Origin of the sequence: Streptosporangium longisporum, assembly GCF_039534895.1 — a bacterium.
Taxonomy (GTDB): Bacteria; Actinomycetota; Actinomycetes; order Streptosporangiales; family Streptosporangiaceae; genus Streptosporangium; species Streptosporangium longisporum.
In genome coordinates this window covers 402,117-517,459 of the sequence record NZ_BAAAWD010000019.1, presented here as the reverse complement: position 1 = coordinate 517,459, position 115,343 = coordinate 402,117, and the positions used below count along the sequence as shown (strand labels likewise).

The window sequence follows — 115,343 nt, the reverse complement described above, 5'->3', positions numbered from 1 at the left end:
CCCCGTACCCAGGGGACCGGCTCAGGCTCGCGTCGTCCCGGAGGGCGTCACAGGCGCCGGAAGGCCCGTGATCGAGAGCCCTGTGATCGAGGACGTCGCGTCCGTCGCGGGGCATGTCCGACCGGTGGTCCGTGGCGGTCGGCGATCGATCCCTCACGGGCGGCGGCGCGTCACGGTTCACCGGGGGAAAAGGGAGAGGACCCCGGCCATGTGGCCGGGGTCCTCTTCCGTTCGTTCCGCGGTTCTGGCCTTGAGGGCCTTGAGGGGGGCGATCCTTCTCGGTGCCGGAAGACCCTGGAGGGCCGCTCCGAGGGCTCCGGAGGCTCACCCCGGGGAATCAACGCCTGCGGCGCCAGCCCCCGCCCCCGCCACCGGTGCGCGGACCGGCCGAGCCGATCCCGGCCTGGTGCAGGGAGAGGAGCAGGAGCCCGAGCAGCAGGAAGAACGACCCGCCGAGTCCGGGTATCGCGACGTTGATCAGGTCGAGCAGGAGCCCGAGACCGAAAACGATGGCAGCGGCGATCGCAAGCATGATTACCTCGTCCTAGCAGTGATGTTCAGGAGTTGTTCGAGGGTCGCCCGGTAGTCGCGCAGGGCGGTCCGGAGATCCTCGGTGTCGTTCTTCTCGATGTTCTTCCAGCGTCCCTGGAGCTCGGTGGCCCGTGCCTCCAGCGCGCTGCGGAAGGAGCTCGTCACCTCGTCGAGGAGTGAGTCGGCACGCTCCACCGCCTGCCGAGGGTCGTCGACGAAGCTGGTCTGGACCTCCTGCCAGCGTCGCCGTATCCCCTCGGAGTCCTGGTCGAACAGGATCGGGGACCCGGTGGCCGGTGTGACGGGCCGCTCGGCGTCGGTGAAGCCCGATCCCTCGTCGAGCACGTCGTCCGGCCTGCCCGCCGTGCTGTCGGGGAAACCGGCGGTGTCCGGGACCCGGTCGTGGGCCGTGGAGCCGCCGACCGGCGTGTCCCCGGCCTGATCCCGGGGGAGCGTACCGGCGCGCCCGTCGTCGTCGACGCCGTCGCCCGGTACGTCGCGCCTGCCGGCGCTCAGCGGGGCGTCGTGGTCGCTGACCAGGTCGTCGCCGGAGGAGGCGCGCCGGTCGTCGCGCGGCCCGTCACCGGTCACGTCGTGGTCGTCACCCGCAAGGGAGTCCTCCTGCCGGGCCACGAGGGTGTCGTCCGCAGGCGTCTCCCGGGGCCTGGAACTCGCGTTCTGGGCGTGTTCCGAGACGGCCGGGTCGTTCTCGCCGGGCCCGCGTACCGGGCGCTCGTCGTTCTGGTCCGCCTTGTGGACGAGGCGGTCGCCGTCCGGAGCCGATCGATCGTTCATCCGGATCACCGCTCCCCGGCGTCGCGTCGGGCGCTCTGGTCGTCGTCGGAGGCGGAGGCGGGGGCGTCCGGAGCGGTCCGCCGGGTGTCCCGGTCACCGACGGCCGGGCTGGCCGGGGCGGCGAGCAGTTCCTCGAACAGGGCACGGTAGTGCACCATGGCCTGCCGGAGCTCCTCGGTGGAGGCCTCCTTGCGGGCCGCCCGGCTGCTGATCTCGTGAGCCTCCCGGTAGTGGTCGAGGGTACGGCCGTGCGCGACCGACAGGTCGGAGAGCCGCTGCTCGAAGTTGTCCGTGGGATAGCCGCGCTCGGCCATCACCGAGGTCACCAGATGGTCGGCCTCGGTCACCGCGAAACCGGGCGCGTCCACGAAACGCTCCTGGACCTCCATCCACTTCTTGCTGTAGATCTCCCGCGTCCCGGCGTCCAGGGCGCGGATGTCGAGGGAGCTGAAACGCTGTTCGCGGGCGATGAGCTCCTGCTCGGCCTCACGCCTGTTCTCGCGTTCCTGCACGGTACGCTCGTATTCGGGGCCGAAACGGTCGCGAAGCCGGTGCCGGCGTTGCTGCTGCACGACGAAATAGCCGACTGCGGCGATCACTACCACCGCGACCACGACGACGGCCACCCAGACCACGGTGGTCATGTGTGCCTCCGGTTGTGTAGGCGCTTGTTCCGGTGCGCTGCCCCAGGTACAGGGCTCGAAACCGGCCGCCGACATTTACGGATTCCCATGCCGTGGTCTATATGTGATGTTTTCTCACATTTTGTCGGTTGTTTAATCCCATCTCGCTCAGCGTCCTGCCATTTCGGATTCGGTGGGGAGTTCCACCTTCGTCGCACTGGGGCCGGTCCCGCTGTGGCTGCCCCTTTGTGACGTGGTCTCCGAGGGCCGGGCCTCTCCCGAGGCCGCGCCGTCTCTCTCACCTTCGGGGGGCACTGCCCGCGTCATCCGCCGGTGTGCCGCTCCCCGTCGCCCTCGAGAACCCGCCGGGCCTCATCGAGCACCCTGGCGACCAGCCAGTCCTGAGGTGAGGCGGGTACCTCGGTGAACCCCCGGCCGGGCTCGTAGGACACGTCCAGCCCGCTCTCCACCAGCCGCCCGGCCCAGCGCAGCGCGGTGTTCAGCTTCTCGGCCGGAATGACCCGCCCCTGGGCCACGGCCGACAGGTTCCGCAGGTTCGTCGCGGGTCCGGACTGGTTGTGCGAGCGGTCCAGCTTCCACGGAAGGGCCCGCGAGTGGTCGAGCATCGGCTTCGAGAGGCCGGCGGCCCGCTTCGCCTGCAAGATCCCTGACTCGCTCACCCCGAACCGGGCGGCCAGTTCCGCGTTCGACAACCCCGTCCCGGCCAGCCGCCGGAGCTCCTCGGGGTCGATCAACGCCTTACGTCCCACCTGCCCGCCACCCTTCGCGATCGCCTGTCCTCGCGGGCGTCATCGTGTGCGCAAGCCCGCTGGATCTGCGCTAAGGTTATGACGTCCCGCCCGAGAGGGCGCAGGACAACCGGGACGTAGCGCAGCTTGGTAGCGCACTTGACTGGGGGTCAAGGGGTCGCAGGTTCAAATCCTGTCGTCCCGACCAGGTTTTAGCTGGTCGGCAAGGGTGTCACCCGAAAGGGAGGCACCCTTTCTTCGTTCTGGGTGACCAATTGAGTGACTATCGCTCCCGTCACGTGAAGATCCGGTCCATCGCCTCCGCCCCGCCGAGCAGGACCGGGCGGATCTGCTTCCGGTAGACCGCCTCCGTCACGGCGGTCCCGCTGTGGCCGACGAGACGCGCGATGTCCTCAAGGCGCCAGCGCTCCGCGCCGCCGCACGGCGGGACACGCCCCGCCGTCCCGGCACGGCCAGCGGGCCGGGCGTGCGGCCCTGGCGGCCGGTCCCGGCCCGCGCCAGCCGGGACGGCGCGGCGTAAGCCCGCCGCCCGCCGCACCGAGCACCCGCCGAACCGAACGCACCCGCCGCCCTGGTACGCGCTGTCGCCTGCCGCTCCGACCGCCGGCTCAACCGCTTCGCGGCCCCTGCGGGGTGCCATTCGGCATTGCGCCGGCCGTCTCCACTCAGTGATCATCAGCAACGTCTTCATCGAGATGATCAAGGACTCTGCCGCCCTGCTTCCGGTGCTCGCGCCTGGCGGCACTGCGCTCCGGGTCAGGTTGCCACCGAACGACACGGTTACCCGATCACGGCCATTGCTGTCGGGTACGGCAACGCGACTACGGGAAGGTGTGTTGCCGTACCCGACCAGTGGTCATCGGGTGTCGCCCGTTTCCGGTGCATGTTTTCCGCGATTGCCTGAAGTGCGGTGGTGGACCTGGAGGCGGGCCATCGCGGCATCGACCAGGCGGCCGAGGTTGCCCAGTTCGTACAGCATCCGGTGGCGCTCAGCGTCCTCCCACGCTCTGATGGCCACCCCGATGTCGCCCGACTTACCGGCCGTGACGACGACCTCTTGGCCGTTGACTCTCTTGGTGGCCGCATCGCCGAGGATGACCCAGCCGTACACGGTCACGACCCCCGAGCGGCCGCGATCAGGGCGACCACCTGTTCGGGATGCTCGCTTCGCACCGCTTGGAGGCCGGAGCCGTCGCGCAGGGACACCAGATAGCTGCCCGAACGCGTCCCCATGGTCACTGTGGCTACGCGCCAGCCCTGTGGACCCTTCACGGTCAGTTCCGGCGGATGCCGCTCCATCCACGACCGGAGAGGCGGCTGGTCGGGCCAGGCAGCCGCACTGTTGGCGAAGAGTCCGAGACTGATCGTGTGGTGGCGGTGAGCGCGGATTCCCTGCTCGGTGAGAAGTCGTTGCACGATGGCCAACGCCTTGTCGTGGCTCTCCACCGTCGCCTCGTCAACGGCGGGTGGGACGGCTCTACAGTTGTCCATGGGTCGCACCTCCAGTGTGCGATCAAGGAACCCGTACGGCGTGTCCGCGCCTGCGGGTTCCGCTTTTTCACGGTCCTCCCATGACATCGCCCATACACGTGCTCGCACAGGAGGCGATAGGGGAGACTGGGGGAGACGGCAGGTCTCCCATGTCTCCCCCAAGGCGCGGTGATGGACGAGATTCCGGGTTGGGCACTGAGGTTGCGCGCCGAGCGACGCGAGCGGCTGTGGTCGCAACGACAGATGGCACGAGCCCTCACCGAAGCAGCCGACGAGAGCACCCGCGCTCACCTGCCGACCCGCGAATCTTTAATCCGCATGATCAAGGACTGGGAGAAGGGCAGGCACCAGCCCAAAGACCCTTACCGGGTGCTGTACTGCCGGGCGTTCGACCTTCCCGAGGCCGAGCTGTTCGACCTGGCGAACAAGACGGCCCGCAAGTCACCGGCTCAGGTGCTCGCCGCGTTCATGCCCGAAGGCGATCCGCTGTCCCGCCTTCCCGCCGGAACCGGGAGAAGGGTCGGGATGGGCACCGTGCAGGATTTGGCGGCACGGGTTCACGGCCTACGGCTCGCCGATGACGTCATCGCCGGAAGCGACCTGATCCGTCCTGCCTTCCGGGAGCTTGACGCGGCGGTACGGCTCTACCGATGCGGCACCCACACCGAAGAGGCAGGCCGGGCGCTGCTGGTCAACATCGGCGAATTGGCACAGATCGTCGGATGGATCGCCAGCGACGCGGGCCAGCACGACCAAGCTACTCAGACCTACCAGTTGGGCATCAGCGCCGCCCGCGAGGCCGGAGACGGCTCCCTGGAGGCCAACCTTCTCGGTTCCCTGGCCTACCAGATCGCTAACGTCGGCGACGCGCAGGAAAGCGTGGCACTGACACGCGCCGCTCTGGACGCGGCCGGACGGCACGCCTCACCGCGTATCCGCGCACTGACCTGGGACCGTCTCGCGTGGGCGCACGCTCGCGCCGGGGAGGCCCAGCCCGCCATCAGAGCACTGGGTGAGGCAAGCGCCGCCCTGGCGAGCACGGCAGGAGCCGAAGAACCGTCGTACCTGTACTGGGTCAGCCCTGATGAGCTCCAGGTCATGGAGGCTCGCGCCTACACCGAACTGCGTCGCCCGCTGCGTGCCGTTCCACTGCTCACCGAGGTTCTGACGCGCTACGACGCCACTCACGTGCGGGAAGTCGCGTTGTACCTGTCGTGGCTCTCCGTCGCTCTCGCCGACGCCAACGAGCCCGAAGCGGCGGCGCATACGGCGTCGCGGATGCTGGACATGTCCGCTGACCTCAGCAGCGACCGCACCACCCAGCGCGCCCGCGTGGTCCTGGCACGGCTCAAGCCCTACGCCGATGTCCCCGAGGTGCGGGAGTTGCTGACCCGCTACCCCATGAGCGCTTGAACTCCTCCGAGCCCCAGATTTCTGAGTGACCAACTGAGTGACAACGACCCCGGACAAGGCTGGACGTCGGTGGACCACCGTGGACCGTATCCGCAGGTGGGGGCGGGTATCAGGCATGCTCCCGCCCCCACCTGGGTTGCCTGGGGGTCAAGAGGTCGCAGGTTCAAATCCTGTCGTCCCGGCGGTTGAAGAGCAGGTCAGGGCCTCGTATCACTTCGGTGGGACGGGGCCTTTCTGCTGTCCGTCTCACAATTTCTCGCATTCGCTTTTCGATCACTCGAACGGTTTGTCGAGCTGCTTCGTGGCCGCCCGCAGATGACTCAAGTCCGGGTTGATGTCGACCCGCTTGGTCGGCGTGCCGACGTCCGCATGTCCGGCCCATGCCGCGAGGATCACATCCGGCACCCCGGCGCCGGCCAGGAAGGTCAGGCAGGAGTGCCGGCAGTCGTACAGCCGCACCTCGCCTTTCCCGCGAACCTCGACCTTCGCCAGGAGCTCGTACGGCTGAGGCCGGCCCGCACATCGCTCATCACCACCCGGCCCGCGTGCTGCGCGAGGCCGAGACCGAGTGAAACCGTCAACGGCCAAGTGCATCCTCCAGCCGACCACCTGTGAGGACTTTTACGTGGTCACGGACAGGAGTCGATGCCTAACGTTCTGCTCAGGTAACTTCAACCGCAAGGAGTGGCATGAAATTACTCGCGGCCATCGCCACCACGATGGTGCTCGCCTCCTCCCCTGTAGCGGCCGAACCCGAGGAGAGCGACAGGGAGATTCTCCTGGCGCACATCGAATACACGACCGGTCTCACCGTGAGCTTCTCCGACAGCCGGCCCTCCGACGAAGTGGGGATGTCCCAGCTCGGGATCATCGGCAGTGCGCCGCTCATCGACTGGGAGCGGAGCAACAGTTACCTGCAGACCTACCTGGAGATCACCCCGCCCGATGTGCCGGTGCCCCAGCGCCTCGTCGACGACCACGGCACCGACCTTCCTACCGCGCTGCAGGGGCGACGGATCACCAGCGAGCCGGTCACCGTACGCGGCCTGACCGCTCCGGCCGACGCCGTGCTCTCCGCCTCGTGCACCGCCGAACACTGGGGCTGGCACATGTGGCACGACAACGCCCAGGCCGGCCTGGCTCCCAAGTCGTACACCACCCATGACTTCGGCGGTTTCAAGGAGCGTCGCGCGGAGAGCTTCATCTTCAACTGCCTGCCGCGGGACTCACCAGGTCATCTGTGGGCCCGGCACCGGCTGTACTACTGGAACGGCACCAGTTGGTGGAAGCACGCGGAGGTGAAGGTCGCTCCTGGGCTTCAGTCGGAAAAGGTCAAGGGCAGCCTGATCAAGCGTCACCGCAGGGTCACCTATGACGACGGCTGGGGATCCAGCCCTAACTGCCTCATGGGGGCGTGCAAGTACACCCGTGAGGGACGTTTCACCAGCTGACGGGTGAGTGCGGGGTTGCGAACCACCTGCGCGCCGCCGGTCCGTGCCGGGTCGCCTCTGACATGGTGGCGCTCGCCGTCTCCGCTGGGGGAGACCTGGCGGCGACCCGGTGGGTGACCGCGGACCGGCCGTCCGGCTGCGGGCTCATCGTCCGGGACGGGAGCGTCGGCCACCTCGACGCCGGCGGATTCGGGTCCCCGTGAGGCATGCACCTGGGGGCCCGCCTGCCCCGAGGGGGGGCACGGTGGGGCTGTGGGTCTCCCGGGACCGAGTGGCGGCTCGAGATCGCGGCGCGGAGTGTGGCAGCTCCTCGCCGGCCAGGCATCGCCGCTGATGCCGATCGTGTCGTACCTGCTGCCGGTCACCGCCGCCCCGGCTTCGCCGGCCAGCCTCCCGGCCGGGGTGCTGACGCCGGTCATCGCCGCTCTGGCCGCGGCCTGGCTGCTGATGGAGCAGCCCGACCTCGTCGAGCGCAGCATCGAACGCCCGGACACGTCGGTGCGCCGCACCTGCGGCAGGGCGGGGCGAGAGAACCCCGAGGCGACCGTGATCGACCTGCGGCACGTACGTACCGCAGACCGGCGACGACGGCACAGAGAACGGCTCGCGGCGCTACAGCGTGCGCTGGGTCGTGTCCGGGCACTGGCTCAACCAGGTGCACGGGCCGAACCGGTCGCTGCGACGACGGCAGTGGGTCCCCTCTCATACGAAGGGTCCCGACGGTGCGCCGCTGCTCATCACCGCGCGCGTCAACGTGTGGCGCCGATAGGAAGTCCCGCAGCCCGTGCCGGACGGGTATGACCGGTAACCCGTGGGACTCCTGTGGCGACGTCGTGATCGTTGGTCCCGGCTCCGGCGAGGGGAGCCGGGACATCTTTACGCTCTACTGGAGCTCGACCAGCCGACGGCGGAACCGCTCGACCACCGCCGCGTTCGGATACCTGCGCTCCAGTAGAGCGCCCAAACTGCCGCTACGGGTGACGATCGCTGCCGAGTAACGCGGAACCGACACGGCCGCCAGCCCGTGAGCGACGGCTTCTTCGAGGTCTCCCAGCCGGGCACAGGCGGTCCCCAGATCCAAGAGGGTGATCCCCCACCGGGTCGGAGATGCCTGCCGGTCTCGCTCGTAGAGCCGACTCGCCTGCGTCGCGAAGTCCCGGGCCTGTTCGTCCTGGCCAAGCCACAGATGAGAGGTCGCGGCCACCGACCAGGCCCGCGCCACGTCAGCGGAGAACAGCCCTGCCGCGTGCTCTTCGTGCCGCTCGGCCTGGACCCGCAGCAGAGCAAGCGCGTCCACCGCCTGATCGGCGTGACGGAGCCGGGCATGGATGCGCGCCACCTGTCCGGTCAAACGGGTCTGCGCGGCGCTGCCCGGCGGCGCCACGGTGACGCCCTGCGCAGCGGCGCGCAGCGCGTGATCCGGCTGGTCGTCATAGAGCCACGTCGTGGCCTCCACATCGAACGCCCAAGCCACCGCCTCAGAGTGACCGGCTTCGGTCGCGTGGTAGCGGGCATCAGCGGCGTAGGCCAGCGCTGCCCGCACCTGTCCGCGGTCACCAGCAGTCCAGGCCAGTACCAGCGAGAGCTCGGCCGCGGTGACGTACAGCTCGCGGCGCTGGCTGAGGGGCATCTGCATCTGCAGGAGCTCGGTGACGTGGTGGCGATCGCCCAGCGCCAGTCGCCATAGCTCCTCAGCGCTGTAGCGCGCGTAGTCGCGCCCATAGTCGCGCCCATAGTCGGCGATGACCTGCTGCAGGTGGGCCAGATGCTCGGAGTTCACCGCAGCAGTCCCGCCACCAGCACATCAGCCTCCGCCACGTGCGCGTCGCTGCGGCACCTCGCCCAGCCCCACCGCAACAGCCGCAGCTCGCCTCGTACCCGCGCCGACACGACGCCCTCTAACGTCGGGCGCAACCCCAGCACCGCCGCTGCGGCCCGCTCCGCATCCCCCGCTTGTAGGTGCGCGCGAGCACACCGCAGTCCCACCACGGCGCGGGTGCGGCGCTCCACCGGCCGCCGCGACCCTGCCGACGCCGCGTAGTGCTCCGCTGCCGCGACATGGTCGCCCAGCGCGGTGAGAGCGAGCCCGGTCTGATGCTCCAGCGACTCGCGCCGGTAGTTGCCCGTCCACTCCGCCTCCGGCAGCGAGTCCACCCGCTCCAACTGCGCCTCCGTGCGGCGCAGCAGGGCCAGCGCGTCCTGCCGATCTGCGACCCCGGCGTGAGCCTCGGCCTGCATGCCCGTCACCCACGCCACCGTCCGGCCCGGCGCTCGGCCGCCGAGAGCCGACGCCGCCGCATCCGCCAAGGACAACGCCTCCTGGTCGTGGCCGAGCTCGCGGGCCTGCACGGCCATGGACCGCAGGGACGTGGCCCGCAGCACCCGATCCCCCGCCTCGTCGGCCAGCCGGACGGTCTGCACGTAGTAGCGCAACGCGAGGCCGTTCGCGCCGGCGTCCATCGCCATGTACGCCGCCAAGTAGGTCAGCTCAGCCGCGGCACGGAACAGGTCCGGGCGGGCCCGGCCCGTGGTGCCGTGCAGCAGAGGGGCCACGTCATGCACGAGGTAGGCGGCGACCGCGTGGCGGGCATGGCCGCCGCCGTACAGGTCGTCGAGGTCGCCGAAGCGGCGGGCGGTCTCGCGGATCCTCTCCACATCCCCGGCGCCTCCTCGGCGGGCGGAAGCGCGAGCCGGGTCGGCCGGAGGAGGTGCGGCAAACCCGGCCAGGGAGAACGCGCCGGCGGTCAGCACGGTACGGCGGCGCAGCATGTCGTCCTCCCCGAGGGCGGTCAGCCGGGCGACCACATCACCCTGCCACGGATCATCCGCCGCCTCGACGAGCCCGGCAACCTCCGGCCAGCCCAGATCAGCCGGTACAAGGTCCGACCGGTGGAGGCCACGGCGAAACGCCTCCACGCCAGCGCTTATACCCTCCGGCCGCGGTGTCGTCCCGGTCAGCCAGTGACCGACCGTCGAGTGGTCGTAGTGCAGCGGAGTACCGGTTTCGGCGGCGACGGCGTTGATGTGCCGGGCGGTCGCGGCGCGGGTCCATCCTGCTGCTTCGATCGCCGCAGCCAGGGCCAGGTTGGCGATCGGACGTGCACGTTTGGGAGCCACCGCAGGTCTCACATTCGTTCACATCGTCGGACCCTCGACGTTCCTCCGACCGGAGAGGAACGTCAAGGAGTAGCAGCCCTTAACACAGGGTTAGGGCTCCAGCTCCGTTCGGAGGACCCATGACCGTCATCCTCGACCGGCCCGCCACCACCCCCCGCACCCTCATCCCGTCCGCCCTTTTCGACCGGCTGACCGCGCGTATCCGCGTCGACCACCCCGAGCACGCCCAACAGGCCGACGTCATCATGGAGCAGGCGCTCGCCTTCCTCGCCGCCTGCGCCGCCCGCCCGGAAGCCCGGCTCGCGCCGTCCGAGATCGTCGACATCGGCTGGCACACCTTCATCCTCTACACCAAGGAGTACGCCGACTTCTGCCAGCGGAACGCTGGCCGCTTCATCCACCACGCCCCCACCGACGAGGAAGGCGTCGGCAGCGACGGGTGCACGGCGGCTGACACCGTCGCCGTCATGCGCAAGCTCGGCCTGCCGGTCGTCCGCGGCCTGTGGGGGCACGCCGCCGCGTGCGAGGGCAGCGGCACCGGCAAGTGCAGCCAGTGCCACCAGGGCTGCACCGACAGCAACAAATAGGCCACCTACCTGGTAGAGGCGGCGTAGCGTGCGGAGCATGACCGGGTACCGATGGGATGACCTCCCCGCCGAGGTGCGCGCAGCGGTCACGGCCGAGTGCGAGCCCATCCTGGACGTGACCTCCCTGCCAGGTGGCCTCACCGCGGGACTCGCCGCACGGCTGGACACGGCGGCCGGGCGGGTGTTCGTCAAGGCCCTGCCCGACAGTTCGCCGTCCGCGTCGCTCTATCAGCGTGAGCGCTTCGTCTGCGCCGCACTACCCGAGGCTGTGCCCGCTCCGCGACTCCTGTGGAGCGGGCACACCGCCGGATGGATCACCCTCCTCATCGAGCACGTCGACGACGCGCGGGAGGCCAAGCTCGGCCTCGCCTCCCCGGATCTTCACGGCGTCCTGGAGCTCGTCCAGGTGCTCGGTGAAACGCTCAGCCCGAACCCGGGCGCCCAGGTGCCCCCCGTCGTCGACAACGTCGAGTTCCTGACCCGCCGTGCTGACGCGCTGCTCGCCGACCCGCCTGTTGATCTGCTGGCGGCCGACGCTTACCGTCACGCCCGCGGGCTCCTCGATCTGGACGCGCTCACCGGGTCCACGCTGCTGCACGCCGACCTCCACGAGGGCAACCTCCTCGCCTGTCCGGCCGGGGTGAGGGTCGTCGACTGGGGGCTCGCTTGCCAGGGCGCCGCCTGGGTGGAGACCGCCCTGCTGGTGCCCCGGCTGATCCTGGCCGGTCACACGCCCGAGCAGGCCGAGCAGCTGGCCGAGCAGGTACCCGCGTGGAAGAGCGCCCCGGCCGACGCGGTGACCGGTCTGGCTGCCGTGTGGTCGCTGTTCCGCGAGTTCGTCGCCCGCAACGGCCCCACCGGAATCCGAGCGTCCCGGGCCCAGGCTGCGGCGGCCGGGCGGACGTGGGTGGAGTACCGCACCAGCTGAGCTCGCAACACGAAGACGCCCCGCCGGCCTCTACGAGGAGGACGAGCGAGGCGTTCGTCTGCGCTACACCGGTGGGGCTTGCATGTAGTTGCCGTCGTGGTCACGGCGTAGACCGCTTTTCGGCAAAAAAGGCGACAGTCCTCTCACCCCGGACAGAGGAGCAAACTCGTGGATGTCGAAGTTCGGGTCCGCGTGCGCAAGGACCTGTGCGGTAACCCACATGACGTTGACCTTCACGCAGTGGGTCTCCTTAGCGGTGAGAGGAGGCTCGCCGGATATGCCCCGGTTGCCTGCTCATGTTGGCCGGATCGGGCCAACAGAACTTCCCGCATGTCAGGCCGGTGCGACGTCTTGGCCCGGGGCGGAGAACGAGCCCCGGCGGTTCACGCTCCTGTGGCGGAGGGAAGACGGGAGCGCTGACGGGCCGACGAACGATCATTCCTCACGAACTGTCTGGGCTTGATCCGGTTTGACGGACATCCGAGATCAGGGGCTCGCCCCCGAGAGGATGTCCATGATGGAGAGCATGGGGAAGAAGAAGCCGCGTCCTCGCCGCTCGTTCACGCCCGAGTTCAAAGCCGAGATCGTCGAGCTGTGCCGGCGCGGTGACCGCCCGGTCGGGCAGGTGGCCAAGGACTTCGATCTGACCGAGACCGCGGTGCGGCAATGGGTGCGCCAGGCCGAGGTCGATGCCGGCGACAGGAACGGGCTGACCAGCAGTGAGCGGCAGGAGCTGCAGGCGTTGCGGCGGGAGAACCAGCGGCTTCGCCAAGACGTCGACGTGCTCAAGCGAGCGACGGCTTTCTTCGTGAGGGAGACCCGGTGAGCGTGCACCCGTTCATCGAGGCGGAGAAGCAGGGCGGCCACAGCGTCAAACGGGCGTGTGAGCTGCTGGGAGTCTCCCGTGCCGCCTTCTACTCGCGCCGCAGCGCGCTGCCCGGTCCGCGCGCGGTGCGTGATGCGGAGCTGGCCGAGCACATCGCCGAGGTGCACGCACGCTCGCGGGGCAGCTACGGCGCGCCGCGGGTGCACGCGCAACTGCAGCGAGACGGTGAGCAGTGCGGCCGGCGGCGGGTGGCCCGACTGATGCGCGTGCTCGGCCTGGCCGGACGGTATCGGCGGCGCCGGCGGCGGACCACCGTCCCCGGCCCGGGCGCCGGCACCCGGCCGGATTTGATCGGCCGCGACTTCACACCAGATGCGGCCGGGCTCGATGCCCGCTGGTGTGGCGATATCACCTACATCGCCACCGAGGAGGGCTGGCTGTATCTGGCCACCGTCATCGACATCGCCTCGCGCCGGGTGGTCGGCTGGGCGACGGCGGATCATCTGCGCACCGACCTGGTCACCGACGCGCTGCTCCAGGCCTGGGCACGCCGCCGCCCCACCCGACCGGTGATCTTTCACTCGGACAAGGGCTGCCAGTACACCAGCGCTGACTACACCGCCCTGGCTGAACGGCTCGGAGTGCGACTGTCGGTCGGTCGTACCGGTCAGTGCTGGGACAACGCGCTGGCCGAGTCGTTCTTCGCCACGCTCAAGGGCGAATTTCTTAACATCCAACCCTGGCCCACCCGCTCCGCCGCCCGAAGCGCGATCTTCGAATTCATCGAGGGCTGGTACAACCTGCACCGGCTGCACAGCAGCCTGAGCTACCGTAGCCCTGCCGATTACGAGGCCGCCCGCGCAGCCTGACCACCACAACGATGGTGTCCGTCAAAGCGGAGCAAGCTCAGTCGGACGGGGCCCGGGCGTGTGGTCGCGTGTCCAGAACCCCACCGGCTCGGCGGGAGCTCGGTCGGTTCGACCCGGAGGCGCGGAAGCTGCTCGATCCGGTGGCCGGGAACGAGCAGAAGCCCCCGCCGTCCGAAGACGGAGAGGGCCCCAGCGCACTCCCGACCGGATTCGAACCGGTGTTGCCGAGTCCCTGCAGAAGAGGGCGCTCGACGTCTTAGAGCGCCTAACAGAATGAGTCTGACTGTGCTTTGATCTCTCGCTGTAGCGACGGTGAGAGGGGTGGCGGGTGGCGCGGCTGAAGCCGTGGGAGGTCAGCGACGAGTTGTGGGCGGTCATCGAGCCGCTGCTGCCGAAACACCAGCGCCGGGCCCGCTGGCCAGGACGCAAACGGCTCGATGACCGTCTGGCCCTGCAAGGCATCTTGTTCGTGCTGCACACCGGCATCGCCTGGGAGCACCTGCCACAGGAACTGGGTTACGGCTCGGGCATGACGTGCTGGCGGCGGCTGAACGAGTGGCACAAGGCAGGTGTCTGGCAGCGCCTGCACGAGGTGCTCCTGGCCCGGCTGCGAGCGGCCGATGCTCTCGACTTCTCCCGCGCCGCGGTGGACTCCTCCCACGTCAGAGCCTTAAAAGGGGGGCGCAGACCGGCCCGAGTCCAGTCGATCGAGGACGGGCCGGCAGCAAGCACCACCTGATCACCGACGCCACCGGCATCCCGCTCGCCGTCATCCTCACCGGCGGCAATCGCAACGATGTCACTCAGCTGATCCCGCTGCTGCGGGCCATCCCGCCAGTGCGTGGCAAGCGTGGCCGGCCTCGCCGACGGCCTGACGTCGTCCTGGCCGACCGCGGCTACGACCACGACAAGTACCGCAAGCAGGTCCGCGCCCTGGGCATCCGCCCGCTGATCGCCCGACGCGGTACCGAGCACGGCTCTGGTCTGGGGAAACAGCGCTGGGTCGTGGAACAGGCCTTCGCCTTGCTCCACCACTTCCGCCGATTACGCATCCGCTGGGAAGTCCGCAACGACATCCACGAAGCCTTCCTCAGCCTCGGCTGCGCCTTGCTCTGCTGGCGCCGCCTCAACTCATTGTGTTAGCAGTTCTTAGGCCGCTGGACTACAGGAGCGCAGAGGTGAGGCTACAGGGTTGCTCCGGCGGTCTCATCTCGTTTTCACGCGCCGACTCGCTCCCGGAACGCGCCGGGAGCAGGGAGATCACCGCGCGAACCGGGAGGCGACGCACACGGCGTCACGGACACCGCACATTTCCGCCGATCGCACCATCCGGCGTGCCCGCGTGGCCCAGGCGCGGCTCACGCCCTACGCCGACGTCTCCGAGGTACGAGTGCTGCTGACGCGCTGGCCCATGAGTTCCCGAGCGGACCGGGTGTTCTCGCCGAGTCTGGCTCGGGCCCAGGTCATCACCTTGGGATGGCTGTCTTCCGCGAGAACCCGTAAGACGGTCTCCGGCGTCGTGGGCCATGCGGCCAGGCACAGCCGCACACTGACCGATCGGTCATGGGCGAGGCGGTGCAGTTCGTCGTGCGGGAGTTTTTCCGACGTTATCGCGGCTACACGCACGGTCGCGGACCTGTCGTTCGCAAGAAGGCGATACTGGTTCATCGTGGTGATCGAGTTCTGAGTCGCACCGACACGAACCTTGGGGTCGGCGTCGGTTATCAGGGCGGCGAGGATGTCCGGGGCGTGGGTGCGAGCCGCCAGGCGCGCTCGGACGTTGGGAGAGGGGTCTGCGGCGAGCACCGAGTTCGTCTCCCTGTCCAGCCCGTCCTGCTCGGCGAGCAGCCCGCGCAGATCCTTGTCCGCGGACCGGCAGATGGCGCGGCGGACGTCGATGACGGCGGCCGGATGCTCCGGTACCGACCATCGGACCGACCAGTGAGGGTCTTCGACCAGGGTCATCAGGACATCGGACGGGCATGAGGGATTCTCGACAAGACTCTGACGGGTCTTCAGATCCGGGTCCCGAGCGAGCGCACGCAAGACTCCGGCCGGTGCGTCGGTCCGAGCCGCCAGGGCACGCCTGACCGTGCGGGAGGGGTCCGTCGCCATGGCTTCGAGAACCTCCGGGGGCGTGGCGGGATCGCTTGCCACGGCCGACCGGATCTGGGCCTTCCTATGATGGGCGCGTACGTCCAGATCGGCCTTACTCGTGTCGCCGTCCATTCCCTGGTCGCCTGGCTTCCGCATCCGTCGGTCCTTCCTCCGCCATGTGAGGAGCATGATGGCAGCCGGCACCGACAACGGGAGCGTGGACGCCAAGCGATGAGGGAACGCCCGAGGGCATCGATCAAGCCGATTGCCGGCAGCCATTGTTCTCTGGGGGACCAACTGACTGCTGTGGCTTCCGTCATGTGAAGGTCCGGTCCATCGCCTCCGCCTCGCCGCGCAGGACCGGGCGGATCTGCTCGCGGTAGGCCGTTTCTGCCACAGCGGTCCCGCCGCACGTTGTGGGAGTCCGGGGGAGTGCCGACAAGGGAGGTGAAGACGAGATCGTTCTCCACCCACTTCGTCCACGTCACCTCGTTTCCTGGCGTGCTGGGTCCGGTGCCCGCAGGGCTCCGACGCGGCGCGAGGGGCCTCCGTGACTATCCGCGTCGTGGTTTCGCCGCCCTCTCGAATGGAGCGTCATCCGGTGATCCGCAGGGAAGTGTCGGTGCCCGGCTTGCCGTCCGTTGTCGTCCTGTCCCGGTAACACCAGGCCGCGGAGGGTGTCACGAGATCTCGTGACCCCCTCCGCGTTGCTGGGTGATTACGCGCCTTGACGCACACCACCCGGGGGGCAGCCCCTACTCTTCTCCGGAAACGGTGTGCCTCTCGAGCTCACCGACATCGCCGCCTTGCTCCTCGAGACCGGCCCGTACGGCTCCCCTGCGACACGAACCCGCCGGTCGGCATCACCGTCACACGAATGTCGTGATGGCACGCACAACCCTCTCCGCGAGGTGACCAGGCTCCGGACGAGTACGGCCGACCCACAGGATCATCGGCTCGCCCGGGCGATGACCTCCTCGGTCGTCAGCGGCGCCCTGGGGTGATGGGTCAGACACAGGGGGGTACGCACCTTCGTGAACCTCGCGCCTTCAGGTGCGACGTAGAACTGGCCGCTGCGGAGCGAACCGATGTCATCGGCCCTGCCGCCTTTGACGCGGGCCATCGTTTTCGCGGCCTCGATCTGCACATCCGCATTGAGCAGGCCGTAGAACTGTGTCGCGGCGTTGCCCGGGATCCGGTTGTGCAGGCCCTTGGGCGCCTGAGTCGCGAACACCAGCCCGAGCCCGTATTTCCGGGCCTGGGACGCCAACGCGAGTGTGCTCTGCGTACACGCGGTCATGGTGCCCGAGGGGGCGAAGGTCTGCGCTTCGTCCATGACGAAGAGCCCGCCGAGGGGCCGGTCACCGGCGGGGTTCTTCTTGATCCAGGCGAACAGCGCCATCTGCAACTGGTTCACGAAGGACTGCCGCTCGAAGTCACCCTGCAGCCCCACGAAGCTGATGACCGAAACCCGGGCCCGCTTTCCCGCGGCCGGAGTGAGGAGCCTCCCCGGATCGACCGGCTCGCCTTCTCCTCCGAACAGTGGATCGGTCACGGCAGCGGCCCGGAGCACCTGGGCGAGCCCATCCGCGATCTTCGCCGCCCCGCTGATCTGGCTGATGTCCTCGGGGAAGTCCGCGAGCAGGTGTATCAGCCCGTCGAGGCCGCTGTTCTTGTACTTTCCGAAATGGACGACCGCCTCCATGAGCACCGCCCGGGCGACCTGGGACTTGCTGCTGTTGCCTTCAGCCTTCGCCCGTGGGGTGAGCGCCGCCATGGCGGCGTGAACGGCTTCGTTGAACTCGTCGACGTCGTCCCGGACGCTGGAGAAGTCGGGCAACGGCTGGAAGGCCAGCGGACGGCCCTTCTCCCTGCGTGGTGTCCAGACCACGACATCGGTGTCCGCGATGTAGCGAGCCGCCCGGTCCTCATCCCCAGGGCCCCAGGCGGAAGGTGCTTCGGGCCATGCGTCGCCGAGACGGGCGAGGTCGTTGTTCGGATCGAGCACGATCGAGGACACGCCCTGAAGAGCGCACTCCTCGATGATCCGCCTGATCAGGACCGTCTTTCCCGAGCCGGATCCCGCGAAGATCGCAACGTGCTTACGGAGCGCCTCCAACTCGACGGAGACCGGGTGGCCGCCATCGTCCGAGCGTCCCACGGTCAGCGACGGCACCTCGGCCGGCCTGTTTTCCGGAGAGCCGTCCGAGGTACCGGTCTCGTGAGCCGGAAGAGGCTTCGCCTGCGCGGGTGGCTCCTCAGGTGCTTTCGGGGCCCGGGGCTCCTGCGGAGCGGTCGGATCCGGCCAGTCATCCAGGGCCTCCTTGAGGAACCTGAGGTCGGCGATGGGTTTCCTGCTGGCGATCCACTGGTCGAGGTGGGCGACACTCTCCGCGAAGAGATCCCGCAAGGCGCACAGTACCTTGAGGTCCTCTTCGTCGGCCGCGATCACCCGGCCGCCCCTGGCGAGAAAGTCGGCGACCGCTTCCTGGGTGACCGGCCCGGAGTTCCACGGAATGTTCCGGACGATGATCAACCGGCGCTTGGGGCTCTCCTCCGCGAGACCGGCTTTGAGAGCCGCCTTGCGGAGCCGGGTCAACGCCGCGAGATGGTGCGTGGCGGCGATGCCGCGGAACGCCCAATGGATCTCGTCCTCGGTCGCCTCGTTCAGGATCTGCCTGAGACCGGCGTGAAGAGAGGTCTTCCGGCCCATCGGCGGGTCGACCCGGTAGCGCGCGGACGTCCCGCGCTGCTCCACGATCCAGGCCCGGAGGCCCGCCGAGATCAGGCCGGGAAGAACCGTGTCCTCCAGTTCGGTGTCCAGCGCTCCACTGATGTCGGCCGAATCGGCCAGCATCGCGAACTTGATGTCGATCGCCCGGAGCGCTTCCTCCTCGGGTTCACGCTTCGCAGGAGGATCGTCGAGGTTCGCGAGCGGGTCGAGGTTGTCCAGCTCGGTGATCTCACCGTCCTTGTGCAGGCACTTCTGGATGTGCTCGTGGAGACGTGCCAGGATCTGACGCGGGGTGTAGAACGGAGCCTTCGCGAAGGCCTCCGGTTTGATCGGCCACGTCGGATACGGCCGGTCGAAGCCGATGTCCGTGAAGTGCTCCGCGAGTCGCACGGTGACGAGCTCCGCCCCGACCTCGGGGGTCGGGATGCGCCGGAGGAACGTGGCCTTCCGGAAGCGGTCCTTGAAACTTCTGACGGCCAGGTCCTCAAGGATCGTCCACGTCTCCGGCAGGCAGGACAGAACCGTCAGGGTTCGGCTGGACACCTCGCGGAGGCTGGTCAGCCCGTGAGCGAACTGGAGAGCCGCCGAGGTCGCCGGAATGCTGGAGCCGCCCTCGGTGAAGAGATTGCTCTGCGCGATGAACGTGTCGAGTTGGTCGAAGGCCATGACGCTCGGGCCGGTCAGTGCCAGCAGCCGCGAGATGTCACGGACGATCTCCTGCGGGGATTTGCGGACCTGCCGGAATCCCCACCCCAGCCGGTAGCGCTCGCCGTCCTCGATCGAGCAGATGTAGGACTCGCCGATGTCCACCAGGGCATCGTCACAGGCCCCCAGGAGCACGAGAGCCCGGGCGACGTCCTGCGTCTCTCTGCCGACCCGGCGATCGATCCCGTACAGGGCCTTGATGAACAGATCGAGATCTTCGCGGGTGACCGGCTGGTTACCGATGATCGTCTTCTGGGTCTTTCGCGGGAGCTGCATCAGGCCCGTGAGATTGCGCAGGAACCGCTTGAGCTGGGTCTCCTCGTCCGTGCCCACCCGGGCCAGCCCGTCCTGGATGGACACGACGGCGCTTTCCCAGAAGTTGCGGGCGTCGAGAACGTCCATCAGGAAGAAGTAGCCGTCGCGCTGGACGGTCTGCTCACGCAACCAGCTCATCAGGTGCGTCTTCCCGCTTCCGGCGCCACCCTCGAGGACCACCCCGATCGGGCTGGTCACGGGAGAGTCGGCGGCGGCGTCCAGTCCCGAGCGAAGGGCGTGGGAGGCCTCCGGGTGCATTCCGGGCACGTGGAACGGAACCGGCTGCCAGACGTCCTCGCTGGCGTTGACGGTCGAGAAGCTCTTGAGACTTTTCAGCGCGTACCATTCGGTGACCATCGTCACGCCCCGACGCGGAACTGATGGTTGGGTGTGCTGCCGATGACGATCGCGGCTTCGTGGTCCTCGGGCCTCAGGTCGCCCACGATCGCGACGGGCTCGATGTCCACACGCCCCGCCAGCATCATGGCGCGCATGACGTCGTCCTGGAGATCCCGATCGATGTCGGTCAGGAGGGCTCGCAGCTTGGTCATCGAGACCCACCGGCCGGCACCGGGTGTGATCTTCGCATAGGCCTTGCGGATCCGGCCCTCCACCTCCTCCGGTGACACCGGCGACACCGTCGTCGCCGGTGCCCGGACGGGTTCCTCGATGACCGAGGTCGCTGCTTTGGACACCAGGAGGGATCGCAGGTACAGAAGGGCCAGCGCCTTGCCCGACCGGGAGGACACCGGGATTCCCTTGCGTACCTCCTCGATGGCGCGCTCTTCACCGGCCGGTGTGATCGTGTACCAGAAAGCTCGTTTTCTGGTCTCCGACTCGATCAGCTTGGCATCGACGAGACCCGCACGGTTCTTAGGTGTGAGCTCCAAGCCCCATTCATCCTTCAGTCCCTTGTGGGGCAACGGGGTTCCGAGCTCTCTCAGCACGAGCAGAGCTGCGACCTGGCGGTACGTGAGTCTTTCTTCGGACATCAGCCTGCTCTTTCGCTCACCCCGAGGCGTCGTGCCCGGAGGAATTCATTGATGTGACGCAAAACTTCCGATAGGTCGCTCATCACCTGCTGGTTGGTGAATCGCAGCACCGTGAACCCGTCACGTTCCAGGTGCCGGTCACGAATCCGGTCACGCTCTCTTTGGGCGGACGTCGCGTGTTCCGGTCCGTCGAGTTCCACGACGCACTTCTCCCGGAGCCATATCAGATCCGTACGGATCATGACGAACAAAGGGTCTTTGGATTTGTACGTCTGATTCCAGATCCGGCCATGAGCCCAGTCGCATTCCGCCAGGGCCGCCTCCAGTGCCTGCTCCACGGTGCTCCCCGGGTGCGGCCTTCCGGCGATCGGCGGCACTCCCACCGTCGCGGTGAGCGGCGGAGCCGTCAGCTTTCCGGCCAGTCTCCTGACCGCTGCGGGTACCTCCAGGTGGAAGGTTTCGACGCGGCGCAGTTCGGGGCCGACGAGCCAGACCCCCATACCGCTCCGGTGCGCCAGCCATTCGCATCCGGCGACCAGGATCGTCTCCCCGTGGGAGGTCAGCTTCTCCGGCACGTAGACGACCAGCGCCGCCGATTCGCGGCCGAACGTGGAGGCGATGACCCGGGCCAGACCGGCGGCCCGCCACTCCGCGGGGAACGATCGTCCCTTCGGGCCGGGCCGTCCGGGGACCAACGGGCCGCGGTGCCGGATGGCCCGGGTGGCGAGGTCGGCCAGGAACGGTCCGAAATGACGGCTGCCTGATGCGAGGCGCGTCGCGAGGATCCTCGCCGCCTCCACTCCGCCACCGCCGGGGCCGGAAAGCTTCTCCCCTCCGGGTAACCAGGCCGGGAAAAGCCCGATGGCCAGTGTTTCCAGATCGCAGAGAATGGAGTCCACCATCTCTGAGACGGAATAACCTTCGGTTGCGGCGTAGGTGATGACGGCGGGGCCGGTCTCGGGGAGGGGATTCAGCGCCAATTCCATCACATTGGCGTCAATGGTGGAATCGACTCCAGCGAGGCGGAGCAGCCTCCCGACCGGGAGATCGCCCCACGGCAATGGCACACCGACCCCCTGTGGACACTCCTCCGAAACGTGACTTTGCGAAGGGTATAGGGAACGCGAGGTGATGGGCGGAAAATCCAAAGATGTCGCTCGTTCCGGGGGTGACAAAACCGTCCAAACGGTCACTCTAGGCGTGTGTATTCCGCCTTGTCGTCCAAGGACACCTTCGAATGGCCTACCTGCGGACGATCGACCAGGTGCCGTTGGCCTTGATCGATGCGTACCGGGTGCCCGGGGGCAGCGAAACGGTACCGTTGTAGGAGCCGACCTTGTTGACGACCAGGTTGTGGGTGCGGCCGTTCGCGTCCAGCGTCCACACCGCGAAATGACCGTCGCCGCTGTGACGGATCCTCAGGCGGTGCAGACCGCGGCTGGTGCTGCTCAGCCGGAGCACGTCATCCCCGGTGCCGCGGCTGGTGATCGACCAGGAACGCGCCTTCGTCAGGGGCAGCACCTGCAGGGTCCAGGCGCCGTCGGCCTTGATGCTGAACGCGGCGGTCCTGTTGGACGTGCCGGTGTTGAACGCGGAGGTTCCCTTGTAGGCGCCGACCTGGTTGGCGAGAAGATCGTCCTCTCTGCCTGACGGAGCGAGGGTCCAGACCGCGAGGTGGCCCTCCCCGTTGTGGGTGATCTTCACGATGCCGGGCCTGGTCGTCGTCCGGACCCGCAGAAGCTGATCACCTTCTCCGCGGTAGATCGTCGCGGCCGACGTCCGTACGGTCGCCGCCGCTTGGGCGGGGGGAGCGAGCAAGGCGGCGGATGCCAGTGCGGCGAGAACGGCGAGGGTGCGAAGGGGTCGCATGAAGGTACTCCAGGGGCAGAAGATGCGAACGGGAGAAGACGCCGCCGGATACGCCCCGGTTGCCTGCTCATGGTGGCCGGGTCAGGCCAATGGAGCTTCCCGCATGTCAGGCCGGTGCGACGTCTTGGCCCGGGGAGGAGGACCGAGCCCCGGTGGTCTCATCCCGTTTTCACGCGCCGGCTCGCTCCCGGAACGCGGTGGGAGCAGGGAGATCACCGCGCGAACCGGAGGAGGCGGTGCACACGGTGTCGCGGACACCGCACATCTCCGCCGGTCGCACCGTCCGGCGTGCCCGCGTGGTTCTGGCGCGGCTCACGCCCCACGCCGACCTCCCTGAGGTACGAGGGCCGCCGGTCCGCTCCCGTGAGCGCTCGAGGCGGCCGAGGGCCGGTCCCCGTACGGACCCGCCGATCAGTCCTCCAGGGGTTCTGCGCCGAGGAACCGCAGCTCCAGCATCTCCGGGGAGAACGGAAGACCGGTGATCCTGCCGGCCAAGGCGAACGAGCGCTCCATCGGGAGGTCGATGTGCGAGCCGTCGTCCTCGATGTCGTACTCGGGGCCCAGGCCGACTTCGCGCATCTCCTTGACGAAGCGGTCCGGATCGCTGCCCGACCGCGCGTCCGGAAGCATCGGGTCGAACCAGACGACCGGCTCCCCGTCGACGATGTAGGCGAAGGTGTCCGAGGCGTAGGTGTGACAGCAGACCGACACGACCTCGGTTCCCCGCCCGACCCGGGCCATGACCTCGGAGTCGACGGCGAGCTTCCATCCTCCGGGTTCGATGACCAGGGTCCAGTCGCCGACCTTCACCGCGCCGACGTAACCGGCCGCGTCGTCGCTCATGCCCTCCGCCGAGCGCTCGCCCAGCTCGTCGGACGTGACCTCCTCCATGGTGCTCTCGTCCACGCCGAACCGGCGGAGGACCTCTTCCGGGGCGAGCCCCCGGACGAAGGACACGCAGTAGATCTCGTCCAGTACCTCGTGCTCGGAGAGCCGGGGGAGTTCTGCGGGGGTCTGTGTCATCACCGCTCCTTTGATCAGGTAGCGGCATGATCGCAGTGATCGCCGACAAAAGGGTCCGGCCTCCGGCCGTCGGGGGAGTGCCGAGTTTCCTGCCGTCGTCGGGGTGGTCGACGGGTTCCCGCTCGCGGACGGCCGCATGCCGATCACCAGGGCGGTGGGCCGGTCGTGAGGAGGGCTCGGGAGCTGAGACACCACCAGTAGGCCCGGTTGGGCCCACCTGGAATCGAACCAGGTAGAAGGAAGCCCCCGAATGGCCTCACGACCGGGATGCGAGGAAGGCGGGAAGGCTGGATCTTTACCAGAAAAGTGAGAAGGAAGCCCTCCCATGGCCTCGCGGTCCGCACTTTATCAGGCGGGGATCAGCTCGTGCAGCGTCCCGGGCGTGTACACCCGCGTGCCCGCCGGCAGGCCGGCCGGTGCCTGCAGGCCGATGTAGGTGGTGTGCCCGCCCGCCGGACCCTTCCGCCGCAGCAGGCCGGCCAGGTACCGGACGCGCAGGTGGTCGCGTTCGACGATCGAGCGCACCAGCGCGGAGGTCGTGAGGCGGTTGCCCTCGACCTGGTTGAAGCGGGGCGCACCCTTCAGGTAGAGGTGCAGCCACTTCACCCGCCAGGCGCCGCCGTCGCCGCGCAGGAGGACGAACGGCAGGGCGACCCGTCCCGATCCGCGCAGGTCGGACTTCATCCGCACGGTGCGCGGCTCGAACGGCATGCCCTCCTGCTCGGCGTCCCTGGTCATGTAGCCGAAGAACGCCTCGGCGGCCTCGTCGAACGCCTCACCGGTGTAGATGTGCACCTGCGGGATGACGATCGGCCGGGTCGCCCGCGCGAGGCGGACGTCGATGAACTCGCTCGCCCCCTCGGGGGCGTCGACGAGGTCGCCGGAGTACTCGGCGAAGCCGTTGCCGAGGTTCGTCCACGAGACGTGCTCGGGATCGTCGTAGGAGGCGTCCAGCATCAGGGCCGACAGGTCGTAGTCGGTGCGCCGTCCGGCCTGCCGCCAGTGGACGAAGAACCGCAGCGACTCCCCGTCCACCGCCGACAGCGAGCCGCGCGGCAGCATGCCGAGCCCGGGTGCGACGGCCTTGCCGGACAGCGGCAGGGCGATGTCTAGCGCCTCGGGATCGACGATCAGCGTGCCGGGGTCGGGAAGGCGCCGGGTGATCTCCTCGTCGAGCAGGGCCACCGCCCGCGACACGACGTCCTCCTCGATCGGGGGGCGGGCGTCGGCCGCCGTCCACGCCCTGCCGTGCCGGTTGACGAAGACCCGTCCGGCCGCGGGGGTGAGCCGGTTCTGCAGGTGCTCGCGCAGCGACAGCAGGACCCGGCCGGAGGCGCCCGCCGTGGCCCTCTCGGCGGCGTCCAGCACGGCCGAGGCCGGCGATCCGGTCCGCAGCAGGTGGTCGAGACGGCGCAGCAGCGCGCCGGGGCTCCTCTCCAGCAGGTCGACCGCCTCGCCGGTGCGGCCGGCCGACAGGGCCTCCTCCACCCGGCTGTCGAGACCGCGCGCCCGGCGCACGCCTCTGGCGACCTCGAAGACGTGCGCGGCGCGCGGGAGGTGCGGGTGCTCGCCGGGGTGGAGCCGTTCGCCGAGCCGCTTCCACTGCTCGCGGTACCGCGGGACGTCGCCGAGCCTCGCGGGGGAGGCGACCGCGTCCAGGGCCTGCAACAGGGTGCGGCGCTCGGCCCGGCGGAACGAGCGGAACCGGGTGGGGACGGCCAGCGTGACGTCACCGCCGGAGCAGCCGCAGGCGAGCCGGAGCACGTCGGTCACCGTGTCCACGAGCAGCGGGCGGCCCGCGGCCAGGCGCACCTCGTTGACGACGGCGCGGTTCTCGCGCACCGGGATGCGTTCGGGTTCGTCGGCGCAGGACGCGGCCAGCGACCGCAGCGCCGTCAGGTCCTCGGCCGGAAGCGGGACCTCCGAGCCCGCCAGCGAGTGGTAGAGGTCGCGCACCTCCGCCTCCAGGCCCCCGCCGAGCTCCAGCACGGTCACCCGGTCACCGGCCAGCGGGACGAGCTCGGCGTGCGCGGCCAGCAGGTCGGCGTAGGTGTGCCGGTAGCGGCCGTAGCCGGGCAGCGTGAGCAGGTCGAGCACCGGCGACGGGACGGGCGTGGCGGCGACCGGGTCGAGCATGGCCTGCCGCAGCAACCCGGCCCAGAACTCCAGGGTGTCGGGCACGTTCCTCGGGAAGTCGATGAAGTACACGTTGTGCCGGACGTGGTCGCCGACCAGGTGGCGGACGGCCGCCAGGACCCGTACCCCGAGATCGACCACCGTCTCCCCGGGCAGCCTGCCCAGGCGGTCGAGCAGGGCCGCCGAGCACGTGAAGCCGACGCTCAGCAGCGCGGCGTCGAGCTGGCGCGCGGCCACCTCTCCCCAGCCGGGGGTGGTGGCCGCGGGGGCGTCGACGGGAACCCGAAGCCGCCTGGTGATGACGAGGCCTTCCAGACTGTCCACGGATGCACCTTATAGCCGGTACGCGTCCGGGCCCCGCGGGTTTTCCGCGCCCGGACGGCCGTCCGGGCGGGGTCGGCCACGTGCGCGAAGCGGATCGGCGCGCCCCCGTCCTGCGGGGCGGGGGCGTCGCCGGGTCAGCGGTGCTGCCGTCCCCAGTGGCGCAGGACGAAGCCCGCGACGACGAGGAACAGCAGGACCAGCGCGATGTCCAGGGGGTTCACCATGCCGGGCCCACTGCCCCGCCGCGGGGGGCCGTAACACGTCCGGCCCGTCCGGTCGCGAGAAATCCCTAGTAAATATGTAGGAATAGTTGGTATTCTCTTCTCAGCGGCACACGCTGCGATGCGGCCCACCCGCACACGCCCATCGAAAGGTGTCAGAAGATGACTCGGCTCCATGACCACGAGACGCCCGCCGTCACCGGCGACTCCTACCGGCACATCGACGTCACGCGGGTCGGCGGCGTGATCGGCGCGGTCGTCGGCGGCATCCGGGTGGGCGGCGACGTCGACGCGGCGGCGGTCGCCGAGCTGCGCACCGCGCTGCTGCGCCACCGCGTGGTCTTCCTGCGCGACCAGCAGCACGCCACCGACGCCGACCAGCACGCGTTCACCGCCCTCCTCGGCACCGTCACCAAGCCCCACCCGACGGTGACCGGCGACGGCGAGGCCGTGCTCCCGATCGACTCCGAACAGGGCAAGGCCAACAGCTGGCACACGGACGTGACCTTCGTCGACCGGATCCCGGCGATCAGCGTGCTGCGCGCCGTCACGCTGCCGCCCTACGGCGGGAGCACGGTGTGGGCCAACACGGTGGAGGCGTACCGGCGGCTGCACCCCGGCCTGCAGGCGCTGGTGGGCCGGCTGCGCGCGGTCCACTCGAACCTGTACGACTACGCGGCGCAGACCCCGACGATCGGCGGCGTCGACGTCAGGGAGCAGAAGTACCGCGACCAGTTCCGCAGCAGCGAGTTCGAGACCGAGCATCCCGTCGTCCGCATCCACCCCGAGACCGGTGAGCCCTCGCTGCTGCTCGGCCACTTCGTCAGGTCGTTCACGGGCCTGAGCGGCACCGACTCCGACGAGCTGTTCGCGCTGCTGCAGCGGCACGTCACCCGCCTGGAGAACACGGTGCGGTGGAACTGGCGCGACGGTGACATCGCCATCTGGGACAACCAGGCCACCCAGCACTACGCCGTCGCCGACTACGACGACCTGCCGCGGCGTCTCCACCGCATCACGGTGGCCGGCGACGTCCCGATCGGCATCAACGGCGACACCAGCGTGGTCCGCAAGGGCGACGCCGGCGCCTTCTCGCCCATCGCCGCCTGAGCGACGGCCCGTCCGGTCGCGCAAAGGGCCGGAGGGATCGCCGGTCGTCCCGGTTCCCGAGACGTTCATCAGCGTCTCTCAGCCCGCTCACAGGCCGGCCCTGGGAGCCTGGTGCCGACGAGACGCCCCGCCGGGTCGTCGCCGGGACCGGCGCGGCCGGCGGGGCGTGCCCTGTGCGGGGCCTGGTCGTGGCGGTCCGCCCGCGCCGCCCACGCCTCGTCCGACGGTACGGGAACGAGGGTGCGGCCATGGCGTTGCGGACGCGGTTCACGGAGCTGCTCGGGGTACGGCATCCGATCGTGCTGGCGCCGATGGGAGGGTCGGCCGGTGGCGCGCTGGCGGCGGCCGTCTCCCGCGGGGGCGGGCTCGGCATGCTGGGCTCCGGGGACGGGGAGCGGGAGTGGCTGGAGCGCGAGTCGTCGATCCTGGCCTCGGGAACCGACCGGCCCTGGGGGGTCGGTTTCCTGACCTGGGCGGTCGACGCCGGCGCGGTGGAACATGCGCTGGAGTACGCCCCCCGGGCCGTCATGTTCTCCTTCGGCGACCCCGGCCCGTTCGTGGAACCCGTCCTGCGGTCGGGGGCGGTCCTGATCGTCCAGGTCACCGATACGGAGGAGGCCCGGCGCGCCGTCGACCTGGGCGCCGACGTCGTCGTGGCGCAGGGGACCGAAGCCGGTGGCCACGGTGCCCGGCGCGGGCGTTCCACGCTGCCGTTCGTCCCCCTCGTGGTGGATCTCGTCGCGCCGGTGCCGGTGCTGGCGGCCGGTGGGATCGCCGACGGCCGCGGCGTGGCCGCGGCCCTGGCCCTGGGCGCCGCCGGTGCCCTGATCGGCACCCGCTTCCAGGCCACCGCCGAGGCCCTGGTCGATCCCGCGATCACCAGGGCGATCGTCGAGGGACGGGGGCGGGACACCGAGCGCAGCAGCGTGCTGGACATCGTCCGCGGCTCCGGGTGGCCGCCGGAGTACACCGCCCGCACCCTCGGCCACCCCTACCTCGATCGCTGGCGTGGCCGTGAGGCCGAGCTCGCCGCCGACCCCCGGGCCGGGCGGGACTACCGGGAGGACCTGGCCCGGGGTGTCATCCCCCCGCTGCCGGTCTGGGCCGGCGAGGCCGTCGACCTCGTCACCGACCGGCCCTGCGCGGCCGACCTCGTCGCCACCCTGGCCGCCCAGGCCGAGGACGCCCTCGGCCGGGCCGGAAGGCGCTGACCGGGTGGAGATCCGCACGAGAAGCCGTTCCGGCGACCGCACGACCATGCTCCCGGCCGGACGGTGGCGGCGGTGGGAGGCGTGAGCGGAGCGGCCGCCGTCGTCGCGCCCGGCGGTCAGCCGACCGAGGGCCGGTCGTGGTGAGATCGCCGGCGAGGTTCGCGCTGACATGGCCGACAGCCTGGCGGACCAGGTCGTGGTCGGGGGAGCGGTGCTGGTGACGCCCGCCGACGTGATCCCGGCCGTGTTCGCCATCGACAGGGTCGTGGTGACGCACGCGATGTCGAGGAGCTCCGCGTCGTCGTGACCGATCACCACGATCTGGCGCTCGTCCGTCGTTCGAGCACAGACCGGAAGGACGGGTGTCCCAAGTTTCCGGACACCGTGCGGTTCCGGACGCGCGGACGGACGGGACGGGTCGGCACAGTCGGACCATGACGAACCCCCCTCTCGCCCACGGCGCGGACGGCCACCGGCGGGCCCTTCCCGGCCGCGCCGGGGCGGCGCTCCTGCACCGCTGTCCAGGTCGGGAGCCGGGTGGCGTGGTGGGTGACAGGGGAGTCCACCACGGCACGCGGGGAGGCGGCGGTTGACCGCCGGTCCGGGCCCCTGTATAAAACCACTTGGTTATTGAACGAAGGGGTTATGCACATGAGCCCGGACCTGCTCGACGCGACGTTCGCCGCGCTGGCCGATCCGACGCGGCGGGCCATCCTGGCCCGGCTGGCCTCGGGGGAGGCCACGGTGACGGAGCTGGCCGCGCCGTTCCGGATGAGCCAGCCGGCCGTCTCCAAGCACCTCAAGGTGCTGGAGCGGGCCGGCCTCGTCTCGCGCGGCCGCGACGCGCAGCGGCGGCCGGTCCGGCTGGAGGCGCGCTCGCTCAAGGCCGCGACCGACTGGCTGGAGAACTACCGCACGTACTGGGAGGAGAGCTACCAGCGGCTCGACGCGCTGTTCGGCGAGCTCAAGGCCGAGGAGGGCACCCGCGGGGGGAAGCCGGAAGGGGCCTCGTGAACGGCGCCGGAGCCCTGGAGGTGACGACGCCGAACGACAGGGAGATCGTGCTGACCCGCGTCTTCGACGCCCCCCGGCGCATGGTCTTCGACGCGTGGACCAGACCCGAGCTGCTCGTGCGGTGGTACGGCGCCCGCGGCTGGAACCTGGTCGTCTGCGAGGTCGACCTGCGCGTCGGTGGCCGCTGGCGCTTCGTGTCCCGCGGCCCCGGCGGGGCGGAGATGGGACAGAGCGGCGTGTACCGGGTGGTCTCACCCCCCGGCCGCCTGGTCCACACCGAGACGTTCGACGACCAGTCGTACCCCGGGGAGACGCTGGTCACCCACGCGTTCACCGAGCGGGACGGCAGGACCACCCTGACCAGCACGGTGCTGTACGCCACCCGCGAGGGCCGCGACATCGTGCTCGGCTACCCGATGGCACGCGGCGTCGCCGAGGGCTACGACCGGCTCGCCGGGCTGCTCGCCCGGACGCCCGGCCGGCCCGGGGACCCGCGACCGGAACACGACCCCCTGGCCGGGACCGGCCGGGGACACGCGACGAAAAGGTGAACGATCATGAATTGGACGCTGGAAGTGGTGGTGGTCCCCGTCTCGGACGTGGACCGCGCGAAGACCTTCTACGCCGAACGGCTCGGCTTCACCGTGGACCACGACACCAGGGTCGGTGACGAGGTGCGCATTGTGCAGCTGACCCCTCCGGGGTCGGGCTGCTCGGTCGTCATCGGCAAGGGGTTCGTCGAGAACATGCCGCCGGGCTCGCTCCGGGGGTTGCAGCTGGTGGTCCCGGACATCCACAAGGCACACGCCGAGCTCGCCGGGCGCGGGGTGGAGGTCGGCGAGATCCAGGTCCTGGGCGAGAGCCCGACGCCCATGCCCGACCCCCTCGACAACGTCGGGTTCTTCTTCTTCAGCGACCCGGACGGCAACGGCTGGGCCGTGCAGCAGATCTCCGACCGCGGGTAGGGCGGGCCCGCGCGGGCCGGACCGGGGAGGGGCGCGCCATACCGGCCGGGCATGGCCGGTAACCCCGCGGGCGGCCGGGACGATCTCGTGGTCGTCGGTCGTCGGTCGTCGGTCGTCGGTCGTCGGTCGTCGGTCGTCGGTCGTCGGTCGTCGGTCGTCGGTCCCGGCTCCGGCGAGGGGAGCCGGGACCCGGCGCCCGGGTGGCGTGCACGGCGTGACGCGGGGGCTCCGGCCGGGGGAGACCCGCGGGCGGCGCCGGGGCCCCGCGGGGCTCAGGCGTAGAGGAACCAGTAGCCGTGCTCGGGGTTGCAGGTGTACGAGGTCCACCAGCCGCTGGAGATGCCGAGGTTCCCCACCCGGTGGCAGTCCCAGTCGTAGTAGTAGACGTTCCTGAGGGTGGCGGCCTCGGCCGGTGCCGCCCCGAGGGCGACCGTCAGGCCGCCGGCCAGAATCACCGAGGCGAGCAGGGCACGTGCTTTGGCCATGAGTCCTTCTTTCCCGTGCGCGAGGGGCGTTCCACCGGAAGGCCCCGTCTCTCCCCCCGTGACGGCGGGCACCGGAAGTATCACATCGGCGATCATCCGGGTACAGATCACGTCCGGTCGTCCCGGCCGGTGGGGGGGAGGTGCGCAGGTGGGGGCGGGGGACGGGCCTCGGCGCGGTGAAACGTTCACCGCCCCTTCCCGGGAGCCGTCGTCGAGGAAGCCCTGCCCCCGGAAGAGGAAGCCCTGCCCCCGGAGGCCGCGTCCGGGCGGCGCACCCCGAAGTTCGCCCGCGAGGGACGCCCGGGGGAGCCGTCACGGGGGCATCAGGGGGCGTCAGGGGGCGTCAGGGGGCGTCGCGAAAACGTCAGGGTGTCCCCACCCGGCGCAGTTCCAGCAGTTCGCTGCGGTAGTCGGGGCCGTTGGGGAGCCAGGAGGGCAGGATGAGCCCGTGGGCCGTCAGCGTGCGGCCGTGCCAGCGGGAGCCTGCCGGCGCGGTCGTCCCGGCCTCGCTCGTCACGACCTCGTAGACGGCCTCGGGGTCGAGCCCGGCCAGGCGCAGCCGCCTCGGTGGCCGCGCGTCCAGCGTGAACGGGTTGTAGGCGAGCACCACGACCCGGTCGTCCAGGACGTACTGCACGGCCGAGGCGGTCAGGCCGGGCGTGCCCGCCAGGCGGTACAGGCGGCCGTGCTGCACGACCGGGCGGATCGCCTTGTAGGCCGCGACCAGGCCGGCGGCCTCGGCCAGCTCCTCGGCGCTCCACGTCGTCAGGTTCCCGCCGATGCCCAGGATCCCGGCCATCGCGACGTGGAATCGGTAGCGCAGCGGCACCCGCCTGCGGGTGTGCGGGTTGGGGCTGTCGGTCACCCAGGCCGACATCGTCCCGGCCGGGTACAGGTACGAGAAGCCGTGCTGGATGGTCTGCCGGTCGCGGGCGTCGGTGTTGTCGGAGGTCCACACCAGGTCGGTGCGGCGCAGCACGGCCAGGTCGACCCGGCCGCCGCCCCCCGAGCACGACTCGATCCGCAGGCCGGGACGGCGCCGGCGCAGCTCGTCCATGACGGCGTGGACGCCGTCGGTGTGCTCGATCCAGAGCATGTCCGCGCGCTCCCCGGCCTCGGGCCAGCCCGCCTGGCTGAAGCTGCGGTTCATGTCCCACTTCAGGTAGGCCAGGCGGTACTCGCCCACCAGGCCGTCGAGCCAGCCGACCGCCCACTCGCGCACGTCGGCACGGGCGAAGTTGAGCACGAGCTGGTTGCGCATGGTGTCGCGGCGCCGCCCGGGGTGGTGCAGGACCCAGTCCGGCCGGTCGCGGTACAGGTCGCTGTCGGGGTTGACCATCTCCGGCTCGACCCAGAGCCCGGGGAGCATGCCGAGGGCACGGACCCCGTCGAAGAGGCGGGTGAGCCCGTCGGGGAAGCGGGCCGGGCTGGGCCACCAGTCCCCGAGGCCGCGCGAGTCGCGGTCGCGGGTGCCGAACCAGCCGTCGTCCACCACGAACAGCTCGGCACCCAGTTCGGCGGCCCTGGCGGCCAGTTCGAGCTGGCCCGCCTCGGAGACGTCGAAGCCGGTGGCCTCCCAGGAGTTGTAGAGGACCGGCCGCTCCTCGTCCGGCGCGGGCAGGACGTGGCCGCGGGTGTACGCGTGCCAGGCCCGGCTCGCGGCACCGTACCCGCCGTCGGAGTACAGGCCCAGCGCGGACGGGGTGCGCAGGCGCTCGCCCGGCGCCAGGTGCGCCTGCGGCCCGTCGTGGCCGGAACCGCAGGTCACCGCGACGTCACCCTCGGACCGGTGCTGCGCGGTGAGCCGCCAGGAGCCGCTCCAGGCCAGCGCCACGGTCCACACCTCGCCGCTCTCCTCGGTGGCGTCACCGGCGTCGATCATGATCCACGGGTTGGCGCGGTGGCCGGTGGTGCCGGTCCTGCTGGTGAACGTCGTCTCCCCGACCGGCAGCCCGGTCCGCTGGAGCTGCGTCTCGCGTCCCCACGCCCCGAACACCCCGGTACAGCGGTGGGCGGGCCGCTCGGGAAGGACCCAGCTGCCGGAGTCGAGCCTGCCGAACCGCACCGGGGCCGCACCCTCGTTGGCCACCGTGACCCACCGCTCGACGACGTCGGTGTCCTCGGCGCAGCGCACGTGCAGGCCCACCCGCAGGCCGTACGCCTCGTCGCGCAGGACCAGCTCGATCTCGCCGGGCCCCGTGACGGCCTCTGCGTAGGACAGCTCGACCGAGCGCACCCCGCCCTCGTAGACGGCCTGCAGCGACGGCACCCCCCAGCGCCGCCCGCCGTCCACCGGCAGCAGCTCGTCGACGTCGCGCGGGTCGAGGAACCCCGTCTCCTGCCGGGGGATCGGGAACCGTGCGGCCTCGGCCAGGGCCGCCTCGGGCAACCTCGGCCCCCAGTACCACTGCACGACGCGGACGTCGGTGTCGGCGTCGGCGCCGGCCTCCACGCCGAACAGGTACGTGGAGGCCGGGGTGACGGCCGCCCAGGTGCGTTCGGCCACCGGGATGATGGGCATGCTCTGCTCCGCTCGTGAGGGGCCGCCGCCGGCACCGGCGGGACGGCGGGACGCCGAGAAGGTCCTGGCCAGACACTAACGGGCCGGGAACGCGGTGGCCGGCGGCCGGGCGGTCAGGACGGCGGGGCCCCCTCGCGGCCCTCGCGGGAGCCCTCGTACGCCCGCTGCCGGAACCGCGCCAGCCATCCGGGCAGGCGGAGCTCGGGATGGGCGTTCAGGACCGGGTCGAAGGAGACGTCCGGCAGCGGGGGCCCGCCGTCGACCGTCAGCGTCGCCAGGGTCCACGGCCGCCCGCGCGAGGGCAGGGCCCGCAGGTGGAAGGTGAGGCGGCCACCGCTCAGCCGCGCGAGATCAGGCGGCACCGGCGGGCCCGACGGGTCGGCCACCAGGCGGAGCCTTCCCTTGCGGTGCACGTAGGAGACGAGGGTGGAGTACCGCCCGGCCGTGAAACCGCCGCGCGGGAAGGGCAGCCGGTCCAGCAGCGGGAGCGGGGTGCAGGTGGACAGCAGCAGGTCGAGGTCGCACCCGGGCCCGGCGCCGTCCGGGACGCGTACGGCCAGGCCGAGCACGTCGGGCAGGGCCCCCGGCGTCGAGGTCGACTTGGACAGGCGGACGGTGACCTCCGTCCGCCCCGGCCGGTCCAGGACGCCGACGCCCAGGGGCCTGGACGTCTCCGTGCCGACGGCCAGGACCCCGTTCAGGGTGACGCCCGCGGGGTGCAGCGCCCTTCGTCCCCGGCGCGTCCTGGCGACCGTGCGGGCGAGACGACGGGTCACGCTGTCACCGTGCCTGAGCACGGCCGAGCTCGGTGATGACATCCGGGATCCGTGCCCACCGGCGTGGCCGTGACACCTTTCGTCCCGGGCCGTCTCCCACGGGCCCGGCCGGGGCCCGGCTTCCCTCGTCCAAGCCGGGACCCGGCCGCTCAACCGGTGGCGAGCCGCTCGGCTTCGTGGTGCAGCACCTCGACCAGGATCAGTTCCAGACGAAGGTCCGGATCCGCGAGGATGTCCGACGGTGTCATCACATACCTCCAGCCTCGCAGGTGGGGACGCTCCGCCGGGCCGTGCGGTTACCCGTCATAGCGGGCCGGTATGGGGACGCCCGCCATCATGCGTCCCGTCCCCGCCACCGCCCGTCCCCGCCACCGCCCGTCCCCGCTACCGCCCGTCCCCGCCCTTGCCCGTCCCCGCCCTTGCCCGTCCCGCCCCACCGGCCCGCCGGTTCGGCGCGCGTCAGGTCGTGCCGGGCTCCGCCCAGTAGAGCGTCCCGGAACCGCTCAGTTCGACCGGCCCGTACGAGGCGGGCACGAACACCGACTCGCCGGTACGCAGGGTGTGCCCGCCGCCCTCGACCTCACCGGCGGTGCAGAGCAGGATGCGCGGCAGCCCGCCCCGCAGCACGAGGCCGGAGCCGGGCACGGCCGTGCCGAGCCGGAACTCGGGCGCGGGGGTGCGGTAGAGGCCGTCCTGCGGCTCGATCCGCAGCGCCGGGACCGAGGGGTCGGTGACCCGCAGCAGTTCCTCCACGTCCATCGGCTTGCCGGTCAGCCCGGCGCGCAGCACGTTGTCCGAGCCGCCCATGATCTCCACGCCGAAGCCGCTGAGGTAGCAGTGCAGGACCCCCGCGCCGAGGAAGATCGCCTCACCCGGACGCAGGTCGTGACGCCGCAGGAACAGCGGTGCCAGGCAGGCCGGGTCCTCGGGATGGATCCCGGCCAGCCGGACGACCAGCTCGTGGTCGGGGCCGCCGTCGGCCGCCGCGGCCCGCGCGATCGCGTCCAGCAGCTCGGCCCTGCCCTCCTTGGGCCACTCCACCAGCGCGCGCAGCGCGGCGGAGGTGTCCCCGGCCGCCAGCGGGGCGACGATCGGCTCCAGCGCCGGCAGGCCCAGCCCGCCGATGAGCGCGGCGGCCTCCCCGGGCGGCCGGAACCCGGCCAGCGCGGTGAACGGGGTCAGCGCGCAGATCAGTTCCGGCTTGGGGAACGGGTCGACGTAGGTGCCCCGGGCGAAGCCCTCCTCGGCCTGCTCGCGCGAGGGGTGCACCTGCAGCGAGAGCGGCAGGTCCACCGCGATCAGCTTCAGCAGGTACGGCAGCCGGGAGCCGAACCGCTCGACGGTCTCCGGGCCCAGCTCGGCCACCGGGTCGGCGGCGACCGCGTCGGCGAGCGAGTGCCAGGTCCCGTCCCGCAGCACCGACGAGGATCCCGACGGGTGGGTGCCGAACCACATCTCCGCCTCGGGCCGCTCGGCCGGGGACGGCCGCCCGGTCAGCGTGGCGATGGCCGTGTGCGATCCCCAGTCGTAGTTCTTCACCGGGTTGCGCAGCGGGCCGATCGTGCCGGCCGTCGCACGGGCGGCGGGGATACGGGAGTCGTTCATGATCGTCTTATGTCCCTGGGTCCGTGAGGGGGGCCGAATGAGTAGCGCAGAACGCCGATGCTACGCGCCTCGCCTGCCCGGTTCCCCGGGGAACGTCGATAGGGGGGCACGGGCGTCCCACCCCTGCCGTAGGTCCGAGATGAGGGGTTTCCAGGTGATACGGGGTCATGAAGACTCCGCTGGGAAAGGGCCCTGACGCGTCCATGGCCTCACCGTTCCCGCCCCTCGCGCGCCGTTTCGCGCGAGGGGCCACCCCGGAAGGAGACAGTGAGATGAGCATGCGCCCGCTCGGAATCGACGGTGCGTGGGTGTTCGAGCCGAAGGTGTACCCCGACGACCGGGGCAGCTTCCACGAGTGGTTCCGCGAGGGGGACCTGCGGGAGGCCGCCGGTCAGGGGATGTCCCTGGCGCAGGCGAACTGCTCGATCTCGCGGCGGGGTACCCTGCGCGGCGTCCACTTCGCCGACGTCCCGCCGAGCCAGGCCAAATACGTCACGTGCGTCCGGGGCGAGGTCTTCGACGTGGTCGTCGACATCCGGGTGGGATCGCCCACCTTCGGGCGGTGGGAGGCGGTGCTCCTGGACGACGAGGAGCACCGCGCCGTCTACATCTCCGAAGGGCTCGGGCACGCCTTCATGGCGCTGTCCGACGACGCCACCGTGGTGTACCTCTGCTCCGAGGGGTACGCACCCGGACGCGAGCACGGGATCGACCCGATGGACGCGGAGCTGGGGATCGAGTGGCCCGTGGGGGTGAAGCCCCTGCTGTCGCCCAAGGACGCCTCGGCCCCGACGCTCGCCGAGGCCCGCCGCTCGGGCCTGCTGCCGCGCTACGAGGAGTGCGACATGCTGTACGCCAAGCTGCGCAGCTGAGACCGCACCCCACCGGGCCCGCCCGTACACCGGAGCGGGCCCGTCCGCCGTCCTCGCCGCGCCGTCCCGTGCGCCGTCCCGCGCACCGGGCGGGGCGGCGCACGGGACGCGGGGTCAGAGGGCCCGCACGCCCGCCTTGAGCGGCTCCCACCAGGCGCGGTTGTCCCGGTACCAGTCCACGGTCTCGGCCAGGCCGGTGGTGAAGTCCTTCGCCGGCCGGTAGCCGAGCTCTTTCTCGATCTTGCTCCAGTCGACCGAGTAGCGCCGGTCGTGGCCCTTGCGGTCCTCCACGTAGGCGATGCTGCTCTCGTCCGCGCCCAGCGCCTCCAGCAGCAGGTCGGTGAGCTCCCTGTTGCTCAGCTCGGTGCCGCCGCCGATGTTGTAGACCTCCCCGGGACGGCCCGCGGTGCGGACCAGCTCGATGCCCCGGACGTGGTCGTCCACGTGCAGCCAGTCGCGCACGTTGAGACCGTCGCCGTACAGCGGGACCTTCAGCCCGTCGAGCAGGTTGGTGATGAACAGCGGGATGACCTTCTCCGGGAAGTGGTGGGGCCCGTAGTTGTTGGAGCAGCGGGTCACCCGCACGTCCAGCCCGTGGGTGCGGTGGTAGGAGAGCGCCAGCAGGTCACCGGCCGCCTTGGAGGCCGCGTAGGGGGAGTTGGGGCTCAGCGGGTCGGTCTCCGGCCAGGACCCCTCCGCGATCGACCCGTACACCTCGTCGGTGGAGACGTACACGAACGTCGCCCGCCTGCGCAGCGCCGCGTCCAGCAGCGTCTGGGTACCCACCACGTTGGTCCGCACGAACGCGTCGGCACCGAGGATCGACCGGTCGACGTGGGACTCGGCGGCGAAGTGCACCACCTGGTCGTGCGCGGCGACGAGCTCGCCGACGAGCCCGGCGTCGCAGACGTCGCCCTGGACGAAGGCGAAACGGTCGCTGCCGCGGACCGTGTCGAGGTTGGCGGGATTGCCGGCATAGGTGAGCTTGTCCAGAACCGTGACGGTCTCTGGGCCGTCCGTACCGAGAAGGGTACGCACGTAGTGGGAGCCGATGAATCCGGCGCCCCCGGTGACGAGAATTCTCATCGGAGATGCACCTCGCTGTGATCGCTGACGGGAGACCTGGTTCCGGGACCGCAGGCGCCACGGGGCGATGCCCCTCTGTTCACGCGCGGGCGCCCGAATTACGGCACATGTCCCGGAACGGCTTTCAGCCGCGTTTCATCGTCACGGAATTCACGGGCCGCGCCTTCGACTGTAGGGCGCGGGATGCGGGGTGAGAAGCCCTGACCGGGGAAAAACAAATCACCGGCCGGAAATAGGGGGGCGAGGGGAGAGGGTAGGGGGTTGATGCCCTCTAAGAGCCGTGTGAGTCTTCCTCTACCGGCCGGATTCCCATCTGATCGACCTTCACCGGCAGGATTCGTCATGAAGGGCTTTTCCATGAAAGGCATTATTCTCGCAGGCGGTCACGGCACGAGGTTATATCCTCTGACTCTCGCCGTATCGAAACAGCTCCTGCCGGTGAATGACAAGCCGATGATCTATTATCCTTTGTCGGCGCTCATGCTCGCCGGCATCCGGGAGATCCTCGTCATTTCCACCCCGGGGGACCTGCCGCAACTGGCCCGCCTGCTGCGCGACGGCTCGCACCTCGGGCTCGACATCAGCTACGCCCAGCAGGACGAGCCCAAGGGCCTGGCCGACGCCTTCGTCATCGGCGCCGACCACATCGGCCAGGACCCGGTGGCGCTGGTGCTCGGCGACAACATCTTCCACGGCAACTCCTTCTTCGACATCCTGCAGACGGAGACCGCGAACGTGGACGGCTGCGTGCTGTTCGGCTACCCGGTCAGCGACCCCGAGCGGTACGGCATCGGCGAGACCGACGCCGATGGACGGCTCGTCTCGATCGAGGAGAAGCCCGCCAGGCCCCGCTCCAACAGGGCGATCGTCGGCCTCTACCTCTACGACAACGACGTGATCGACATCGCCAAGAACCTGCGGCCCTCCGCGCGGGGCGAGCTGGAGATCACCGACGTCAACCTCACCTACCTCGAACAGGGCAGGGCACGCCTGCGCGACCTGGGCAGGGGGTTCGCCTGGATCGACGCGGGAACGCCGGAGTCGATCGTCCAGGCCACCCAGTACGTGCAGGCGCTGGAGAACCGGCAGGGCGTGCGCATCGCCTGTGTCGAGGAGATCGCGCTGCGCATGGGCTTCATCGACGCCGAGGCCTGCGACCGGCTGGGGGCCGAGCTCTCCGCCTCGGCGTACGGCCGCTACGTGCGCCTCGTCGCCGCAGAGTTCCGCTGAGCCGGGCCTTCGCGCCCGGACGGCGCGGAAGGGATCCGCGCCGGGCCGGCGGGCCACGCCGGCCGAACACACCGACCGGGAGGTATTCCAGGTGAGCGTCTCTCTCGAACAGGGCGGGCACGAAGGCGGGACGGACGTCCGCGTCCACACCGCGGCCGTCGCGGCCGTCGCGCCGCCGCCCGCGGGCGCGTACGTCGACATCACGCTCGAAGGCGGGCCCGCCGACATCCCGCGGACCGTGCGCGTCGACGACGCGACGGCCGCGTACGGCAAGATAAAGGTCCCGTGGGGGAACGGCTACGAGCACTTCGAACGGCCCGTCACGCCCCCCGCCGTCGCGCTGTCCCCCGTGTCCCCCGTGTCCCCCGTGTCCCCCGTGTCCCCGGTGTCCGCCATCGCCGACGCCGTCTCCTCCGACGTGCCCTCGGCCGTGCCCTCCGACCTGCCCTCCGACCTGCAGTCCGTCTCCGACGTCCCGGGTCCGGTGGTCTTCCGCTGGACGACCCGGACGAGAATCGCCGAGTAGCGCGGCCGTGAACCTCGCCGGCACCCCCCGCCCGCGCCGCGGGCCGTCCGGGAAGGACCTTCCCGGACGGCCCGCGGCGCACGGCCTCCTCGGTGTCGCCGACGTCACCGGTGTCACCGGCGTCGCCGGGGTCATCGAGGCCACCGGGGTCACCGGGGTCACCGGTGCCCGGTACGGCGTTCCGGCGGGGTGGCTACGTCATCAGGCCGCGCGCGGCGTCCGGCTCGGCCTGCCCCGCCCCGTCCACCGGCCCGGTCCCGCCGGCCTGCCGCGCCACGTCCACCGGCTTCGCCCCGTTCACCCGCGCGGCCTCTCCCGCCGGTCCGGTCCCGCGCGACGGTCCCCTGTCCGTGCCCTCGATCAGGACGGCGAGACCGTCGAGAAGGTGCCGCAGGCTGAACTCGAACCACTTGTCGATGTCGATCGCGTCGCCCTGCTCCGCGTACAACCTGGACAGCATGGGGAACTGCCCGGACTCCAGGATCTCCAGGAGCATCGGCGTCTTGGAGGCACGCCACTGCCTGGTGGTGACGCCGGTGCGCCGCTCGGCCTCGACCTCGTTCACCAGCAGCAGCGCCGCCCCCTGCACCTGCGCGCTGACCATGATGGCGACCCAGTGCATCGTCGTGGGATCCAGCCCGAGCCCGTCCATGGCGCGCATCGCCCACTCCACGTCGGCCAGCACGTTCGGCCCGATCGGGGGCTGGGGGGTGGCGATGACCCGCAGCGCCCACGGATGCCGGGAGTACATCCCCCACTCCCGCCTGGCCGCGACCTCCAGCCGGGTGCGCCAGTTCCCCGGCAGGGTGGTGGGGTAGGAGCTCTCCCCGAACACCGCGTCCACCATCAGCTCGACGAGCGCGTCCTTGCCCGACACGTAGCGGTACAGCGACATCGTGCCGGCGCCCAGCTCGGCCGCCACGCGGCGCATGGACAGCGCGTCCAGCCCCTCGCTGTCGGCGATCTGGATCGCGGTGCGCACGATCCGCTCCGTGCTCAGACCGGCCGGTGGCTCGTGGTGTTCCCCCACCTCCTCCCGGGCGCGGGGCGGTGGATGCTCGCCGACGGACCCGCTCCTGTCCCACACGGCGGGAGAGGTGGCCCGCAGCGTGGGGGCCGCGGCCCGCTCCGCGCTCCGGGCCCGATAGGCCCGCGCCTGGCAGGCGCGGGAGCAGTACCGCGGGCGTCTTCCCCGAGGTGGAGCCTGCAGCGGCTTCCCGCACTGTGCGCACGTCAACATGTGGTCCCCGTCCGGTTGCGGCATACCCATGGTGTGTGACGAAACTCTAACACATCGATTCTGTGACGTAACAAGCCCTTCTGGTGTGACGTTTCATGCTGGGACCCCCTTCCCATGAAGCTAGATTGTTACTCTTATACCGTTTGACCTGCAAATCGAAGCGGGATCCGGTCGGCCGACAATTAGTCGTTGCATACGTCCGGAGAATGTGCGTACGATGTATGCACCGATTCGACGTACAAAGTACCCGAGGAGTTGTGGCCGTGACACAGGGCGTAACCAGAGCCGGGCGGAAGGAGTGGCTCGGGCTCGCGGTGCTGGTCCTCCCCGTCCTGCTCATCTCCGTGACCGTGACCGTGCTGTACTTCGCGCTGCCCTTCCTGAGCGCGGACCTCGCACCGACCGGTCCCCAGCTGCTGTGGATCGTCGACATCTACGCCTTCCTGCTGGCCGGCCTGCTGATCACGATGGGCGCGCTGGGGGACAGGATCGGCCGCAGGAAACTGCTGCTGCTCGGCGCGACCGCGTTCGGCGTCACCTCCGTCGTCGCGGCCTACGCGCCCAACGCCGACCTGCTCATCGCGGCCCGTGCCCTGCAGGGGGCGGCGGCGGCGAGCCTGATGCCCCCCACCCTGGCGCTGATCCGCAACATGTTCCACGACGCGGGGCAGCGCAGGATGGCCATCGCCCTGTGGGCCGCGGGCTTCGCCGGGGGCAGCGTGCTGGGACCGATCATCGGTGGCTGGCTGCTGGAGCGGTTCTGGTGGGGCTCGGTGTTCATGATCAACGTTCCGGTCATGGTCCTGCTGCTGATCCTGGGGCCGCTCCTGCTCCCCGAGTACCGCGATCCCGCCCCGGGGCCGTTCGACATCTTCAGCGCCGTGCTGTCGCTGGCGGCCGTGCTGCCGGTGGTCTACGGCATCAAGCAGTTCGCCGCCGACGACTTCAGCGCCCAGGCGCTGCTGAGCGTCGCGGCCGGCGTGGTCGTCTGCGTCGTGTTCCTGCGCAGGCAGCGCAGGCTGCCGCACCCGATGCTGGACCTGCGGCTGTTCTCCAACCGGGGCTTCACCATGTCCCTGGTCACCAGCACACTCGCGATCTTCGCCCTGGTGGGACTGTTCTACTTCATCGCGCAGTACCTGCAGATGGTGCTGGGACTGCGGCCGTTCACGGCCGGGCTGCTGACCCTGCCCGCGGCCGGCAGCGCCCTCGTCGGCTCCATGCTGGCCGCCGTGATCGCCCAGCGGGTACGCCCCGGGTACATCATGGGCGGCGGCATGATGCTCGCCGCCTGGGGGTTCGCGGTGATGAGCCAGATCGACGTCTCCTCCGACCGGTGGTTCCTCATCACCGGCCTGATCCTGCTGGGATCGGGGATCGGAGCGGTGCAGGCGGTCGCCTCCGACGTGATCGTCGCGCTCGCCCCGCCCGAGCGGGCCGGTTCGGCGTCCGCGGTGATGGAGGCCTCCACCGAGCTGGGCGGCGCGCTCGGCATCGCCATCCTGGGCAGCATAGGGCTGGCCGTCTACAGCGAGCAGTTCGTCGAGGCCGGTGGCGCCGACGGCCTGCCGCCCGAGCAGGCCCTGGTGGCGCGCGAGACCCTGGGCGGCGCGATAGGGGTGGCCGAACGGCTGCCCGACCAGGCCGCGGCGGCCCTGCTCGACGTCGCCCGCACGGCCTTCACCAGCGGCATGCAGGTTGCCGCCATCCTGGGAGCCGCCATCATGGCGCTGACGGCGGTCCTGGCCACGATCCTTCTCCGAGAGGTACGGATGGACGCCACCCCGGTGGACAGCCGTATCGAGTGAACCGGCTCGCCGTCCTCCGCCCCGGCGCCCCTCCGGCGGAGGCGGACGGCACCGGTTCCCGCGCGGGTCCCGGTCCCCGGCCACGCCCCCGAACCGGCGGGCCGGGACCCGTCCCGCCGCGGACCCGTCCGAGGACGGGTCCGCCTGAGACGAAGACCGTTCGAGACGAAGACCGTTCGAGACGAAGACCGTTCGAGACGGGGACCGCCTGAGGACGGGGACCGTTCGGGACGGGACCGTCTGAGACGGAGACCGTCCGAGGGGGGAACCCCCGGAGGGCGGAGACCCCGAAGGCGGGCCCCGTCGAAGGACGGGACCCGCCGTACCGTCGAAGGACGGAACCCACCGGACCGGGCCCTCGCCGCCCGGCGGTGGGATGGGAAGGTGCGACGGGGGCACGACGCCGGCGTCGCGCCGGCTCACATCATCTGGGAGAACTGCGCGGGCAGGTCCCTGCGGCCCTTGACGTTGAGCTTGCGGTAGATGCGCGTCAGGTGCTGCTCCACCGTGCTGACGGTGATGTAGATCTTCCTGGAGATCTCACGGTTGGTGTATCCCAGCGCGGCCAGCGACGCGACGCGCTGCTCGGCGTCGCTGAGCACGTTCATGCTCTCCCCGGCGCCGTTCTCGTAACCGTCGGTGCTGTGCCGTACGGCCTGCCGCAGCGGCTCGGCCCGGCACTCGCCGGCCACGCTGTCGGCGCGGTAGCCGATCATCCGCGCCTTGTTGGGCTCGCCCAGCTCGTTGAGGGTGTGGGTGAGGTCGACCAGCGCGTAGGCCATCTCCAGGCGGTCGCCCGCGGTCTGCAGCATGTCGATCGCCTCCCGCAGCAGGGGTGCGCGCTGCCGCAGGTCGCTGGTCGCGGCGAGCAGGCGGCGGGAGATGCCCCTCGCCCGGAGCGAGTCGCCGCCGGGCAGCTCGTAGGGCTCCTCCAGCAGCGCCCGCGCCTGGTCCTGCTGGTCCATCTGCAGCAGGGCGGCGGCGGCGCCGTGCCGCCACGGCACCAGGGTGGGGGTGTCCAGCCCCCAGGCCCGCATCAGCCGTCCGCAGGTGGAGAAGTCGCTCAGCGCGGCGTGCGAGTGGCTGGTCGCCAGGTGGTAGTGGGCACGCGCCTGCAGGTAGTAGAGCCCGAACCGGGTCTGCAGGATGCCGTCGGGGATGGGCTGCCTGAGCAGGTGCGCGGCCACCTCGTACTTGCCCATCTCGGTGGTGGCGCGGATCAGCACGGCCAGCGGCAGGCCGATGAGGACCCCGAGGCTGCGCGGGGGCAGGATGTCCAGCGCTCCGCGCGCGTACTCCTCGGCGGTCACCAGGTCGCCCTGGCGCAGGGCGATCACCGCGCGCAGCGAGGCGAGCGTCGCGCGCCAGGTCGGAGCGCGGCGCTGCACGGCCTCGGAGTACATCACGTCGCACCACGGCGCGGCCAGGTCGGCGCGGTCGGAGTAGACCAGGGCGAAGAGCGCCGACTCCACGGTCTCCAGGTTCGCGTCGTCCAGCGAGACGGAGTGCAGGACGCGCTCGGCGGTCCTGAGCGTGTCCGCGTCCGGGCCGTCCCGCAGGACGCCCGTCAGCAGCGTCGCCGCCTGCGCGTGCGGGCCGCTGCCGGCCGCCGTCCACGCCGTCGCCCCGGCCGCCGGGGCGGTGACGGCGACGGCGCGGGCCCGGGAGAGCACCGGTGGATGGGTGCACGACAACCGGTTGCGGACGATGTCGAGCCAGGCCGCCTCCTCGTCGGCGCCCGGTTCGGTGGCCAGCGCGTCCAGCCGTTCGAGCACCCGCGCGGCCTCGTCGTGCTGCCCGTTCCACAGCAGGAACCTCAGCAGCGTGTCCAGCTCCTGGAAGGAGAGCGCGTCCCCGCGGGCGGCCACGATGAGCCGGTCGACGTTCCGGCTGGCCGAGGCCGGGTTGATGCGCCACTCGGCGCGGGCGAGCGCCGTCGTGATCAGCGTGCGGTGCGGGTCGTCGCCGCACAGCTCCAGGGCGAGCTTCAGGCACCGGACCGCGAACTCGTGCCGGTCGTCGGTGAGCGCCTGCTCCGCGGCCTCGCGCAGCTCGGCCAGCGCCCAGGGTTCCCGGAACCGCGCGGCGCCCAGCAGGTGCTCGGCGACCACCGTGGCCGCGGCTCCCTCGGCGTGCAGAAGCCGCGCGGCACGACGGTGCATGTCCTGGCGCGCGTGCGGTTCGAGATCGTCGAGCACGGCCGCCCTGGCGGTGGGATGTCGGAAACGCAGCTCGTCGACGATGCCGATGACCCCAAGACGATTCAGTGTCTGTTTCACATTCGACGCCGGTATGTCGAGCAATTCGGCGAGCAGGGACGGCAGTGCGAAATCCCCCAGGACGGCCAGCCCCTGGGCGACCGTCAGCATGGCCGGGTCACTGCGATAGAGAAGCGCGCGCACCGACCGGGAGAAAGCCTCCGAGACGACGAGCTCGCCGACCTCCCTTCCCGCGTTACCGGTGTCCTCCATCAATGCCCTGACCAGTAACGGGTTGCCCCCGCTGATCCCGTGAAAGGCCGGGCCGAATCTTACCGAGGCGGTATCGCCCATCAATTCGCGGGTCATCTTCATCACGCCCTGGTAAGAGAAGGGCAACAATGCGATCCGCTCGTAGTGAGGATGACGCATGAGGTCGACCTCGATATGCGAGTCCATGTCCTGTGAGCCTTCCGTGGCGGTCAGGACGATGAACACGTTGGCACTCTTGAGGCGGTGGACGAAGTTCAACAGGAGTTGCCACGACATGGAATCGGCGTATTCGATGTCGTCCACGGTGATGAGGACCGTATTGGCCTTGGAAAGTTCGAGGACAATGGACCACAGGCCCTGGGTGGCACGCAACCGGTCGGACTCCCGCGTCCTTTCCGTCGGCGACCTCGACTCCGGCGCCGCGTCCTCGATCAGCCGTGCCGCGCGCGAGGAATGGTCGATGGGCAGCGCCGCGCTGTGGAAGAGCTGGCTCACCACCCCGAACGGCACGTTCTGATCCGTCCGCGAGCAGGTCGCGCTCAACCAGATGGCCCCCGATTCCACGGCGCGCCGGCTGAAGGCGTACACCAGTTCGGTCTTGCCCGTCGCGGTGGGCCCGGTGATCGTCGCGACGCGGCCACGGCAGTGCGCACACTCCGTGAGTAGGTCGGTGAGAAACGTGATTTCCTTGTCCCGCTCGATTAATATCATCGGGCTCCCCGTTCACCCCGGTGTCCCTAGATGAAAACAGACGATGAAACGATAACATCCGGCGTATAAAAGGCGGGACCTCGGCGGAACCCACCATCGCGTACCGACGGCGCCGAGTGCCACTCTTTTTTGGAGAAGTGCCGGAGACAGGAAGGCGACAGTTCCTGATTTCATCACGCTGCGACACGCAATTTCATCATCACCCCGCTCCCGGTTTCATCACGACGTTGTGTATATGAACCCGGGAGTTACCGTCGTCTACCCAGCGGGATCATCCACGGATGGCGAGAAAAATGCAAACCCCCTATTTACCCTTATACGGGGATCTGATTTAGGGGGGCCGTCGGGGTCGCCGGAGTGGATCGTCGCAGGTGGCTTTGGATATGCTGGCCCAGGTAGAGGCCTAATTCGCCGCAACGTGATCATCGCATCACTTTCGGTAGTGAATACCGGTCGGCGGGTAGAACGTGATATCGCTCACAGGTTCTTCGCGGATTCTTCGGAGAACCGGCCCGTCGCGCCGTGCGCCGCGGTCTTCCGCCCGGGGGCGACGGCACGGGCCGATCGGTTACGGACGGCGAGAGCAAATGAAACGGATGTCATGAAAGAGACCGTGGGCGTCGACGACACCTGGATCCGGCGTTTTCATCTCGGCTCGCGCCAGGAGCCGGCCGAGACGGCCGACGCGGCCGAGGCGTCGGTCTCGCTGATCTGTTTTCCGCACGCCGGGGGTGCCGCGGGCTTCTACCTGCCCGTGGCCCGGGTGGCCCCGCCCGGGGTCGAGGTGCTCGCCGTGCAGTATCCCGGCAGGCAGGACCGGCGGGCCGAGAAGTGCGTCGACGACGTCGAGGAGCTGGCCGACCGGATCGCCGAGGCGCTGCGTCCCGGGACCGGCCGTCCGATGGCCCTTTTCGGGCACAGCATGGGCGCCCTCGTGGCCTTCGAGGTGGCCCGCAGGCTGGAGGGGCAGGGCACCGTGCCCGTGGGGCTGTTCGCCTCCGGGCGCCGCGCCCCGTCGGTGCACCGGGACGACCGGATGCACCTGAGGCCGGACGAGAGCCTCCTGGCCGAGCTGCGGGGCCTGGGCGGCACGGCAGCGAGGGTGCTCGGCGACGACGAGTTCATGCGGGCGGTGCTGCCCATGGTGCGCAGCGACTACCGGGCCGTCGAGACCTACCGTCACCGGCCGGGCCCGAAGCTGTCGTGCCCGATCACGGCCCTGTCGGGCGCGGACGACCCCAAGGCCCGTCCGGGTGACGTGAGGGTGTGGCGCGAGCACACCGAGGCGGAGTTCGAGATGCGGCTCTTCCCCGGCGGCCATTTCTACCTCGTCGACCACGTCGAGGAGATCGTCGGTGTCATCGGGGACCGCATCGCGTCGGCCCTGACCGGCGCGGGCCGCGGCCCCGAGACCGGCTCCTGAGCACGGTCCGGCGCGGGCCTCGGCTCCGAGGCCGGTTCCCGGACGTGGTCCGGTACAAGCCGCGGTCCTGAGACCGGTTTCCGGACGCCGTCCGACACGGGTCCGCGGTTCCCGGACGCCCTCCGTCCCGTCCCGCCCCGGTCCACGACGTTCCTGCGTCCCGGGTCCCGCCGCCCGGCGTTCCGGCGTTCCGGCGCACGGTGCTCCGCGTACCGCGTCCCGTGTGGAAAAGCGACGTCCGTCATTCCGTACAGCGTCGTCCCCGTGACGAAACACCGGCCGGGCGCGTCGTAAAGATCACGGCCCGCGTCGAAACCTCCGGTGCCGTACCGCGCCGGCCGCACCGGAAACGGGTGCGGGGACGCCCGGCATCCGGTTGTGCAGCACCACAACGGATATATGTGGATTTATACGTAGACGCGAGAACGGCGCCGGAGCGGGTCCGGCGCCGTTCTGGTGAGGGGTCACGGGGGTGTCGCGCGGCATCCCTCACGGGCGCGCCACGCGGTGTCGCTACGGGGTCACGGGCACGTACCCCTCACGGGCGCGGGCCGCGCGGTGTCGCTACGGGTAGACGTGGAACCCGCGGCCGGTCTTCTTGCCCAGCAGGCCGCCCTCCACCATCCGCAGCAGCATCGGCGGCGGCGAGTACTGCGGGTCCTTGAACTCCTCGTACAGCGCGTCGGCGATCGAGGCCACCGTGTCCAGCCCGATCAGGTCGGCGAGCTTCAGCGGGCCCATCGGGTGCGAGCAGCCGAGCACCATCCCCTTGTCGATGACGTCGGCGGTCGCGAAGCCCGTCTCCACCATCCGGACGGCCGCCAGCAGGTAGGGGATGAGCAGGGCGTTGACCACGAAACCCGCCCGGTCGGGGGAGCGGATCACCTGCTTGCCGAGCGTCCCGACGACGAACGCCTCCGCCCGCGCGCGGGTCTCCTCCTCGGTGAGCAGCGACCCGATCAGCTCCACCAGCGGCAGGACCGGGACGGGGTTGAAGAAGTGCACGCCGATGACCTGGCCGGGCCGATCGGTCGCCCTGGCCATCCTGATGATCGGGATGGAGGACGTGTTCGACGCCAGGATCGCGCCGGGATCCTCCACGATCTTGTCCAGCGCGCCGAACAGGTCGAGCTTGATCGACTCGCTCTCCGGGGCCGTCTCGAAGACGATCTGCCGGTCGCCCAGGTCGTTGAGGTCGGTGGTGAAGGTGACCCGCTCCACCGCCTCGCTCCGCTCGGCCTCGGTGATCGTCGCCTTGCGCAGCCCGCGGTCCAGGGAGCTCAGCAGCCGCTGCCGCCCGCGGGCCATGGAGGCGCCGCTGGAGACCACCACCCGCACGTCGAGCCCGGCGCGGGCGCAGACGTCGGCGATGCCCGAGCCCATGACCCCGCAGCCGACGATGCCGACCCTGTCGATGCCCGCGGTCCTGTCGATGCCGTTCGCGTCGCTCATGCCCTCTCCCCGGACGTCCCGGCCGACCAGCGCAGCAGGCTCAGGCCCATCGACATGCCGCCGCCGAAACCGGCGAGCAGCACCAGGTCACCGTCGGCGATCATGCCCGACCGGGCGGCGTCGTCGAGGGCCACCGGCACCGACGCGCTGCCCATGTTCCCGTAACGCTCCACCGTGCTCGGCGAGCGCGCGCCGGTCAGTCCCGACCTGCGGGTCAGCTCGTCCAGCAGCACCCCGTTGGCCTGGTGCGGTACGAAGACGTCGATGTCGTCCAGCCGGTGCCCGGCGCCGTGCACCAGGTCCTCCAGCGCGGGCGGTACGTTCTCCATCACGAAGTTCCTCACTCCGCGGCCGTCCATCCTGAAGTAGTGGTCGCCGGCCGCGACGGTCTCGTGGGAGGCCGGGAGCCTGCTGCCCCCGGCCCTGACGCTGATGAGCCCGCTCGCCTCGCCGCGGCTGGACAGGTCGCTGGCGATGATCCCGTACGGCTCGGGCACCATGCCGACGAGGGCGGCGCCCGCGCCGTCCCCGAACAGCACCGCGGTGCGGCGGTCGGTGGCGTCGAGGATGCGCGAGTAGACGTCCGCGCCCACCACGAGCGCGTAGGTGTCCGGCCGGAGCGTGACCAGGGCTCTGGCCAGGTCCAGGGCGTAGACGAAGCCGCTGCACACGACGTTGACGTCGAAGCAGGCGGCGCCGTACGCGCCGATCGCGTCCTGCACCAGGTAGGAGGTGGGCGGCTGGGGGTGGTCACCGGTCGAGGTGGCCACGATGACGTACCCGATGCGGTCGACGCCGACGCCGGATCCCTCGATCGCGCTCAGCGCGGCCCGGGCCGCCAGGTCGGAGGTCGCCTCGTCCGGTGCGGCGTTCCGGCGGAAGGAGATCCGGGTCTTGCCCAGGATCCATTCGGGGGTGACGCCGGCAGGACCAGCCACCCGCTCGTTGCCGACCTCCTCCTTGGGCACGTACGAGCCGGTCGACAGGATTCCGGCGGTTCGCCTGGTCACGGCCGCCTACACCCTTCCGGCCAGGAGCGCCTCGGGGCGGACCGCGGCCTCGGTGCCCGGCATGACGCGGAGCGGGTTCAGCCGGTGCTCGCCGATCCTGGCGCGCAGCCCGGGGTCGGTGACGCCCAGCCCCGGCTCGGGGGCCATGCACAGCACGCCCACCTTGCCCAGGTGGGCGTTGGTCTGCACCAGCCGGGTGGCCTCGCCCACGTCGTCGAGCGAGTACACCGTCGACAGGGTCGGCATCAGCTTGCCCAGCTCGAACAGCCGCAGGCACTCCCAGAGCTCCTGCAGGTTGGCGGCGTGGCTGCCGATGATGCGCTTGAGGTTCATCCACAGGTAGCGGTTGTCGTAGTGGTGCTGGTAGCCGGTGCTGGAGCCGCAGGTGACGACCACGCCGCCGCGCCGGGCCAGGAACACCGAGATCCCGAACGTGGCCCTGCCGATGTAGTCGAAGACGATGTGCGGGTCGCCGCCCGCCCGCTCCCGGATGATCTTCCCGAGGCGCCTGCCCAGCTCGATCGTCCGCTCCGGCCCGGGAGGCTCGTCGCCGCCCATGCCGATCTCGCTGCGGTCGATGACGATGTCGCACCCCAGCCGCTCCAGGGCCGCGGCCTTGGCCGCGGAGCCGACCACCCCGACCGGGATGCCGCCGCCGTTCTTCACCATCTGCACGGCGTACGCGCCCAGCCCGCCGGTCGCGCCCCAGATGAGGACGATGTCGCCCTGCTTCATGTCCGCACCCTGACGGCTGACCAGCATGCGGTAGGCCGTGCCCGCGCACAGCGTGATGGAGGCGGCCTCCTCCCAGGTCAGGTGGGCGGGCTTGCGGACCAGCTGGCTGGCGCGGACCACCGTGTAGTGGGCCAGCCCGCCGAAGTTCGTCTCGAACCCCCACACCCGCTGGTCGGCGCCGAGCATGCCGTCGCCGTGGGTGGCCGGCTCCTGGTCGTCGACCTGGACCGGGCTCATCACCACGTGGTCGCCCACCTGCCAGCGGCGCACGCCGCCGCCGACCCGGACGATCACCCCGGCGCCGTCGGAGCCCAGGACGTGGTAGGGCAGGTCGTGCCGGGCGGCGAACCCGCCGGTGGCGCCGAACCGCTTGAGGAAGCTGAACGTCGGCAGCGGCTCGAAGATCGCCGACCAGACGGTGTTGTAGTTGACGGAGCTGGCCATCACCGCGACCAGGACCTCGTCCGGGGCCAGCTCGGGCATGGGCACCCGGCCGACGCGCAGCGACTTGCGCACGTCCTTGTCGTCGGTGCCGCCGAACATGTCGACGTCCTCGACCCGCAGGTGGGCGGCGACGTACTCCTGCGGCAGCGCGGTCCGCGCGAGCTCGGCCGAGGTCGCCCCGCCCAGCAGGGCGTCGGCCATCGGGTCCGCGGGGAGGGGCGCCGGGTTCGCCCGGCGGTGGAAGGGCGTGACGGGGGAAACGGCGTTCATCGGAATCCACCGGCTCCTTTCGGTGTGGTGGGCTTGCCTGCGGTGACGGCCGCCGGAGGGCGGGCCCGCCGCGGAGGTGAGGCGGTCCGTTCGGACCCGGGACGGGCCGGCGGGAGACGCGCGGGGTCGGGGAGCCGGGGGACGGCTCACGTGCTGCGGGTCAGAGGGGGATGTTGCCGTGCTCACCGCGCCCGGGCGGGGCGGCGGCGAGGGCCTCGGCGATCCTGCGGCGGGTGTGCGCCGGCTGGATCACCTCGTCCACCACGCCGATGGACACGGCGCGGGCCACGCCCCCGGCGGTGCGGGCGTGCTCGTCGACGAGGCGGAGCCGCAGCGCCTCGCGTTCGTCGTCGCCGGCCGCGGCCAGCCGCTTGCGGTGCAGCACGCCGACCGCGGCCTCCGCGCTCATCACCGCGACCTTCGCCTCCGGCCAGGCGAACACCGCGCTGGCGCCCAGCGACCGGGAGTTCATCGCGATGTACGCGCCGCCGTAGGACTGGCGGGTGACCAGGGTCACCCGGGGGACGACGGCCTCGGCGAAGGCGTGCAGGAGCTTGGCCCCGCGCCGGATCACCCCGCCCCACTCCTGCCCGACCCCGGGCAGGTAGCCGGGCACGTCGACGATCACCACCAGCGGAATCCCGAACGCGTCGCACATGCGCACGAACCTGGAGGCCTTCTCCGCGCTCAGCGAGTCGAGGCAGCCGCCCTTGCGCAGCGGGTTGTTGGCGACCACGCCCACCGACGCCCCGGCCAGCCGGCCCAGGCCGACGACCACGTTGGCCGCCCAGCGCGGCTGCATCTCCACGAAGGGCGCGCCGGCGTCGAGGATCTCCAGCACCAGCGGGTGCACGTCGTAGGCCCGGCGGGGGTTGTCCGGCAGCAGTGCCCGCAGGTCCGCGCCGTCGGGGACCGACCCGGGGTCGGCCGAGCCCCGGCGGGCCAGCAGCTCGGTCGTCCAGCGGGCCCGCAGGTAGGCCTCGTCCTCGGTCCCGGCCACCACGTGCGCCACGCCCGACGTGCGGCCGTGCGCCACGGGCCCGCCGAGGGACTCCATGTCGATCTGCTCGCCGGTGACGGCGCGCACCACGTCGGGACCGGTCACGAACATCCGGCCGGCCTCCGACATGATCACCACGTCGGTCAGCGCGGGCCCGTAGGCGGCGGCGCCCGCCGCGGGCCCCAGGACGACCGAGATCTGCGGCACCCTGCCCGACGCCCTGGTCATCGCGGCGAACACCCGGCCGACACCGTCCATCGACTCGACGCCGTCGGCGAGCCTGGCGCCACCGGAGTGCCACAGGCCGATCACCGGCACCCCCTCGGCCAGGGCGGTGTCGACGGCGTCCACGATCCTGAGGCTGCCCGCGGCGCCCATCGCCCCGCCCATGTTCGTGGCGTCGGTGCAGTAGGCGATCACGTCGATGCCCGCGACGCGGCCCCGTACGGCCGACACGCCGCTGGTGTCCTCCTCGTGCAACGGGAGCAGGGAGCCGGCGTCGAGCAGCCGCGCCAGCCGGACGGCCGGTGCGCGCTGGTCGAGCTCGGGCTCCTGCCGGGTGCCCGGATATCCGACGGTCAACGCGATCATCCATTCTCGGCGAAAGTCGATACGGTGAAGGGCGGGTTTCCTTGCACGTGGGACACCCCCGTTGAAATCGGGTACGGGCTCGATCCGCCGCCGGCGGCCGAAGAATGTTCACGACCACGGGAACATGAATCCGCCGTGTTCTATCCGGCCCGTGCACGAAACGCTATATGCACGCCACGTGGGCACCAACCCTTATCGCACCCCTAGAGAAAGGCCCCCTCGAAAGGCCGTGCCGGGCCCTGAGCGCGCCACCGCGTCCATGCGGCCGTCCGGTCCCGCGCACGCGCCGGGGAGGGCGCCGGCCGGACACCTCCCGGGACCGGCGCCCGGCCCCGCGCCCGCCGCCACCGGACGGCCGCCGCCGTCCGGCCCCAGCTCGACGGGGGTCCCGCTGCCGGTGGCGCGGGGCCTGCCGGGCGCGGACGGCGTGGCCGGAGCGGTCCGCGCCACGATCGTTAAGGGGCGGGTAGGGGTTGTCCGGCACCGCGCCGCTGACGACCATGAACGGTATCGGTGGAGAACGGCGCCGGGTACGCAAGGCCGGGCGCGGAACCGGGCCGGCGGGCCCCGAACGGACGCCCGCGCCTTCACCGGAGACATACGGGAAAAGCCGGAAAACGTTCGGGAAAAGCGTTTCCGCCGACGGCGGACGCGTTTTCGTGAACGTTCTCGTGAATCGGCGGGTCCTCGTCGTCTCCGGCCGGGCGTCGTTTCCCCGTGTGCTTTTCGGCGGTGACCGGGGACCCTGGCGCCGCCGTTCGGCACGGGGTCGTCCGGTGCGTCCCGTGACGGTCCCGCCGCCGCCCGGCCCTCCGGCGCGTCCCCTTCCCGGGCGCGTGGCCACCGGCCCCGCGTCACGCCGGCGCGGGTGCCGGGGAACTCGCGCGGTCGCCGGCACACGGCGGCTCCTCAGAAAGGTTTCGAACATGAAGATCCACCAGCTCGAGGTGGAGGACTCGTTCCTGATCACCCCCGAGGTCTTCGCGGACCGGCGGGGGACGTTCCTGGAGATGTTCAACCAGCCCGCGTTCCGCGAGGCGATCGGCCACCCCCTCTCGGTCGCCCAGGTCAACTGCTCGGTCTCCCGGCGCGGGACGATCCGCGGCGTGCACGCGACCGCCCTTCCCGGGCAGGCCCGCTACGTGGCCTGTGCCCAGGGCGCCATCGTCGACATCGTGGTGGACATCCGGGTCGGCTCGCCCACCTACGGCCGTCATGTCGCGGTCCAGCTCAGCGCCGACAACCGGCACGCCCTGTACCTGGCCGAGGGCCTGGCGCACGGCTTCGCCCCGCTGACCGAGCACGCCACCGTCGTCTACCTGTGCTCCAGCAACTGGTCGCCCGGCACGGAGATCCAGATCAACCCGCTGGACGCGGAGCTGGCGCTGCCCTGGCCGCGCGAGCACGAGCTGCTGCTGTCGGACAAGGACCGCGACGCCCCCTCGCTGCGCGAGTGCGCCGAACGCGGCCTGCTGCCGGCCTACGCCGACTGCAAGGCCCGCTACGCCGAGCTCAACGACTACGCCCTGACCTGATGACGTCCCCGCGGAACACCTGGAGCCAACGATGATCCCCTTGTTCGGTGTGGCGATGTCACCGGCCGCCCCCGCCGCGGCCGCCGAGGTCCTGGGCAGCGGCCGGATCGGCCAGGGCGCCAAGGTCGACGAGTTCGAGGCGGCCCTGGCCGCCAGGATCGGCAACCCCCGGGTCGCCACCCTCAACAGCGCCACCGCCGGTCTGCAGCTGGCCCTGCACCTGGTCGCCGGGAGCACCGGCGACGGCGACGACGGCGAGGGTGAGGTGCTGTCCACGCCGCTGACCATGGAGGCCACCAACTGGGCGATCCTGGCCAACCGGCTGCGCATCCGCTGGGTCGACATCGACCCGGCCACCCTCAACATCGACCTGGACGACCTCGCCCGCAAGATCTCGCCCCGCACGCGCGCCATCATGGTGGTGCACTTCGCCGGGTACGCGGTCGACCTCGACCGGCTCGGCCAGATCCTCGACGAGGCCGAGGCCAGGTTCGGCTTCCGTCCCGTGGTGATCGAGGATTCCGCGCACGCCTGGGGCGCCACCTACCGGGGCAGGCCGCTGGGCACCCACGGCAACGTCTCGGTCTTCAGCTTCCAGGCCATCAAGCACCTGACCTCAGGCGACGGCGGGGCGATCGTGCTGCCCGACGACGAGCTGTACCGGCGGGCCCGGCTGCTGCGCTGGTTCGGCATCGACCGTACCGCCGACCGGCTGCGCAACCCCCCGGACGTGCCCGAGTGGGGCTTCAAGTTCCACATGAACGACATCAACGCCGCGGTCGGCCTGGCCAACCTGGCCGGTGTCGACGACGTCCTGGCCAGGCACCGCGACAACGCCGCCTTCTACGACCGCGAGCTCGCCGGCACCCCCGGCCTGGAGCTGACCGAGCGGGCCGGCGACCGGGAGTCCTCCTTCTGGATCTACCCCATGAAGGTGGAGGACCGGGAGTCGTTCATGAAGCGCATGGACGACGCCGGGATCATGGTCAGCAACGTGCACGAGCGCAACGACCTGCACACCTGCGTGCGCGAGTACTCCGCGCTCCTTCCCAACCTGGAGAGGGTCGCCCCGCAGATCGTGTGCGTGCCGGTGGGCTCGTGGGTGACCGACGAGCAGCGCGAGCACATCGTCGCCTCCATCAAGAAGGGCTGGTGAGGATCTCCCATGCCCGTCGCGCCCAGCGCCAAGGGGACCGTGCCGTTCGGTGAGCACCGGACCTGGTACCGGGTGACCGGCACCCCCGGGTCCGGCCTGCCCACGCTGGTCGCGGTGCACGGCGGTCCCGGCAGCACCCACGACTACCTGGTGGGCCTGGCCGTGCTCGCCGAGGCGGGCTGGCCCGTCGTCCACTACGACCAGCTCGGCAACGGCGGCTCCACCCACCTGCCGGACGCGGACCCGGGCTTCTGGACGCCCGCCCTGTTCCTCGACGAGCTGGACAACCTGCTGCGGCACCTGGGGGTGGACGACGACTACGTCCTGTTCGGCCAGTCGTGGGGCGGGCTGCTGGTCGCCGAGCACGCCTCGCGCAGACCGGCCGGGCTGCGCGGCCTGGTGGTCGCCAACGCCCCGGCCTCGTACCCGCTCTGGCTGAGCGAGATGCGGGTGCTGCGCGAGCGGCTGCCCCCCGGCGTCGACGACACGCTGCGCGCGCACGAGGAGGCCGGCACGACGGACTCCCAGGAGTACTTCGACGCCATGATGGTCTTCTACAACAGGCACGTCTGCACGCTGCAGCCGTGGCCGCGCGAGTTCCTCGCCACGTTCATGGAGATCTACAACGACCCCACCGTCTACTACGCGATGAACGGGCCGAGCGAGTTCCACGTGATCGGCTCGCTGCGCGACTGGGGGGTGATCGACGGCCTTCCCGACATCGACGTGCCCACGCTGGTCGTCTCCGGACGCCACGACGAGGCCACCCCCGCCACGGTACGGCCCTACGTCGACCTCATCCCCGACGTCCGCTGGGAGATCTTCGAGAACTCCAGCCACACGCCGCACCTGGAGGAGCCCGAGCGCTTCATCGCGGTCATGACCGAGTTCCTCAAGAGTTTGGAATAGCGATGAACAGCGATACAGACACCGGCGCCAAGGCCGGGACCGCGATCGTCTTCCCCGGCATGGGACCCACCAGGTTCGCCGACGTCGCCGCGTTCATGCGCGACGACCCCGGGGCGCGGCGGCTGTTCGAGCGCGCCGGCGACGCGCTCGGCTACTCGCCCGTCGAGCGCTTCCGCGACTCGGGGGACGACTACACCGAGGCGGCGCAGGTGGCGTTCATGGTGAACTGCCTGGCCCTGGCGGAGTGGGCGGAGAGGGAACTGGGCGTCGAACCCGAGGTGTGCGCGGGCCCCAGCTTCGGCGGCAAGGCCGCCACCGCCTACTCGGGCGCGCTCTCCTTCGAGGACGCCGTGCGGACGACCGCGGCGCTGGCGCGCTGCACCGCCGGGTACTTCGCCCGCGAGCACACCGACATCGTCACCCACTCCTTCGTCCGCGTCCCCGAGCCCCGGCTGAAGGAACTGCTGGCGGAGCTGGACGAGCACGACGAGTGGTACGACCTGTCGTGCCGCGTCGACCACGACTTCCACATGCTCTCGCTGCGCGAGCGGCGGGTCGAGTGGCTCCAGGGCAGGGTGCGCTCGATGGGCGGGCTCTCGCTCTACACGATGCGGCCCCCGATGCACTCGGCCGCGTTCGAGCCGCTGCGGCGCCTGGCGGCCCGGGAGGTCCTCGACGGCCTGGACTTCGCCGACCCGCGCCTGCCGGTCGTCGACGACCACGACGGGACCGTGCTGACCACCGGGGACGGCGTGCGGACGATGCTGCTGGACGGCTTCGTGCGGGCGCTGCGCTGGCCGGACGTGGTGGACACGCTGCGCGGCCTCGGTGTGGCGCGGCTCTGCGTCGCCGGGCAGGACAGCCTGTTCGGCCGGGTGCCGGTCACCACGAGGAACTTCACCGTCGTGCCGGTCAACCCGAGGGTGGTGGCGGCGCCCCGGCCGGGGTCGCGGCCCGCGTCGTCCTCACCGTCGCGACCGGTGTCGCAGCCGGTGTCGCGGCCGGTACGGCCGTCCGGTGCGTGACGGGACCGGCGGGTCCGCCCGCCGGTCCCGCGCTGCCCGGTCAGCCCACCGGCCGGAACATCCCCGACAGGACCTTCCAGAGCGTGCCCGGTGTGCGGAAGGTCTCCATGCTGAGGGCGTCGTCCTGGAAGTGCACCCCGTACTCCTCCTCCAGGGCGGACAGCAGCTCGACGATGCCGAGCGAGTCGAGACCGAGGTCGGTCAGGGGGGTGTCCTGCTCGATCTTCTCTTCCGGCGGCAGGAAGGGGAGCTGCCGGCGCAGGAGCTCCTCGAAACGATCGTCCCACATGATGGTCGACTTCCCTTCTCGGTGGAGGGCGTGCTGGGGTGTGAACGCGAAAAGAAAGATGAGGGGGGTCGCGGTCCGCGACATTCACCCGAGGGGCGGCACCACTGCCGGGCGTCATTCTCACCTCGCCCCTCCGAAGTGAACCTAGCGCGCGCGGACGCCGATGTCCATCGCTCCCGCGGTGATTCTTCGAATTGATTCCGGGCCTTTCGCCGGGCGTATCGGAATAACCACGCGCACCCATCGACATTCAAGGACGGAAATGACCGTGGAAACCTCCCACGCCCTCTACTCGCGTTTCCTGCGCGGCCTGGAGACCTCCCCGGAACGGCCGGCCTTCCGCGTCGCCGGCCCCGGCAGCGGTCCCGGCAGCGGTCCCGGCGGCGGTCCCGGCGGCGGTACGGCCTCCTACGCCGAGGTCCACCGCGCGGCCCTGCTCTGGGCCGGGGCGCTGCCCGTCCCGGCCCCGTCCGGGGACACCGCAGGCAGCGGGGCCGAGTCCGGCCCGGCCGGCCGGTCAGGGGCCGTCGGGGTGCTCGCCGCCAAGGGGGCCGTCGCCTACACCGGGATCCTGGCCGGCCTGTACGCCGGGGCGACCGTCGTGCCGCTGCACCCGGACTTCCCCGCGGCCCGTACCCGGCAGATGATCGAGGCCGCCGGGGTGTCCACGCTGGTCGTGGACGACCGCGGCCGGGCACGGGCCGCCGAGCTGAGTGCGGACGGGCTCGACCTCGCGGTCCTGGACCCGGCGGCGGCCCCGCCCGACCCGGCGCGCGCGTTGGAGCGCCCGCGCCCGGTCGAGCCCGGCGACATCGCCTACGTGCTGTTCACCTCCGGCTCCACCGGCCGCCCCAAGGGGGTGCCGATCACCCACGCCAACACCGCCCACTACTTCGCCCTGCTGGACCGGCGCTACGACTTCACCCCCGGCGACGTCTTCTCGCAGACCTTCGACCTGACCTTCGACTGCGCGATGTTCGACCTGTTCTGCGCTTGGGGGGCCGGGGCCGTCGCGGTCCCCGTACCGCCGCACGCCTACCGGGACCTGCCCGCGTTCCTCGCCGAGCAGGGCGTCACCGTGTGGTTCTCCACGCCCAGCGCCATCTCCATGGTCCGCAGGACGGGCGGCCTGCGGCCGGGCTCCATGCCCGGCCTGCGCTGGAGCCTGTTCGCCGGTGAGGCGCTGAAGTGCGCCGACGCCACCGACTGGCAGCGGGCCGCGCCCGCCTCCACGCTGGAGAACCTCTACGGGCCGACCGAGCTGACCATCACCATCACCGCCCACCGCTGGGACCAGGAGGTCTCCCCGGGCCTGGGCGTCAACGGCATGGCGCCGATCGGGGGGGTCAACGACGGGCACGAGCACGTGCTGCTGGACGCCGAGGGCAGGCCCGACGCCGCCGAGGGCGAGCTGTGGATCACCGGGCCGCAGACCACCCCCGGCTACCTCGACCCCGCCGACGACGGCGGCCGGTTCGTCGAACGCGACGGGCGGACCTGGTACAACACCGGCGACCGGATCCGCAGGGCCGCGAACGGGGAGCTGGTCTACCTGGGCAGGGCCGACGCCCAGGTCCAGGTGCGCGGCTGGCGGGTGGAGCTCGCCGAGATCGACCACGCCCTGCGCGGGTGCGACGGGGTCGACGACGCGGTGACCGTCAGCGGAGGCGCGGACGGCGACGTCGAGCTCGTGGTGTTCTACACCGGGACGCCGTCACGCCCGGCCGACCTCGCCGCGAGCCTCCGCCGGACCCTGCCGCCGGGCATCATCCCCCGCCACTACCGGCACCTGGACGAGCTGCCGCTGAACCCCAACCGCAAGGTCGACCGGGCCGGTCTCGCGGCATGGGCCGCCCGCATCCTCACCGGCACCGAACAGGCGCCTGCGGCGACCCCCGAAAAGGCGTCCCCCGTCGGCGCGGCGTCCCGGGAGATTCTTTAGGGGGGCGTAGGGGTGTGGCCGCCGGGGAGGGGCGAGGTAGCGTTTCCATGGATTTATATGGGCCCTGTCCCATGAAAAAGCGCATGGGCTGCCGGAGGAAATTCTTTTTTCATTCGGGGACGGGAGATTAACGTGGAGAAATTGATTTCCGAGGTACCGTCCCTGCGGTCGGATCTCGTGCACCGCCTGCTGGACGACGCGGCCGCGGCCGCGCCTTCCGACCCCGCGGTCCGCGACGCGCGGGGCGGGTGGGACTACCGGCGGGTCGCCGGGCTGAGCCACGCCTTCGAGGCGTGGCTGGACGAGCAGGGGGTCCGCCCGGGGGACCGGGTGATCGTCCAGCTCCCCAACCGGCGCGAGATGGTCCCCATCGTCTACGGCGTCCTGCGGCGCGGCGCCGTCCTGGTGCCGCTGAACCCCGGCATGAAGCCGTTCCACCTGAGCTCGGTCCTGAAGGACTGCGAACCGTCGCTCGTCGTCGGGTCGGGGGAGGCCGCCGCGACCGTGCGGGCGCTCGGGGACGTCCCCGTGCACGACCTCGACGAGATCTGGGCCGGGATCGAGGAGCGGGCCGACCGGCCCGTCACCCGCGAGCCGGTCGAGATCCTGGCCGAGTACGTCGCCGTCCTCATCTACACCTCGGGCAGCACGGCCGCGCCCAAGGCGGTGGTCTGCCCGCACGAGCGGGTGAGCTACGCCGCCTCCGCCATCAACGCGGTGCTCGGCTACCGGCCGGGCGACGTGGTCTTCTGCCGGCCGCCGATGTCCTTCGACTACGGCCTCTACCAGATCTTCCTGTCCGCGCTCGGCCGCGCCGAGCTGGTGCTGGCCGGGGACGGGCCGGACGTGGCGCTGCTCGGGCAGATCCGCGACTGCGGCGCGACCGTCGTCCCGATCGTGCCGTCCCTCGGCGCGATGATCTCGACGCTGGCCAGGCGCGCCCCCGGCTCCGCGCCGTCGGTGCGGATGTTCACCAACACCGGGGCGGCCCTGCCGTCCGCGACCATCGACGGTCTGCGCGCGTCGTTCCCGGGCGCCCGGGTGGTCAGGATGTACGGCATCACCGAGTGCAAGCGCGTCACGATCATGGAGCCGGAACTCGACGGGGAACGTCCCGGCGCGTCCGGCAGGGCACTGCCCGGCACCCGCGTGCTGATCCTCGACGGCGAGGGCCGCCCGCTGCCCGCCGGCGAGGTCGGCGAGATCGTCGTGGACGGGCCGAACGTGATGGCCGGCTACTGGCGCGACCCCGTGCTGACCGCGCGGGCCTACCGCCCCGACCCCGAGACCGGCAGGGCCCGCCTGCACACCGGTGACTACGGCAGCCTCGACGAGGACGGCTACCTGTACTTCCAGGGCCGCCGGGACGACATGTTCAAGCGCAAGGGCACCCGGATGAGCACCGTCGAGATCGAGGCGGCCGCCATGGACATCCCCGGCGTCACCGCGGCCGTGGTCCTTCCCCCCGCCGACGGCCGCGACCTGGTCGTGTTCGTCGAGGGAGAGCTGACCCCGCACGCGGTCCTGCGCGAGCTGGCCGAGCGGCTGGAACCGCCGAAGGTGCCCGCGGCCTGCCACGTGCTGGAGAAGTTCCCGCTGACCCTGAACGGCAAGAACGAGCGCAAGCAGCTGGCGCTGCTGCTCGAGGGGAGCTCCGCATGAGCCGCAACACCGACCTCGTCGCCAGGTACGGCTCCCCGCTGTACGTCTACGACCTCGACCGCGTCACGGACGCCCGCGACGCCCTGCTGTCCTCGCTTCCGGAGACGTTCGAGCTGTTCTTCTCCTTCAAGGCCAACCCGCACCCCGAGATCGCCCGTGCGCTGCGCGGCGGGGACGGGCGCGGCTGCCTGGCCGAGATCAGCTCGACCGGCGAGCTGAGCGCCGCCCTGGAGGCCGGCTTCGACGGCTCGGAGATCCTCTACACCGGGCCGGGCAAGACCCGCGAGGAGCTGACGGCCGCGATCGCCGCCGGGGTCGTCTCCTTCTCGGTGGAGTCACCGGGCGACCTGCGGCGCGTGGGGGAGGTGGCGAGCGCCCACGGCGTGGTCGCCGACTGCCTGCTCCGCGTCAACAGCGCCACCTCCAGCGCCGCGACCAGCATCAGGATGACCGGCACCCCGTCCCAGTTCGGCATCGACAGCGAGACGCTGGCGGACCTGATGCCCGAGCTGCGCGCGGTGCCCGGCACCCGGCTGGCCGGGGCCCACCTGTTCTCGCTGAGCAACGCCAAGGACGAGGAGAGCCTGATCGGGGAGTTCCGCCACACCATCTCGGTGGCGGCGGACCTGCGGCGGGAGGTGGACCTGCCGGTGCGCCTGCTGGACATCGGCGGGGGCTTCGCCGCCCCCTACCTCACCCCCGGGGAGCGGCCCGTCTACCCGGGCCTGCGGGCCGCGCTGGAGGAGATCCTCGACGAGCACTTCCCCGACTGGCGGGCCGGGACGCCGCGGATCGCCTGCGAGTCCGGTCGCCACCTGGTCGGCGGCGCCGGGGAGCTGCTGTGCACCGTGGTCAACATCAAGGAGAGCCGCGGGCGCAAGTTCGTCATCCTCGACGCGGGCATCAACACCCTGGGGGGCATGTCGGGCCTGGGACGGCTGCTGCCGGTCTCGGTGGGGCTCGGCGACGACCCGTCGCGGGACGGCGACCCGGCAGGCGAGGAGGTCGCCACCCTGGCCGGCCCGCTCTGCACCCCGGGCGACCTCCTGGGCAAGAACGTGCGGCTCCCCGCGCTCTCGGTGGGCGACGTCGTCACCATCCCCAACGCGGGCGCGTACGGGATGACCGCGAGCCTGCTGATGTTCCTGGGACGTCCCGCCCCCACCGAGGTCGTCGTGCGCGGCGGCGAGGTCGTGTCGGCGTCCCGTATCCAGTTCGTCCGGAAATACGACTGAGTTCCGGCGCCGCGGGGCCCGGGTGAGGGTCCCGCGGTGTCCACGCGGTGTCCCCGCGGTGTCCCCGGGGAGCCCCGCGGGGCCCCGCAGGGCTCCCCGGCGCGGCACGGTCGCGTGCCACGGCGGGACCCCGGCGGTGCCGGGACGTCCGGGAGCGGCCGGCCCGCTCTCCCGGAACCCCGCATGCTTCAGCGCCTCTGGCGATTCGTACGGCCTTCATACGGTTTTTCAAAGACGTGGAGTGGACGGATGAGCGAGTCCGAGCAGTTCGTTTCTGGCACCTCCGGCGCGGCGGACGGCGGGCGGGTGGCGCCCTCGGCGTTCACGTTCCCCTCGGAGGACCTGACCGCCGAGCGCCGGCTCGCCTTCCTGGTCGAGCTCGTGCACGACCTGACGGTCGAGATCCTGCGCACCGTGCTGCCGTACGCCCCCGACACGATCGACCCGTACCAGGCGTTCCAGGAGCTGGGCTTCGACTCGCTGGCCGCGGTCGAGCTGCACGACCGGCTCGCCGAGCGGATGGGCGCGGAACTGCCGATGACCCTCGCCTTCGACCACCCCACCCCCGCCGCCGTGGCCGCCTACCTGTTCGAGGAGGTCCTCGGCCTGGCCGACGGCGAGACCTCCGAGGTACGCGCGATCGTCGGCTCCGACGAGCCGATCGCCATCGTCGGCATCGGCTGCCGCTACCCGGGCGGCATCGCCACCCCCGAGGAGCTGTGGCGGCTGGTCGCCGAGGGCGGCGAGACCGTCACCGGCTTCCCCGTCGACCGCGGATGGGACCTGGAGCGGCTGTTCGACGACGACCCGTCGGCGGCCAACACCAGCTACGCGCGCGTCGGGCACTTCCTGCACGACGCCGCCGAGTTCGACTCCGACTTCTTCGGGATCAACCCGCGTGAGGCCGTGGCGATGGACCCGCAGCAGCGGCTGCTGCTGGAGACCGCCTGGGAGGCGTTCGAGCGGGCCGGCATCGACCCGCGCTCGCTGCGCGGCAGCCAGACCGGCGTGTTCATCGGCGCCGAACCGCAGGACTACGGCCCCCGGCTCGACAAGGCGCCCGGCGAGGTCGAGGGGTACCTGGTCACCGGCAACGCCACCAGCGTGGTCTCCGGCCGGATCGCCTACACCTTCGGGCTGGAGGGGCCGACGCTCACCGTCGACACCGCCTGCTCGGCCTCGCTGGTCGCGATCCACCTGGCCTGCCAGTCCCTGCGCACCGGCGAGACCTCGCTGGCGCTGGCCGGTGGCGTGACCGTGATGTCCACCCCCGGCACCTACACCGCGTTCAGCCGCCAGCAGGTGATCGCCGCCGACGGCCGCTGCAAGGCGTTCTCCTCCTCCGCCAACGGCACCGGCTTCTCCGAGGGCGTCGGCGTCATCGTGGTCGAACGCCTGTCGGACGCGCTCCGCCAGGGACACCCCGTGCTGGCGGTCATCCGCGGCTCGGCGATCAACCAGGACGGCGCCAGCAGCGGCCTGACCGCGCCGAACGGCCCCTCGCAGGAACGGGTCATCCGCCAGGCCATGGCCAACGCCGGGCTCTCCAGCGGCGACGTCGACGTGGTCGAGGCGCACGGCACCGGCACCAAACTGGGCGACCCGATCGAGGCCCACGCCCTGCTGGCCACCTACGGCCGCGACCGGGGCGACGCCGCGCCGCTCCGGCTCGGCTCGATCAAGTCGAACATCGGGCACACCCAGGCGGCGGCCGGCTCCGCGGGTGTGATCAAGATGGTGATGGCGATGCGGCACGGCGTGCTGCCCAGGACCCTGCACGTGGACGAGCCGTCCCCGTACGTCAACTGGTCCATGGGAGAGGTCGAGCTGCTGACCGAGGACCTGCCGTGGGAGAAGCCCGGCGCCCCGCGCCGGGCCGCGGTGTCCTCGTTCGGCGTCAGCGGCACCAACGCGCACGTGATCCTGGAGGAGCCTCCGACGGCCGGCACCGCGGCCGTGGACGGTCCCGCGGACGACCTCGCGAGCACCGGGAGCGCCGGGAGCACTGAGAGCGCCGATGGTGTCGCGGAGGAGGCGCTTCGGCCCGTCGCGGTGCCGGTGCCGCTGTCGGCCAGGAACGGGCAGGCGCTGCGGGCGCAGGCGGCCCGCCTGGCCGCCCACCTCCAGGACCGCCGGGAGGCCGGGGAGGACCTCGACCCGGTCGACGTCGGCCACTCCCTGGTGACCACCCGGTCGCTGTGGGACCACCGCGCGGTCGTCGTCGCGGGCGACCGCGAGGAACTCCTCGCGGGCCTGGCCGCGCTGGCCGAGGGGGAGTCGGCGCCGAACGTGCTCGAGGGCGTCCCCTCCGCCCAGGAGCGCCCGGTCTTCGTCTTCCCCGGCCAGGGGTCCCAGTGGGCCGGGATGGCCGTGGAACTGCTCGACTCCTCGCCGGTCTTCGCGCGCAGCATGCGCGAGTGCGCCGCGGAGATCGAGACCCACGTGGACTGGAGCCTGCTCGACGCGCTGCGCGGCACGCCGGGCGCGCCCTCCCTGGACCGGCTGGAGGTCGTCCAGCCGGTGCTGTTCGCGGTGATGGTCTCCCTGGCCGAGCTGTGGAAGTCCCACGGCGTCCTGCCCGCCGCCGTCGTCGGCCACTCCCAGGGCGAGGTCGCGGCCGCCTACGTGGCCGGAGGACTGTCGCTGGCCGACGCGGTACGCGTGATCGTGCTGCGCAGCCGCCTGTTCGCCGAGACCCTGATCGGCAAGGGCGGGGTCGCCGCGGTCGCGCTGCCCGCCTCCGAGGTCGAGCGGCGTCTCGCCCGCTGGCACGGCAAGCTGTCCGTCGGCGGCAAGAACGGCCCCTTCTCCTCCACCGTGGTCGGCGACGCCGACGCCCTGGCCGAGCTGGTCGCCGGCTGCGAGGCCGAGGGCGTGCGCGCCCGCGTCGTGGCCTCCTCGGTCGCCTCGCACTGCGCGCAGGTCGACCCGCTGCGCGAGCGCCTGCTGGACATGCTCGCCCCGGTCACCCCCCGCAGCGGCGACATCCCGTTCTACTCGACCGTGACCGGCGGCCTGCTCGACACCGCCGAGCTGACCGCGGAGTACTGGTTCGGCAACGCCCGCTACCCCGTGGAGTTCCACCAGGTCGTCCAGACGCTGCTGGCCGAGGGACAGCGCGTGTTCCTGGAGTCCAGCCCGCACCCGGTGCTCGCGATGAGCGTCCAGGACGCGATCGACCAGGCCGGCCTGGAGGCCGTCGCGTTCGGTTCCCTGCGCCGCGGCGAGGGAGGCCCGCGCCGCTTCCTGACCTCGCTGGCCGAGGCCCACGTCCACGGCCTGCGCGTCGACTGGGAGCCGGCCTTCGCCCCGTACGGGCCGCGCCGGGTCGACCTGCCCACCTACGCCTTCCAGCACCGTCGCTTCTGGCTGGAGGCCGGCGCCTCCGGCGGCGACCTCACCTCGGTCGGTCTGAGTTCGGTGGATCATCCGTTGCTGGGTGCGGTGGTGGTGGTGGCCGATTCGCGGGGGGTGTTGTTCTCGGGGCGGTTGTCGCTGGGGTCGCATGGGTGGTTGGCCGATCATGTGGTGGGTGGCCGGGTGGTGGTGCCGGGGACGGCGTTGGTGGATGTGGTGGTGCGTGCGGGTGATGAGGTGGGGTGTGGGGTGGTGGAGGAGTTGACGTTGGAGGCTCCTTTGGTGGTGGAGGGTTCGGCTGGGGTGCGGGTGCAGGTGTCGGTGGGGGTGGCCGATGGGTCGGGTCGTCGTGCGGTGGCGGTGTACTCGTGCCCGGAGGGTTCGCTGGGCGTTCAGGAGTGGCGTCGTCATGCGTCGGGGTTCGTGAGTGCTGCCGCCGTGGACGGGGGGTTTGATCTGGTGCAGTGGCCTCCGGTGGGGGCGGTGGCGGTGTCGGTGGAGGGGTTGTATGAGGAGTTGGCGGCTGCGGGGTATGGGTATGGGCCGGCGTTTCGGGGGGTGCGGGCGGCGTGGCGGCGTGGGGGTGAGGTGTTTGCGGAGGTGGCGTTGGCTGATGGGGTTGCGGTGGGGGGGTTTGGGGTGCATCCGGCGTTGTTGGATGCGGCGTTGCATGTGGAGGGGTTGTTGGAGGGGGGTGTGGGTGAGGGGGTGAGTTTGCCGTTCGTGTGGTCGGGGGTGTGTGTGCATGCGTCGGGGGCCTCATCGGTGCGGGTGCGGTTGTGGTCGGAGGGTGTGGGTGCGGTGTCGTTGCAGGTGGCGGATTCGGCGGGTGCTCCGGTGGCCACGATCGGCTCCCTGATCTCCCGCCCGGTCACCACCGAGCAGCTCTCCGCCGCCCTCGCCTCCCACTCCGACGCGCTCTTCCGCGTGGAGTGGACCGCGCTGCCCGTGACGGAGACGTCCACCGCCACCGGGACCGCCCTGGTCGGGCCGGACACGCTGGGCCTGGCCGATGCGCTGCGCGGCGCGGGCGCGGACGTGACGGAGCACGCGGAACTCGCGGAGCTCGCGGGGCTGGCCGCGGCGGGCGAGGTCCCGGAGCTGGTGTTCGTCCCCTTTTCCGTATTCCCTGACGGGGCCACCGGGAACGCCGGAGGCGACCGGGTTCCGGGCGCGGTCCGGACGGCGGCGTACCGGGCGCTGGAGCTGGTCCAGCGGTGGCTGGCCGACGAGCGGTTCGCCTCGGCGCGCCTCGTCGTGGTCACCCGCGGCGCGGTCACGACCGGCCCCGGTGAGGACGTCCACGACCTGGCGAACGCCCCGGTGTGGGGCCTGCTCCGCTCGGCCCAGTCGGAGAACCCCGACCGCATCGTGCTGATCGACCTGGACGACCAGGCCGTGCCCGGCACCCTCCTGCGCGCCGCCGTGGACTCCGGTGAGCCCCAGCTCGCCCTGCGCTCCGGTACGGTGCTCGCCGCGCGCCTGGCGCGGGCGGCCACCGGTGGCGGTGCTCTGGTGCCGCCCGCGGGGACGGCGCACTGGCGGCTGGACGCGCCGGTCAAGGGGAGCCTGTCGGACCTGACACTGGTCGCCGCCCCCGAGGCCGGCCGGGAGCTGGGCTCGCGGGAGGTGCGGGTCTCCGTCCGCGCCGCCGGGCTCAACTTCCGCGACCTGGTCGTCACCCTGGGCATGGTCCCCGAGAACGACGAACCCATCGGCGGGGAGATCGCCGGCGTGGTGCTGGAGGTCGGCTCCGAGGTGGACGACCTCGCCCCCGGCGATCATGTGATGGGTCTGCTGGACGGGGCGTTCGGCCCGGTCGGGGTGACCGACCGGCGGCTGCTGGCCCCGATGCCCGAGGGCTGGACCTTCGAGCAGGCCGCCTCCGTACCGGTGGTCTACCTCACCGCCTACTACGGCCTCATCCGCCTGGGACGGCTGCAGGCCGGGGAGTCGGTGCTGGTGCACGCCGGTGCCGGTGGTGTGGGCATGGCAGCGATCCAGCTGGCGCACCACTTCGGCGCGCAGGTGTACGCGACCGCGTCGCCCGCCAAGTGGGAGGTGCTGCGCTCGCTGGGCGTTCCGGACGAGCGGATCGCCTCCTCGCGGGATCTGGACTTCGAGGGTTACTTCGCCGAGGCCAGTGGCGGGCACGGGGTGGACGTGGTGCTGAACTCGCTGGCGCGCGAGTTCGTGGACGCCTCCCTGCGGCTGCTGCCCCGCGGCGGCCGGTTCCTGGAGATCGGCAAGACCGACATCCGCGACGCCGCCGACGTCACCGCGGCGCACCCCGGCGTCGAGTACATCCTCTACTCCCTGATGGAGGCCGGATTCGACGGCCTGCGCGGCATGCTGGCGGAGGTGCTGGAGCTGTTCGGCCGTGGGGTGTTGCGGCCGTTGCCGGTGCGTTCGTGGGACGTGCGCCGGGCGCCGGAGGCGTTCCGGTTCCTGTCGCAGGCCCGGCATGTGGGCAAGGTCGTGTTGCGGATGCCGCAGACGTTCGGCCCCGGTGGCACGGTGCTGGTGACCGGCGCGGGAACGCTGGGCGCTTTGGTGGCGCGGCACCTGGTGCGGGTGCACGGGGTGCGGGACCTGGTGCTGAGCAGCCGTCGTGGCCGTGCGGCGGCCGGGATGGCGGAGCTGGAGGAGGAGCTGGGCGAGGCCGGTGCGCGGGTGCGGGTGGAGGCCTGTGACGTGGCCGACCGGCAGGCGCTGGCGCACCTGCTGGCGTCGATCCCGGCCGACCGCCCGCTGGCCGGGGTGGTGCACACCGCAGGCGTGCTGGACGACGGGATCGTCGAGACGTTGACGGCCGAGCGGGTGGGTGCGGTGTTGCGTCCCAAGGTGGACGCGGCCTGGAACCTGCACGAGCTGACCAAGGACATGGACCTGTCGGCGTTCGTCCTGTTCTCCTCGGCCGCGGGTGTCTTCGGCGACGCCGGGCAGGGCAACTACGCCGCCGCCAACACCTTCCTGGACGCGCTGGCCGCGCACCGCAGGGCCGGCGGCCTGCCCGCCGTCTCGGTCGCCTGGGGCTTCTGGAACCAGCGCAGCGACATGAGCGCCCACCTCAGCGACGCCGACCTGGCCCGGATGGAGCAGTCCGGCGCCCGCGGCCTGTCCTCGGAGGAGGGACTGGCGCTGTTCGACGCCGCCCGCACGGTGGACGAGGCACTGCTGGTGGCCGTCCACCTCGACCTGGCGGCGATGCGCACCGGCACCCCGCCGGCGCTGCTGCGCGGCCTGGTCCGTCCCCCGGTCCCCCGGTCCGCCGCGAGGCCGCGGCGGCGACCGCGGCCCCCGCGGACGGCGGCTCCCCGCTGCACCGGCAGCTCGCGGGCCTGTCCGAGGCCGAGCAGGACCGGGTGCTCGTCTCCATGGTCCGTACCCAGGCCGCCACCGTGCTCGGCCACGCCGACGCCGACGCGGTGCTGTCCGGCCGCGCCTTCAGGGAGCTGGGCTTCGACTCGCTCACCGCCATCGAGCTGCGCAACCGGCTCAACGCCGCCACCGGGCTGCGGCTGCCCGCCACCATCGTCTTCGACTACCCCACGCCCACGGTGCTGGCCGAGTACCTCAGGGGCAGGCTGCTCGGCGCCGGGCTCTCGCCCGCGACCGCGCAGCCGGCGCTCCCGGCCGCCGCGCCGGCCGGTGACGGTGACGGGGACGACCCCATCGTGATCGTCTCCATGAGCTGCCGCTACCCCGGCGGCATCGACTCGCCGGAGTCGCTGTGGCGGCTGCTGGCCGAGGGCGGGAGCGCCATCTCGGAGTTCCCCGTCAACCGAGGCTGGGACCTGGAGCGGCTCTTCGACCCCGACCCGTCCAAGCACGGCACCAGCTACGCCCGCGGCGGCGGCTTCATGCACGACGCGGGTGAGTTCGACGCCGACTTCTTCGGCATCTCGCCGCGCGAGGCCCTGGCCACCGACCCTCAGCAGCGCCTGCTGCTGGAGGCGTCCTGGGAGGTGCTGGAGCGCGCGGGCATCGCCCCCGGCACGCTCAGGGGCAGCTCGACCGGCGTGTTCGTCGGAGCGTCGAGCACCGGCTACGCCACCGGCCTGTCGACGCTGCCCGAGGGCGTCGAGGGCTACCTGCTCACGGGCAACTCCAGCTCGGTGATGTCCGGCCGCGTCGCCTACGTGCTCGGCCTCGAAGGACCCGCCGTCACGGTCGACACGGCCTGCTCGTCCTCCCTGGTGGCCCTCCACCTCGCCTGCGACTCCCTGCGCCGCGGGGAGAGCACCCTCGCGCTGGCCGGCGGCGTGACCGTGGTCTCCACGCCGGAGCTGTTCGTGGAGTTCAGCCGTCAGCGGGGCCTGGCCCCCGACAGTCGCTGCAAGGCCTTCGCCGACGCGGCCGACGGCACGGTGTTCTCCGAGGGCGTCGGCATGGTCGTCCTGGAGCGGCTCTCGGACGCCCGCCGCAACGGCCACCCCGTGCTCGCGGTGGTCCGGGGCAGCGCGGTCAACCAGGACGGCGCCAGCAACGGCCTGTCCGCGCCCAACGGCCCCTCCCAGCAGCGCGTCATCCGCCAGGCCCTGGTCAACTCCGGCCTCACCCCCGCCGACGTCGACGCGGTCGAGGGGCACGGGACGGGCACCACGCTGGGCGACCCGATCGAGGCCCAGGCGCTGCTCGCCACCTACGGCGAGGCGCGCCCGCAGGACCGGCCGCTCTGGCTGGGCACCGTCAAGTCGAACATCGGCCACACCCAGTGCGCCGCCGGCGTCGCGGGCATCATCAAGATGGTGCTCTCCATGCGCAACGGCATGCTGCCCAGGACGCTGCACGTGGACGCGCCCAGCTCGCACGTGGACTGGTCGGCCGGCGCGGTCTCGCTGCTGACCGAGCCGGTCGAGTGGCCGCAGAACGACCACCCGCGCCGCGCGGGGGTGTCGTCCTTCGGCATCAGCGGCACCAACGCGCACGTCATCATCGAGCAGGCCCCCGCTGACGTCCCGGAGTGGGCGTCCACCGGGACGGCCACGGGCGACGACACGGCCGCACGGGCCGGGACGGCCGCCGAGGCCGTACGCTCCGCGGTTCCGGCGACCGTCCTGGACGGCGTGCTCGTCACCGTGCCGGAGCAGGCACGGAACGGGCGGCACACCGACGGCGCCGACGGCGGCAACGGTGGCAACGGCGCCAACGGCGCGGGCGGCGACGGTGCGCACGCTCCGGAGACGGCACCCCTGCCGGCCGGGCTCACGCTGCCGGTGCCGGTGGTGGTGTCGGGCCGCGGCGAGGAGGGCGTACGGGCCCAGGCCGGCCGCCTGGCGGAGTTCCTGTCCACTCAGGACGCCGCAGGGCTGGTGGATGTGGGGTACTCGCTGGTGGTGACGCGGGCGGGGTTCGATCATCGTGGTGTGGTGGTGGGTGCGGATCGTGCGGGGGTGGTGGCGGGGTTGTCGGTGCTGGCCTCGGGCGGTGTGGGGGCCGGTGTGGTGCGTGGCCGGGTGGCCGAGGGTGGTGTTGCGCTGGTGTTCTCGGGTCAGGGCAGTCAGCGTGCGGGGATGGCGCTGGGGTTGTGCGCGGCGGTTGCGGGTTTTGAGGAGGAGTTGCGGGGGGTGTGTGCGGGGTTTGCGGGGTTGCTGGAGCGGCCCTTGGAGGAGGTTTTGTTCGCCGAGGCGGGCTCGCAGCTGGCGGGGTTGGTGGATCAGACGATGTACACCCAGGCGGCGTTGTTCGCGGTGGAGGTGGTGTTGTATCGGCTGCTTGCGCGGTGGGGGGTTGCGGCTGATTACGTGATGGGTCATTCCATCGGTGAGGTGGTCGCCGCGCATGTTGCGGGGGTGGTGTCGTTGCGGGATGGGTGTGTGCTGGTGGCGGGCCGGGGCCGGTTGATGCAGGCGCTGGCGGCGGGTGGGTCGATGGTCGCGTTGGGTGCTTCGCTGGAGCAGGTGCAGCAGGTGCTGGAGCAGATCGACCCCGACGGGGCGTCGGTGGGCGTCGCGGCGGTGAACGGCCCGTCGTCGGTGGTGGTCTCCGGTGTGGAGGCTGTGGTCGAGCAGGTGGTGAGCGTGCTGGTGGAGCGGGGGGTGCGGCGCAAGCGGCTGCGGGTCAGTCACGCGTTCCACTCGCCGTTGATGGAGCCGATGCTGCAGGACTTCCGCCGCGTCCTGGACGGCATCGCCTTCCAGCCTCCGACCGTTCCGGTGGTGTCGAACCTGACCGGCCGGGTGGCGGGGGAGGAGATGTTGTCGCCTGAGTACTGGGTGCGTCATGTGCGTCAGGCGGTGCGGTTCGCCGATGGGGTGGCGACGCTGCGCGAGGCCGGGGTGAGCACGTTCGTGGAGGTGGGTCCGGACGCGGTGCTGTCGGCGATGGGACAGGAATGCCTCCAGACCCCGCTCGCCCCGTCCGCAGGCAACGCTGTCACCCCCGAGGACGCGGTGTTCGTGCCGGTGCTGCGGCGCGACCGCGACGAGCCGGCCGAGCTGGTCACCGCGCTGGCCACCCTGCACACCAGGGGAGTCACGGTGGACTGGGAGACGTTCTTCACCGACGCCGCCCGGACCGGCCACGCGCCCGCGGCGAAGGCCAACGGCCACCCCAACGGAACCAACGGAACCAACGGGACCGGTGCGGCCGGGCCCCGCAGGATAGAACTGCCGACCTACGCCTTCCAGCACCGCCACTACTGGCTGCAGACCGACGGGCTCACCGGCGACGCGACCGGCTTCGGCCAGGTCCCCGCCGAGCACCCGCTCCTCGGCGCGGTGGTGACGCTGCCCGAGTCCGGCGGAGCCGTGCTGACCGGCCGCGTCTCGCTGAGCAGCCACCCCTGGCTGGCCGACCACACCATCCTGGACACGGTCATCGTGCCGGGTACGGCCTTCGTCGAGCTGGCCGTCCGCGCGGGCACCCAGGTCGGCTGCGCCGGCGTCGAGGAGCTCACCCTGGAGGCCCCGCTCGTCCTGCCGGGCAGGGACGCGGTCGCGCTGCAGGCCGTCATCGGCGGTGCCGACGACTCCGGACGCCGCCCGCTGTCGCTGTACTCCAGGAGCGGGGCGGACGACGAGCCCTGGACGCGGCACGCCACCGGCGTGCTGACGCCGTCCGCCGAGCCCGGTGACTTCGACCTGGCCGAATGGCCACCACCCGGTGCCCGGCCGATACCGGTGGACGGGCTCTACGACCGGCTGGCCTCCGAGGGGGCCGGCTACGGCCCGGCCTTCCAGGGACTGCGCGCCGCGTGGCGCCGGGACGACGAGGTGTTCGCCGAGGTCGTGCTGCCCGACGGCGTCGCCGGTGACGCCGCGCGCTTCGGCATCCACCCCGCCCTGCTGGACGCCGCGCTGCACGCCGTCGAACTCGGCGGGAGCACCGCGCCGCAGGGACAGGTCGAGTTGCCGTTCGCCTGGAACGGGGTCGCGCTGCACGCGACCGGCGCCTCGTCGGTGCGGGTACGGGTCCGGCGGAACGGCTCCGACGCCGCGTCGCTCCAGGTGGCCGACGGCACCGGTGCCCCGGTGGTCAGCATCGGCTCCCTGGTGATGCGCCCCGTCACCGGCGACCGGCTCGGCGCCGCCCGCGACACCCGCGGGGAGTCGCTGTTGCGGGTCGACTGGACGTCCGTGCCCGTCGTCGCCGACGGCGGCGTACCGGGTGGCGGGGGATGGCTCGTCCTCGGTGCCGAGGACGGCGAGCTGGGCCGGGCGCTGCGCTCGGCCGGGCTGGAGGTCCCCTTCGCCGCCGACCTCGCCGCGCTGCGCGCCATGCCCGCCCTGCCCGGGACGGTGCTGGTCGCCGCCCCCGCCGCCCCCGGCGAGCCGGACACCGGCCCGGCCGGCACCCCGCCCCGGGCGGCGTACGACGCGACGCTGCGCACCCTCGACCTGCTGGGCGCCTGGCTCGCCGACGAGGCCCTCGCCGGGACCAGGCTGGCGGTGGTGACCGAGGGCGCGGTCAGGACCGGCTCCGGCGACGGCCCGCCCGATCTCGTACAGGCACCCCTGTGGGGTCTGGTCCGCGCGGCGCAGGCGGAGAACCCCGGGCGGTTCCTGCTCGTCGACGTGGACGGCACCGACGACTCCCGGCGTGCCCTGCCCGCCGTGCTGAACACCGGTGAGCCCGAGCTGGCCCTGCGCGAGGGCACGGCCCTGGCGCCGCGCCTGGCGAAGGCCGCCTCGGCGGGCATGCTCGAACCGCCGTCCGGCACGCCGGCCTGGCGCCTGGAGGTGACCACGCCGGGCACGCTCGACAACCTCGCGCTGACGGCCTGCGACGCCGCCGAGCGTCCGCTGGAGCCGGGCCAGGTACGCCTGGCGGTCCGCGCGGGTGGCCTGAACTTCCGCGACGTCATGATCACCCTCGGCATGTACCCGGGCAGGGCCGACCTGGGCGCGGACGCCGCCGGGGTGGTCGTCGAGGTCGGGCCCGGAGTGCCGGGCCTGGCGCCCGGCGACCGCGTGATGGGACTCGTCGACGCCGGGTTCGGCCCCTACGCGGTGGTCGACCACCGGATGGTCGTGCCGATCCCGTCCGGCTGGACGTTCGCCGAGGCGGCCGCGGTGCCCGCCGTGTTCGCCACCGCCTACTACGGCCTGGTCGACCTGGCCGGGCTGCGCCAGGGCGAGTCGGTGCTCGTGCACGCCGCCGCGGGCGGTGTCGGCATGGCCGCCGTACAGCTCGCCGCCCACCTGGGCGCGGAGGTCTACGGCACGGTGAGCGACGGCAAGCGGGACGCGCTGCGGGCGCTCGGCGTCGCCGACGACCACATCGCCTCCTCCCGCGACCTGGGATTCTCGCGGCGCTTCCTGGAGGCCACCGGCGGGCGCGGCGTCGACGTCGTGCTCAACTCGCTGGCGGGGGAGTTCGTCGACGCCTCCCTGGACCTGCTGCCGCGCGGCGGCCGGTTCGCCGAGATGGGCAAGACCGACGTGCGCCAGGCCGGGCAGGTCGCGGCCGGGCACCCCGGCGTCTCCTACCACGCGTTCGACCTGTCCGACGCCGGTCCCGACCGGACCGCGGAGATCCTGGCCGAGCTGGTCCGGCTGTTCGAGCGGGGCGTGCTCGTCCCGCCGCCGGTCCGTACCTGGGACGTGCGCCAGGCCCCCGAGGCGTTCCGCTTCATGGCGCAGGCCAGGCACGTCGGCAAGCTCGTGCTCACCGTGCCCGTACCGCTCGACCCGGAGGGGACGGTGCTCGTCACCGGCGGCACCGGCGGGCTCGGCGCCCTCGTCGCGCGGCACCTCGTCACCGCCCACGGCGCCCGCCACCTCGTGCTGGCCGGGCGGCGCGGGCCGGACGCCCCGGGGACCGGGCCGCTCCGCGAGGAGCTGACCGCGGCCGGGGCCGAGGTCACCGTCGTCGCCTGCGACGTCGCCGACCGGGACGCGCTGGCCGCGCTGCTCGGGGACCTGCCCGGGGGGCGCCCGCTCACCGCGGTCGTGCACACGGCCGGTGTCGTGGCCGACGGCGTCGTCGGCTCCCTCACCCCCGGCCAGGTCGACAGCGTCTGGCGGCCCAAGCCCGACGCCGCCTGGCACCTGCACGAGCTCACCCGCGACCTCGACCTGTCGGCGTTCGTGCTGTTCTCCTCCTCGGCCGGCACGCTCGACGGCGGCGGCCAGGGCAACTACGCGGCAGCCAACGCCTTCCTGGACGCGCTGGCCGCCCGCCGCAGGTCCGCGGGCCTGCCCGCGGTGTCCCTCGCCTGGGGCATGTGGGCGCCCGAGGTGGGCGGCATGACGGCCCAGCTGGGCGAGACCGACCTGCGCAGGCTGCGCCGGTCCGGCCTGCTGCCGCTGACGGCCGAGGCCGGGCTGGAGCTGTTCGACGCCTCCCTCGGTCTCGGTGAGGCCGCGCTGGTGCCGATCAGGCTGGACCTGGCGGCGCTGCGCTCCCGGGACGACGCGCCACCGGCGATGCTCCGCGGGCTGGTCACCGTCACGACCCGGCGGGCGGCCCGCGACGCCGCCCCGGCCCCGGCCGAGCGCTCGCTGCAGGAGCGGCTGCAGGCACTGTCGCCCGGCGGGCGCGACCGGCTGCTGACCGACCTGGTCCGCACCCACGTCGCCGCGGTCCTCGGTCACGCCGACGAGGACGCGGTGGACCCGCTCCGGCCGTTCAAGGAGCTGGGCTTCGACTCGCTGACCGCCGTCGAGCTGCGCAACCGGCTCGGCGCCGCCACCGGGGTACGGCTGCCGGCGACCCTCATCTTCGACTACCCGACCCTGGCCTCGGTCGCCGAGCACATCAGGGGCGAGCTGGTCACCGAGGAGCCGGCCGCGGCGACGCTGGAGGCGGAGCTGGCCAGGCTGGAGCGGGCGATGGAGAGCGTCGCGCCCGATCCGGCCGAGCACGAGAGGATAACCGGCCGCCTGCGCGCCCTCACCTCCCGGTGGATCGAGACGCACCGGGGAGAGACGCCGGGGACCGGCGGGCCCGAGCTCGGATCGGCGACCGCCGACGAGCTGTTCGACATCCTCGACAGCGAACTGTGACGGCTTTCGGCCGGGACTGGGCCCCTCGTACCCGGTACGAGGGGCTCCTTCTCGGGAACCCCAGGATCCTCACCACGCCCCGCCCCAGGGATGAAGGTAATGGCCCCTCAGACCGATGTGTCGGTTACCGTCCACTGATTAACTTTCGTCCTATGGAGACCGAAGGGATCAGCGAGCAGAGCGACCGGACAGACGAGATCGTCCGCCTCGAATCGGTGCGGAAGTCCTACCGGAGCGGGACGGACTCCGTCCTCGCCCTGGGGGGTGTGACGATCGGCTGCCCGCGCGGCAGCGTGACCGCCATCATCGGACCGTCCGGGTCGGGCAAGAGCACGCTGCTGCAGTGCGCGGCCGGGCTCGACCGCCCCACCTCCGGGACGGTGACCCTCGACGGGGAGGAGCTGAACGGGCTCGACGAGACGGCGCTGACCAGGCTGCACCGCGACCGGGTCGGCTTCATCTTCCAGACGTTCAACCTGCTGCCCGCCCTCGACGTGGAGGAGAACGTCACCCTGCCGCTCACGCTGGCGGGCCGGAGCGCCGATCCCTCCCTCCTGGTCGACGTGATCCGCAGGGTCGGCCTGGCCGAGCACATGCGCCACCGGCCGTTCGAGCTGTCCCCGGGGCAGCGCCAGCGGGTCGCCATCGCCCGCGCGCTCGTCACCCGCCACGCGGTGATCTTCGCCGACGAGCCGACCGGCGCGCTGGACGCCCGTGACACCGACGAGGTCCTCGGCCTGCTCCAGGAGACGGTGCGCGAGACCGGGCAGACGGTCGTCATGGCCAGCCACGACCCGCTGGTCGCCTCCTACGCCGACCGGGTCGCCTTCCTGTCCGCCGGCCGCATCGTCGACGAGCTGAACTTCCCCGTCGACCGGGCGGTGATCCAGCGGATGACCCACCTCGGCGTCTGGGACAGGCCCCCCGGGCCGGAGAGGGGGGGTCGCGGGCTGATGTGGAGGCTGGCTCTGCGCACACTCCAGTTCCGCAAGGACGTCTTCGCCGCCGTCTTCACCGCGATGTTCCTCGGCGCGGTCATGATCTCGGCCGCCGGGGCGCTGATGGAGACCGGCGTGCGCGAGGTCCTGCCTCCCCAGCGCCTGGCCGGGGCGCCGATCGTGATCGTCGGCGATCCGTCCTACGCCATGCCCAAGGCCGACCCCCGGGACGAGGACACCGAGTGGACGCGCCTGACCGAACGGGTGCGGCTCGGCGCCGCCCTGCTCGACACCGTGCGCGCGCTCCCGGGCGTGGAACGGGTGATCGGCGACCTGTCGTTCCCGGCCACCGTCCTGCTCGGGGACCGGCCCGCGGCCACCGGGCACGACTGGAGCTCCGCCGTCCTGGCGCCCTACCGGCTCCGGCAGGGTGCGGCACCGGCCGGTCCCGGTGACGTGGTGCTCGACTCCGCGACGGCCGGGCGCTCGGGACTGCGGGCCGGTGACAGCGTCCGGATCGCGGTCGCCGGCGTCACCCGCGTCTACCGGGTGACCGGCGTCGCCGCCCCCGCGGGCGGCCGCGAGATCACCGGGGCCGCGCTCTTCTTCTCCTCCCCGGACGCCCGGCACCTGGCCGGGCACCCGGGCACGGTCGACGCGGCCGCCGTCCTGCCCGACCCCGGGACCGACGCCGCGGCACTGCGCGCCAGGATCCAGGACACCCTGCGCGGGCACGCCGCGGTGACGCTGACCGGCGACCGGCGCGGCCTGGCCGAGTTCCCCGGCGGCAGGGACGGCGCCGAGAACCTCGTCGTCATCTCCGGGGTGACCGCGGGGATCACGTTCATGGTCGCGCTGCTCGCCGTGGCGAGCACGCTCGGCATGTCGGTCGAGAACCGCGGGCGGGAGATGGCGCTGCTGCGGGGGATGGGCACGTCCCGGGCACGGATCCGGCGCATGGTGCTGGCCGAGGCGATGACGGTCTCCGCGGTCGCCGTCGTACCGGGCAGCCTGCTGGGGCCCTACCTCGGCCACCGCCTCTTCCGGCTGCTGGTGGCCGACGGGGTGGTGCCGGAGGTGATGCCGTTCCAGCAGGGCTGGGCCCCGGTGCTGACCTCGGTGGTGGTCTGCCTGCTCGCCGCGGCCGCGGCCGCGTTCTTCCCGGCCAGGCGGGCGTCACTGGTCCCGGCCGTCGGCAGGCCCGCCGGCGCGGCGCTCCGGGGCCGCCCGCTCGGCCCCGTACGGTCGGCGATCACGGTCGCCTGCCTGGGCGGCGGCGCCGCGCTCGCGGTCTCGGTGGTGGTGGCGCCCCGCCCGCCCGCGGCGGGCACGGCCACCCTCACGGTGCTCGCCCTGTCGGTGGGGATGGCCCTGGTCGCCCCCCTGACGACGCGGGCGATGACCGACGCGCTCCGCCAGCCGGTACGCGCCCTGTTCGGCCAGATCGGCCACCTGGCGATCCTCAACGCGCGGGCGCGGACGGTCCGGGTGGCCGCCGCGGCCACGCCCATCATGCTCGTCACCGGGATCGCCCTGTCCAACGTCTACCTGCAGACCAGTCCCGCGGACGCGGCCGAGCGCGTCTACGTCGAGCAGCTGCGCGCCGACGTCGTGCTGACCGCGGGCACTGGGGGACTGGCCTCCGGGGTGCTGGACCGGGTCCGGTCCGTCCCGGGCGTCGCGGGCGCCTCGGAGTTCGTGACCGGCACCGCGTTCCTGGAACGCCCCTACGACGTCTGGCAGAACGACGACGGCTGGCCCGTCCAGGGCATCACCGCCGAGGCGGCCGAGTCGGTGACCGCGTTCCGGCTCGTCGCGGGCTCGCTCGCCGACCTGCGCGGCAACTCCGTCGCACTAGCCGAGGGGCACGCCCTGCAACTGGGCCGCGACCTCGGGGACACCGTCACGATGCGGCTGGGCGACGGGCACGCGGTGGACCTGCGGGTGGTCGCGCTGCTGTCGGCCAGGCCGGGGGACGAGACGATCCTGATGCCCGCCTCCCTGCTGGCCCCGCACACCACGGCCGGCCTGCCGCCCCAGATCCTGGTGCGCGCGGCCACGCCCGGCGCCGTCCCCGCGGTCAGAGCCGCGCTGGCCGAGATGGGCGGCACGATCCCCGGCATGCGGGTGTCCGACGCGAGCGTGCTGTCCGTCGTGCACACCGAGCGGCAGCGGACGCGGGCCTGGGTGAACTACCTGTTCATCGGCACGATGCTCGCCTTCGTGGTGATCTCGGTGATCAGCATCCAGGCGGCGGGCGCGGCGCGGCGCGGCAGGGAGTTCGGGCTGCAACGGCTGATCGGCTCCAGCCGGGGCCAGGTATTGCGGATGATGGGCATCGAGGGCGTCCTGGTCGCCGTCATCGGCGTGGTGCTGGGCACCGTGGTGTTCGTCCCGGTCCTGCTGCTCTTCACCATCGCGATCAGCGGTTCCCCGCTCCCGTCGGGGCCGGTCTACCTGTACGTCATCGTGGTCTGCGCCGCGGGCCTGTCGGCGCTGATGGGTGCGCTGCCGCCCGCGTGGGCCGCGACCCGCGGCCGCCCCGTGACGACCGTCCGGCCCTCCGACCCGTAGGCCGGGACGCCCGTCCCACCCCTGCCCGGGGACCCCTGCCGCTGCCCGGCCCGGGTCCCCGGGTCTTCGCGCGCGCCCGTCCCCGCCGGTGCCCGCGACCCACCCCGCCACCCCCTTCTGACCTGCTCGTGCGGCAGGTGACCCCGCGCCGGACGGGGCCGGGACCGCGCTCTCCCACAGGGGAGGCTGAGGGGTGCGCTAGGGGTCGGTTTCCCGGTACGGGTCTATGTAGCGTGCTAATTGATCCAGCGTGGAGAACGGTGACCGGAAGATCGCCGGCCCGGATCCTCCGGCCGGATCCCAGAACCGTTCCGGACCTCGCCGGTGTGGTACGCCGCCCTGACGTACGAAGGCGAGTGCCCCGGCCTCATGGCGCGCGGGCCGACCGGTCGTGCGATCTAGTCATTCGGAGGAAGTCTTCATGCGTGTCCTGTTCACCATGCACGCCGCGGCCGCCCACCTGTTCCTGGTGGTCCCGATCGCGTGGGCCCTCAAGGCCGCGGGTCACGAGGTGATCGTCGCCACGCAGCCGGACATCGTCGACGACGTCACCAGGACCGGCCTGACCGCGCTGCCGGTGGGCGACCCCTCCAACATCGCCGAGCGGCTCGCGAGCATCCCCGCGGACCAGCAGATCTTCGGCTCCGGCTACGACATCGCCGAGGAACGGCCCGAGGTGCTCACCTACGAGTACGTCCGCGACTGCATGGCCGCGTTCGCCTCGCCCCTCGCGCTGGACCTCATCACCGACGACTCGATGTACGACGACCTGGTCGGCTTCTGCCGCGAGTGGCGGCCGGACCTGGTGGTCTGGGACTCCATCACCTTCCCCGGCATGGTCGCGGCCCGCGCCTGCGGCGCCGCGCACGTCCGGTCCACCTTCGGCCGCGACCACTGGGGCCGGATGCGCTCGCTCTTCCTCCGGCTGCGCGCGGAACGGCCCGGAGCGGCCGACGAGGACCCGGTGGCCGACTGGGTCGCCGCGAAGCTGGCCAGGTACGGCTGCGGCTACGACGAGGAGGCCGTCCTCGGGCAGGCCACCGTCGACTCCATGCCGGTCTGGACGCGCTTCCCGGTCGAGCACGACTACCTGCCCGTCCGGTTCATCCCCTACAACGGCCCCGCCGTCATCCCCGACTGGCTGAAGACGGCCGGCCCCGCACGCCCCCGCGTCTGCTTCACCCTGGGCGTGTCCGGCCGCGAGGTCTGGGGCGGCAACGGCAGCATCCGCGCCACCGACCTGTTCGAGGCCGTGGCCGACCTCGACGTCGAGGTGGTCGCGACCCTCAACGCCGCCCAGCTCGACCCCGACGTCAAGGTGCCCGACAACATCAGGGTCGTCGACTACGTCCCGCTCAACTCGCTGCTGCCCGGATGCTCGGTCATCGTCCACCACGGCGGCACCGGGACGTTCGGGACCTCGATCGCGCACGGGGTGCCGCAGCTCGTCGTCCCCGCGAAGCTCTACGACGAGGGGGGCATGGCCCGGCAGGTGGCCGCGGAGGGCGCCGGCCTCGTCATCCAGCCCGAGGACCTCTCGGCCGCGACCCTGCGGGAGGGCCTGCTGCGGCTGCTCGGCGAACCGTCCTTCACGGAGAACGCCGCCAGGATCAGGCGGCTGGCGGAGACCACCCCCACCCCGCACGACCTCGTGCGCGACCTGGAGGAGGTCGTCGCCCTGCACCGGGCGCGCTCCGGCGAGCGGACGCCGACCGGCTGACCCCTTCTCCGTACCGACCGGCCGGATCCGCGCCGGCCGACCCTCCGCGCCGACCGGCCGGAACCCTCCGTGCCGATCAGCACGGAACCCTCCGCGCCGACCGGCGCGGAACGCCGAACACGGGTCGCCCCGCGATGCGAGCGCCCTTTCCCTCATGCCTCGACCCGGTACGCACCGTCGGCCGGGCGAGGCCCTCTCACGGTCCGACAGGGGTGACGTGGTGGAGAACGACGGCAAGATTCTCGACTATCTGCGCAAGGCGACCGCGGACCTGCGGGAGACCCGTCAGAGGTTGCGGGAGGCCGAGAACAGGCAGACCGAACCGATCGCGATCGTCGGGATGAGCTGCCGCTTCCCCGGCGGCGCCGACACGCCCGAGGCACTGTGGCGGCTGCTGGCCGAGGGCGCCGACGCCGTCTCGTCGTTCCCGGAGAACCGGGGCTGGGACGTCGAGAACCTCTACGACCCCGACCCCGACAGCCCCGGCAAGAGCTACACCCGCTCGGGCGGCTTCCTGTACGACGCCGCCGAGTTCGACCCCGCCTTCTTCGGCATCAACCCGCGCGAGGCCGTGGCGATGGACCCGCAGCAGCGGCTGCTGCTGGAGACCGCCTGGGAGGCGTTCGAGGACGCCGGGATCGACCCCACGTCCGCGCGCGGCACCTCCGTCGGCGTGTACACCGGGGTGATCTACCACGACTACGGCTCCCGGATCCGCGTCGTCCCCGAGGACCTGGGCGGCTACATCGGCAACGGCAGCGACGGCAGCGTCGCCTCCGGCCGGGTGGCCTACGTCCTGGGCCTGGAGGGCCCGGCTGTCTCGGTCGACACCGCCTGCTCGTCGTCCCTGGTCGCGCTGCACCTGGGCGTCCAGGCGCTGCGCCAGGGCGAGTGCTCCATGGCCCTGGCCGGCGGGGTCACGGTCATGTCCACGCCCAGCACCTTCGTGGAGTTCAGCCGCCAGCGCGGCCTGTCGCCCGACGGCCGCTGCAAGGCGTTCGCCGCCGCAGCCGACGGGACCGGCTGGGGCGAGGGAGCGGGCATGCTCCTGCTGGAACGCCTCTCGGACGCCGTCCGCCTGGGACACCCGGTGCTCGCGGTCGTCCGCGGCTCGGCGATCAACCAGGACGGCGCGAGCAGCGGCCTGACGGCGCCGAACGGCCCGGCGCAGCAGCGGGTCATCCGCCAGGCGCTGGACAACGCGCGCCTGTCGGCCGCCCAGGTCGACGCCGTCGAGGCGCACGGCACCGGCACCGCGCTGGGCGACCCGATCGAGGCGCAGGCGCTGCTGGCCACGTACGGGCGGGAACGTCCCGAGGGCAGCCCGCTCCGGCTGGGCTCGATCAAGTCGAACATCGGGCACACCCAGGGCGCCGCCGGGGTCGCCGGCGTCATCAAGATGGTGCTGGCGATGCGGCACGGCGTGCTGCCCAGGACCCTGCACGTGGACGAGCCGTCCCCGCACGTCGACTGGTCGGCCGGTGACGTCACCCTGCTGACCGAGAGCGAGCCCTGGGAGACCGGCGGCGCCCCGCGCCGGGCCGCGGTGTCCTCCTTCGGCGTCAGCGGCACCAACGCCCACGTCATCCTGGAGCAGGCCCCCGAGCCGGAGCCCGCCGCCCCGGCCGGCGAGCCCGGTGAACCCGGGGAGGCCGCACTCCCGGTGCCGCCCGCCCCGGTCGTGCCCTGGGTGATCTCCGGCAGGGGCGCGGACGCGCTGCGGGCCCAGGCGGAACGCCTCGCGGCCCACCTGGACGCGGACACCACCCTCTCCCCGGTCGACGTCGGCCACTCCTCGGTCGTCTCCCGGGCCGCCTTCCCGCACCGCGCCGTGGTCGTCGGCACCGGCCGCGAGGAACTGCTGGCCGGCGTGCGCGCCGCCGCCGAGGGCACCACCGCGCCGAACGTCGTCCGCGGCACCGCCTACCCCGCCCCCGGGGTGGTGTTCGTCTTCTCCGGGCAGGGTGCCACCTGGGCGGGAATGGCCGTCGAGCTGATGGAGACCTCGCCGGTGTTCGCCGCCCGGCTCACCGAGTGCGCCGACGCCCTCTCCCACGTCGTCGACTGGAAGCTGGCGGAGGTGCTGCGCGGCGAGCCCGGCGCGCCGCCGCTGGACCGGGTGGACGTGGTCCAGCCCGCCCTGTGGGCCGTCATGGTCTCGCTGGCGGAGCTGTGGCGCTCGTACGGCGTGGAGCCCGACGCCGTGGTCGGGCACTCGCAGGGCGAGGTCGCCGCCGCCTGCGTGGCGGGTGCCCTGTCACTGGAGGACGCCGCCAAGGTCGTCGCGCTCCGCAGCGTCGCCATCGGCGAGCAGCTGTCCGGCCGCGGCGGGATGATGGCCGTCTCCCTCCCGCAGGACCGGATGCGCGAGCGGCTCGCCCCCTGGGGTGACCGCGTGTCGGTGGCCGCGGTGAACGGCCCGGGCTCGACGGTGCTCTCCGGAGAGACGGCCGCCCTGGACGAACTGCTCGAAAGCCTCCTCGCCGACGACGTCCGCGCCAGGAAGATCCCGGTCGACTACCCCTCGCACTCGGCGTACGTGGAGCCGCTCCAGGAGCGGATCACCGCCGACCTGGCCGGGATCGTCCCCCGGTCGGTGGAGGTGCCGTTCTGCTCCACGGTGACCGGCGAGCCGATCGACACCGCCGGGCTGGACGCCGGCTACTGGTACACCAACCTCCGCAGGCAGGTGCGCTTCGACGAGGCCGTCCGCACCCTGCTCGGACAGGGCCACCGGGTGTTCATCGAGGTCGGCCCGCACCCGGTGCTGGCCATGGGCGTCCAGGAGACCATGGAGGCCATGGGCGCCGACGCGGTCGCGATCGGGTCGCTGCGCCGCGGCGAAGGCGGCATGGACCGGTTCGTCACCTCGCTGGCCGAGGCGTACGTGCACGGGGCGCCGGTGGACTGGACGCCGCTGTTCGCCCCCCACGGCCCGCGAAGGGTCAAGCTGCCCACCTACGCCTTCCAGCGCGAGCGCTACTGGCTCGACGCGACCGACAGCGTCGACCTGACGTCCGCCGGTCTGAGTTCGGTGGATCATCCGTTGCTGGGTGCGGTGGTGGTGGTGGCCGATTCGCAGGGGGTGTTGTTCTCGGGGCGGTTGTCGCTGGGGTCGCATGGGTGGTTGGCCGATCATGTGGTGGGTGGCCGGGTGGTGGTGCCGGGGACGGCGTTGGTGGATGTGGTGGTGCGTGCGGGTGATGAGGTGGGGTGTGGGGTGGTGGAGGAGTTGACGTTGGAGGCTCCTTTGGTGGTGGAGGGTTCGGCTGGGGTGCGGGTGCAGGTGTCGGTGGGGGTGGCTGATGGGTCGGGTCGTCGTGCGGTGGCGGTGTACTCGTGCCCGGAAGGTTCGCTGGGCGTTCAGGAATGGCGTCGTCACGCGTCGGGGTTCGTGAGTGCCGCCGCTGTGGACGGGGGGTTCGATTTGGTGCAGTGGCCGCCTACTGGGGCGGTGGCGGTGTCGGTGGAGGGGTTGTATGAGGAGTTGGCGGCTGCGGGGTATGGGTATGGGCCGGCGTTTCGGGGGGTGCGGGCGGCGTGGCGGCGTGGGGGTGAGGTGTTCGCGGAGGTGGCGTTGGCTGATGGTGTTGCGGTGGGGGGGTTTGGGGTGCATCCGGCGTTGTTGGATGCGGCGTTGCATGTGGAGGGGTTGTTGGAGGGGGGTGTGGGTGAGGGGGTGAGTTTGCCGTTCGTGTGGTCGGGGGTGTGTGTGCATGCGTCGGGTGCGTCGTCGGTGCGGGTGCGGTTGTGGTCGGAGGGTGTGGGTGCGGTGTCGTTGCAGGTGGCGGATTCGGTGGGTGCTCCGGTGGCCACGATCGGCTCCCTGATCTCCCGCCCCCTCCCGCCGGACGGCCTGCTCGCCCTCCCGGACGCCCACCGCGACCTGCTGTTCCGGGTGGACTGGACGGCACTGCCGCCCGTCGAGATCCCGGCGGGACGCCGGTACGCGGTGCTCGGCACCGATACGCTCGGCCTGGCCGCTGCGCTGCGCGGCGCGGCCGCGGACGTGACGGAGCACGCGGAGCTCGCGGGGCTGGCCGCGGCGGGCGAGGTCCCGGAGCTGGTGTTCACCTCCCTCGCCGGATCCCCGGACGGGCCCGCAGCCCAGGACACCGGGAACACTCAGAACACCGGGAACGCCGGGGGTGACGCGACCCCGGACGCGGTCCGGACGGCGACGTGCCGGGCGCTGGAGCTGGTCCAGGAGTGGCTGGCCGACGGGCGGTTCGCCTCGGCGCGCCTCGTCGTGGTCACCCGCGGCGCCGCGGCCGTGAACGGCCAGGACGTCACCGACCTGGCCGGTGCCGCCGCGCTGGGCCTGCTCCGCGCCGCCCAGTCGGAGAACCCCGGCCGCGTCGTGCTGGTCGACCTGGACGACCGGGCCGTGCCCGGCACCGTCCTGGAGGCCGCCACCGTTCCGGACGAGCCCCAGCTCGCCGTACGGGAGGGAGCCCTGTGGGTGCCCCGCCTGGCGCGGGCGGCCACCGGTGGCGGTGGTCTGGTGCCGCCCGCGGGGACGGCGCACTGGCGGCTGGACGCGCCGGTCAAGGGCAGCCTGTCGGACCTGACACTGGTCGCCGCCCCCGACACGGGCCGGGAGCTGGGCCCGCGGGAGGTGCGGGTCTCCGTCCGCGCCGCCGGGATGAACTTCCGCGACGTCGTCGTGGCGCTCGGCATGGTCCCCGAACGCGACGTGCCCATGGGAGGCGAGGCGTCCGGCGTGGTGCTGGAGGTCGGCTCCGAGGTGGACGACCTGGCACCCGGTGACCGGGTGACGGGTCTGCTGGACGGGGCGTTCGGCCCGGTCGGGGTGACCGACCGGCGGCTGCTGGCCCCGATGCCCGAGGGCTGGACCTTCGAGCAGGCCGCCTCCGTGCCCGGCGTGTTCCTGACGGCCTACCACGGCCTCAGGTACGTGGCGCGCTTGGAAGCGGGGGAGTCGGTGCTGGTGCACGCCGGTGCCGGTGGTGTGGGCATGGCCGCGATCCAGCTCGCGCACCACTTCGGCGCGGAGGTGTACGCGACCGCGTCGCCCGCCAAGTGGGAGGTGCTGCGCTCGCTGGGAGTTCCGGACGAGCGGATCGCCTCCTCGCGGGACCTGGACTTCGAGGGCTACTTCGCCGAGGCCAGTGGCGGGCGCGGGGTGGACGTGGTGCTGAACTCGCTGGCGCGCGAGTTCGTGGACGCCTCCCTGCGGCTGCTGCCCCGCGGCGGCCGGTTCGTCGAGATGGGCAAGACCGACATCCGCGACGCCGCCGAGATCGCGAACACCTACCCCGGCGTCGAGTACGCGGCCTTCGACCTCATCGACTCCGGCCCCGACCACATCCACGGCATGCTGGCGGAGGTGCTGGAGCTGTTCGGCCGTGGGGTGTTGCGGCCGTTGCCGGTGCGTTCGTGGGACGTGCGCCGGGCGCCGGAGGCGTTCCGGTTCCTGTCGCAGGCCCGGCATGTGGGCAAGGTCGTGTTGCGGATGCCGCAGACGTTCGGCCCCGGTGGCACGGTGCTGGTGACCGGCGCGGGAACGCTGGGCGCTTTGGTGGCGCGGCACCTGGTGCGGGTGCACGGCGTTCAGGACCTGGTGCTGACCAGCCGTCGTGGCCGTGCGGCGACCGGGATGGCGGAGCTGGAGCGGGAGCTGGCCGAGGCCGGTGCGCGGGTGCGGGTGGAGGCCTGTGACGTGGCCGACCGGCAGGCGCTGGCGCACCTGCTGGCGTCGATCCCGGCCTATCGTCCGCTGGCCGGGGTGGTGCACACCGCGGGTGTGCTGGACGACGGGATCGTCGAGACGCTGACGGCCGAGCGGGTGGGTGCGGTGCTGCGTCCCAAGGTGGACGCGGCCTGGAACCTGCACGAGCTGACCAAGGACATGGACCTGTCGGCGTTCGTGCTGTTCTCCTCGGCCGCCGCGGTGCTGGACGGATCCGGCCAGGCCGGATACGCCGCGGCCAACGCGTTCCTGGACGCGCTGGCCGCGCACCGCAGGGCCGGCGGCCTGCCCGCCGTCTCGCTGGCCTGGGGCTTCTGGAACCAGCGCAGCGACATGACCGGCCACCTCGGCGACGCCGAGGTCGAGCGGATGGCCCGCTCCGGACTGGTCGGCCTGACGTCCGAGGAGGGACTGGCACTGTTCGACGCCGCCCGCACGGTGGACGAGGCACTGCTGGTGCCCATCCACCTCGACCTGGCGGCGATGCGCACCGGCACCCCGCCGGCGCTGCTGCGCGGCCTCGTCCACTCCCCGGCCCGCCGGGTCGTGCGGGCCGCCGGCGCCGCGGGCGCCGCCCCCACCGCGTCCGCGCTGGAGGACCGGCTCGCGAGCCTGACCGCGGACGAGCAGCTGACCTTCCTGGTACGCCTCGTCTGCGCCGAGGCGGCCGGGGTGCTCGGGCACGCGAGCCTGGACGCGGTGGAGCCGGAACGGGCGTTCAAGGAGCTGGGCTTCGACTCGCTCACCGCCGTCGAGCTGCGCAACCGGCTCAACGCCGCCACCGGGCTGCGGCTGCCCACCACGCTCGTCTTCGACCACCCCAACCCGACCGTGCTCGCCGGCCACATCAGGGACGAGATCGCCCCCGCAACCGCCGACCCCTCCGCGGCACTGCTCGCCGAGGTGGACCGGCTGGAGAGCGCCCTGTACGCGGCGGACACCGCGGACCATGCCACGATCACCGCCCGGCTGCGGGCGCTGGTCCGCAAGTGGGACGACACGCACGGCGGCCCGGTGGAGACCGAGCCGGAGCAGGACTTCGAGTCGGTCACGGACGACGAGCTCTTCGCGGTCCTCGACGAGGAACTCGGCACCTCCTGAACCCCCCTGACGAATCCCTACTGCACCGAGGCTGGTTGACGTCCCATGGCGAATGACGACAAGTTGCGTGACTACCTCAAGCGCGCCACCGCAGACCTGCAGCACGCCCGCCGCCGCCTGCGCGACACCGAGGCCAGGCAGCGTGAACCCATCGCGATCGTGGCCATGAGCTGCCGCCTCCCCGGCGGGGTGAACAGCCCCGAGCAGCTCTGGCGGCTGGTCGACGAGGGCAGGGACGCCATGTCCGGCTTCCCCGAGGACCGCGGCTGGGACCTGGACCGGCTCTACGACCCCGACCCGGAGACGTCCGGCACCACCTACGCCCGCGAGGGCGGTTTCGTCCAGGACGCCGGCGGGTTCGACGCGGACTTCTTCGGGATGAGCCCCCGCGAGGCGCTGGCGTCCGACCCGCAGCAGCGGCTGCTGCTGGAGACCTCCTGGGAACTGCTGGAGCGCGCCGGGATCGACCCGGCCACGATGAAGGGCAGCCGGACGGGCGTGTTCGTCGGCGCCGCCTCCAGCGGGTACGGCGTGGGACAGGGCACCTTCCCCGCCGGTGTCGAGGGCCACCTGCTGACGGGCACCTCCACCGCCGTCATGTCGGGCCGGATCTCCTACACGCTCGGCCTCGAAGGGCCCGCGATCACCACCGACACGGCCTGCTCGTCCTCCCTGGTGACCCTGCAGATGGCCTGCGAGTCCCTGCGCAGGGACGAGTGCGCCATGGCCATCGCCGGCGGCGTCACCATCATCTTCACCCCCGAGATCTTCGTGGAGTTCAGCCGCCAGCGGGGCCTGGCCCCCGACAGTCGCTGCAAGGCCTTCGCCGAGGCCGCGGACGGCACCGCCTTCTCCGAGGGCATCGGCCTGGTGCTGCTGGAGCGGCTCTCGGACGCCCGCCGCAACGGCCACCCGGTGCTCGCGGTGGTGCGGGGCGGCGCGGTCAACCAGGACGGCGCCAGCAACGGCCTGTCCGCGCCCAACGGCCCCTCCCAGCAGCGCGTCATCCGCCAGGCCCTGGTCAACTCCGAGCTGGTCCCCGCCGACGTCGACGCCGTCGAGGCGCACGGGACGGGCACCATGCTGGGCGACCCGATCGAGGCCCAGGCGCTGCTGGCCGTCTACGGCCAGGACCGGCCCGCCGACCGGCCGCTCTGGCTCGGGTCGGTGAAGTCCAACATCGGCCACACCCAGGCCGCCGCCGGCGTGGCGAGCGTCATCAAGGTGGTCATGGCCCTCCGGCACGGCGTACTGCCCAGGACGCTGCACGTGGACGCCCCCACCTCGCACGTGGACTGGTCGGCCGGCGCGGTCTCGCTGCTGACCGAGCCGGTCGAGCTGCCGCAGAACGACCACCCGCGCCGCATCGGCATCTCCGGCTTCGGCATCAGCGGCACCAACGCGCACGTCATCGTCGAGCAGGCCCCCGCCGACGTCGAGGTCGCCTCCGACGTCCCGGCCGTCGAACCGCCCCCCGGCCTTCCGGTGCCGGTCGTGGTCTCGGGCCGTGGCGAGGAAGGGGTACGGGCCCAGGCCGGCCGGCTGGCGGAGTTCGTCGCCGACGGAGGTACCGGCGTCGGCGGTCTGGTGGATGTGGGGTACTCGCTGGTGGCGACGCGGGCGGGGTTCGATCATCGTGGTGTGGTGGTGGGTGCCGATCGTGCGGGGGTGGTGGCGGGGTTGTCGGTGCTGGCCTCGGGCGGTGTGGGGGCCGGGGTGGTGCGTGGCCGGGTGGCCGAGGGTGGTGTTGCGCTGGTGTTCTCGGGTCAGGGCAGTCAGCGTGCGGGGATGGCGCTGGGGTTGTGCGCGGCGGTTGCGGGTTTTGAGGAGGAGTTGCGGGGGGTGTGTGCGGGGTTTGCGGGGTTGCTGGAGCGGCCTTTGGAGGAGGTTTTGTTCGCCGAGGCGGATTCGGCGGTGGCGGGGTTGGTGGATCAGACGATGTACACCCAGGCGGCGTTGTTCGCGGTGGAGGTGGCGTTGTATCGGCTGCTTTCGCGGTGGGGGGTTGTGGCTGATTACGTGATGGGTCATTCCATCGGTGAGGTGGTCGCCGCTCATGTTGCGGGGGTGGTGTCGTTGCGGGATGGGTGTGTGCTGGTGGCGGGCCGGGGCCGGTTGATGCAGGCGCTGCCCGCAGGCGGGTCGATGGTCGCTTTGGGTGCTTCGCTGCAGCAGGTGCAGCAGGTGCTGGAGCAGATCGACCCCGACGGGGCGTCGGTGGGCGTCGCGGCGGTGAACGGCCCGTCGTCGGTGGTGGTGTCGGGGGTGGAGTCGGTGGTGGAGCAGGTGGTGTCGGCTCTGGTGGAGCGGGGGGTGCGGCGCAAGCGGCTGCGGGTCAGTCACGCGTTCCACTCGCCGTTGATGGAGCCGATGCTGCAGGACTTCCGCCGCGTCCTGGACGGCATCACCTTCCAGCCTCCGACCGTTCCGGTGGTGTCGAACCTGACCGGCCGGGTGACGGGGGAGGAGATGCTCTCGCCTGAGTACTGGGTGCGTCATGTGCGTCAGGCGGTGCGGTTCGCCGACGGGGTGGCGACGCTGCGCGAGGCCGGGGTGAGCACGTTCGTGGAGGTGGGTCCGGACGCGGTGCTGTCGGCGATGGGACAGGAATGCCTCCAGACCCCTCTCACTCCCTCGACCGCGTCGTCCGACGGCACCGGGAACGGCCTCGACGGCGTCGGCCTCGGCCCTGCCGGTGGGGACGACGCGGTGTTCGTGCCGGTGCTGCGGCGCGACCGCGACGAGCCGGCCGAGCTGGTCACCGCCCTGGCCACCCTGCACACCCGCGGGGTGACGGTGGACTGGGAGACCTTCTTCACCGACGCCGCCACCGCCGCGACCGGGACCGGGACCGGCTCCGTGGTCAGGCCGCACACGGTGGACCTGCCCACCTACGCCTTCCAGCACCGCCACTACTGGCTGCACGTCCCCAGCGCCGGTGACCCCGAGTCCGTCGGCCTCGGCACCCCCGACCACCCCCTCCTCGGCGCCGCGGTCGAGCTCCCCGACTCCGGCGGGCACCTGTTCACCGCCCGGCTCTCGGCCCGGACGCGTCCCTGGCTCGCCGACCACACGGTGGGCGAGACCGTGCTGTTCCCCGGCACCGGGCTGGTCGAGCTGGCCGTCCGCGCCGGTGACCAGGTCGGCTGCGCGGGCATCGAGGAGCTCACCCTGGAGGCCCCGCTCGTCCTGCCGGACCGGGGCGGCGTCCAGGTGCAGGTCGTGGTGGGGGCCCCGGACGAGTCCGGCGCCCGGACGATCACCGTCTACGGGCGCCCGGAGGACGTCCCCGACGACGAGCCCTGGACCCGGCACGCCACCGGCCTGCTGACGCCGTCCGCCGAGCCCGGTGACTTCGACCTGGCCCAGTGGCCGCCGCCCGGCGCCGAACCGGTGCCGGTGGACGGGCTCTACGACCGGCTCGCCGGCATGGGCCTGCACTACGGCCCCGTCTTCCAGGGGCTGAAGGCCGCCTGGACGCACGGCGACGAGGTGTTCGCCGAGATCGCGCTGCCCGAGGGCGTCGGCGCCGACGCCGCGCGCTTCGGCATCCACCCCGCCCTGCTGGACGCCGCGCTGCACGCCCTCGCCCTCAGCGGGGCCTCGGCCGAGCACGCCGCACTGCCGTTCACCTGGTCGCAGGTGAACCTGCACGCCGCGGGAGCGTCCGACCTGAGGGTCCGGGTGGTCCCGACCGGCGGCGACTCCCTGCACCTGGAGGCGGCCGACCGGGCGGGAAGGCCGGTGGTGTCGATCGGCTCACTGGTGCTGCGCCGGATCGACACCGCGGACCTGGCGGGCGGCTCCCGCCCCGGGGCGGAGCGTTCGCTGTACCGGGTGGAGTGGACGCCGGTCGAGGCCGGGTCCGGCGCCGAGGCCCGGGAGTGGGCGCTGCTCGGCGGCGACGCCTCCGGCACCGGCGCGGCACTGCGCGCGGCCGGGGTCTCCACGGCGTCCTACGACGACCCGGCGGCGCTGCTGGCGGCCCTCGACGCGGGCGCGCCCGTCCCCGAGGTCGTGGTCGTGACCGCGGGCGCCACCTGGCCGTCCGGCGACGACGTCCTCGACAACGGCACGCTCGCAGGCTCCATCGTCGCTACCGGCCCCGTCGCCGTCCCCGGCACGGAAGGCACCCTCGCCGGGGCCGGGGGCACGGCGCCGGCCGTCCGCTCGGCCGTGAACCGGGCCCTGGACCTGGTGCAGGCGTGGACGGCCGACGACCGCCTCGGCGAGTCGAAGCTGCTCTTCGTCACCGGCGGCGCCGTCTCCACCGGTTCCGGCGACACCGTCCGCGACCTCGCGGGCGCGGCCGTGTGGGGCCTGGTCCGCTCCGCGCAGGCGGAGAGCCCCGACCGCTTCGTCCTGGCCGACCTCGACGGCCACTCCGCCTCGGCCGCGCGGCTCCCGGCCGCGCTCGCCACCGGCGAGCCGCAGGTCGCGCTGCGCGAGGGACGGGAAGGCAGGGGCGTGCTCGCGGCCCGGCTGGTCCGCGCGACCGGCCCCGTCCTCACCCCGCCCCCGGGAGCGTCCTCCTGGCGGATGGACAGCCTGGACAAGGGCACCCTGGAGAACCTCACCTTCCTGGACGCCCCCGAGGCCGTGGCCCCGCTGCGGCCGGGGCAGGTCCGCGTCGCGCTCCGCGCCGCCGGGGTGAACTTCCGTGACGTGCTCAACGCGCTCGGCATGTACCCGGGCGAGGCGGGCGCGATGGGCCTGGAGGGCGCGGGCCGCGTCGTGGAGGTCGGGCCGGGCGTCACCGCGTTCGCCCCGGGCGACCGGGTGATGGGCATGTTCGACGGCGGGGCGTTCGGCCCGCTGGCCGTCACCGACCACCGCCAGCTGGTCTCCGTCCCCGAGGGCTGGACCTTCGCCCAGGCCGCCTCGACCCCGGTCGCCTTCCTGACCGCGTACTACGCGCTGGTGGACCTGGCCGGGCTGAAGGCGGGAGAGAAGGTGCTGGTCCACGCCGCGGCGGGCGGCGTCGGCATGGCCGCCGTACAACTCGCCAGGCACTTCGGCGCCGAGGTCTACGGCACCGCCGGGCCGGGCAAGTGGCACGTCCTGCGGTCCATGGGACTGGACGAGGAGCACATCTCCTCCTCGCGCACCCTGGACTTCGAGGGCGGGTTCCTCTCCTCGACCGGCGGTGACGGCGTCGACGTCGTGCTCAACTCGCTGGCGGGCGACTTCGTCGACGCCTCGCTGCGGATGCTGCCGCGCGGCGGCCGGTTCGTGGAGATGGGCAAGACCGACGTGCGCGTCCCCGAGGAGGTGGCCGCCGCGCACCACGGCGTCCGCTACCGCGACTTCGACCTCGTCGAGGCAGGGTACGACCGCATCGGGCAGATGCTGCGCGACCTGGTCGCACTGTTCGAGCGGGGGGCGATCCGGCCGCTGCCGGTCGCCGGCTGGGACATCCGCCGCGCCCCCGAGGCGTTCCGCTTCCTGTCGCAGGCCAGGCACGTCGGCAAGGTCGCGCTGACCCTGCCGGTCGCGCTCGACCCGGACGGCACCGTGCTGGTGACCGGCGGGACCGGCGGCCTGGGCGCGCTCGTCGCCCGCCACCTGGTGACCGTGCACGGCGTCCGCAACCTGCTGCTGGCCGGCCGCAGCGGCCCCGCCGCCGAGGGCGCGGAGCGGCTGCGGGCCGAGCTGACCGGGCTGGGCGCGGACGTGGAGATCGTCGCCTGTGACGCGGCCGACCGGGCCGCCCTGGCCGACCTGATCGCCAAGGTGCCCGTCGACCGCCCGCTCACCGCCGTGCTGCACGCGGCCGGGGTGCTGGACGACGGCGCGATCACCTCCCTGACCCCGGACCGGGTGGACCGGGTGCTGCGTCCCAAGGCGGACGCCGCGCTGAACCTGCACGAGCTGACCCGCGAGCTGGACCTGTCGGCCTTCGTGCTGTTCTCCTCGGTGGCCGGCACGTTCGGCAGCACCGGCCAGGGCAACTACGCGGCGGCCAACGCCTTCCTGGACGCGCTCGCCGACGCGCGCCGCGCCCAGGGACTGCCCGCGCTCTCGCTGGCCTGGGGACCCTGGTCGCAGGAGGGCGGCATGCTCGGCACCCTCACCGACGCCGACCTGGCCCGGATGGCCCGCGAGGGCGTCGTGCCGCTGGACGCGCGAGAGGGGCTCGCCCTGCTCGACGCGGCCACCGGCCGGTCCGAGCCCGTGCTGGTGCCGATCCACCTGGACACCAAGGCGCTGGCCGCCAAGGGCGACCGGCTGCCGCCGATCCTGCGGGGCGTGGTGCGCGCTCCGGCCCGCCGTACCGCGACGGCGGCCGGGGGCGGGCGCTCCGCCGCGGACCTGCGGGCCACGCTGGCCGCGCTGCCCGCCGCCGACCGCGACCGTGCCCTGCTCGACCTGGTACGGGCCGAGGTCGCCGCCGTGCTCGGCCACTCCTCCGCCGGCCAGGTGGAGGCCGACCGCGCCTTCGACGACATGGGCTTCGACTCGCTCACCTCGGTCGAGCTGCGCAACCGGCTGAACGCCGCGACCGGCAGGCGGCTGCCGGCCACCCTGGTGTTCGACTACGCCAACCCGGCCGCCCTGGCCGCGTACCTGCGCGCGGAGCTGGCGCCCGACGAGGCGCCCACCGACACGCAGGTCATGCGGGAGCTCGACCGGCTGGACCGGGTGCTCGGCGAGCTCACGCCCGACGAGGAGACCCGGTTCACCATCGCCACCCGGTTGCAGGGACTGCTGACCCGGTGGCGCGGCGACCGGCCCGAGCGGGAGGCGGACGACGTGCCCGCGGGCGAGGACGTCGGGTCGGCGAGCGCCGACGAGCTGTTCGCGCTGATCGACAAGGGCCTGTGAGCCCACCGTGCTCTCCGGTGAAGAACGATCTTTCCGTGCGTGCCCGAGGGGCCGCGCGACATGTGGGGAAGAAGGTGACGTGACGTGGCGGACGAGCAGAAACTCCTCGGCTATCTCCGGCGGGTGACCGCCGATCTCCAGCAGGCCCAGCAGCGGCTGCGCGAGGCGGAGGCCAGGGACCACGAGCCGATCGCGGTCATCGCCGCGGGCTGCCGCTTCCCCGGAGGCGTACGCGACCCCGAGGACCTGTGGCGGCTCGTCGCGGAGGGCCGGGACGGCGTCTCGGCGTTCCCCGACGACCGGGGCTGGGACCTGGAGGGTCTCTACGACCCGGACCTGTCCCGGCCGGGCACCAGCTACACCCGCGAGGGCGGGTTCCTCTACGACGCCGGGGACTTCGACGCGGCCTCCTTCGGCATCTCCCCCCGGGAGGCGCTGGCCACCGACCCGCAGCAGCGGCTGCTGCTGGAGGTGTCCTGGGAGGCGTTCGAGCGGGCCGGCATCGACCTGACCTCGCTGAAGGGCAGCCAGACCGGGGTGTTCGTCGGCGCCTTCTCCAGCGGGTACGGCACCGGCCTGGAGTCGCTGCCCGAGGGGGTCGAGGGGCACCTGCTGACCGGCAGCTCCACCGCGGTGATCTCCGGCCGGGTGGCGTACGTGTTCGGCCTCAAGGGGCCCGCGGTCACCGTCGACACCGCGTGCTCGTCCTCGCTGGTGGCGCTGCACTGGGCGTGCGAGTCGCTGCGGCGCGGGGAGAGCACGCTCGCGCTGGCCGGCGGGGTGACCGTGATGGCCACGCCCGAGACCTTCGTCGAGTTCAGCCGCCAGCGCGGCCTGGCGCCCGACGGCCGGTGCAAGGCGTTCTCCGAGGACGCCGACGGCACCGGCTGGGGAGAGGGGGCCGGCATGCTGCTGCTGGAGAGGCTCTCCGACGCGCGCCGCAACGGCCACCCGATCCTCGGCGTCGTCCGCGGCTCCGCGGTCAACCAGGACGGCGCCAGCAACGGCCTGTCCGCGCCCAACGGCGTGTCCCAGCAGCGCGTCATCCGCCGCGCGCTGGCCAACTCGGGCCTGGCCTCGTTCGACGTGGACGCCGTCGAGGCGCACGGCACCGGCACCACCCTGGGCGACCCGATCGAGGCCCAGGCCCTGCTGGCCGTCTACGGCCAGGACCGGCCCGACGACCGGCCGCTCTGGCTGGGGTCGATCAAGTCCAACATCGGCCACACCCAGGCCGCGGCCGGGGTCGCCGGCGTCATCAAGATGCTGATGGCGCTGCGCGCCGGGCTGCTGCCCAGGACCCTGCACGTGTCCGAGCCCTCCTCCCACGTGGACTGGTCGGCCGGCAACGTCCGGCTGCTGGCCGAACCCGTCGCCTGGCCCGACGCCGACCGGCCGCGCCGGGCCGGTGTCTCCTCCTTCGGCGTCAGCGGCACCAACGCCCACGTGATCATCGAGCAGGCCCCCGGCGACGCGCCCGGCGACACCTCGCCCGGCGAACCGCCCGCCGGGGAGCGGGGCGGGCACGCGCTCCTGTCGGACGGCGCCGCCGCGGCGTGGGTGCTGTCGGCCAAGAGCGCGCCCGCGCTCCGCGCTCAGCTCGGCCTGCTGGACGAGCACGCCGGGCGCCACCCCGGGCAGGCGCCCGGCGACATCGGCCTCTCGCTGGCCTCCCGCGCCGCCTTCGGGCACCGTGCCGTGGTGGTGGGACGCGACCGCGAGGAGTTGCTGTCCGGGCTGCGCGCGCTGGCCGGCGGACAGGAGGCCGCCGGAGCGGTCACCGGGACGGCGTCGTCCTCCCCGGGCAAGACCGTGTTCGTCTTCCCCGGCCAGGGTTCCCAGTGGGCCGGGATGGCGACCGGGCTGCTGGAGTCCTCTCCCGCCTTCGCCGCGCACGTCGCCGACTGCGAGCGCGCCCTGGCGCCGTTCACGGACTGGTCGCTGTCGGCGGTGCTGCGCGGCGATCCCGGCGCCCCCTCGCTGGAGCGGGTGGACGTGGTCCAGCCGGTGCTGTGGGCGGTCATGGTGTCGCTGTCGCGGCTGTGGGAGGGCCACGGGGTCCGTCCCGACGCCGTGATCGGCCACTCCCAGGGCGAGATCGCCGCCGCCACGGTCGCCGGTGCGCTCTCCCTCGACGACGGCGCCCGCGTCGCCGCCCTGCGCAGCCGCGCCATCGGCGACGTCCTCGCCGGGCGCGGCGGCATGCTCTCCGTCGGGCTGTCCGAGCAGGAGCTGTCGGCGCGGCTGGAGTCCTGGCGCGACCGGATCTCCGTCGCCGCGATCAACGGCGCCCGCTCGGTCGTGGTCTCCGGCGCCCCGGACGCCCTCGACGACCTGACCGCCGAGCTGACCGCGGACGGCGTACGGGCCAGAAGGATCCCGGTGGACTACGCCTCGCACTCGGCGCAGGTCGAGGAGCTGCGCGAGCGCCTGCTGCGCGATCTCGGCCCGATCCGGCCGCGGCGGAGCGAGGTGCCGATGATCTCCACGGTGACCGGCGAGTGGATCGACACCTCCACCCTGGACGCCGGGTACTGGTACACCAACCTGCGCCGCACCGTCGGCTTCGACGCCGCCGTCCGCGCGCTCGCCAGGCAGGGGTACGGGGTGTTCGTCGAGAGCAGCCCGCACCCGGTGCTCACCATGGGCCTGCAGGAGACCCTCGACGCCCTCGGCCTCGACGCCGTGGTCACCGGCACCCTGCGCCGCGACGACGGCGGGCCGCTCAGGATGCTGACCTCCGCCGCCGAGCTGCACGTGCGGGGCGTCGGCGTGAACTGGACCGCCCTGTACCCGGGCGCGCGGCCGGTGGACCTGCCGACCTACCCGTTCCAGCGGAGCCGCTACTGGCTGAGGTCCGCGCCGCCGCCCGCGACCCCGGGCACCGACCCGGTGGACACCGCCTTCTGGGAGGCGGTCGAGCGCGGCGACGTGGCGAGCCTGGCCGCCGGCCGGGGGGTGGACCCCGCGGCGCTGGCCGAGGTGCTGCCCGCGCTGGTCTCCTGGCGGCGGAGCAGGCGCGAGCGGGCCACGGTCGACTCCTGGCGCTACCGGGTGGTCTGGCGGCCGGTCGGTGAGCCGGTGAGCACCGAGCTGACCGGCTCGTGGCTGGTCGCCCTGCCCGCGGACGGCCAGGTGGCGGCGGCCGACGCGGTCGTGGCCGGCCTGACCCGGCACGGCGCCCGGGTGGTGATCGTCGAGGTGGCCGGGCACGACCGGGCCGCGCTCACCGCCGCCCTGCGCGACCGCCTCCCCGACGACCCGCCGGCGGGAGTGCTCAGCCTGCTGGCCCTGGACGAGCGCCCGCACCCGCTGCACCCGGCGCTCTCGCGGGGTACGGCGGCGACCGTCACGCTGGTCCAGGCACTGGCCGACGCCGGCGTCACCGCCCCGCTGTGGGCGGTCACCTGCGGGGCGGTGCACACCGGCACCACCGGCTTCTCCGCCGGAGGGGACGCGGCGCCGTTCCAGGCCGAGGTCTGGGGTATCGGCACCGTGCTGGCGCTGGACCACCCCGACACCTGGGGCGGCCTGGTCGACCTGCCCCCGGTCCCGGACGAGCGGGCCCTGGCACGGCTGTGCGGGGTGCTGGCCGGGCTGGGCGGCGAGGAACAGCTCGCGGTCCGGCAGGACGGCATCCTGGCCCGCCGCCTGGTACGGGCCCCGCTCGGCGAGACCCCCTCCGCCGCCCCCGCGGTGCCCGCCCCGCGTACCGGCGAGGCCGGGACGTCCGAGGCATCCGAGGCACCCGGGGAGCCCGGGGGGCCCGGGGGGCCCGGGGAGTCCAGGGAATCCGGGGGCCGGCGCCTGAGCGGGACGGCGCTCGTCACCGGCGGCACCGGCGGGGTCGGCGCGCACGTGGCGCGCTGGCTGGCCGGGCGGGGCGCGGAGCATCTCGTGCTGACCGGCCGCCGGGGCCGTACCGCCCCGGGAGCGGCCGAGCTGGAGGCCGAGCTGGAGGCGCTGGGCGTCCGGGTCACCATCGCCGCGTGCGACGTCGCCGACCGCGAGGAGCTGCGGCGCCTGCTGGACGCGCTGCCCGACGGGCTGCCCCTGCGCGCGGTCGTCCACGCGGCCGGTGTCGTCCACGACGACGTGACGCTGGCCGGCACCACCGTCGAGGAGTTCGCCGAGGTCGGACGGGCCAAGGTCGCGGGCGCCCGGAACCTGGACGAGCTGCTGGGCGACCACCCGCTGGAGCTGTTCGCGCTGTTCTCCTCCGGAGCGGCCGTGTGGGGACAGGGAGGCCAGGCCGCCTACGCCGCGGCCAACGCCTTCCTCGACGCGCTGGCCGCCCGGCGCCGCGCGCGCGGCCTGGCCGCCACCTGCGTGGCCTGGGGCGCCTGGGACGGCGGCGGCATGGTGGACGCCTCCATCGGCGCCCGGCTGCGCCGCCTCGGCGTGCGCGCCATGGCGCCGTCCGCGGCCACGGCCGCGCTCGGCCAGGCGTTCGACCACGACGAGTCCCACCTGGTGGTGGCCGACATCGACTGGACCCGGTTCGCCCCGGCCTACACCCTGGCCCGGTCCCGCCCGCTGCTGCGTGCCCTGCCCGAGGTCGAGGCCGTCCTGGACGGTGGCGGCGACGGTGCCGCCGAGCAGGAGGACGGCGGGTCGCCGCTCGCGGAGCGGCTGGCCGGCCTGGCCGAACAGGAGCGGCTGGACGCGCTGCGCGAGGTGGTGCGGGCCCACGCCGCCCGGGTGCTCGGCCACCCGGGCCCCGAGGCGGTCGACCCCGACCAGAACTTCCTGGAGGCCGGGTTCGACTCGCTGACCTCGATGGAGCTGCGCAACGGCCTCATCAAGGCCACCGGCCTGCGGATGCCCGCGACCGTGGTCTTCGACTACCCCAACCCCTCCGACCTGGCCAAGCACCTGCTGGGCGAGCTGGCCGGCCGCCTGGAGGGCACCGGCGACCGGTCCTCGCGCACCGGGGCCGACCCCTCGGACACCCCGAGCGCCCTGCTGCACGAGGCCGCCCTGTCCGGCAGGATGCACGAGGGCATGGCCCTGCTGCGGGCCATGGCCGACCTGCGCCCCTCGTTCTCCTCGCCCGAGGAGCTTGGGGAGATCCCGCCGCCGGTGAAGCTGGCCTCCGGCCCCGGCGGGCCCGCCCTGTTCTGCTTCAGCACCCCGATGGCGCTGGGCGGGGCGACCCAGTTCGCCCGCCTGGCGGCGAACTTCCGCGGCGTACGGGACCTGTACGCGCTCCCGGTGCTCGGCTTCGCCCGCGAGGAGAGCCTGCCGGGCACCGTCGACGCCGCGGTGCGCGTCTGGGCCGAGTCCGTACGGCGGGCCGCGGGCGACGAGCCGTTCGTCGTCCTGGGCTACTGCGCGGGAGGCATCTTCGCGCACGCCGCCGTCACCCACCTGGAGAGCCTCGGCGTCCGGCCCGCGGGCCTGGTCCTGCTCGACACCTTCCTGCCGGACGACAAGGTCATCGACGACCTCGGGACGCAGATGGTCCAGGGCATGTTCGACCGGGAGGCCTCGTTCGGCCCGTTCACCAGCGCCCGCCTCGGGGCGATGGGCCGCTACTACAAGCTGTTCCGGGACTGCACGCTGGGGCAGGTGCGGGCGCCCATCCTGTTCCTGCGCCCGGACACCCCGCTGCCCGGCCCCGACGGCGTGCCGACGGCCACCCCGGACTGGCGCGCCTCCTGGCACACCGAGCACGTCGCCCGCGAGGTCGAGGGCGACCACTTCACGATGCTGGAGGACCGGGCCCCCTCGATGGCCCGCGCCATCGAGGGCTGGCTGGAGTCCCTGCCGGAAGGACGCTGACCCGGGACCACCCGGGCTCCCCGACCCCCGGGTCCGGGGAGCCCGGGTGATCCGGATCACCAGGATCCGCACGCCGCAAGATCCGCACGCCGCCCGGGCCGCCCGCGTCGCCGGGGCCCGGGGCGCCCGAGCCGTCCGGGACCCGCACGTCGCCCGAACGGTCCGGATCACCGGGACCCGCGGGCCGTCCGGGCGATCCGGGTCACCTTGAGAAAACAAAAGCCGCCGGGCCTCCCACGGGAGGCCCGGCGGCGTCTGTCTCGATCACCCCGAGGGGCGGTGGTGGACGATACAGGGATTGAACCTGTGACCTCTTCCGTGTCAGGGAAGCGCTCTCCCGCTGAGCTAATCGTCCTCGTCGAAACCAGAGGTGGAGACGGGATTTGAACCCGTGTAGACGGCTTTGCAGGCCGTTGCCTCGCCTCTCGGCCACTCCACCGAGTGGGGGGCCGGAGCCCCTTTCCGAGCGGAAGACGGGATTCGAACCCGCGACCCTCACCTTGGCAAGGTGATGCTCTACCACTGAGCCACTTCCGCGTGCCTCCGGGACCCGGCCCGGACTCACGGTGAGAACTCTAGCGAATACCCGGCGACTCCCCAAACCGAATAGACCGCTATCGTGAGATGTAAGGAGCGGGAACCGCTTTCACCAGTTACCATCGCTTCACCTACGTGAGAGAGCAGACAGCATGCGCGGCAACCGCGACAACGAGGTCGTGACCATCGGGCCGGATCCGCTGAGCTTCGAGGAGGTCGTCGGGGTCGCCAGGCACGGCCTCCCGGTGCGCCTTTCCGACGACGCCGTGGCCGCCATGGCCGCGGCCCGCACCCGGGTGGACGAGCTGGCCGAGAGCCCCGTCCCCGCCTACGGCGTCTCGACCGGGTTCGGCGCCCTGGCCACCCGGCACATCGACCCCTCGCTCCGCGCCAGGCTGCAGCGGTCCCTGGTCCGCTCGCACGCGGCCGGATCGGGCCCCGAGGTGGAGGTGGAGGTCACCCGGGCGATGATGCTGCTGCGCCTGCACACCCTGGCCACCGGCCACACCGGCGTGCGCCCGAAGACGGCCAGGGTGCTCCAGGACCTGCTCAACGCGCGCATCACCCCGGTCGTGCACGAGTACGGCAGCCTCGGCTGCTCCGGCGACCTCGCACCGCTCTCCCACGTGGCCCTCACGATCATGGGGGAGGGCGTGGTCCGGGACGCCGCCGGGGAGCGCGCCGACGCCGCCGAGGCGCTCAAGCGGGCCGGCATCGAGCCCGTCGAGCTGGCCGCCAAGGAGGGGCTCGCGCTCATCAACGGCACCGACGGCATGCTCGGCATGCTGATCCTGGCCATGGACGACCTCGCCCGCCTGTTCAAGGCGGCCGACATCGGCGCGGCCATGAGCGTGGAGGCCCTGCTCGGCACCGACCGGGTCTTCGCCGCCGATCTGCAGGGCCTGCGCCCGCACCCCGGGCAGGCGGCCAGCGCCGCCAACCTCAGGGCCCTGCTGGCGGGCTCGCAGATCATGGAGTCGCACCGGGACGGCACCTGCACCCGCGTCCAGGACGCGTACTCCCTCAGGTGCGCGCCGCAGGTCGCCGGGGCCGCGCGCGACACCCTGGCGCACGCCGCCTCGGTCGCCGGGCGGGAACTCGCCTCGGCGATCGACAACCCGGTGGTCCTGGCCGACGGCCGGGTGGAGTCCAACGGCAACTTCCACGGCGCCCCCGTCGGCTACGTGCTCGACTTCCTCGCCATCGCGGCCGCCGACCTGGCGAGCATCTCCGAGCGCCGCACCGACCGCATGCTGGACGTGTCCCGCAACCACGGCCTGCCCGCCTTCCTGGCGGACGACCCCGGCGTCGACTCCGGCCACATGATCGCCCAGTACACCCAGGCCGCGGTCGTCTCCGAGCTCAAGCGCCTGGCCGTGCCCGCCAGCGTCGACTCCATCCCCAGCTCCGCCATGCAGGAGGACCACGTCTCCATGGGCTGGTCGGCCGCGCGCAAGCTGCGCCGCTCGGTGGACGGCCTGACCCGGGTGCTCGCGGTGGAGATCCTCACCGCCGCGCGGGCCCTGGACCTGCGCGGCCCGCTCCGGCCCGCCCCGGCGACCGCGGCCGTGGTGGACGCCCTGCGCCAGGCCGTCCCCGGCCCCGGCCCGGACCGCTTCCTCGCCCCGGAGATCGAGGCGACGGTACGGCTCGTCGCGGCCGGCGCGGTCGTCGCCGCGGCCGAGACCGTCACCGGCCCCCTGGCCTGACCCCGCCGTTTCCGGCCCGGCCCCACCGCTTGGCCTGACCCCGGCGTTTCCGGCGCGGGGTCACCCTCTGGTCTGACCCCGGCGTTTCCGGCTCGGCGTCACCTCCTGGCCGGTACCGACCCCACCCCGGCCCGGTACCGGCTCTCCTGCCTGACGGCGGCCGGGTCCCCCACCCGGCCGCACGAGCCGTGGCGCCGCCCCCGATCAGTGCCCCGCCGGGACGGCGGCGACCACCTCCACCTCGATGACCAGGCCGGGCCGGAACAGCCGGGACACCTCCACCGTCGTGCTGGCCGGGGGCTCACCGGTGATGTGGCGCACGCGCTCGGCCGCGTACTCCGGCAGCCGCGACATGTCGGTGAGGAAGGTCCGGATGTGGGTCACGTCGTCGAACGTGCACCCCTGGTCGGCCAGGATGCGCGCGACCAGGTCCATCACGTACGCGGACTGGCGTGACATGTCCCCCTCGGCGACCACGTTGCCGTCCTCGTCCACCGCCACCTGACCGGAGACGAACAATAGGTTCCCGGTCCTGGTGGCGTGGGAGTAGTACCCGTTGGTGGCGGGCACCGAGGCCGGATTCAACCTCCGCACCCCTGCCCGCCCCGCCCCGGCCTGCCCTGCCCTGGCCCGCCCCGCTTCGTCCGGGTTCGCCCCGCCGTCCCGGCCCGCCTCGCCCGTCCCGTTCATGCCCGTACCGCCTTCCCGGCCTTCTCGCCCTGTCCGCTCCTGCCCGGCTCCACCGTCCCGGCCCGCCCCGGCCGTGCCCGTCAGGTCCGCCCCGGTGGGACCCGACGGGGCGAGGTGCGCGAAGATCGCCGTCAGGTCCGCCCCGCCCAGCCCGGCCGCGACCGCCTCCGCCAGCCTCGCCCCGGCCGCCTCGGCGATCGTCCCCGTCCCGTGCGAGACCAGCGCCACGTCCTTGGCCGCCAGCCCGAGGGCGTACCGCGTCTCGTGCGGGCCGTGCTCGACGGCCGGGCGGACCCGCTCGACCAGCGGCCCCAGCGGGGTGGCGGCCAGCACGTCCAGCAGGGTGGCGGTGTCCACGCCGGTCCTGCGGGCGTACGCCACGGTCTCGGCGAGCAGCACCTGGGCGGGCACCAGCGCGCCCATCACGGTCACCTTCATCGCCGCGCCGGACCCGGGCCCGCCGAGCTCCAGCACCCGGCCGAACACCCCGAGCACCTTCCGGCAGCGCGCCAGGTCCTCGGGCAGGCCGCCGGCCAGCACGGCCAGCGTGCCGTCGGCCGCCGGTCCCACGCTGCCCAGGACCGGCGCGTCGACCAGCCCCACCCCCGGGGGGAGCAGGTCGCGCAGCCCGGCCACCGCCTCGGGCCCGATCGTCGACATCTCCGCGACCACCGTCCCGGCCCCCAGCCCCGGTGCCGCGTCCGACAGCACCCGCCGTACCGCCGCCGGGTGGCTCAGCATCGTGACGACCGTCTCCGCGCCGACCACGGCCTCGGCGGGCGACGCCGCGGAGGCGGCCCCCTCGACCGTGCGGGGAGTGCGGTTCCAGGTCGTCACCTCGTACCCGGCCGCCACGAGCCGCCGGGCCATCGGGACGCCCATGCGTCCCAGACCAAGAAAGGAGATCATGCCTGCCACGCTAGGCACCCCCGAGGCATTCCACCAGCGACTAGATTGCATGTGAGCCATGCGAGGAGGGAATGTGTTCGACGTCGAGGGGCTGCGCCTGCTGGACACCGTGGCCCGGACCGGCTCGTTCACCGCGGCCGCGGCGAGCCTGAACTACACCCAGTCCGCGGTCTCCCGGCGCATCGCCGTCCTCGAACAGCGCGCCGGGGGCCCGCTGTTCGAGCGGCTGCCGCGCGGGGTGCGGCTGACCCCCGCCGGTGAGGCGCTCCACCACCACGCCCGGGTGGTGCTGAACCGGCTGACCAGGGCCGAGGAGGAGCTGGCCGGGATCCACGGCGGCTACAGGGGAAGGCTGCGGGTGGGCGCGTTCGCCACCGCCAACGTCGCGCTCGTGCCCGGTGCCCTGCGCGCGTTCCGCGAGGACTTCCCCGACGTGGAGCTGGTCCCCGTCGAGGGCCCCAGCCGGAGCCTGCTGCGCCGCATGCGCGAGGGCGGCCTGGACGTCGCCGTGGTCAGCGACTACCCGGCCGACCTGCCCGACGAGGAGGGGGCCGAGCTGATCGGGCTGGTCGTGGACGAGCTGCTCGTCGCGCTGCCCCGCGACCACCGGCTGGCGGGACGGGAGATCGTCGACCTGCGCGAGCTGCGGGAGGAGACCTGGATCGAGGCGCCCCCGCCGGGCCGGGCCACGGCCCTGGCCACCGCCTGCGCCCGTGCCGGGTTCACCCCCCGCGCCTCGGTCAGGATCGGCGAGTGGACGGGCAAGTTCGGGTTCGTCGCGGCCGGGCTCGGGATCACGCTCGTGCCCGCCATCGCCGCGCACGCCGTCCCGCCCGACCTGGTGCTCCGCTCCCTCGGCGACCTCGCCCCGCGCCGGACCGTCTACGCCGCCCTGCCGCCCGCCCCGCTGCCCGCGGCCCGCACCCTGGTGAGGCTGCTGGCCCGGCAGGCGGGACAATGGGGCGGTGCATGACTCCTTCGCGCACGTCACCGGCCACCCGGCCTCCGGTCACCCGGGCCCCGGCCTCCTGGCGACCGGGTTGCGCGACGTCACCACCGATCTGGGAGCGCTGGACGGCGAGGGCTGGTGGGCCGTCGTGGTCGACTACGAGGGCAAGGCCACCTGTGCCCGGTTCGACCGCGTCCGCCCGGCCCCGCCGCCCGCGCCGCGCGGCCCCTGGCACGGGCCGCACCCCTCGGCCTGGCGCAGTTCCCTGGACCGGGCCGGGTACGAGGAGCGGGTGCGCGAGATCCGCTCCCTGATCGGGCGGGGCGAGGTCTACCAGGCCAACCTGTGCCGGGTGCTGGGCGCGCCGCTGCCCGCCGGGCGGGAGGCGGACCTGCCGGCGCTGGCCCTGCGGCTGGCGCGCGGCAACCCGGCCCCCTACGCCGCGACGGTGAGCCTGCCGGGGGTGAGCGTGGTCTCGGCCTCACCGGAGCTGTACCTGTCCAGGGACGGCGACGTGGTCGAGTCCAGGCCGATCAAGGGGACCGCGGCCACCCCGGCCGGGCTGCGCGACAAGGACCGGGCCGAGAACGTGATGATCGTCGACCTGGTCCGCAACGACCTGGGCAGGGTCGCCGAGGTCGGCTCGGTGAGCGTGCCCGCCCTGTGCGAGGTCGAGGAGCACCCCGGCCTGGTGCATCTGGTCTCCACGGTCCGGGCACGGCTGGCACCGGGGTACGGCTGGCCCGAGCTGTTCTCTGCGACCTTTCCTCCGGGTTCGGTGACCGGCGCTCCGAAATCCTCGGCGCTGCGTATCATCGACGAGCTCGAACCCACCTCCCGGGGGCCCTACTGTGGAACCGTGGGCTGGGTCGACGCCGATCGGGGGCGTGCGTCGCTGGCCGTGGCGATCCGTACGTTCTGGATGTCGGACGGGGAGATCCGCTTCGGCACGGGCGCGGGCATCACGTGGGGCAGCGACCCGCGCCAGGAGTGGGACGAGACCGAGCTGAAGGCGTCCCGGCTCATCGCACTCGCATCGACACCAGGTTCAGAGGGAGTCCCATGAACGTACCCGTATGGCTCAACGGAGCGCTTCTCGCCCCGGACCGGGCCGTCGTCTCGGTCTTCGACCACGGGCTGATGGTCGGGGACGGGGTGTTCGAGACCATCAAGTGCGTGAACGGCGCCACGTTCGCGCTCACCCGCCACCTGGAGCGGCTGACGCTCTCGGCGCGGCGGATGGACCTGCCCGACCCCGACACCGAGGCGATCGCCGAGGGGATCCGTGCCTGCCTGGCCGAGGCCCCGCCCTGGCGGCTCGGCCGCGTCCGCGTCACCTACACCAGCGGTCCCGGGCCGCTCGGCTCCGACCGGGGCGACCAGGGCTGCACGACCGTGGTGATCGTGGACGAGCAGAAGCCGTTCCCGCCCGTCTCCGACGTCACCGTGGTGCCCTGGCCGCGCAACGAGCGCGGCGTGCTCGCCGGGGTCAAGAGCACCTCCTACGGCGACAACGCCAAGGCCCTGTTCCACGCCAAGGCCAGGGGCGGCAGCGAGGCGATCTTCCAGAACACCGTGGGCGACCTGTGCGAGGGGACCGGCAGCAACGTCTTCGTCGTACGCGACGGCCGTCCGGTCACCCCCACGCTCGCCTCGGGCTGCCTGGCCGGGGTCACCCGCGCGCTCGCGCTGGAGTGGTGCGGGGGAGTGGAGGAGGACCTGCCGCTCTCGGCCCTGTACGAGGCCGAGGAGGCGTTCCTGACCTCCACCACCCGGGACGTCCAGCCGATCCGCGCGGTCGACGGGACCGTGCTGCCCGCCGCCCCCGGCCCGGTCACGGCCAAGGCGATGCGGGTCTTCGCCGAGCGCGCCGCCGCGGACCTCGACCCCTGAGGGATCCCGGGAAACCCCGGGAGATCCTTTTGGAGACGCCGGGAGATCCCCGGAGATCCCGGGGCGTCCCCGGACCGGTACGTCAGCCGCCGGCGCCCTCCGCGGGCCGCCCGGCGGGAATCAGGGCGAGCAGGACGAGCCCGCACCCGATCCACAGGACGCTCGTCAGGGCCAGGGAGTCCACCGCCAGGCCGCCGAACAGGGCGCCCAGGGCGATGGACAGGTTGAAGGCGGACACGTACAGCGAGGAGGCGGCCTCCGCCGCCACGGGGGCCGCCCGGGTGATCCACGTCTGCAGGGTCACCGGGACGGCGCCGTAGCCCAGGCCCCACACGACCAGCAGGCCGGCCGACACGGCCGTGCCCGCGGGGACCAGCGCGAGCAGCGCCATGGCCGTCACCAGGGCCGCGGCGATGGCCGTGACGGTCCGCCGCAGGTGCCGGGCGACGAAGGCCCCGGCCAGGAAGTTCCCGCAGATCCCGGCCACACCGAAGACCATCAGCAGCGGGCTGACCAGGGCGTCCTCGACGCCACGGCCCTGCAGCAGGGGGCGTACGAAGGTGTAGGCGATGAAGTGGCCGGTGATGACCAGGAACGTGAGCGCGATGCCCGCGCGCAGGGCGGCGTTGGCCCGGAACAGCCTCGGCGGGTCGGCGAGCGTGATGGCCCGCACCGGCGGGAGGGCGGGGAGCAGGAGGACCAGGCCGATCAGGGCGAGCAGGCCCAGGACGCCGACCGCCGCGAACGCGACGCGCCAGCCGCTGAGGTCGCCGATGAACGTACCGGCCGGGACGCCGAGGACCGACGCGGTCTCGACGCCGCCGAAGATCAGGGCCATGGCCCTCGGGACGTGCCGCTCCGGGACGAGCCGCAGCGCGATGCCGCCCGCGATCGACCAGAAGCCGCCCACGCTGACGCCGATGAGGAACCGGGCCACCAGGACCAGGGCGAAGGAGGTGGCGAAGGCCGAGGCCAGGTTCGCCGCCGCGACCAGCCCGACGAGCAGGACCAGGACGAGCCGGCGGTCCACCCGGCCGGTGGCCACGGTGATCAGCGGTGCCGAGACCGCGGCGACCAGGCCGGGCACGGTCACCATGAGCCCGGCGGTGCCCGCCGACACCTCCAGGTCGGTTCCGACCGGGCTGAGCAGGCCCACGGGGAGCAGTTCGGAGGTCATCAGGGAGAAGATGCCCAGCGTCACCGCGAGCACGGCGAGCCAGCCCCGCAGGGGGGAGGGCTCCGTGGCGGTGGACGGGCCGGTGGTGACTGCGCTCATTGCGCCATCCGTCCGTTCGGGTGCGGGATGAGGGTGGACATGCCTCGGGCGGTGGCCGGCCCGCGAGGTGGCCACCGCCCGAGGTGCGAGGGGGAGGGGAGAACCGGCTACCGGGTGCCGGGGGTCTTGCGGGTGGTGACGTTCATGCGGTTCCAGGCGTTCACCGTGAAGATCAGCGCGATGAGCCGGGCCAGTTCCTGCTCCTCGAAGTGCCGGGTGGCCTCGTCGTACACCTCGTCCGAGACCCCCTCGGGCAGCCGCGTGACCGCCTCGGTCAGGGCGAGCGCGGCGCGCTCCTTCGCGGTGTAGAGGCTGGACTCCTCCCAGGCGGAGAGCTGGTAGATCCGGTCCTCGCTCTCGCCCGCCTTGCGGGCGTCGCCGGTGTGGTAGTCGATGCAGTACGCGCACCGGTTGATCTGCGAGGCGCGGATCTGCACCAGCTCGACCAGGACCGGGTCGAGGCCCTGGCGGGCCGCGGTGTCGAGGGCGAACACGGCCTTGAAGACGGCGGGTGCTGCGGTGGCGAAGTTCATGCGCTGGGCGATCTCGACTGCTGTCATGTCCAGAAACCTACGGGGACATTAGCCCCAGGGTATGGTGCATTTTCATGTCGGATCGATGGGGCAATTCACCACAGGACCCCGGCGCACCCGCACCGCACCCGGGCACGGACGCGGACCCGGATGCGGGCACGGACGCAGACCCGGACATGGACCTGGACCTGGACATGGACCTGGACCTGGACCTGGACCTGGACATGGACCTGGACATGGACCCGGACCCGGACCCGGACCCGGACCCGGACATGGACCCGGGCACCGGTACGGACATCCACCTGGAGCTCACCGGTGAGGGGACCCGGCGCGAGCAGCTGATGCGGGCGCTGCGCGAGGCGATCGGCTCGGGCCGGCTGGCCCCCGGTGTCCGCCTCCCCCCGTACCGGAGCCTGGCCAGGGACCTGGGCGTCGCCCTCAACACGGCCGCCGCGGCCTACGGCGAGCTGGTCGCCGAGGGGTGGCTGACGGCGCGGCAGGGCTCGGGCACCCGCGTGGCCCGGCGCAGCTCCCCGCTCGCGTCCGAGGCTCCCCGCCGCTCCGCGCCGCCCGTACGCCGGCCCTCCTACGACATGATGCCCACCTCCCCGGACGCCTCGGCGTTCCCCCGGCAGGCCTGGCAGACCTCGTCGCGCCGCGCGCTCGGCGCCGCCCCCAACGACGCCTTCGGCGTGGGCGACCCGCGCGGCCGCGTCGAACTGCGCGTCGCGCTCACCGAGTACCTCGCCCGTGCCCGCGGGGTGCGGACCGCGCCCCACCGGATCGTCGTCTGCGCCGGGTTCGCCCACGCCCTGAGGATCCTGGGCGAGGTGCTGGACGGGACGGTGGCCGTCGAGTCGTACGGCCTGGACTTCCACCGGTCCCTGCTCGCCGCGGCGGGACGGGACACGGTGCCCCTGCGGCTGGACGCGCGCGGAGCCAGAATCGAGGAGCTGCCCGGCACCGGGGCCGGGGCCGTCCTGCTCACCCCGGCCAACCAGTTCCCCACCGGAGGACCCCTGCACTCCGAGCGCCGGGCGGCCGTCATCGACTGGGCCCGCGCCTCGGGAGGGCTGGTCCTGGAGGACGACTACGACGGTGAGTTCCGCTACGACCGCCAGCCGATCGGCGCGGTGCAGGGCCTGGACCCGGATCGCGTCGTCTACCTCGGCTCCACCAGCAAGAGCCTGTCCCCGGCGCTCCGCCTGGGGTGGATGGTCCTGCCCGAGCGCCTCGTCGACGCCGTCCTGGCCGCCAAGGGTCCCCGGGAGCTGTGGTCGGGGGCGCTGGACCAGCTCACCCTCGCCGACTTCATCGCCTGCGGCGCCTACGACCGGCACCTGCGGCGCATGCGGCCGACCTACCGGCGCCGCCGCGACCAGCTCCTCGCCGTCCTCGCCGAGCGGGCCCCGCACATCAGGGTCGGCGGGATCTCCGCGGGCCTGCACGCCGTCCTCGACCTGCCGCCCGGCACCGAGCGGGACGCGCTGCGGGCGGCGGGGCGCCTGGGACTGGCCCTCGACGGGCTCGGCGCGTACCGCCATCCCCGCAGCGCCATGCCCGCCCGCGACGGGCTCGTCATCGGCTACGGCACCCCGCCCGAGCACGCCTTCACCGGAGCGCTGCACGCCCTGTGCCTGGCCCTGCCCCCGGCTCCCGGCTGAGAGTTCCCGCCCGGGTACGGGTACCCCGCCGGCCACGACCGTGCCTCCGGTCAGGCACGCCTTCACGGCGCCGCCGATGTCATGCGTGACCTCCCTCGGACCCGCCGAGCTTGCATCAGGAGCATACGATGTTGTCCATGACGCAAGACATCGAGGACATGGAGAGCCTCGTCCGCAGACGCCTCCGTGCCCTGAGGGTCGCGCAGGGCTGGTCCCTGGAGGAACTGGCCGGGCGTGCCAACCTCAGCCAGTCCTCGCTGAGCCGCATCGAGAACGGCCGGCGCCGTCTCGCGCTGGACCAGCTCGTCACCCTCGCCCGAGCCCTGGACACCACCCTCGACCAGCTCGTCGAGACCGCCACCGACGACGTCGTCACCAGCCCGACGATCGACGGCGCCCACGGCCGGATGCGCTGGCCCGTCAAGAGCGACCCCGGCATGAGCGTCATACGCCAGCGCGTGACCGAGCCGCCGCCCGACAACCCCTCCCGGATGCGCGCCCACCCCGGCCGGGAGTGGCTGGTCGTGCTCTCCGGCACCGCGATCCTCATGCTGGGCCACCGGCGCTTCCGTCTCGAGACCAACCAGGCCGCCGAGTTCCCGACCATGATGCCGCACGCCATCGGCGCCGAGGGCGGGCCGTGCGAGATCCTGGGTATCTTCGACCGGGACGCCCGCCGCGGGCACCAGTCCGAGGCCGTCGGCGACGACGGTGTCCCCGGTGCCCCCGGATGACGCCGACCCCTCCGGTACGGCCGCGTCTTGCGCGTCGGGCCCCGCCATGCGCCGACATCTTGCGTATACCGGGAGAGGTCCTGCCGTACAGGCAAAACCGGCCTACGGTGACGGCATGACCAACGCACACCCGCACACCCCCGCCCACGACGCACCGCACGGGGCGCCGCACGACGCTTCGCACGACCACCACCGGCAGGACGACACCGACCTGGCGGAGATCCTCGACCTGGACGCGGAGGTGCTCGGCGAGCACATCGCGTCCATCATCGCGTGGCTGCCGCTGAAGACCGGCCCGCGCCACATCGTGGACCTGGGCTCCGGCACCGGAGCGGGCACCTTCGCCCTCCTCGACCGCTTCCCCGAGGCGCACGTCACGGCCGTCGACGCCTCTCCCGGGCACCTGCAGCGCCTGCGGAGAAAGGCGTGCGCCCGGAACGCGGACGACCGCGTGCGCACCGTGCAGGCCGACCTCGACGCCGCCGACTGGCCCGACCTCGGCAGGCCGGACCTGGTCTGGGCCTCGGCCTCGATGCACCACCTGGCCGACCCCGCCCGCACGCTGCGCACCGTCCGCGGCCTGCTCGCCCCGGACGGCCTGCTCGCCGTCGTCGAGCTGGCCGGATTCCCCCGCTTCCTGCCCGAGGACGCCCCGAAGGAGCGGCCCGGCCTGGAGGACCGCTGCCACGCCGCGACCGAGCGCTTCCACGCCGAGCACCTGCCCCACCGCGGCGCCGACTGGGGGCCGATGCTGGTCGCCGCCGGATTCACCCTCGAAGGCGAGCGCACCGTCACCGTGAACATCGAGGGCCCCCACGACGAGGCCGTCGGCCGCTACGCGCTCAGCGGCCTGCTCCGCATCCGCGGTGCCGCCGCGCACGCGCTCGACGCCGCGGACCTCGCCGCTCTCGACCGGCTGCTCGACACGGACGGCCCCCACGGCATCCTGCGCCGCGACGACCTCGTCGTCCGCACGGAGCGCACCGTCTGGGCGGCACGCCCCTGATCCCCGCCCGCACGGACCCTAGTAGGACACCTGGGTCTGCGCGTTCAGCTCCTTGATCCTGACCTTGGACGCCGGGTCGGTCAGCGGGTCGTCGATGCGGAGCACGTCCAGGCCCCTGGTGATGTCACTGGAGTAGATGTGGCCGTTGTAGTAGTACGCCGACCACGAACCGCCGACCCCCTGGACGGGGCCCCGCTCGAAGAAGCCGATCTCCTTGGGGGCGGTCGAGTCGGTGAAGTCCCAGACGGACACCCCGCCCTGGTACCAGGCCTGCACCATGATGTCCTTGCCCGGTACCGGCAGCAGCGAGCCGTTGTGCGCGACGCAGTTCTCCTCGGCCGTCTGCTCCCTCGGGATCTTGAAGTAGCCGCGGAGCTCCAGCCTGCGCTCGGAGGTGAGGTCGTACACGGCGTTGGCGCCCTTGGTCTTCGGGGTGTTGGCGTCACAGGTGGCGGCCACGCCACCGCCCAGCTCGTCACCGAAGACGACCTTGGTGGCGTCGTTGTTGAACGTCGCCGAGTGCCAGATGGCGAAGTTCTCCTCGTCCTTCACGTGCTGGAGCACCGTGGGGTTGACCCGGTCGGTGATGTCCAGCAGGATCCCGTCGCCGAAGCAGGCGGCCGCGGCCAGGTTCTTCTCCGGGTAGGCCGTGATGTCGTGGCAGCCGCCGATGCCGCCCTGCCCCGCCGTGTCGGAGAGCGCCGGGGTGGAGACCACCTTGGCCTTCTCCGGGGTCTCGACCGGCACCTCGACCACGGAGATCTTGTTGTGCGGGGCCGGGCAGGTCGACGACGTGGGCTCGGGCCCGGGGGAGGAGATGTAGAGGTAGAGCCGGTCGGCCTTCTCGCCCGGGACGAGGGTGTGGGTGTGCGAGCCGCAGTCGGTACGCACCGCCGAGACGAACTTCGGGTGGGCCTTGTCCTTGATGTCGAAGATCCGGATGCCCTCCCAGCCGTCGGACTCGGGCTCGCCGCGCTGGGCCTCGCACTCGGGACCGTTCCGGGCGGAGTCGATCGACAGGAACAGCAGGTCCCCGCTCACCGAGATGTCGTTCTGCTCGCCGGGGCAGAGCACCTGGCTGGCCGGTGAGGGCTGGGCCGGGTCGGAGATGTCGAAGATGCTGAAACCGTCGAAGTTGCCGACGAACGCGTAGTCCCCCTGGAAGGCCAGGTCGGTGCCCCACGCCTGCGGCCCGTTGAGCGGCGCGCCGAGCGGGACGTTGGCCAGGTGGGTGACGTTGCCGCTGTGGACGCCGTCACCGGAGATGCCCGGGGCGGGGGTCCTGGAGGACTCCCCGGCCGGGCTCGGGCTCTGCGCGGGAGCGGCCGGGGCGGACGAGCCCGCCGCGGCCGATGGAGCCGAGGAGACCGGATCCGCCCCGCATCCGGCCACCAGAAGTAGCGCTGCCAGTCCGAATGCCACGGTCGGTCGCACGGTGCCCCCATTACGTTGTTCCACTTGCCCCATTATTGAAGGTATGTGGAAGATGCGTATGCCGGGTCAGGTTATCGCGGTGATCATGGCGATATCGGCGGTCGGCGGCTGCGCGGGGACCCAGCCGGAGCGCCCGGCGCCGCTCGTCGCCGACGGCGGCGCGCCCGTGATCATTCCGGGAGGGCCGGGTGAGGCCGGGCGCACGGCCTCACCGGGCGAGAACCTCGGCGAGTCCGAGGCGCGGGTCACCGCGGCCGACGTGAGGTTCGCCGAGGACATGATCCCGCACCACCGGCAGGCGCTGGAGATGGCCGATCTGGTGCCGTCCCGGTCGTCCTCACCCGTCCTGCGCGGGCTCGCCGAGCGGATCACCGCCGCGCAGCGTCCGGAGATCGCCGCCATGACGTCGTGGCTCAGGGCGGCCGGACGGTCCCCGGACGGCCAGGGGGACGGGCACGCGGGGCAGGGGGGTCACGACGACGTCGTCACGCTGGAGCAGATGAACCGGCTGCGGACGGCCAGGGGAGCGGACTTCGACACGCTCTTCCTCACCCTCATGATCGCCCATCACGAGGCCGCGGTCACGATGGCCGGGCGCCAGCTCCGCGAGGGCACCGACCGGGCCATGCTGGCCACCGCCAAGGACGTCGTCTCGGGTCAGGCCATCGAGATCGCCAGGATGCGGCGGCTGCTCGCGTCCCCGGCCTGAGGCGGGCGCGGCGCGCAGGACCGTGACGGTCCCGTGACGGCCCCGCGCACACCGGCCGGCACGGCCGATGCCGGGACGGGGATCGCCGCGGGTCCGCCCAACCGGCGGACACGACGGACGAAGCGGACATGGCGAACGCAGCGGACGCGGTGGGTCAGGAGCTCCAGAGCATGTTGCTCAGCTCGGCGTCCAGATCCATGAAGTCGGTCTCGCGACCGGCCGGGACCAGCTCGTACGTCCGGTGCAGGAACTCCGTGAGCGGGGCCAGCGGCACCTCGAACAGGGCCTGGCCGAACGGTGAGGTGAGGCTGATGTGCAGGGTGCGCTCGCCCTCGGCGCGGGCGGGCCACACCTGGACGTCCCCGTCGCCCACCCGCCGCACGATGCCGACCGTCAGCAGCTCGCGAGCGAAGATCCACTCGACCGGCTCGTCGTTCCCGACATGGAAGGCCATGCGGATCGCGTACGGGTCGCCGGCCGTGTAGCCCAGGCCGGCGAGAAGAGGGACGGTGGTACGGTCGGGGACCACAAGCCGAAGGCCTAGCTCGGCAGAGACGGTGGCGCTGTTCATCGTCAGCCAAACCTTTTTCGTCGTCGGTCCCCTCTGCGGGGCTTTCACTGCTCTGAACGGCTTCGTTCCGCGTGAGCTCTCACGCGGAACGAAGGAACCTGTAGGAAAGATTCCGCCTCCACGCCCTTCTGTAACACAGA

Annotated in this window: 73 protein-coding genes, 4 tRNA genes and 3 pseudogenes; 42 read left to right on the top strand and 38 right to left on the bottom strand. The window is 72.4% G+C overall.

From position 1 onward, the window contains the following. Positions 1-337: 337 nt before the first annotated feature. The 4 genes from ABD832_RS34075 to ABD832_RS34060 form a co-directional block, all read right to left on the bottom strand. Complete coding sequence (locus tag ABD832_RS34075) at positions 338-532, bottom strand: hypothetical protein (protein WP_344903924.1); 195 nt, start codon at positions 530-532, stop codon at positions 338-340. Between the two features lie 2 nt (positions 533-534). Then, positions 535-1,326: a hypothetical protein gene (locus ABD832_RS34070; RefSeq protein ID WP_344903921.1), complete on the bottom strand. Its 792-nt coding sequence runs from the start codon at positions 1,324-1,326 to the stop codon at positions 535-537. A gap of 5 nt (positions 1,327-1,331) precedes the next feature. Continuing rightward, positions 1,332-1,970, bottom strand: a complete 639-nt coding sequence (locus ABD832_RS34065; RefSeq protein ID WP_344903918.1) for a hypothetical protein — start codon at positions 1,968-1,970, stop codon at positions 1,332-1,334. A 302-nt stretch (positions 1,971-2,272) separates the two neighbouring features. Beyond that, on the bottom strand, positions 2,273-2,719 hold the full coding sequence (locus tag ABD832_RS34060; RefSeq protein ID WP_344903916.1) for a hypothetical protein: 447 nt from the start codon (positions 2,717-2,719) through the stop codon (positions 2,273-2,275). A 110-nt stretch (positions 2,720-2,829) separates the two neighbouring features. On the opposite strand from ABD832_RS34060, the gene ABD832_RS34055 reads away from it, so the two are divergent. Next, positions 2,830-2,906 (top strand) — tRNA-Pro (locus ABD832_RS34055). Between the two features lie 669 nt (positions 2,907-3,575). Here ABD832_RS34055 and ABD832_RS34050 read toward each other — a convergent pair. Further along, positions 3,576-3,830 (bottom strand): hypothetical protein, encoded by a 255-nt coding sequence (locus ABD832_RS34050; RefSeq protein ID WP_344903913.1) that lies wholly within the window; start codon positions 3,828-3,830, stop codon positions 3,576-3,578. Between the two features lie 2 nt (positions 3,831-3,832). Continuing rightward, entirely contained in the window at positions 3,833-4,210 is a 378-nt protein-coding gene (locus tag ABD832_RS34045) for a hypothetical protein (RefSeq protein ID WP_344903910.1), read from the bottom strand. 171 nt (positions 4,211-4,381) lie between these two features. Here ABD832_RS34045 and ABD832_RS34040 point away from each other — a divergent pair, with 171 nt between their 5' ends. Then, positions 4,382-5,623 (top strand): NsdA family TPR-like regulatory protein, encoded by a 1,242-nt coding sequence (locus ABD832_RS34040; RefSeq protein WP_344903907.1) that lies wholly within the window; start codon positions 4,382-4,384, stop codon positions 5,621-5,623. Positions 5,624-5,896: 273 nt separating this feature from the next. Here ABD832_RS34040 and ABD832_RS34035 read toward each other — a convergent pair whose 3' ends face one another. Beyond that, the gene (locus tag ABD832_RS34035) at positions 5,897-6,082 is read right to left on the bottom strand and encodes a site-specific integrase (RefSeq protein WP_344903904.1); all 186 of its coding nucleotides are present in this window, start codon (positions 6,080-6,082) and stop codon (positions 5,897-5,899) included. Between the two features lie 230 nt (positions 6,083-6,312). On the opposite strand from ABD832_RS34035, the gene ABD832_RS34030 reads away from it, so the two are divergent. Further along, entirely contained in the window at positions 6,313-7,074 is a 762-nt protein-coding gene (locus ABD832_RS34030; protein WP_344903901.1) for a hypothetical protein, read from the top strand. Positions 7,075-7,957: 883 nt separating this feature from the next. On the opposite strand, the gene ABD832_RS34025 is transcribed toward ABD832_RS34030, so the two are convergent. Together ABD832_RS34025 and ABD832_RS34020 are read right to left on the bottom strand one after the other, a co-directional pair. Continuing rightward, a complete protein-coding gene (locus ABD832_RS34025; protein WP_344903898.1) occupies positions 7,958-8,854 on the bottom strand; it encodes an NsdA family TPR-like regulatory protein in 897 nt (298 codons plus the stop codon). Next, on the bottom strand, positions 8,851-10,191 hold the full coding sequence (locus ABD832_RS34020; RefSeq protein ID WP_486389083.1) for an NsdA family TPR-like regulatory protein: 1,341 nt from the start codon (positions 10,189-10,191) through the stop codon (positions 8,851-8,853). Before ABD832_RS34020 ends, ABD832_RS34025 begins: the two co-directional genes overlap by 4 nt. Before the next feature lie 119 nt (positions 10,192-10,310). On the opposite strand from ABD832_RS34020, the gene ABD832_RS34015 reads away from it, so the two are divergent. Continuing rightward, positions 10,311-10,778 (top strand): glycine-rich domain-containing protein, encoded by a 468-nt coding sequence (locus ABD832_RS34015; RefSeq protein ID WP_344903892.1) that lies wholly within the window; start codon positions 10,311-10,313, stop codon positions 10,776-10,778. A 37-nt stretch (positions 10,779-10,815) separates the two neighbouring features. Further along, positions 10,816-11,706, top strand: coding sequence for a phosphotransferase family protein (locus ABD832_RS34010; protein WP_344903889.1), 891 nt, complete (start codon positions 10,816-10,818; stop codon positions 11,704-11,706). A gap of 63 nt (positions 11,707-11,769) precedes the next feature. On the opposite strand, the gene ABD832_RS34005 is transcribed toward ABD832_RS34010, so the two are convergent. Continuing rightward, entirely contained in the window at positions 11,770-11,943 is a 174-nt protein-coding gene (locus tag ABD832_RS34005) for a hypothetical protein (RefSeq protein ID WP_344903886.1), read from the bottom strand. A gap of 289 nt (positions 11,944-12,232) precedes the next feature. Here ABD832_RS34005 and ABD832_RS42390 point away from each other — a divergent pair, with 289 nt between their 5' ends. From ABD832_RS42390 to ABD832_RS33995, 3 genes are all read left to right on the top strand, one after another. Further along, complete coding sequence (locus tag ABD832_RS42390) at positions 12,233-12,532, top strand: transposase (protein ID WP_425582571.1); 300 nt, start codon at positions 12,233-12,235, stop codon at positions 12,530-12,532. Next, positions 12,529-13,401, top strand: a complete 873-nt coding sequence (locus ABD832_RS34000; protein WP_425582570.1) for an IS3 family transposase — start codon at positions 12,529-12,531, stop codon at positions 13,399-13,401. The genes ABD832_RS42390 and ABD832_RS34000 overlap by 4 nt, the downstream gene beginning before the upstream one ends. A 328-nt stretch (positions 13,402-13,729) precedes the next feature. Then, positions 13,730-14,544 (top strand): IS5 family transposase gene (locus tag ABD832_RS33995; RefSeq protein ID WP_413224994.1). Its coding sequence is split into 2 segments (ribosomal slippage): positions 13,730-14,084 and positions 14,084-14,544, totalling 816 coding nucleotides; the frame shifts between segments, so codons are not numbered across the junction. 222 nt (positions 14,545-14,766) lie between these two features. On the opposite strand, the gene ABD832_RS33990 is transcribed toward ABD832_RS33995, so the two are convergent. The 8 genes and pseudogenes from ABD832_RS33990 to ABD832_RS33960 form a co-directional block, all read right to left on the bottom strand. Next, positions 14,767-15,366: a hypothetical protein gene (locus ABD832_RS33990; protein WP_344903880.1), complete on the bottom strand. Its 600-nt coding sequence runs from the start codon at positions 15,364-15,366 to the stop codon at positions 14,767-14,769. Between the two features lie 141 nt (positions 15,367-15,507). Further along, positions 15,508-15,630, bottom strand: a pseudogene (locus ABD832_RS42385) (hypothetical protein); the annotation flags it as partial. A gap of 817 nt (positions 15,631-16,447) precedes the next feature. Further along, positions 16,448-19,609 (bottom strand): ATP-binding protein, encoded by a 3,162-nt coding sequence (locus tag ABD832_RS33985; RefSeq protein ID WP_344904470.1) that lies wholly within the window; start codon positions 19,607-19,609, stop codon positions 16,448-16,450. A 2-nt stretch (positions 19,610-19,611) separates the two neighbouring features. After that, the gene (locus ABD832_RS33980) at positions 19,612-20,244 is read right to left on the bottom strand and encodes a hypothetical protein (protein WP_344903878.1); all 633 of its coding nucleotides are present in this window, start codon (positions 20,242-20,244) and stop codon (positions 19,612-19,614) included. Then, entirely contained in the window at positions 20,244-21,230 is a 987-nt protein-coding gene (locus tag ABD832_RS33975; RefSeq protein WP_344903876.1) for an endonuclease domain-containing protein, read from the bottom strand. Before ABD832_RS33975 ends, ABD832_RS33980 begins: the two co-directional genes overlap by 1 nt. Before the next feature lie 256 nt (positions 21,231-21,486). Then, entirely contained in the window at positions 21,487-22,113 is a 627-nt protein-coding gene (locus tag ABD832_RS33970) for a proprotein convertase P-domain-containing protein (RefSeq protein ID WP_344903874.1), read from the bottom strand. Between the two features lie 411 nt (positions 22,114-22,524). Further along, the gene (locus tag ABD832_RS33965) at positions 22,525-23,136 is read right to left on the bottom strand and encodes a DUF6461 domain-containing protein (protein ID WP_344903872.1); all 612 of its coding nucleotides are present in this window, start codon (positions 23,134-23,136) and stop codon (positions 22,525-22,527) included. 348 nt (positions 23,137-23,484) lie between these two features. Further along, positions 23,485-25,596, bottom strand: coding sequence for a TerD family protein (locus ABD832_RS33960; RefSeq protein ID WP_344903870.1), 2,112 nt, complete (start codon positions 25,594-25,596; stop codon positions 23,485-23,487). Positions 25,597-25,979: 383 nt separating this feature from the next. On the opposite strand from ABD832_RS33960, the gene ABD832_RS33955 reads away from it, so the two are divergent. From ABD832_RS33955 to ABD832_RS33930, 6 genes are all read left to right on the top strand, one after another. Then, positions 25,980-26,927 (top strand): TauD/TfdA dioxygenase family protein, encoded by a 948-nt coding sequence (locus ABD832_RS33955; protein WP_344903867.1) that lies wholly within the window; start codon positions 25,980-25,982, stop codon positions 26,925-26,927. A gap of 248 nt (positions 26,928-27,175) precedes the next feature. Then, positions 27,176-28,138 (top strand): NAD(P)H-dependent flavin oxidoreductase, encoded by a 963-nt coding sequence (locus tag ABD832_RS33950; RefSeq protein WP_344903864.1) that lies wholly within the window; start codon positions 27,176-27,178, stop codon positions 28,136-28,138. Positions 28,139-28,307: 169 nt separating this feature from the next. Next, on the top strand, positions 28,308-28,445 hold the full coding sequence (locus tag ABD832_RS33945) for a hypothetical protein (protein WP_344903861.1): 138 nt from the start codon (positions 28,308-28,310) through the stop codon (positions 28,443-28,445). A 344-nt stretch (positions 28,446-28,789) separates the two neighbouring features. Beyond that, positions 28,790-29,152, top strand: a complete 363-nt coding sequence (locus tag ABD832_RS33940; RefSeq protein ID WP_344903858.1) for an ArsR/SmtB family transcription factor — start codon at positions 28,790-28,792, stop codon at positions 29,150-29,152. Next, entirely contained in the window at positions 29,149-29,703 is a 555-nt protein-coding gene (locus ABD832_RS33935) for an SRPBCC family protein (RefSeq protein WP_344903855.1), read from the top strand. The genes ABD832_RS33940 and ABD832_RS33935 overlap by 4 nt, the downstream gene beginning before the upstream one ends. A 6-nt stretch (positions 29,704-29,709) precedes the next feature. Beyond that, the gene (locus ABD832_RS33930) at positions 29,710-30,117 is read left to right on the top strand and encodes a VOC family protein (RefSeq protein WP_344903852.1); all 408 of its coding nucleotides are present in this window, start codon (positions 29,710-29,712) and stop codon (positions 30,115-30,117) included. Between the two features lie 272 nt (positions 30,118-30,389). Here the strand turns inward: ABD832_RS33930 and ABD832_RS33925 are convergent, their stop codons facing one another. The 4 genes from ABD832_RS33925 to manA all read right to left on the bottom strand — a co-directional run bounded on the left by ABD832_RS33925 (position 30,390) and on the right by manA (position 35,504). Beyond that, positions 30,390-30,602, bottom strand: a complete 213-nt coding sequence (locus ABD832_RS33925) for a hypothetical protein (protein WP_344903849.1) — start codon at positions 30,600-30,602, stop codon at positions 30,390-30,392. Between the two features lie 364 nt (positions 30,603-30,966). Beyond that, complete coding sequence (locus ABD832_RS33920) at positions 30,967-33,123, bottom strand: alpha-galactosidase (RefSeq protein ID WP_344903846.1); 2,157 nt, start codon at positions 33,121-33,123, stop codon at positions 30,967-30,969. Between the two features lie 113 nt (positions 33,124-33,236). After that, entirely contained in the window at positions 33,237-33,941 is a 705-nt protein-coding gene (locus tag ABD832_RS33915; RefSeq protein ID WP_344903843.1) for a hypothetical protein, read from the bottom strand. A gap of 417 nt (positions 33,942-34,358) precedes the next feature. Further along, positions 34,359-35,504 carry a mannose-6-phosphate isomerase, class I gene (gene manA, locus ABD832_RS33910; protein ID WP_344903840.1) on the bottom strand — a complete coding sequence of 382 codons (1,146 nt, stop codon included), beginning with the start codon at positions 35,502-35,504 and terminating at the stop codon, positions 34,359-34,361. 272 nt (positions 35,505-35,776) lie between these two features. Here manA and rfbC (ABD832_RS33905) point away from each other — a divergent pair, with 272 nt between their 5' ends. Continuing rightward, on the top strand, positions 35,777-36,376 hold the full coding sequence (rfbC, locus tag ABD832_RS33905; RefSeq protein ID WP_344903837.1) for a dTDP-4-dehydrorhamnose 3,5-epimerase: 600 nt from the start codon (positions 35,777-35,779) through the stop codon (positions 36,374-36,376). A gap of 114 nt (positions 36,377-36,490) precedes the next feature. Here the strand turns inward: rfbC (ABD832_RS33905) and rfbB are convergent, their stop codons facing one another. Continuing rightward, entirely contained in the window at positions 36,491-37,462 is a 972-nt protein-coding gene (gene rfbB, locus ABD832_RS33900) for a dTDP-glucose 4,6-dehydratase (RefSeq protein ID WP_344903834.1), read from the bottom strand. Positions 37,463-37,819: 357 nt separating this feature from the next. Between rfbB and rfbA the strand changes: the two genes are divergently transcribed. Further along, positions 37,820-38,692 carry a glucose-1-phosphate thymidylyltransferase RfbA gene (gene rfbA, locus ABD832_RS33895; protein WP_344904467.1) on the top strand — a complete coding sequence of 291 codons (873 nt, stop codon included), beginning with the start codon at positions 37,820-37,822 and terminating at the stop codon, positions 38,690-38,692. 91 nt (positions 38,693-38,783) lie between these two features. Continuing rightward, positions 38,784-39,218: a DUF5988 family protein gene (locus ABD832_RS33890; protein WP_344903831.1), complete on the top strand. Its 435-nt coding sequence runs from the start codon at positions 38,784-38,786 to the stop codon at positions 39,216-39,218. A 193-nt stretch (positions 39,219-39,411) separates the two neighbouring features. Here the strand turns inward: ABD832_RS33890 and ABD832_RS33885 are convergent, their stop codons facing one another. Further along, positions 39,412-40,200 carry a TetR/AcrR family transcriptional regulator gene (locus ABD832_RS33885; protein WP_344903828.1) on the bottom strand — a complete coding sequence of 263 codons (789 nt, stop codon included), beginning with the start codon at positions 40,198-40,200 and terminating at the stop codon, positions 39,412-39,414. Positions 40,201-40,721: 521 nt separating this feature from the next. Here ABD832_RS33885 and ABD832_RS33880 point away from each other — a divergent pair. Continuing rightward, the gene (locus ABD832_RS33880; RefSeq protein WP_344903825.1) at positions 40,722-42,266 is read left to right on the top strand and encodes an MFS transporter; all 1,545 of its coding nucleotides are present in this window, start codon (positions 40,722-40,724) and stop codon (positions 42,264-42,266) included. 419 nt (positions 42,267-42,685) lie between these two features. Here the strand turns inward: ABD832_RS33880 and ABD832_RS33875 are convergent, their stop codons facing one another. After that, positions 42,686-45,448, bottom strand: coding sequence for a helix-turn-helix transcriptional regulator (locus ABD832_RS33875; protein ID WP_344903822.1), 2,763 nt, complete (start codon positions 45,446-45,448; stop codon positions 42,686-42,688). Positions 45,449-46,049: 601 nt separating this feature from the next. On the opposite strand from ABD832_RS33875, the gene ABD832_RS33870 reads away from it, so the two are divergent. Beyond that, a complete protein-coding gene (locus tag ABD832_RS33870; RefSeq protein WP_344903819.1) occupies positions 46,050-46,871 on the top strand; it encodes a thioesterase II family protein in 822 nt (273 codons plus the stop codon). A 564-nt stretch (positions 46,872-47,435) separates the two neighbouring features. On the opposite strand, the gene ABD832_RS33865 is transcribed toward ABD832_RS33870, so the two are convergent. The 4 genes from ABD832_RS33865 to ABD832_RS33850 all read right to left on the bottom strand — a co-directional run bounded on the left by ABD832_RS33865 (position 47,436) and on the right by ABD832_RS33850 (position 52,364). Then, a complete protein-coding gene (locus ABD832_RS33865) occupies positions 47,436-48,323 on the bottom strand; it encodes a 3-hydroxybutyryl-CoA dehydrogenase (protein ID WP_344903816.1) in 888 nt (295 codons plus the stop codon). Then, positions 48,320-49,333, bottom strand: a complete 1,014-nt coding sequence (locus ABD832_RS33860; protein WP_344903813.1) for a 3-oxoacyl-ACP synthase III family protein — start codon at positions 49,331-49,333, stop codon at positions 48,320-48,322. Before ABD832_RS33860 ends, ABD832_RS33865 begins: the two co-directional genes overlap by 4 nt. Before the next feature lie 6 nt (positions 49,334-49,339). Further along, positions 49,340-50,713 (bottom strand): crotonyl-CoA carboxylase/reductase, encoded by a 1,374-nt coding sequence (gene ccrA / locus ABD832_RS33855; RefSeq protein WP_413224955.1) that lies wholly within the window; start codon positions 50,711-50,713, stop codon positions 49,340-49,342. 229 nt (positions 50,714-50,942) lie between these two features. Next, positions 50,943-52,364 carry an acyl-CoA carboxylase subunit beta gene (locus tag ABD832_RS33850; protein WP_344903807.1) on the bottom strand — a complete coding sequence of 474 codons (1,422 nt, stop codon included), beginning with the start codon at positions 52,362-52,364 and terminating at the stop codon, positions 50,943-50,945. Between the two features lie 935 nt (positions 52,365-53,299). On the opposite strand from ABD832_RS33850, the gene rfbC (ABD832_RS33845) reads away from it, so the two are divergent. The 4 genes from rfbC (ABD832_RS33845) to ABD832_RS33830 are packed head-to-tail and all read left to right on the top strand — an operon-like array spanning position 53,300 to position 56,998. Then, a complete protein-coding gene (gene rfbC, locus ABD832_RS33845) occupies positions 53,300-53,908 on the top strand; it encodes a dTDP-4-dehydrorhamnose 3,5-epimerase (RefSeq protein ID WP_344903804.1) in 609 nt (202 codons plus the stop codon). Between the two features lie 31 nt (positions 53,909-53,939). Then, the gene (locus ABD832_RS33840) at positions 53,940-55,064 is read left to right on the top strand and encodes a DegT/DnrJ/EryC1/StrS family aminotransferase (protein ID WP_344903801.1); all 1,125 of its coding nucleotides are present in this window, start codon (positions 53,940-53,942) and stop codon (positions 55,062-55,064) included. Between the two features lie 9 nt (positions 55,065-55,073). Then, positions 55,074-55,973, top strand: a complete 900-nt coding sequence (locus tag ABD832_RS33835; RefSeq protein ID WP_344903798.1) for a proline iminopeptidase-family hydrolase — start codon at positions 55,074-55,076, stop codon at positions 55,971-55,973. Between the two features lie 2 nt (positions 55,974-55,975). Further along, on the top strand, positions 55,976-56,998 hold the full coding sequence (locus tag ABD832_RS33830) for an ACP S-malonyltransferase (protein ID WP_344903795.1): 1,023 nt from the start codon (positions 55,976-55,978) through the stop codon (positions 56,996-56,998). 40 nt (positions 56,999-57,038) lie between these two features. Here ABD832_RS33830 and ABD832_RS33825 read toward each other — a convergent pair whose 3' ends face one another. Further along, entirely contained in the window at positions 57,039-57,287 is a 249-nt protein-coding gene (locus tag ABD832_RS33825) for an acyl carrier protein (RefSeq protein ID WP_344903792.1), read from the bottom strand. Between the two features lie 262 nt (positions 57,288-57,549). Between ABD832_RS33825 and ABD832_RS33820 the strand changes: the two genes are divergently transcribed. The 11 genes and pseudogenes from ABD832_RS33820 to ABD832_RS33775 all read left to right on the top strand — a co-directional run bounded on the left by ABD832_RS33820 (position 57,550) and on the right by ABD832_RS33775 (position 100,589). Then, positions 57,550-59,229, top strand: coding sequence for an AMP-binding protein (locus tag ABD832_RS33820; RefSeq protein ID WP_344903789.1), 1,680 nt, complete (start codon positions 57,550-57,552; stop codon positions 59,227-59,229). Between the two features lie 132 nt (positions 59,230-59,361). Continuing rightward, a complete protein-coding gene (locus ABD832_RS33815; RefSeq protein WP_344903786.1) occupies positions 59,362-60,891 on the top strand; it encodes an AMP-binding protein in 1,530 nt (509 codons plus the stop codon). Further along, positions 60,888-62,126, top strand: a complete 1,239-nt coding sequence (locus ABD832_RS33810) for a type III PLP-dependent enzyme domain-containing protein (protein ID WP_344903782.1) — start codon at positions 60,888-60,890, stop codon at positions 62,124-62,126. The genes ABD832_RS33815 and ABD832_RS33810 overlap by 4 nt, the downstream gene beginning before the upstream one ends. Positions 62,127-62,309: 183 nt before the next feature. Further along, positions 62,310-63,848 (top strand): annotated as a pseudogene (locus tag ABD832_RS42380) (acyl carrier protein); the annotation flags it as partial. 12 nt (positions 63,849-63,860) lie between these two features. After that, positions 63,861-68,516: pseudogene (locus ABD832_RS33805) on the top strand (SDR family NAD(P)-dependent oxidoreductase); the annotation flags it as partial. 332 nt (positions 68,517-68,848) lie between these two features. After that, positions 68,849-75,934, top strand: a complete 7,086-nt coding sequence (locus ABD832_RS33800; RefSeq protein ID WP_344903779.1) for an SDR family NAD(P)-dependent oxidoreductase — start codon at positions 68,849-68,851, stop codon at positions 75,932-75,934. A 152-nt stretch (positions 75,935-76,086) separates the two neighbouring features. Then, positions 76,087-79,446 carry an ATP-binding cassette domain-containing protein gene (locus tag ABD832_RS33795; RefSeq protein ID WP_344903776.1) on the top strand — a complete coding sequence of 1,120 codons (3,360 nt, stop codon included), beginning with the start codon at positions 76,087-76,089 and terminating at the stop codon, positions 79,444-79,446. Between the two features lie 421 nt (positions 79,447-79,867). Further along, on the top strand, positions 79,868-81,166 hold the full coding sequence (locus ABD832_RS33790) for an activator-dependent family glycosyltransferase (protein ID WP_344903773.1): 1,299 nt from the start codon (positions 79,868-79,870) through the stop codon (positions 81,164-81,166). 217 nt (positions 81,167-81,383) lie between these two features. Continuing rightward, positions 81,384-87,980 carry an SDR family NAD(P)-dependent oxidoreductase gene (locus ABD832_RS33785; RefSeq protein WP_344903770.1) on the top strand — a complete coding sequence of 2,199 codons (6,597 nt, stop codon included), beginning with the start codon at positions 81,384-81,386 and terminating at the stop codon, positions 87,978-87,980. 45 nt (positions 87,981-88,025) lie between these two features. Continuing rightward, complete coding sequence (locus ABD832_RS33780) at positions 88,026-94,805, top strand: SDR family NAD(P)-dependent oxidoreductase (protein ID WP_344903767.1); 6,780 nt, start codon at positions 88,026-88,028, stop codon at positions 94,803-94,805. A gap of 84 nt (positions 94,806-94,889) precedes the next feature. Then, positions 94,890-100,589, top strand: a complete 5,700-nt coding sequence (locus ABD832_RS33775; RefSeq protein ID WP_344903764.1) for a type I polyketide synthase — start codon at positions 94,890-94,892, stop codon at positions 100,587-100,589. A gap of 280 nt (positions 100,590-100,869) precedes the next feature. Here the strand turns inward: ABD832_RS33775 and ABD832_RS33770 are convergent. The 3 genes from ABD832_RS33770 to ABD832_RS33760 all read right to left on the bottom strand — a co-directional run bounded on the left by ABD832_RS33770 (position 100,870) and on the right by ABD832_RS33760 (position 101,126). Further along, positions 100,870-100,944, bottom strand: a tRNA-Val gene (locus tag ABD832_RS33770). 13 nt (positions 100,945-100,957) lie between these two features. Then, positions 100,958-101,028: transfer RNA gene (locus ABD832_RS33765), tRNA-Cys, on the bottom strand. Between the two features lie 26 nt (positions 101,029-101,054). Beyond that, positions 101,055-101,126, bottom strand: a tRNA-Gly gene (locus ABD832_RS33760). A 152-nt stretch (positions 101,127-101,278) separates the two neighbouring features. Between ABD832_RS33760 and hutH the strand changes: the two genes are divergently transcribed. Beyond that, the gene (hutH, locus tag ABD832_RS33755) at positions 101,279-102,835 is read left to right on the top strand and encodes a histidine ammonia-lyase (RefSeq protein WP_344903761.1); all 1,557 of its coding nucleotides are present in this window, start codon (positions 101,279-101,281) and stop codon (positions 102,833-102,835) included. Positions 102,836-103,039: 204 nt separating this feature from the next. Here the strand turns inward: hutH and ABD832_RS33750 are convergent, their stop codons facing one another. After that, complete coding sequence (locus ABD832_RS33750; RefSeq protein WP_344903758.1) at positions 103,040-104,434, bottom strand: NAD(P)-binding domain-containing protein; 1,395 nt, start codon at positions 104,432-104,434, stop codon at positions 103,040-103,042. 73 nt (positions 104,435-104,507) lie between these two features. Between ABD832_RS33750 and ABD832_RS33745 the strand changes: the two genes are divergently transcribed. The 3 genes from ABD832_RS33745 to ABD832_RS33735 are packed head-to-tail and all read left to right on the top strand — an operon-like array spanning position 104,508 to position 107,276. Then, complete coding sequence (locus ABD832_RS33745) at positions 104,508-105,407, top strand: LysR family transcriptional regulator (protein ID WP_344903755.1); 900 nt, start codon at positions 104,508-104,510, stop codon at positions 105,405-105,407. Further along, entirely contained in the window at positions 105,400-106,449 is a 1,050-nt protein-coding gene (locus ABD832_RS33740; protein WP_344903752.1) for a chorismate-binding protein, read from the top strand. The genes ABD832_RS33745 and ABD832_RS33740 overlap by 8 nt, the downstream gene beginning before the upstream one ends. Next, the gene (locus ABD832_RS33735; protein ID WP_344903749.1) at positions 106,446-107,276 is read left to right on the top strand and encodes an aminotransferase class IV; all 831 of its coding nucleotides are present in this window, start codon (positions 106,446-106,448) and stop codon (positions 107,274-107,276) included. The genes ABD832_RS33740 and ABD832_RS33735 overlap by 4 nt, the downstream gene beginning before the upstream one ends. Positions 107,277-107,358: 82 nt before the next feature. Here ABD832_RS33735 and ABD832_RS33730 read toward each other — a convergent pair whose 3' ends face one another. Together ABD832_RS33730 and ABD832_RS33725 are read right to left on the bottom strand one after the other, a co-directional pair. Next, positions 107,359-108,552 (bottom strand): MFS transporter, encoded by a 1,194-nt coding sequence (locus ABD832_RS33730; RefSeq protein WP_344903746.1) that lies wholly within the window; start codon positions 108,550-108,552, stop codon positions 107,359-107,361. A 107-nt stretch (positions 108,553-108,659) separates the two neighbouring features. After that, complete coding sequence (locus ABD832_RS33725) at positions 108,660-109,112, bottom strand: carboxymuconolactone decarboxylase family protein (RefSeq protein WP_344903743.1); 453 nt, start codon at positions 109,110-109,112, stop codon at positions 108,660-108,662. A 47-nt stretch (positions 109,113-109,159) separates the two neighbouring features. On the opposite strand from ABD832_RS33725, the gene pdxR reads away from it, so the two are divergent. The 3 genes from pdxR to ABD832_RS33710 all read left to right on the top strand — a co-directional run bounded on the left by pdxR (position 109,160) and on the right by ABD832_RS33710 (position 112,489). Next, positions 109,160-110,749 carry a MocR-like pyridoxine biosynthesis transcription factor PdxR gene (gene pdxR / locus ABD832_RS33720; RefSeq protein ID WP_344903740.1) on the top strand — a complete coding sequence of 530 codons (1,590 nt, stop codon included), beginning with the start codon at positions 109,160-109,162 and terminating at the stop codon, positions 110,747-110,749. A 137-nt stretch (positions 110,750-110,886) separates the two neighbouring features. Then, positions 110,887-111,483 carry a helix-turn-helix domain-containing protein gene (locus ABD832_RS33715; protein WP_344903737.1) on the top strand — a complete coding sequence of 199 codons (597 nt, stop codon included), beginning with the start codon at positions 110,887-110,889 and terminating at the stop codon, positions 111,481-111,483. A gap of 115 nt (positions 111,484-111,598) precedes the next feature. Continuing rightward, positions 111,599-112,489 carry a class I SAM-dependent methyltransferase gene (locus ABD832_RS33710; protein WP_344903734.1) on the top strand — a complete coding sequence of 297 codons (891 nt, stop codon included), beginning with the start codon at positions 111,599-111,601 and terminating at the stop codon, positions 112,487-112,489. Positions 112,490-112,507: 18 nt separating this feature from the next. Here the strand turns inward: ABD832_RS33710 and ABD832_RS33705 are convergent, their stop codons facing one another. Next, complete coding sequence (locus tag ABD832_RS33705) at positions 112,508-113,911, bottom strand: LVIVD repeat-containing protein (RefSeq protein ID WP_344903731.1); 1,404 nt, start codon at positions 113,909-113,911, stop codon at positions 112,508-112,510. A gap of 70 nt (positions 113,912-113,981) precedes the next feature. Between ABD832_RS33705 and ABD832_RS33700 the strand changes: the two genes are divergently transcribed. After that, positions 113,982-114,632, top strand: a complete 651-nt coding sequence (locus ABD832_RS33700) for a DUF305 domain-containing protein (RefSeq protein WP_344903728.1) — start codon at positions 113,982-113,984, stop codon at positions 114,630-114,632. 154 nt (positions 114,633-114,786) lie between these two features. On the opposite strand, the gene ABD832_RS33695 is transcribed toward ABD832_RS33700, so the two are convergent. After that, positions 114,787-115,203 carry an SsgA family sporulation/cell division regulator gene (locus ABD832_RS33695; protein ID WP_344903725.1) on the bottom strand — a complete coding sequence of 139 codons (417 nt, stop codon included), beginning with the start codon at positions 115,201-115,203 and terminating at the stop codon, positions 114,787-114,789. Between the last annotated feature and the right edge of the window lie 140 nt (positions 115,204-115,343).

Excerpts from the sequence above, each read along its gene's own strand:
- ABD832_RS34075 (WP_344903924.1), bottom strand. The coding sequence starts at position 532 with ATGCTTGCGATCGCCGCTGCCATCGTTTTCGGTCTCGGGCTCCTGCTC.
- ABD832_RS34070 (WP_344903921.1), bottom strand. The coding sequence starts at position 1,326 with ATGAACGATCGATCGGCTCCGGACGGCGACCGCCTCGTCCACAAGGCG.
- ABD832_RS34065 (WP_344903918.1), bottom strand. The coding sequence starts at position 1,970 with ATGACCACCGTGGTCTGGGTGGCCGTCGTCGTGGTCGCGGTGGTAGTG.
- ABD832_RS34045 (WP_344903910.1), bottom strand. The coding sequence starts at position 4,210 with ATGGACAACTGTAGAGCCGTCCCACCCGCCGTTGACGAGGCGACGGTG.
- ABD832_RS34040 (WP_344903907.1), top strand. The coding sequence starts at position 4,382 with ATGGACGAGATTCCGGGTTGGGCACTGAGGTTGCGCGCCGAGCGACGC.
- ABD832_RS34030 (WP_344903901.1), top strand. The coding sequence starts at position 6,313 with ATGAAATTACTCGCGGCCATCGCCACCACGATGGTGCTCGCCTCCTCC.
- ABD832_RS34015 (WP_344903892.1), top strand. The coding sequence starts at position 10,311 with ATGACCGTCATCCTCGACCGGCCCGCCACCACCCCCCGCACCCTCATC.
- ABD832_RS34010 (WP_344903889.1), top strand. The coding sequence starts at position 10,816 with ATGACCGGGTACCGATGGGATGACCTCCCCGCCGAGGTGCGCGCAGCG.
- ABD832_RS42390 (WP_425582571.1), top strand. The coding sequence starts at position 12,233 with ATGGGGAAGAAGAAGCCGCGTCCTCGCCGCTCGTTCACGCCCGAGTTC.
- ABD832_RS33990 (WP_344903880.1), bottom strand. The coding sequence starts at position 15,366 with ATGACCCTGGTCGAAGACCCTCACTGGTCGGTCCGATGGTCGGTACCG.
- ABD832_RS33985 (WP_344904470.1), bottom strand. The coding sequence starts at position 19,609 with ATGGTCACCGAATGGTACGCGCTGAAAAGTCTCAAGAGCTTCTCGACC.
- ABD832_RS33980 (WP_344903878.1), bottom strand. The coding sequence starts at position 20,244 with ATGTCCGAAGAAAGACTCACGTACCGCCAGGTCGCAGCTCTGCTCGTG.
- ABD832_RS33975 (WP_344903876.1), bottom strand. The coding sequence starts at position 21,230 with ATGGAATTGGCGCTGAATCCCCTCCCCGAGACCGGCCCCGCCGTCATC.
- ABD832_RS33970 (WP_344903874.1), bottom strand. The coding sequence starts at position 22,113 with ATGCGACCCCTTCGCACCCTCGCCGTTCTCGCCGCACTGGCATCCGCC.
- ABD832_RS33965 (WP_344903872.1), bottom strand. The coding sequence starts at position 23,136 with ATGACACAGACCCCCGCAGAACTCCCCCGGCTCTCCGAGCACGAGGTA.
- ABD832_RS33955 (WP_344903867.1), top strand. The coding sequence starts at position 25,980 with ATGACTCGGCTCCATGACCACGAGACGCCCGCCGTCACCGGCGACTCC.
- ABD832_RS33950 (WP_344903864.1), top strand. The coding sequence starts at position 27,176 with ATGGCGTTGCGGACGCGGTTCACGGAGCTGCTCGGGGTACGGCATCCG.
- ABD832_RS33945 (WP_344903861.1), top strand. The coding sequence starts at position 28,308 with ATGGCCGACAGCCTGGCGGACCAGGTCGTGGTCGGGGGAGCGGTGCTG.
- ABD832_RS33940 (WP_344903858.1), top strand. The coding sequence starts at position 28,790 with ATGAGCCCGGACCTGCTCGACGCGACGTTCGCCGCGCTGGCCGATCCG.
- ABD832_RS33930 (WP_344903852.1), top strand. The coding sequence starts at position 29,710 with ATGAATTGGACGCTGGAAGTGGTGGTGGTCCCCGTCTCGGACGTGGAC.
- ABD832_RS33925 (WP_344903849.1), bottom strand. The coding sequence starts at position 30,602 with ATGGCCAAAGCACGTGCCCTGCTCGCCTCGGTGATTCTGGCCGGCGGC.
- ABD832_RS33920 (WP_344903846.1), bottom strand. The coding sequence starts at position 33,123 with ATGCCCATCATCCCGGTGGCCGAACGCACCTGGGCGGCCGTCACCCCG.
- ABD832_RS33915 (WP_344903843.1), bottom strand. The coding sequence starts at position 33,941 with ATGTCATCACCGAGCTCGGCCGTGCTCAGGCACGGTGACAGCGTGACC.
- manA (WP_344903840.1), bottom strand. The coding sequence starts at position 35,504 with ATGAACGACTCCCGTATCCCCGCCGCCCGTGCGACGGCCGGCACGATC.
- rfbC (WP_344903837.1), top strand. The coding sequence starts at position 35,777 with ATGAGCATGCGCCCGCTCGGAATCGACGGTGCGTGGGTGTTCGAGCCG.
- rfbB (WP_344903834.1), bottom strand. The coding sequence starts at position 37,462 with ATGAGAATTCTCGTCACCGGGGGCGCCGGATTCATCGGCTCCCACTAC.
- rfbA (WP_344904467.1), top strand. The coding sequence starts at position 37,820 with ATGAAAGGCATTATTCTCGCAGGCGGTCACGGCACGAGGTTATATCCT.
- ABD832_RS33875 (WP_344903822.1), bottom strand. The coding sequence starts at position 45,448 with ATGATATTAATCGAGCGGGACAAGGAAATCACGTTTCTCACCGACCTA.
- ABD832_RS33870 (WP_344903819.1), top strand. The coding sequence starts at position 46,050 with ATGAAAGAGACCGTGGGCGTCGACGACACCTGGATCCGGCGTTTTCAT.
- ABD832_RS33865 (WP_344903816.1), bottom strand. The coding sequence starts at position 48,323 with ATGAGCGACGCGAACGGCATCGACAGGACCGCGGGCATCGACAGGGTC.
- ccrA (WP_413224955.1), bottom strand. The coding sequence starts at position 50,713 with ATGGCCGACGCCCTGCTGGGCGGGGCGACCTCGGCCGAGCTCGCGCGG.
- rfbC (WP_344903804.1), top strand. The coding sequence starts at position 53,300 with ATGAAGATCCACCAGCTCGAGGTGGAGGACTCGTTCCTGATCACCCCC.
- ABD832_RS33840 (WP_344903801.1), top strand. The coding sequence starts at position 53,940 with ATGATCCCCTTGTTCGGTGTGGCGATGTCACCGGCCGCCCCCGCCGCG.
- ABD832_RS33835 (WP_344903798.1), top strand. The coding sequence starts at position 55,074 with ATGCCCGTCGCGCCCAGCGCCAAGGGGACCGTGCCGTTCGGTGAGCAC.
- ABD832_RS33830 (WP_344903795.1), top strand. The coding sequence starts at position 55,976 with ATGAACAGCGATACAGACACCGGCGCCAAGGCCGGGACCGCGATCGTC.
- ABD832_RS33825 (WP_344903792.1), bottom strand. The coding sequence starts at position 57,287 with ATGTGGGACGATCGTTTCGAGGAGCTCCTGCGCCGGCAGCTCCCCTTC.
- ABD832_RS33820 (WP_344903789.1), top strand. The coding sequence starts at position 57,550 with ATGACCGTGGAAACCTCCCACGCCCTCTACTCGCGTTTCCTGCGCGGC.
- ABD832_RS33810 (WP_344903782.1), top strand. The coding sequence starts at position 60,888 with ATGAGCCGCAACACCGACCTCGTCGCCAGGTACGGCTCCCCGCTGTAC.
- ABD832_RS33795 (WP_344903776.1), top strand. The coding sequence starts at position 76,087 with ATGGAGACCGAAGGGATCAGCGAGCAGAGCGACCGGACAGACGAGATC.
- ABD832_RS33790 (WP_344903773.1), top strand. The coding sequence starts at position 79,868 with ATGCGTGTCCTGTTCACCATGCACGCCGCGGCCGCCCACCTGTTCCTG.
- ABD832_RS33780 (WP_344903767.1), top strand. The coding sequence starts at position 88,026 with ATGGCGAATGACGACAAGTTGCGTGACTACCTCAAGCGCGCCACCGCA.
- hutH (WP_344903761.1), top strand. The coding sequence starts at position 101,279 with ATGCGCGGCAACCGCGACAACGAGGTCGTGACCATCGGGCCGGATCCG.
- ABD832_RS33750 (WP_344903758.1), bottom strand. The coding sequence starts at position 104,434 with ATGATCTCCTTTCTTGGTCTGGGACGCATGGGCGTCCCGATGGCCCGG.
- ABD832_RS33735 (WP_344903749.1), top strand. The coding sequence starts at position 106,446 with ATGAACGTACCCGTATGGCTCAACGGAGCGCTTCTCGCCCCGGACCGG.
- ABD832_RS33730 (WP_344903746.1), bottom strand. The coding sequence starts at position 108,552 with ATGAGCGCAGTCACCACCGGCCCGTCCACCGCCACGGAGCCCTCCCCC.
- ABD832_RS33725 (WP_344903743.1), bottom strand. The coding sequence starts at position 109,112 with ATGACAGCAGTCGAGATCGCCCAGCGCATGAACTTCGCCACCGCAGCA.
- pdxR (WP_344903740.1), top strand. The coding sequence starts at position 109,160 with ATGTCGGATCGATGGGGCAATTCACCACAGGACCCCGGCGCACCCGCA.
- ABD832_RS33715 (WP_344903737.1), top strand. The coding sequence starts at position 110,887 with ATGACGCAAGACATCGAGGACATGGAGAGCCTCGTCCGCAGACGCCTC.
- ABD832_RS33710 (WP_344903734.1), top strand. The coding sequence starts at position 111,599 with ATGACCAACGCACACCCGCACACCCCCGCCCACGACGCACCGCACGGG.
- ABD832_RS33700 (WP_344903728.1), top strand. The coding sequence starts at position 113,982 with ATGCCGGGTCAGGTTATCGCGGTGATCATGGCGATATCGGCGGTCGGC.
- ABD832_RS33695 (WP_344903725.1), bottom strand. The coding sequence starts at position 115,203 with ATGAACAGCGCCACCGTCTCTGCCGAGCTAGGCCTTCGGCTTGTGGTC.